Below are 115,343 nucleotides of genomic sequence, written 5' to 3' on the forward strand. Positions count from 1 at the left end.
GCATACCGCGAGCTCAACCAATGTTGGCCAGAAGCCAAAGATGGGCTTCCTCGAATAGGCCTTATACATAGATGCAGCCGGGTAGCAGTGTTGAAAAGCGGGTAGACAGTGGAGGCGAGTCCATACATAAGGGCGGAACCCTAAGCAGCCGTTACCGCAGCAACGGATATACACACCAAAGCAAGCAGATACAGCACCACTTTTTCTACGTGAACACTCGAAGGTGAACCGTGTCGATCAACAGCAACGATCAGTGGTTGTAGGCACGCTCGTTGTGTTCAGCCAGGTCCAGCCCCATCTCCTCCACCGACTCATTGGCGCGCAAGTCGATCACCGCGTTGATCACCTTGAGAATGAGCCAACTGATGACAAAGCAGTAGACCGTCGTCAGCAACACGCCTTTGATTTGCGCCACGACCTGGGCACCCATGGTCACACCTTCGACCAATCCTCCCACCGACGGCACGCAGAACACCCCGGTCAACACCGCGCCAATCATTCCGCCAATGCCGTGCAAACCGAACACATCGAGGCTGTCATCATAACCAAAGCGACGCTTGAGCACGGTGACGCTCAAGTAGCAGAACACCCCGCACAGCAAACCGATGGCCAACGCACCGCCGACGCCGACATAGGCACACGCAGGGGTAATGCCGACCAGACCGGCCAAGGCACCACTGGCGAGGCCCAGAGCGCTAGGTTTTCCAACCTTGAACCACTCGGTGAACATCCAGCCGAGAATGCCGGCGCAGGCCCCCAACTGGGTATTGAGCATGACGATGCCAGACGTGCCGTTGAGGCCACCGCCGGAACCGATGTTGAAGCCGAACCACCCCACCCAGAGCATCGCCGCACCGGCCATGGTCAGGCTCAGGTTGTGGGCTGGCATCGGCGTGTTCTGATAGCCCTTGCGCTTGCCGAGGATCAGGCACGCGGCCAAAGCGGCGACGCCGGCATTGATGTGCACGGCGGTGCCTCCGGCGAAATCGAGTACCCCCCAGTTATGCATCAACGCGCCCGCACCACCCCAGACCATATGCGCCACCGGGGCATACACCAGGGTGAACCACAACGCCATGAACCACAGCGCCGCCGAAAACTTCATGCGTTCGGCAAATGCACCGGCAATCAGCGCCGGGGTAATGATCGCGAAGGTCATCTGGAAGGTCACGAACACGCCCTCCGGAATATCCCCCACCAGGCTCTCCGGGGTCATGCCCGCCAGGAAGGCCCGGCTCAGGCCGCCGACAAAGCTGTTGAAGGTCACCTGCCCTTCGACCATGCCGGTGCTGTCGACCACCATGCTGTAGCCATAGATCACCCACAACACGCCGACCAGGCCGGCGATGCCGAAGCACTGGGTGAACAGCGAAAGCATGTTTTTTGCGCGAACCAGGCCGCCGTAGAACAAGGCGAGACCCGGTAGACACATGAATAACACCAACACCGCGGCAGTGACCATCCAGGCGGTGCTGCCGGTGTTCAACGTGGGTGCATCGGCGGCCTGGGCCAATGGCGCAAGTGCGCCGGCCGCCAATAAGCCGAGAAAGGATTTGCCGAGAAGACGATTGACCATGTTCAAAGCTCCTGCAAAGAAAGGTGGGTGTCGGGCAGCGAGCAAAGTGAGTATGTACGGACCTCTTGGTGGGCCCCTTGATCTGATCGTTCCCACGCTCCTGCGTGGGAATGCAGCCCGTGACGCTCTGCGTCACAAAAGTGGGACGCAGAGCGTCCCAAGAGGGTTTCCCACGCAGAGCGTGGGAACGATCGTCGTCATCAATAACCGGTACCGGAACCCGGAACCCAGTTGGTCCCCGCCAACGGCACCCGCGCCATGGCCGCCGACTCCACCGTCAGCGCCACCAGATCCTCGGGATCGAGGTTGTGCAGGTGCGACTTGCCGCAAGCCCGGGCCATGGTCTGGGCTTCCAGCACCAACACGCGCAGGTAGTTGGCCAAGCGGCGGCCGCCCTCCACCGGATCCAGTCGCTTGGACAATTCCGGGTCCTGGGTGGTGATCCCGGCCGGGTCGCGACCGTTCTGCCAGTCATCGTAGAAACCGGCGGCCGAGCCGATTTTCTTCAGTTCCTCGTCCAGGCGCGGGTGGTTGTCGCCCAGCGCGATCAGCGCGGCGGTGCCGATGGCCACCGCATCCGCCCCCAGCGCCATCGCCTTGGCGACGTCGGCACCGTTGCGAATCCCGCCGGAAACGATCAGCTGGACCTTGCGATGCATGCCCATCTCCTGCAAAGCCTGTACCGCTTGCGGGATGGCCGACAGAATCGGAATCCCCACGTGTTCGATAAACACTTCCTGGGTCGCCGCCGTGCCGCCTTGCATGCCATCGAGCACAATCACATCCGCCCCGGCCTTCACGGCCAACTTGACGTCGTAGTACGGCCGGCTGGCGCCGATTTTCACGTAGATCGGTTTTTCCCAATCGGTGATTTCGCGCAGTTCGGCAATCTTGATCGCCAGGTCATCCGGGCCGGTCCAGTCCGGGTGACGGCAAGCGCTGCGCTGGTCCACACCGATGGGCAAGGTACGCATGCCGGCTACACGCTCGGTGACTTTCATCCCCAGCAACATACCGCCGCCACCAGGTTTGGCGCCCTGCCCCAGGACGATTTCAATCGCGTCAGCCTTGCGCAAATCGTCCGGATTCATGCCGTAGCGCGACGGCAAGTACTGATAGACCAAATGCTGTGACTGGCCGCGCTCCTCCGGGGTCATGCCGCCGTCGCCGGTGGTGGTGCTGGTGCCCGCGATGGTCGCGCCACGGCCCAGGGCTTCCTTGGCATTGGCCGACAACGCACCGAAACTCATGCCGGCAATGGTCACCGGAATCTTCAGGTGGATCGGCTTCTTGGCAAAGCGGTTGCCGAGGATCACGTCGGTGCCGCACTTCTCCCGATAACCTTCCAACGGGTAACGCGAAACACTGGCGCCGAGCAGCAGCAGATCATCGAAGTGCGGCAGTTTGCGCTTGGTGCCGCCGCCGCGAATATCGTAGATGCCAGTCTCGGCGGCACGCTGGATTTCCTGGATGGTCAGGCGGTCGAAGGTGGCTGACTCGCGCAGTACTGGAGTGGCTGCTTTTTGGTTAATCGGGTCGCTCATATCTGTTCTCCTCGCGCGGATCAGTACGCGGACGCGTTATCGACTTTGAAGTTGTACAACTGACGGGCCGAACCGTAGCGCTTGAAGTCAGCCGCCTTGTGCGCGAAACCGGCACGGTTCAACAGGTCCTGGAGCTCCTGGAGGTGCTCGGCGCGCATCTCTTTCTCGACGCAATCGGAACCCAGGGACTCCACATTGCCCTTCACGTAGATGTGGGTCTCGTACAAGGAATCGCCCAGCGCATCGCCGGCATCGCCGCAGACCACCAGACGCCCGGCCTGGCCCATGAAGCAGCTCATGTGGCCGATGCTGCCACCCACGACAATGTCGATGCCCTTCATGGAAATGCCGCAACGCGCGCCGGCATCCCCTTCAATCACCAGCAGCCCGCCATGGGCCGTGGCGCCGGCCGCCTGGGAGGCGCTGCCTTTGACGCGGACGTAGCCCGACATCATGTTCTCGGCGCAACCGACGCCGACATTGCCGTGGACGGTGATCGAGGCCTTTTGATTCATGCCCGCGCAGTAGTAGCCGGCGTGCCCCTGAATATCGATGGACAGCACTTCGTTCACCCCGACCGCGAGGTTGTGCTTGCCGTCCGAATGAGTCACCACCCATTCGCGCTCTTCAACGCTGTTGACCTGGTCGTGCAACGCCTGATTGAGTTCACGCACGGTGGCCGTGGAAAGGTCGATGGTTTTCATGTGTGCGCTCCTTAAGCTGACTCGCGTTCCCAGATGTACATGGTGGCCGGTGCCGGCTCCCAGACCTTGGCGTGTTCGATGCCCGGCAGGCTCGACAGGGCCTGATACTCGGACGCCATGGCGACGTAATCGTCGGTCTCGGCGAGGATCGCCGGCTTGCAGGCAATCGGGTCGCGGATCACGGCAAAACCGTTGCGGGTGCCGATGGCGAAGGTGAAGAAACCGTCCAGATCCTCCAGCGAGTGATCCAGCGCTTCTTTCAATGAATCGCCCTGCTGCAGGCGCCAGGTCAGGTAGCCGGCGGCCACTTCGGTGTCGTTGTCGGTCTCGAAGTGAATGCCTTCGCGCTTGAGTTCCTGCCGCAGGCGGAAGTGATTCGACAGCGAGCCGTTGTGCACCAGGCACAGGTCGGCGCCGGTAGAAAACGGATGGCTGCCTTCCATGGTCACCGCGCTTTCAGTGGCCATGCGGGTGTGGCCGATGATATGGCTGCCCTTCATGCCGGCCAGGCCGAAACGTTGGGAAATTTCCTGGGGCAAGCCCATGCCCTTGAGGATTTCGATGCTCTGGCCAGCGCTCATGATGCGCACGCTCGGCGCCAGTTCGGCGAGGGCCAGACGTACCGGCGCCTCTTGGGCATTGACTTTGAGCACGGCAGCGCTGGCGTTCTGAAACCAGTCCAGCGAACAGCCGAGACGCCCTTCCAGTTCGCCCATCAGAGCTTTCCAATCGAAGCCTTCGGTGGTTGCCTGCAGGGTCAGCTTGACCCAACCGTCCGCCACTTCATCGCCATAGATGGCAAACCCGGCACTGTCCGGCCCACGGTCGGTCATGGCCTGCAGCATGGGTTCGAACAGCTTGCCGAGCTGGGATTCCAGCTGCGGGTTTTTCAGGTAAAGACCTACGATCCCACACATAACAAAGTCTCCTTCGAAGGCACTGAACACTCGACGCCGTGCCGGGTGCCCGAATGGTTGTAAAAACACTGAGAGTCAGAAAAATTCGGTGTAGCGCTGGATCTCCCAGTCGGAGACGTGGCGGCTGTACTCCACCCATTCCATGCGCTTGAGCTTGATGAACTCGCCCACGATCTGCGGGCCCAGCACTTCGGCGAACAGCGGGTCGGCCTCCAGGGCGTCACAGGCTTCCTTGAGCGATTGCGGCAGGGTCTTGATGCCCCGCGCGGCGATCTGTTCCAGGCTCAGGCTGTAGAGGTTCTCATTGCAGACGTGGTCGATTTCCAACTGGCGATCGATGCCATCCAGGCCGGCGGCGATGATCGCGGCGCTGACCAGATAGGGATTGCAGCCAGCGTCCGGCAGGCGGAATTCCAGGCGGCCGTAAGGCACCCGCACCATGGCCGAACGGTTGTTGGCGCCGAAGGCGATAAAGGCCGGCGCCCAGGTCGCGCCGGACAACGAATTGCCGACCACCAGACGCTTGTAGGAGTTGACCGTCGGCGCGGCGAAGGCACACAGCGCCGGACCATGGGCCAGCAAGCCGGCGGCAAAGTGATAAGCCATTTTCGACAGGCCCATGCCGCTGGGGTCGCTGGCGTCATGGAACAGGTTCTTGTTTTCGGCACTGCTGATCGACAGGTGAAAATGCATGCCGTTGCCGGCGCGTTTCGGGTCCGGCTTGGGCATGAACGAGCAGATCATGCCCAGGTCATTGGCGATTTCACCAGCGGCCATGCGGAAAAACGTGAAGCGATCCGCCGAGGTCATGGCGTCGCTGTAGGTGTAGTTGATCTCGAACTGGCCGTTGGCGTCCTCGTGGTCGATTTGATAGACCTCGAAATCCACGGCCTGCAAGGCTTCGGTCAGCCGCTCAAGGAAAACGCGGGAGCGCGACAGGCCTTTGTAGTCGTAGCAAGGCTTGTCCAGGTTGTCGCTGAGGTCCACCAGTTGCAGTTTGCCATGCTCGTTGCGGCGCATCAGGTTGAACTCGGGCTCCAGGCCGGTGTTGAGCGTCCAACCCTTTTCTGCCAGGCGCTGCACTTGTTGCTGCAACACATAACGGCTGTCGTATGGATGCGGCTTGCCGTCGACGTGGCCGATGCACACTACTCGCCCGTAACCCGGCTGCCAGGGCACCGGGGTCAGGGTGGACAGGTCGCCACGGGCCATGAAGTCCGGCCCGTGGGGCTCCATGCCCATGCCGCTGATCGCGAATCCGGCAAAACCAGCCCCCTCTTCGGCAACGGTCTTGAGCCCACAGATAGGCACCGATTTGGTTTTGGCCGCCCCGTGTATATCCACAAACTGCGCAAGCACGTATTTGATTGCGTGCTTGTCGATGATGCGCTGGGTTTCTGCTGGCAACATTGCTCGTCACTCCTCGCGAAAGGGCAAAACATTGTGGATGGGCCTGGACTGACTTTTTATTCCTAAAAAGAAAGTTAGTTTCCCAATAGGAATGCAAGGCCCTTGCCAGATTCGCGAGTGAAACGCCGACGCTCTTCAGAAAGCGCTTTTGTGCTGTATATATGGGAAAATTCTTTTCCCCGTGGGAATATCGCTCGACAGACGCGAGCGGAACGCCGCTCTTTGCACTTTCTCAGTGCGAAACTAATATTACTGAACGGAAAGTGTGCAGGATTGATGACTATGTCGACCGAAACCGCCCCGCGCCTCAAGCTTGAGCAATACCTGGGATTGCAGATCAAGCGCCAGCGCCAGGCTCAGGATCTGAAATTGTCTGACGTGGCCAAGATCGCCGATATCAGCCAAGGCATGTTGAGCAAGATCGAAAACGCCCAGGTGTCCACCAGTCTCGATACCCTGAGCCGCCTGTGCGACGTGCTCGGCCTGCCACTGTCCAAGTTGTTCAGCGAATACGACCAGCAAGACGGCAGTGCGCTATTGGTCAAGGCTGACCAGGGCATGGAAGTGGTGCGCCGTGGCACCGAGAAAGGCCATACCTACCATCTGCTCAACCACACCCGCGGGCCGAAGAAAAGCTTCGAGGCCTACATGGTCAGCATGGATGACGCGAGTGAAGAGTTTCCGACCTTCTCTCACCCCGGCACCGAATTCCTTCACCTGCTGGAAGGTGAACTGATCTATCGCCACGGCAATCAGCTTTACCGCATGGAGGCTGGCGACAGCCTGACGTTCGAAGGCGAAATCCCCCATGGCCCCGAGCAACTGGTGCAGGTGCCTATCCGCCTTTTGTCGATCATGAACTACGGCAACGACAAAGAATAACGCCCCCCTCCCGAAGCATGAAGATCAACCTGTGGGAGCAAGCCCGCTCCCACATTTTTGACCGCGTTCGACCGACGGAAACGAGTCGCCGCCCCCCACAAAAAATTCCCCTCAGTTAAAAAACTTTCCCAACCCCCTAGACGTCCCGCCTCCACTCCCCTATAAAGCCACTTCAGGAATATTTTATTCCCTACAAGAAAATACGCTCAAGGAATGAGCCTGCTGTCCTCAGACATTTTTCGCTATGCGATGAACTGCCGCCATCATCCCGAGGACGTGTCATGCAACACGAAAAAAACCATTTCATCATCAAGATCACCTGTCCCGCGGTGTCCGGCATCGTCGCGGCCGTCACCACTTACCTGGCGGACAACGGTTGCTACATCGGGGAGATGGCGCAATTCGATGATGATTTCAGCGGCCGGTTTTTCATGCGTGCGGTGTTCCGCTTCAACGACGGTCATCAGGGCAACATTCAACAGATCAAGGACGGTTTCGCCGACGTCGCCAGGGCGTTCGAGATGACCTGGGAACTGCACGACACCCGCGAGCCGATGCGCGTGTTGTTGATGGTCAGCAAGTTCGACCACTGCCTGACCGACCTGCTCTACCGCTACCACAAGGGCGAGATGGACATGACCATCACCGCCATCGTTTCCAACCACCTCGACCTGCGCCCCATGGCCGAACGCGAAGGCATTCGCTTCATCTACCTGCCGGTGACCCAGGACACCAAGGCCCGGCAGGAAGCCGAACTGATGAAGATCGTCGACGACACCGGCACCGAACTCGTGGTGTTGGCGCGCTACATGCAGATCCTCTCCGATGACCTGTGCAAGCGACTCTCGGGGCGGGCGATCAACATTCACCATTCGTTCTTGCCAGGTTTCAAAGGCGCCAAGCCGTATCACCAGGCCTACCAGCGTGGCGTGAAGCTCATTGGCGCCACCGCTCACTACGTCACCAGCGACCTCGATGAAGGACCGATCATCGAGCAGGAAGTGCAGCGCGTCGATCACGTCTACCTGCCCGACGATCTCGTGGCCACCGGCCGTGACACCGAAACCGTGGCCCTGTCCAAGGCGGTCAAGTACCACCTGGAGCACCGGGTTTTCCTCAACCAGGACAGAACGGTGATCTTCCGGTGAACACGCACAAACTGATCGACGGCAAAGCCAGCGCCGCCCGCGTGCTGATACAGGTCCGCGAGGACGTGGTGCGCCTGCGCGAGCAGGCCATTGAACCGGCACTGGCGGTGATCCTGGTGGGCAGCGACCCGGCCAGCCAGGTCTACGTGCGCAACAAGATCCTGCGCGCCGAAGAGGTGGGTATCCGCTCGCTGGAACATCGGCTGCCTGCGGACACCAGCACTGAACAGCTACTCATCCTGATCGCTCGACTGAATGCCGATCGCTCGATCCACGGCATTCTTCTGCAACTGCCGCTGCCTGCCCATATCGATGAATTACGGGCACTGGAGGCTATCGCGCCGGACAAGGACGTCGATGGGTTCCACAGTCAGAACGTCGGCGGCCTCAGCCAGGGTCGCACGGTACTCGCGCCTTGCACCCCCAGTGGTTGTCTGTACTTGCTCGAACAAACCTGCGGCGATCTGCGCGGCAAGCACGCGGTGGTGATCGGCCGCTCGAACATCGTTGGCAAACCCATGGCCGCGTTGTTGCTCAAGGCCGATTGCTCAGTGACCGTCCTGCATTCGCGCAGCCCGGATCCCCAGGCGCTGTGCCGGCAGGCCGACATCGTCATCGCCGCCGTGGGTCGCCCGCGGTTGATCGACGCCAGTTGGCTCAAGCCTGGCGCCGTGGTGATCGACGTTGGCATCAACCGTATCGACGACGATGGCCGCAGCCGTCTGGTGGGCGACGTCGACTTCGACAGCGCCCTGGCGCACGTCGCGGCGATCACCCCGGTACCCGGTGGTGTCGGCCCGATGACCATTGCCTTCCTGATGAAAAACACCGTCACCGCAGCCCTTGCGCAACACCGGGCCCTACGCAGCCAATCGGAGGCCTTATGCCATTCAATCTATTGAAATACGGGCTGAGTTCGGAGTACCCGGTGGAAGTGGATCTGCCACCACCACGGGAACTCAAATCGAGCTATGACGTGGTGATCATCGGTGCCGGCGGCCACGGCCTGGCCACCGCTTATTACCTGGCCAAGTACCACGGCATCACCAATGTCGCGGTATTGGAGAAGTCCTACCTGGGCGGCGGCAATACCGCACGCAACACGGCGGTGATCCGCTCCAACTACCTGACCAGCGAAGGCGTGCGCTTTTATGCCGAGTCGGTGCGGATGTTCCAGTCGCTGTCCAACGAATTCGATTTCAACATCATGTATTCCGAGCGCGGCCAACTGACCCTGGCCCACACCGATGCCACGGTGCGCTCGTTCCGCCAGCGGGCCGAGGTCAACAAGCACTTCGGCGGTCGCACCGAGATGATCGACCGCCAGCAGATCCGCGAACTGGTGCCCAGCCTCAACCTCGATCCCGGCCACTTGCCGGTGCTCGCCGGCCTGTGGCACATCGACGGCGCCACCGCGCGCCACGACGCCGTGGCCTGGGGCTACGCCAAACAAGCCGCCAAGCGCGGTGTGGAAATCCATCAGCTCACCGAAGTCCAGGACCTGATCATCGAGAATGGCGCCATCACCGCCGTCAAGACCAACCGCGGCACCATCAAGTGTGGTTGCGCGGTGCAGGCGATTGCCGGGCACAGTTCATTGCTGATGGCCAAGGCCGGAATCCGGTCACCGATCCAGACCTTCCCGCTGCAAGCGATGGTCACCCAGCCGTTCAAGCCGTTCCTCGACCCGCTGGTGAGCTCCTCTGCCCTGCACTGCTATGTGCAGCAAACGAGTCGTGGCGAGGTGGTGTTTGGCGGCGGCTCCGACCCCTATCCGCTGTTCAATACCCGCTCTACGCTCGATTTGAAGGAGAGCCTGCTGGCCCATGCCATCGAGATGTTCCCGTTCCTGGCCAACGCCAAGCTGATGCGCCAATGGGCCGGGATCACCGACATGACCCCGGACTACAGTCCGATCATGGGCCTGTCGCCGGTGAAGAATTACTACCTCGACGCGGGCTGGGGCACCTGGGGGTTCAAGGCCACGCCGATCTGCGGCAAGACCATGGCCGAGTTGGTCGCCAGCGGCGGCAAGGTGCCAGACCTGATCAAGCCGTTCGGCCTCGAACGTTTCTCGACCTTCCAGCAAGTCAACGAAATGGGCGCTACGGCGGCCAGTCACTGACGGAGAGCGGACTATGAAAATCATGACTTGCCCGCTCAACGGGCCGCGCAATATCAGCGAGTTTACCTATGGCGGTGAACTCAAACCCATGCCCGACCCGATTACGTGCAGCGACGGCGAATGGGCTGATTACGTGTTCAACACCGACAACCTCGCCGGCGTGGTGCGCGAGTGGTGGATGCACAACCCCTCCAGCTACTGGTTTCTCGCGGAGCGGCACACCGTCACTGACGAAATCCTGCGGACCTTCGATCCCAAGGAGCTCTTCAGCAGCCGTGTCGAATTCAACGCCGCCCCCAAGGAGATAGCAGGATGAATCGCCTACCCGCCCCCATGGGCCTGCTGATCAACCGCGATCAGCCGCTGGATTTCAGTTTCGACGGGCAGCACTACCAAGGCTTGCAAGGCGACAGTATCGCCAGCGCCCTGTTGTCCAACGGGCGTTTCCTGATCTCTCGCTCGTTCAAATACCACCGCCCGCGCGGCCCGCTGACCATGGCCGGCCAGGATGCCAACAGCCTGGTGCAACTGCCCCAGGAACCCAATGTGCCGGCCGATGCTCACGCCTTGTCCGCGGGGTTGCAGGTGACGGCGCAGAACGTCAACGGCTCGCTGGATAACGACCGCGACGCCTACCTGGGCAAGTTCTCCAGATTCATGCCGGTGGGCTTCTACTACCGCTCGTTCTATAAGCCCAAGGGCATGTGGAAGGTCTGGGAGCCGATCATTCGCAAGAAGGCCGGTCTCGGTGTGCTCGACCTGAAGTTCCAGCCTGAGTACTACGACAAGGCCTACCTGTTTACCGACGTGGCGGTGATCGGTGCCGGTCCCGCCGGGCTGCACGCAGCCCTGACCGCCGCCAACGCGGGGGCCAGGGTATTGCTCATCGAACAACAGCCGATTCTCGGCGGGTCGCTCACCTACGCCCGCTTCGATATCGACGGCAACAAGGCTGAAAACCTGCGCCGCGAACTGCTCGCGGCGGTCGAGCAACACACCAATATCCAGATCCTGACCGAAGCCACGTGCAACGCCTGGTTCACCGATAACTACCTGCCAGTGATCCAGGGCAAACGCCTGTACAAAGTGCGCGCTCGCCAATGCCTGGTTTGCAGCGGCGCGTTCGATCAGCCGGTGATCTTTCGCAACAACGACCTGCCGGGCGTGATGCTGACCAGCGCCGCGCAACGGCTGATGAAGCTGTATGCGGTCAAACCGGGTAACAGCGCCGTGGTGCTGACGGGCAACGATGACGGTTACCTCGCCGCGCTGGACCTGCATGACCAGGGCGTAGATGTCGTCGCGGTGGTGGACCTGCGCCAAGGGCCTTCGGACGAATCCCTGCTACGCGCGCTGGCGCAACGCAAGATCTATCGTCAGGGCAACAGCACCGTCTATGAGGCCCTGCACGAGAAAGGCATGCGCCATATCAACGGCGTCGATGTGCGCCAGATCACCGCACAGGGCCAGGTCGCCGAGAGCGGGCAATATCTGGCATGCGATTTACTGTGCATGTCCGCCGGTTACATGCCGGTCTATCAACTGCTGTGCCAGGCCGGCGGCAAACTGGCCTACGACGATCAACGTGCCGAGTTCACGCTCAGCGGCCTGCCACGGAATCTGAATATCGCCGGTTCGGTCAACGGTCGTCATCAGCTGGATAACGTGATTGCCGATGGCGTGAATGCCGGTGCCGAAGCCGCCCTCGCGCTGGGCCTGACAGTCGGCACGCAACGCGCATCGTTCAGCGGTGAAGCCCGGGTCAACTTCAATTGGCCGATCTTCCCGCATCCCAAAGGCAAGGACTTCGTCGACTTCGACGAGGATCTGCAAGTGGCCGACATCGTCAACGCGACCAAGATCGGCTATCGCGACGTGCAACTGGTCAAGCGCTACTCCACCGTCGGCATGGGCCCATCTCAGGGTCGTCACTCGGCGCTGCCGACCGCCCGGCTGGTGGCGTGGGCCACCCAACGCAACATCAGCGAAACCGGAGTGACCACGGCACGGCCGCCGTTTGTGGCCGAAAAACTGGCGCATGTCGCCGGTCGCGCGTTCGATCCGTACCGGCAAACGCCGATGCACGCTCGTCACCTGCAAGCTGGCGCGAAGATGATGCCTGCGGGCATCTGGCAACGCCCGGCCTACTATGGCAACGCTAAGGATCGCGAAGCCTGCATGCAGGCCGAAGCCCTGCACGTGCGCAACAAGGTCGGCATCATTGATGTCTCGACCCTCGGTGGCCTGGATGTGCGCGGCCCGGACGCCGCCGAGCTGCTCAACCGCATGTACACCTTTGCCTTCCTCAAGCAACCGGTCGGCCGCTCCCGCTATGCGCTGATGACCAACGAGCACGGGGTGGTGATCGACGACGGTGTCTGCGCGCGGTTGGCCGAAAATCACTTCTACGTCACCGCCACCACCAGTGGTGTCGACCGGATCTACCAGCAGATGCTCAAGTGGAACGCGCAATGGCGCCTCGACGTGGACGTCGCCAACGTCACCGCGGCTATTTGCGCGGTCAACGTCGCCGGGCCCGATTCGCGCAAAGTGCTGGAGCAGGTCTGCACCGACCTGGATCTGAGCGCCGAAGCGTTTCCTTATCTGGGCGTGCGCCAGGGCACCGTGGCGGGCATCAAGGCCCGTTTGCTGCGCGTGGGTTTTGTCGGCGAACTGGGCTATGAAATCCACGTGCCGGCGCGTCACGGGCTCATGCTCTGGGACGCGCTGATGGAGGCCGGCAAGGCCCATGACATCCGCCCCTTCGGCGTCGAAACCCAACGTTTGCTGCGCCTGGAAAAAGGCCACGTGATCATCAGTCAGGACACCGACGGCATGACCCATCCGGCGGAAATCGACATGGGCTGGGCGGTCAGCCGCAACAAACCATTCTTCGTCGGCCGGCGCTCGGTGGACATCCTCGAAGCCCAACCGCTGAAACGCAAACTGGTGGGTTTCTCCTTGCCCAAGGGCAGCGTACAACCGCTGGAAGGCCACCTGGTACTCAACGGCCCGGACATCAGCGGCAACGTCACCTCCTGCGAATACTCCGCGACGCTGGGCCGAATCATCGGCCTGGCCTACGCCGGTATCGAGCAGAGTGCCCCGGGACAGCACATTCCGATTCGCGTCGAGGGCGGCATCATCGTCCAGGCCGAAGTGGTGCAACTGCCCTTCTTCGACCCCACCAACCAACGCCAGGAGGGTTAAGCCATGACCAGTCTGAAAGACCACGAGACACTCACGCAACCGTACCACCTGGTCGACCAGACCGACCTGCCCCGAGTCGGCTTTCGTGGCAGCCACAGTGCCGAGTACCTCACAGCGCGCGGCTTCACCCTGCCGGACGCCCCCAACCGCGCCACCGCCCAGGCCGACGGCAGCTGGGTGGCGCGCCTGTCACAGACCGAATATGTGTTGCTGGGCAGCCCCCAGGATCAGGGTCAGCGGATTGCCGATGAAGAGGCGCGCTGGGAACTCGACCACCAGGCCAACTACCTGCTGCCCCGCCAGGACAGCCACGCCTGCCTGGTGCTCAGCGGAGGTGCGATTGCCCAGGTGATGGCCAAGCTCTGCGGGGTCGACCTCAGCTTCCCGGCCTTCAAGCCAGGGGCGGTGGCGCAGACATCGGCGGCGCGGATCAATGTGATCGTGATCCATACGGGAAGTGTGGAGGCACCGGCCTTTCATATCCTGTGGGATCGCGCCTCGAAGCAATACTTCAACGACGCGCTGCTGGATGCTCTGGAGGAGTTCGAGGTCAGTCCGTATAGCCCAACCTCATTGCCTTGACCTTCTGGGTCCGTTGACGTGTCGCCAGGCAGCCATGCGACACGTCCCCCTTCCCTGTTGAGCAATGCAGCGCGTCACCTGAAACGCACCTGGTCACGGCCCTACCCGAGCCCAGAACGCTTCGGCAGATTGACTGAGCGGTGCCGACGGACGGGTCAGATGAATTTCCAGCGGTATATCCCAGCTTTCGTCGAGCGCCCTGACTAAGCGCCCATCCAGCATTTCCTGCTCGGTGAGGCTCTTGGGCAACCAGGCCACGCCTTTGCTTTCCAGGGCCATGGACATCAGCACCGCGGCAAGGTGGCTGCTGAAAAGTGGCTTGAGGTGAAGGTAATCTTCTTTGCCGCGCAGCCTGTGGGCGACGATACGCCCCAGTCCAGACTCATGGGTGTAAGCCAGGTATGGCAATGCCGCAGGCGAGGTGCCGAAATTGGCAGAAGCACTCGCCAGGGGAACGAGCACGTCTTCACCCACCTTCTTGCCGATGAACTGATCTGGGGCGAGCAAAGGTGGAACATCGGGATGACGGTGACAGAGCAGAAACTGAACCTGGCCATGTATCAGCATCTGCTCACAGACAGCCATGCTATCGGAGTGCAGTTGCACAGCCTCGATCGGGGCACCGCTCTCCGAGCTTCGAAGCCACCTGGGGAAAAATGTGAACGACAGGGAATGCGTTGCCGCAAATTGAAGCGACCTGGCAGCCATCCCAGCAACCTCTTGAGCCTCGTTGCGCATTCTGTACAAGCGCCTGGCAGCCTCCTGGGCACTAGGCAAAATTTGCCTCCCGGCTTCAGTCAGTGTCGCGCCCTGAGGCGTTCGAACGAACAATTGCACCCCCATCCAGCTCTCCAGCGAGCGCACTCTGCGACTGAATGCCGGCTGGGTAACGTGCCGCGCTTCAGCCGCCCGAACGAAGCTGCCGTACTCCGCAAGCGCTGAAAAATCCTCAAGCCAAACGAGTTCCAAGGGCCATGCCTCCTGTGCATAGGGTGCGGCATTAATAGCATTGGGCGGGTGACATCGCAAAGCCTAACGTGGGGCTACAAACAACAAGAGGACCCCGCCATGCGCATCGTAGACATTCGTGAAAAAACTGTTTCCATTGCCTCCCCAATCGCTAACGCCTACATCGACTTCTCGAAAATGACCTGCTCGGTTGTCGCTGTCATCACGGATGTGATTCGCGACGGAAAGCCTGTCATCGGCTACGGTTTCAATTCAAATGGTCGCTATGGCCAGGGCGCACTGATGCGTGATCGTTTCCTGGCGCGTATTACGGAAGCTGATCCAGACACGCTCATCGACCATGCCAACAACAACCTGGACCCGTTCGCCATCTGGAAAACCTTGATGACCAACGAAAAGCCAGGCGGCCATGGTGAGCGCTCGGTTGCCGTTGGCACCATCGACATGGCCGTATGGGATGCCGTCGCCAAGATTGAAGGCAAACCGCTGTATCGCCTGCTGGCCGACCGTTACCGTAACGGCGTGGCCGATGACAAGGTCTGGGTCTATGCAGCGGGCGGCTACTACTACCCAGGCAAAGACCAGACCAAGCTCAAGGCGGAAATGCAGAGCTATCTGGATCGTGGCTACGACGTCGTCAAGATGAAGATAGGCGCGGTGCCACTGGACGAAGATATCCGTCGCATCGAAGCGGTACTCGAAGTGGTTGGCGACGGTCGTCGACTGGCGGTCGATGCCAATGGTCGTTTCGATCTGCAGACCGGTATTGCTTACGCGCAAGCCATCAAGAAGTACAACCTCTTCTGGTACGAAGAGGTCGGCGATCCGCTTGACTACGCCTTGCAGGCTGAACTTGCAAATCACTATGAACTGCCCATGGCTACCGGGGAGAACCTGTTCTCCCATCAGGATGCGCGCAACCTGCTGCGCCACGGTGGCATGCGCCCTGATCGCGACTATCTCCAGTTCGACTGCGCGCTGTCCTACGGGCTCGTGGAGTACATGCGCACCCTCAAGGTGATGGAAGAAATGGGTTGGTCTTCTCGCCGCGTAGTTCCGCATGGCGGTCACCAGATGTCCCTGAACATCGCAGCAGGTCTGCACCTTGGGGGTAACGAATCGTACCCGGATGTGTTCCAGCCTTTCGGTGGCTTCGCTGACGGGATCCAGGTGGAAAACGGCTATGTCGGGCTGCCGGATATTCCAGGTGTTGGCTTCGAAGCCAAGTCCGCTTTGTACGCCGTAATGCGTGAGTTGGGCGAAGGCTGACCACCCTCGATCTGCGGTCTCTGTGAAAGAGGCCGCAGCACCAGGCAGGCGTCACCCACCAACGTCAAGCCACATGCCCATCACAAAAATAAAATGAGGTGCTTCCGTGGAAATCTCCAAATCCCGCTGGTATGGCCAGCTGTATGTGCAAGTACTCATCGGCATCGTGATCGGTGCAGCAATCGGTTACTTCCTGCCAGATATCGGAGCCAAGCTCCAGCCCTTTGCCGATGGCTTCATCAAACTGATCAAAATGCTGTTGGCGCCGATTATTTTCGGTACGGTCGTTGTCGGTATCGCCAAGATGGGCAGCATCAAAGAAGTCGGACGGATTGGCGTAAAAGCGCTGATCTACTTCGAGATTCTTTCAACCATCGCCCTGGTCGTTGGCCTTATTGTGGTCAATATCGTAAAGCCTGGCGTCGGTATGAACATCAACGCCAGCGCGCTTGATGGAAGTGCCATCAGCAAATACAGCCAAGCTGCCAGTGAGCAAGGCGGCGCCATCGATTTCTTTCTCAATATCATCCCGCAAACCTTCATCGGCGCCTTCTCCAATGGCGTGATGCTTCAGATCATCCTGCTTTCGGTATTGATGGGTATAGCCCTGGTTCAAATGGGCGAAACCAGCAAGCCGTTGATCAACACCATTGATCTGTTCCTGCAAGGCTTGTTCAAGGTCGTTGCAATGGTCATGCGCCTGGCTCCGATTGGTGCCGGTGCCGGCATGGCTTTCACTATCGGCAAGTACGGGATTGGGACCTTGCTGTCACTCGGCCAATTGCTGGTCGCGCTCTACATCACGACCTTGATTTTCATCGTGGTCGTGCTGGGTTCGGTTGCTCGATGGTCGGGCATGCCGCTGATGCAATTTCTTCGTTATTTCAAAGATGAGATTCTCATCACGCTTGGCACCTGCTCAACCGAAGCCGTACTGCCGCGAATGATGGTGAAGCTTGAAAAGCTTGGCTGCAAAAAATCCGTCGTAGGCATGGTGTTGCCAACCGGGTACACCTTCAATGCGGACGGCACCTGCATCTATCTCACCATGGCCGCCATCTTTATCGCCCAGGCGACCAATACGCCGCTGACATTTGTGGACCAGATGATTCTGCTGGGCGTATTCCTGCTGACCTCAAAAGGCTCGGCTGGCGTGGCGGGCGCGGGCTTCGTAACGCTTGCCGCAACGCTCACAACCATCCACTCCATTCCTCTGGTCGGCCTCGTTTTGCTCTTGGGGATTGACCGGTTCCTGAACGAAGCGCGGGCGGTGACCAACTTGATCGGTAACGGCATTGGCACCATCGCCATTGCCAAGTGGGACAACTCGTTCGATGTCGAGGCCTGCGAGCGTGAAATCGCCGCCATGAAACACAACAAGGCAGCAAGAAAGGCATTGCTGGCGCAAAAGTAGTCCGCAAAGCGCCCCGGTCATGCCACGCCGAGTACGGCATGACCGGCCGCAGTGCAGCGGCAATATCGGGTGTTTCATTTGAAATGACGGCCCTGATAGCCGGTCTACTTCCCTCCGGTCACATCCAGGAAGGTACCCGTCACAAACGAAGCATCCGGCCCCGCCAACCAGAGAATGGCCCTCGCCACCTCCTCCGGCTGGCCTCCACGCCCCATCGGGATCGTTTCCTTCACCCGGTCGACTCTGCCCGGCTCTCCGCCACTGGCATGCATCTGGGTGTAGATATGCCCGGGGCGAACGCAGTTGACCCGAATACCCTCCCGAGCCACTTCCTTGGCATAGCCCGTCGTGAACGTTTCTACCGCTCCCTTGGACGCCGCATAGTCCACGTATTCATTCGGACTACCGAGTCGGGCCGACGCCGAGGAGATGTTGATGACGGTACCGCCACGCCCGCCATAACGATAGGCCATGCGCCGGGTAGCCTGCTGCGCGCAGAGCATCGGGCCCAACGTGTTGACCGCAAATATTCGCTGCATGCGCTCGAAGCCGAGATCCTCCAAGCGAGACTGCTGTGCCAGGATCGAAGCGTTGTTGACCAGCACATCGATTCGTCCGAAGCGCAGGTCAACGGTGGCGAACAGTTCGGCGATCTGTGCCGGATCGGCGTTATCGGCACGTACCGCCAAGGCACGGGCGCCCCTGGCCTCGACCTGTTCTGCCACCGCCAACGCCGACGCTTGATCGGCGATGTAGGTCAGCACGACGTCGTAACCTTGCTCAGCGGCCAGCATGGCAGTCGCCGCCCCGATCCCGCGCCCGCCTCCGGTGATCAGGATCACCGGCTTTTGCGAATCATCATTCATGATCAATCCTCACGGCTAAATGAAAACAAGCAACGTCAACCGATAACCAGCGTACCGAGGGCAATGACTGCGCAGGACAGCAGCTTGCGCAAGGTCAATGCTTCGCCAAGAAATGCATATCCGATCAAAGCGGCGAACATGACGCTGGTTTCCCGCAGGGCGGACACCGCCCCCATCGGTGCATGGGCCATGGCATAGATCACGACCCCATAGGCCAGCAATGAAACCAGCCCGCCAGCGGAGGCCACGGCGATACCTGGCCGCAAGGCAAAGAGGCTTTTGGCGTCTCGCAGTCCGATATAAACCACGGGCATCATCACGCCCCACAACAGGCACATCCAGGCGGTGTAGGCCAATGGCGCCCCGGAGAGGCGAACGCCGATGCCATCGACCACGCTGTAAGCGGCAATGAAACAACCGGTTCCCAATGCGTAGGGCAAGTCAGGCAACGCCCGCCGGCGCCCGGTATAGGCCAGCGAGATGATTCCAGTCGACACCAACGCAACGCCTAGCAGCCCACTCGGCGACACCCGCTCACCGGCGAACACCGAAGCGGCCAGGACAATCAGGATTGGAGAGACACCGCGGGCAATGGGATAGGTCTGGCCCAGGTCTCCAGACTTGTAACTGCGCACCAGGAACAGGTTGTAACCCACGTGCAACACCGCGGACAGTCCGACGCAGAACCAGCTTGCACGGGCGGGCGGAGGCAGTAGCGCCGCCACGATGAGGCTCGCCAGGGCTATCGCCATGCACATGATGGTCATCGACCACAAACGGTCGGCGCCTCCGCGCAGCATGGCATTCCAACTGGCGTGCAGCAGCGCGGCGAACAAGACGAGGCAGATGATGTATAGAGGCATGCATCATCCTAGACCGCTCAAGTCAGGCTATAAAAGCAAAGTCTCTTCATCCAGGCATGAATAAAACCTCATGCATAAGCGTGTTGCGCACCTACGGCCTGCGTGACCAGCCAACGACGAAAGCTGGCAATATGAGGTTGAGTCTCGATCCCTTTGGGGCAGACAAAGTAATACGCCAGAGGGGATGCGAACGGCAGTTCGAAAAGTCTTTCAAGACGGCCGTCATTGAGCTCGGCCTCAACATGCCCACTGCGTGCCAGCGCGATACCTTGTCCCAACAGCGCCGCCTCGATGGTCATATTGGTGTCCGCGTAGCGAATGCTTTCCTTCAAGGTCGTGACCTCGACGCCCATCTGGGCAAACCACTGCTCCCATTTCGGCACCAGCGCTGCACCATCGCGCGTCAGCAGCGGATAGCGCAGCAATTCGGCGGCCGTTTGAGGCGTACCAAAGCGCGCAAGCAAAGCCGGGCTGGCGACAGGAAAAATCTGCTCGCGAAACAGAAACTCTGAAAACAGCGACGGGAAATGACCGCTGCCCAGGCGGATCGCAACGTCCGGGTCTGTCGTCGAGAAGTTAATGGCACTATCGGTACTGTCCAGCGTCAGCAGAATTTCCGGATGTGCTTGCGCCAGGTCCGGCAGCCTGGGCAGCAACCACTTCAAGGCAAAGGAATAGGTCGTGCTGACGCTCAGCCGCTGCCTGCCGTTTTGCTCTCGCAAATCGGCCAGGGTGGCCTCGAGCTTCATGAAGAACTCCCGCACGATGGGTGCAAGCGCGGCTCCCGCCGAGGTCAGGTGCAGCGAGCTGCTGCGATGAAACAGCTGCAATCCCCAGAGCTGTTCCAAATGCTTGAGCTGGTGGCTCACTGCGCTCTGTGTGACATGCAGCTCCTCTGCTGCCGCAGTGAACGTGGCGTGCCGGGTAGCGGCTTCAAAGGCCCGCAGGCTCGAAGAAGGAGGGAGGTTTCTCATGATGTTCCCTACTATGAGTAAGCGCTCATGCTAGCGCCTTTGCATCGCTCGTTGTAGGCACGCTGTTCGCCGACCGCTAACTTGAATGCTACACGTCTCTCTTCTTCAGGCTTTCGGGGCTGCCAGCGCATAACCCATCCATCACCAGGTCCATCAATCTGGCAAGACGTGAGCGCCATTCGCTCTGGGAATCTACTTGCCATATTCCGGCAGTGGCTAGAAAAAAGTCGTCGTGGGTAACCCCGCCACGAATCGTTCCGGCCTTTTCATTAGCCCTCAAAAGCAACTCGGCCGCTGCCTGGACTGGCGCGTATCCCGACTTCCCTGGGAACTCGTAAGTAGAGGCTGCTTGCCGTATCGCGGCCGCAAGTCCCGACTTTGTCATTGCATATTCAACGAGGCAGTCCATCCACTCTCGGAGGGCCTCCTTAGGGGGTTTTGTGGCGAGCAGTTGTTCCGCCAACGAGGCCACTTGCTGCATCTCAAATTGGTAGACCTCGAATACCAGCTCCTCTCTGCTGGCGAAATGGCGATAAAACGTGCCCTGCCCCACGCCGGCTTTCTTCGCGATCGCACTCAGCGGGACCGCGGGATCGAGTGTCAGTTCTGCCACTGCGACCTTCAGAATTCGTTCTCGGTTTTTCCTGGCGTCAGAACGCATCGCCAATTCGTCATTCCTGGGCAAAGTTTTTTCCTTCGCTGCATTGCAAAGCGGACAATTGTCCGGTAGTTTTTTTGTAAGTGGACATCTGTCCGCTTGAATACCCTTACCGGAGTTTACTATGAACAGCACAGGCAACACGATTCTGGTTACTGGCAGCACTTCAGGCATAGGCCTTGGCCTGGCGCTCAGGCTTCACAAGGCGGGAAACAACGTCATCATCGCGGGACGTCGCAAGGCGCTGCTCGACAAGATCATGTCGGAACATCCAGGTATTGAATCGGTATTGCTGGACGTCTGCGATCCACAATCCATACAGCGCACCAGCGAAGCGCTGGCGATCAGTCACCCGAATCTGAACGTGCTCATAAACAACGCTGGCATCATGCACTGGGAGGATCTTACCGATCCGCAAAACCTGAGCACCGCCGAAGACATCGTGACCACGAACTTGCTTGGCACGATTCGCATGGTCTACGCATTGACTCCCCAACTGATCAAGCAGCCCAGTGCAACGATCATCAATGTCAGCTCGGCTCTGGCATTCGTCCCGCTGCCTGCGACACCGACCTACAGCGCAACCAAAGCAGCCGTTCATTCGTTCACTCAAAGTCTTCGCGTGCAGCTGGAGGACTCGTCAGTCGAGGTTATCGAGCTTGCGCCACCGGGTGTGCGCACCACGTTGCTTGGGCAGGAAAATGACGAACACGCCATGCCTTTGGACGAGTTCTTGAATGAAATCTTCGAGCTACTCGAGAACACCCCGACCCCACGCGAACTTGTCGTCGAACGTGCCAAACCATTACGGTTTGCCGAAGCGAACGGTGCACATGATGAGGTATTGAACATGCTGGCGGGATACAAAGCACCGGCAGAATGATGTTAACCGTGTCGGCAGCACCTGCCTCGACGGCACCGCTTGTTTGAATAGCGCCTGAAGGAAATTCCTACTCAGTGTGGTTGATGTGTTGAGACATGTGCGCTAGCTTATCTAGCGCACTAGATAATAGCCGACTAGACAAATGCCAAAACAAGATGATTTCCAGAAACGCGAGGTAGGCCAGCAATTGTCTTTTGCTCTCTACAGCGCAGCGAACCGAATGGCGCGGCTGCATAAGCCGCTTTTGGAGCCGTTTGGCCTGACATTCCCCCAGTACCTTGTGATGCTGGAGCTTTTCACTGCTGAGCCTCGTGCCGTGGGAGATCTCGGTACAAAGCTCGGCATGGACACCGGCACCATCACGCCGCTTTTGAAGAGGCTGGAGCTGCTCGGCGTTGTGACTCGAACGCGTGACCGAACAGATGAGCGTCGCGTGCTCATCGCGCTCACTCGCGCAGGCGAGGCGCTTCGGCATGAGCTTTGGGGCGTTACTGAAAAGATTGAATCCGCCTGTCAGCTGACGCCTGGAGAATTGCTGGATCTTCGCGACACGCTCAATTCATTTGCACACCCAGCCAAACGGGTAACTGGATAGTTGTTGATATGCGAGGAGGTTATTGAAATGAAAATCGGAATTATTGGCGCAGGCAACATTGGGGCTACCCTTGCCCGTAAACTCGCTGCATGCGGCCACGAAGTTAAACTGGCAAACTCGAAGGCCCCTCAGAGCATTCAGAATCTTGCCAAAGGAATCGGTGTACAGGCGGTGACCAAGGAAGAGGCTGTGTCCGAGGTGGACGTTGTTATCCTCTCGATCCCCTTCGCTAAATACCCTGATCTCAAACAGACATTGAGTAATGCTCCCGAGAAAGTCGTCGTCATTGACACATCCAATTACTATCCCGGACGTGACGGAGCGATCAAAGAGGTTGACGACGGCAAACCCGAGAGTGTCTGGGTAAGCGAGCAAATTGGCCGTCCGGTCGTTAAGGCATGGAACGCCGTTCTCGCAGCGACGCTTGCCGACAAAGGCCAACCCGCCGGGTCTTTAGCCCGCATCGCCTTGCCTGTAGCTGGGAATGACATCAAGGCTGAGGCAATCGCGCAGGATCTTGTCGAGGATACCGGCTTCACCGCGCTTGCCGCTGGTAGCCTCGAGAGCTCGTGGCATCAGCAACCAGGCACGCCTGCGTACTGCACGGAACTCACGTTGCCGGAGCTGAAATCGGCTTTATGTGCAGCTGATCAAATGAGAGCGCCTCGAAACCGGGACACGCTTCTGGCCAAGTTCATGGCTCCCGGCAGTCAGTTCACACATGAGCAAATTGTCGCCATGAATCGTGCAATGACAGTCTGACGATCGGATCAGGGGGGACCTCGCCTAAAGCCCCGCCTAAATAAAAAGAGGGTCTAAGCGTTGTGACGATCCGAGGCGAAAGCAGGCTCAGCCATCGGCGCGTTTTGACTGACAGCAACCGGCTGTGGACTCAATCAGTCGACACGACAGATAGGCCCAATAGTACAGCGTTAGTATTGCTGTAAATGCTGGAGCTTTAAGCCTGGTCTATCGCTCTTGTTCGCCATCAGTGTCCGTTAGTGCTTAACGCGAAAAACAATCAAACCGGGGCTTTTAAGTCCACGCCCAGTGCCTGGGCAAATGCCTTGACCAGGGGACTGCGCACAATGTTATGGCGCAGTATCAGACTGAACGGCGTGACGATGTTGAACAGGTCCGGGCGCACCGCGCGAAACTCTCCCCGCGCCACCATCGACGCGGCGTAATGCTGGGGCAGGAACCCCAGGAAACGCCCCGTCTTGATCAGCAGTGCAACGGCCTCCACCTGGGTTGCCGAGGCGGAAAAGCTGTCGTAGTGGGCAAATTTCAGTTTGTCGCGATGAATCGCGTAGCGATGGTTGATGCACTCGTAATCCTTGAGCACATTTTCCCCCATGTCCGCGTCCGCCATGGAGAACAGCGGGTGGCCGAGCGCGCAATAAACCTCCGAGCGCTCTTCATATAACGCGTAGTAATCAAACTCTTCGCGCTTCTGATAAATCGGCACAATTCCCGCCACCAATCGCCCCTCGACGACACCTCTTTCAACCTCATCAAGTTGCGTGGCCTGAAGTTGAAACCTGACCTTGGGCGACTGTTCATTTATACGCTTAAGCGCGGCAACTAACGGTGAATTATCGTCGGAGATTGTATTGTCGACAACCCCCACACCAAGATCGCCGACAAGTTCATTTTGCGCGGAACTAAGACGGTCGCGAAAGTTGTCGACCGAGGCAAATAAATCTATTGACGCCTGATACACCAGACGCCCTTCTTCTGTCAGGTGAAAGCCCTCTCGACCCCGCGTGCAAAGGCGCATGCCGATACGAATCTCCAGGTCGGAAATCTGTTTGCTGATGGCTGCCAGCCCCACATTCAGCTCATTTTGCGCAGCACTGAAGCCTCCTGCCTCGACCACGGCCTTGAACACTTTGAGCAGTTTGAAGTCCAGCCCACTGAGGGCTAACGGTGCCCGTTGCTGAGGTTTCGGCGGCGGGTTTCCGGAATTGGAAAGTGGGGTTTCCATAATGCTTATTTACCTCTGGCGCCCTATTCAACAATCTGTGTCCAACAACAAAAAAAATAGCTGGCCTAATAATAATGAACACAGAAAAGCAGGCTTGGCAACCGCCGATAAATCCCCGGTATCAGTGCCAAACCACTGATCTCGAAACATTAAAAGCTGACACTTCGATCAGCTCTCGCTCCGTTGCAACTGCCCCCTTGAAAACTGCTCTGGCCTGATTTCGCTCGCCTATTTTTCAGCGACGTTTTGGCCTGGATTACCCATTTCAGTTCGCGTTACCGACGAGGAAAACAACAATGTCCCAACCCACCGACCGTCTCTGGGGTGCTCGCTTCAAAAGCGGCCCTTCCGAAGCCTTGGCGGCCCTGTCCCGTTGCCCTGAACGCTACTTCCGACTGACCCCGTACGACCTGGCCGGCTCCAAGGCCCATGCCCGGGAATTGCAGCGCGCCGGGCTGCTGAGCGAGCAGGAAACCCTGACCATGCTCGACGCCCTGGAACGCATCGGCGCGGATTTTCGCGCTGGCAGCATCGCCCCGACCCTGGATGACGAAGACGTCCACACCTTCATCGAGCGCCTGCTGACCGAACGCCTCGGCGCCCTGGGTGGCAAGCTGCGTGCCGGTCGTTCGCGCAACGACCAGACCGCCAACGACCTGCGGCTGTTCCTGCGTGACCACGTGCGCACCCTGGCCGTTGAAGTGCTGGGTTTGCAGCAGGCATTGGTGGACCAGGCCGAACAACACATCGAGAGCATCTGCCCCGGCTTCACCCACCTGCAACAGGCACAACCGATCGTGTTTGCTCATCACCTGCTGGCCCACGCCCAGTCGATGCTGCGCGACGTGCAGCGCCTGGTGGACTGGGACGTGCGTACGTCACTGTCGCCACTGGGTGCGGCGGCCATGGCTGGCTCGGCTATCGCGCGTCTGCCTCAGCAATCGGCGAAGGAAATGGGCTACAGCGGTGTTTGCGAAAACTCCATCGACGCCGTGGCCAGCCGCGATCACGTCGCCGAGTTCCTGTTCATCGCCAGCATGCTCGGCATCAATATCTCGCGCCTGGCCGAAGAGTTTTGCCTGTGGTCGTCGCGGCAGTTCCGCTGGGTCGCGCTGGATGACGCCTACGCCACCGGCAGTTCGATCATGCCGCAGAAAAAGAATCCGGACATCGCCGAACTGGCACGGGGCAAGGCGGGACGCCTGATCGGCAACCTGACCGGCCTGCTGTCCACCCTCAAATCCTTGCCACTGTCCTACAACCGCGACTTGAGCGAAGACAAGAACGGCGTGCTCGACAGCGTCGACACCCTGCTGCTGGTGCTGCCGGCCATGGCCGGAATGGTTGCGACCATGAAGGTCAACGTCGAAGAACTGCGTCGCCAGGCACCGCTGGGCTTCACCCTCGCCACCGAAGTCGCCGATTGGCTGGCGGTGCGCGGCGTGCCGTTCAAGGAAGCTCACGAGATCACCGGTGCGTTGGTCCAGGCTTGCGAGAAACACGACATCGAATTGTGGGAAGCCTCCCCCGCGCTGCTGGCGGAAATCGACCCGCGCCTCACACCGCAAGTACGCGAAAGCCTGACCCTCGAAGCCGCCATCGCTGCCCGCAGCGGCTGGGGCGGGACCGCGCCACAACAGGTGCGCGAACAGATCGGCCGGCTGAAAACCGCCCTCGCCGCCCAGCAGCAATGGACCGAGGACTATCAGGGCTTCCGCCTCTGAAGCTGCACACAAAACCTGTGGGAGCGAGCTTGCTCGCGATTACGGTTTCACATTCAACATCAACGTGGACTGACCCACCGCTATCGCGAGCAAGCTCGCTCCCACAGCGATAGCGCCGAAACCGAGTATGGAGAACCAAACATGAGCCAGACACAGGCAGAACGACTCCAGGCGGAGCGCAAGCTGGCGGAAAACCAGTTCGACATCACCCAGTACGATCATGTGCCCCGGCGCTACTACGGGCGGATCTTCTTCGCCACGGTGATCGTCATCGCACTCATCGGCCTGGTGCGCGCCTTCGCCGAAGGCAAGATCGAATGGTCGTACATCGGCCAGTTCCTGACCTCCCAGGCGATCATGTGGGGCTTGCTCAATACCATCGTCATGGCGGTGCTGGCGATGGCGCTAGGGATCGTGTTCGGCGTGATCACCGCGATCATGCGCATGTCGGCCAACCCGATCCTGCGCTATGTGGCGCTGACCTACACCTGGCTGTTTCGCGGTACGCCGCTGATCCTGCAACTGCTGTTGTGGTTCAACCTGGCGCTGATCTTTCCCACTATCGGTATCCCGGGCCTTTTCGAAATGGACACCGTGAGCCTGATGAGCCCATTCGTGGCGGCCCTGCTTGGCTTGAGCATCAACCAGGGTGCCTACACCGCCGAAGTGGTGCGTGCCGGCCTGCTCTCGGTGGACACCGGGCAGTATGAAGCCGCCAAGTCGATCGGCATGCCGAGCCTGCAAGCGCTGCGTCGGATCATCCTGCCCCAGGCCATGCGCATCATCATTCCACCGGTGGGCAACGAGTTCATCGGCATGGTGAAAATGACCTCGCTGGCGAGCGTCATCCAGTACTCGGAACTGCTCTACAACGCCCAGAACATCTACTACGCCAACGCCCGCGTGATGGAGCTGCTGATCGTCGCCGGTATCTGGTACCTGGCCACCGTCACTGTCCTGTCCTTTGGTCAAAGCCGCCTGGAGCGTCGTTTCGCCCGCGGTGCCGGCAAGCGTTCTTGAGGAGCCCCACATGAGAAGCATCGTCAAGGCCGTGAGCCTGAATAAATATTACGACCAGTTCCACGCACTCAAGGACATCGACATCGAAGTCGAGCAAGGCGAAGTGCTGTGCATCATCGGCCCGTCCGGCTCGGGCAAGAGCACCTTGCTGCGCTGCGTCAACCAGCTGGAAAAAATCGACAAAGGCGGCCTGTGGGTCGACGGCGAACTGGTGGGTTACCGGATCGTCGGCAACAAGCTGCACGAACTCAACGAAACGCAGATCGCCCGCCAACGCCTGTCCACCGGCATGGTGTTCCAGCGTTTCAACCTGTTCCCGCACATGACCGTGCTGCAGAACATCATCGAAGGGCCGTGCCAGGTACTCAAGCGTTCACCCAAAGAGGCGAATGAAGAAGCCCTGGAGCTGCTCGCCCGCGTCGGCCTGGCTGACAAGCGCAACAGCTACCCGATCGAGCTTTCGGGTGGCCAGCAGCAACGCGTCGCCATTGCTCGCGCATTGGCCATGCGTCCCAAGCTGATGCTGTTCGATGAACCCACTTCGGCACTCGACCCGGAACTGGTCGGTGAGGTGCTGTCGGTGATGCGCGATCTGGCGCAGACCGGCATGACCATGATCGTCGTCACCCATGAACTTGGCTTCGCTCGCGAGGTTTCCAACCGCATGGTGTTCATGGACGGCGGGCAGATCGTGGAGGCTGGAAGCCCCGAAGAAATACTAATAAGTCCGCAAAACCCTCGCACCCAAAGCTTCATTTCTGCCGTTCGAACCTAAGCGCCCGTTGGCGCTCACAACACTCAAAAGAGAACGACCATGAAGAACTTCGTTATTCCAGCATTGCTCGCAGGCGTTATGGCATCCGGCTTCACCTTCGCCGCCGAGTTGCCGGCCAGCATCAAGGCCAAGGGCGAGATCGTCGTAGCGATCATGCCGAACTACCCGCCGATGGATTTCAAGGACCCGGCCACCAACACCCTCACCGGCCTGGACTACGACCTGGGCAATGCCCTGGCCGAACGCCTGGGCGTGAAGATCAAGTGGCAGGAAACCGGCTTCGAACAAATGATCAACGCCCTGACCACCGACCGCGTGGACATGGTGCTGTCGGGCATGACCGACACCGCCGAACGTCAGGCCAGCGTGACCTTCATCGACTACTTCACCAGCGGTCCGCAGTTCTACACCCTGCAGAAAAACAAGGACACCAACGAGATCGTCGACCTGTGCGGCAAGAAGGTCGGCACCAGTCGCCGCACCACCTTCCCGACGGAAATCGCCGAGTGGAGCAAGGCCAACTGTGAAGCCGCCGGCAAGCCTGCGATCAATGTGATCGGCACCGAAGGCTCGGCCGACGCCCGTGCGCAACTGCGCCAGAGCCGCATCGACGCGGCCATGCAGGGCAGCGAAACCCTGCCCTACCTCAAGACCCAGGAAAAGGACATGTACAAGACCGTCGGCCTGCCGATCTCCAAGCAGTTCAGCGGGATGGGTGTGAGCAAGAAAAAACCCGAACTCAGCGAAGCGGTGAAAGTTGCGCTGCAGAGCATGATCGATGACGGCAGCTACCAGGCGATCCTGAAGAAGTGGGACTTGGAACTGGGTGCGATCAAGACCGTGACCATCAACGCCGGGAAGTAACCGCGCAGGCAACCTGAATCCAATGTGGGAGCGAGCATGCTCGCGAAAGCGGTGTATCAGCCGGCGCAGATGTTGAATGTGCCGGCTTCATCGCGAGCAAGCTCGCTCCCACAGGGATGGGTTGTGTATTTGAAAGATTATTGGAGCACTACAGATGTCCTCCTCACCCCAACCCACCTGGCCTGACGAATACAAGGCCTGCCTGGCCCTGGCCTTCGACCTCGATGGCCCGACCGGTGACGCCATGCTCAACGGCTCGATCTGGCGCAAGCCCGAGTATTTCGGTTTCGGTGGCTATGGCCCTTACCGGGCGCTACCACGCCTGCTCGATCTGCTCGACGAGTTCCGTATCCCGACGACATTCTTCGTGCCGGCCTGGGTCGTAGAGAACTGGCCGAGACAGTGCCAGGCGATTGTCGAGCGCGGGCATGAGGTGGCTTATCACGGCTACAAACACGAATCTTTTTACGCCCTGACGCTGGATCAGCAAAAAGAGGTGATGAACACCTCCCGCGAGGTGTTCTGGAAACACCTGAACATTCGCGCCGAAGGTTTTCGTACGCCGTCCGGCGACTGGCGTGCCGAAACCCCGGCAATGCTGGTGGAGGCCGGTGTTACCTACTCCAGCAGCATGCGCGGTGATGATCGACCGTACCTGGTGAACGTACCGGGGTTCGATACGCCGCTGGTGGAAATCCCTGGCCGCTGGGAAATGGACGACTACGCCTCCCTCGCCTACACCCGCGCGCCGAACTTCCCATCCGGGCTGGACCGCACGGCCAGCTACGCGCTGACCTTGGATAACTGGTGCCGCGAATACGACGGCGCGATGGACGAAGGGTTATGCCTGACCACCCTGTTCCACCCCAAGATTACCGGTAAGCCGGGGCGCATCCTGCTGCTGGAAAAACTCTTCGAACACATGCGCCAGCGCGACGACGTGTGGTTCGCCACCTGCCGCGACGTCGCCCAGTGGTGGCTGAAGGAGCATCACCATGGCTGATTCCACTCTCTGGCCCAAAGGCTATCGCTGCGCCGTGGTACTGACCGTCGATTACAACGACATCCACGGCATCCTGACCCAAGCCCCGGAAGTCGCCGGACGTGACAAGACCTTGTCGGTATGGCGCTACGGCACCCAACGCGGCGTGGAGCGGTTGCTCGGCCTGTTCAAGGAACTCAGGGTCTCCAGCAGTTGGTTTGTCCCCGGTATCGTTGCGCAGGAAAACCCCGAACACATTCAGGCGATCCAGGCCGACGGCCATGAAATCGCCTGCGCTGGCTATCGTCATCAGGACTACGACACGCTGGACCTGGCCGCGCAAAGCGATGACATCGCCAAGGGCTGTGAGGCCCTGGCCGGGCTGACCGGCCAGCGTCCGCTCGGCTTTAGAATCCCGGCGGGCAATGGTGCGCCGGGGTTCATCGAGGCCTTGAAAGCCCAGGGCATTCATTGGTCCTCGTCATGGCGCGGCGATGACTTGCCATTCGCTCACCCGACGGCACCCAGCGTCATTGAACTGCCTCTGCATTATGAACTGGAAGACGAGCCTTACTTCGCCTTCAACTTGAGCCCGGCGGTGCCGCCGGGGCAATCGCGGATCGCGTCCTACAGCCACACCTTGGGCAATCTGCAAATGGACTTCGCCGGGTTTCATCGCTTTGGCCTGTGCTACGTGCTTCGCCTGCACCCGGAAATCATCGCCACGCCGGGACGGATAGGCGTGTTGCGCGAGTTGATCGAGGGCATTCAACAGCACGATGACGTGTGGATCGCCACGGGTGCCGAGGTCGCGCAGTGGTGGGCAGAAACCGCAACGCCGGTCGCCGAGGATCATCCGGCGTCAGTTTACGAGCGACATTATCGGGATTACGTTTTATGAGCGAACGTCTGCAACGTGTCGCGCATTTCTGTGTGGACCTGCGGTTTGAAGATTTGCCGCCTGCGTTGGTAGCGCAAGCCAAGCGGCACATTCTCGATACGTTCGGCGCCACGCTGGCCGGAGCTGATAGCGGTGTCGCAGAACAGGCGCGCAAGGTGTTTGTCGGTGAAACGGGTGAGGTGTCGGTTTGGGGCACTGATCTGCAGGTTGGCGCGGTTCAGGCAGCAATGCTTAACGGTGTTGCCGCCCATGCCCTGGAGCTGGACGACACCGGTGGCTGCGATCATTCCGGTGCCGTTGTGCTGCCAGCGGTGATGGCGGCAGTCTCGCAGCTTGCACGGCCAGTGAGTGGTCGTGAGCTCATCAGCGCCGTAGTGATCGGCTATGAAGTGGGCCGTCGGGTGCTCGAAGCATGCGGTGGCTATTCAGCCCACAACGGCGCCGGTTGGCATTCCACCGCGACCTGTGGAGTGTTCGGTGCGGCAGCAGCCAGCGCGCGGATCCTGGGCCTGGATGCGCGGCAAACCCTCGCGGCGCTAGGCATTGCCGGCAGCTTCAGCGGTGGCCTGTGGGCCTTCATCCACGACGGCTCGCAAAGCAAGAAGCTGCACAGCGGACGTGCCGCAGAAGGTGGGCTACTGGCGGCGCGGTTTGCCCAACAGGGCATCAGCGGGCCGACGCAGTTGTTCGATGAGGTCTGGGGTGGTTTTTTGAAAACCCTCGCCCCGAAGACCTCCATGCCCGAAGCGCTGGATGCGGACCTCGGTGTGGCCTGGAAGCTCGCCCGCTGCTCGATCAAACCCTATGCCTCCTGCCGCGGGACCCATTCGGCCATCGACGCCCTGGGGCTGCTGCTGGATCAATTGAATGCACAGGTCGACCAGGTTGAAGACGTGCAGGTGCGGCTGAGCGGGTTTCTTCACAACATGTGTGGCGGCCGGGACGTCAGCACCCTTGCAGCGGCGCAAATGAGCCTGTCATATGCCTTGGCCGCACGACTGGTGCAAGGGCATTGTCGATTGCAGGCGTATGACGATTCACAACGTAACGATCCGCGCATGACCCAATGGCTGTCGCGCATTCACCTTGAAGTCGACCCGCGCCTGTCCGAGGATGGCGAGCCCATGGTGACGCTGCGGACCGTGGATAGCCGGCAGGCGAGCTTGTGCGTAGAAGTGCCATTGGGCGCACCAGGCAATCCGCTGACCGATGTGGCGCTGGAACAGAAGTTTTTCAGCCTGGCGATGCGGGTGATGCCGCGGGAACAGGCTGAAGGACTGCTGGAGCAACTGCGGCGCATTGAAGAACTGCAATCGGTACGCACACTGGATCGGTGGCTTGTCCGCGATAGCCGCGACGCGGTATTGCGGCGAACGCCAAACATCTGAATAAGGATATTTGCACCACCGTGGCCACTTACTCGCTCGTTATCCGACGCTTGATGATCGTTTCACTGACCATCGTCGTCAGTCGCGCCATTACCAGTCCATTGCTCACGCTATTTTTGAGCAACAAGTTGGGCCTCAACCAACAGGATGTCGGCTTGCTGCTCGGTATCGCAGTGTTCATCGCCACCCTGTTGGCGCTGTATGGCGGCTATGTCATCGATCGCCTGGAAAAGCGCCGACTGCTGATCCTGGCGATGCTCTCCAGTGCCATCGGTTTCATCCTGCTGACCTTTGCCGAAAACCTCTACCTGACCACCATGACCGTGGTGATCACCGAGACCGCGTCAGCGCTGTTCCTTATCGGTTCGAAAGCGATCCTCAGCGAAAACCTGCCCATGGGCCAGCGCGCCAAGGCATTTTCCCTGCGCTACACCCTGACCAACATCGGCTATGCCACCGGCCCCATGCTCGGCGTGGTGATTGCCGGTGTCTACCCGATAGCGCCGTTCCTGATCGCCGCTGGCATCGCGTTTTTCAGCATCTTCCTGATGACCGGCATCCCCAGGGATGCCGCGCCGCCAGCGGCCATTGGTCAACCGCCCAGTTTTCTCAAGACGCTCAAGACCCTGAAAAGCGACCGTACCCTGATCATGTTCACGTGCGGCTGCCTGCTCAGCACCGTGGTGCATGGACGCTTCACCCTCTACTTGTCGCAATACCTGCTGGTGACCCACGACTCCAAACACGCGCTGGACATCATGGCCGCCCTGCTCGCCTGCAACGCCATCACCGTAATTGTGCTGCAATACCAGATCGGCCGGTTCCTCGATCGCGAGAAGTTGCGCTACTGGATTGCCGCGGGCACCAGCCTGTTCATGCTTGGCCTGATCGGCTTCAGCCTGGCGGACGACATGGTGAGCTGGTGCGTGGCGATGTTCATTTTCACCCTCGGTGAAATGATCATTTACCCGGCCGAATTCCTTTTCGTCGATACCCTGGCCCCGGAAGAACTGCGCGGCAGCTACTACGGAGCTCAAAACCTGGCAGCGCTCGGCGGCGCCCTGAGCCCGGTGATCTGCGGATACCTGCTGATGCACACCCCGGCACCGACGATGTTCTATGCGTTGAGCGCGCTGACCGCGATTGGAGGCCTGCTGTGCTTCATGAGTGGTCGCCGGATGGCTATTGTGAAAAAGTAATGTCGTAAACCAGCACCTGTCAGGCTTCTATTACGACGCCTGAGCGCGCGGCGCGATGAAATTTATTGCAGAGCCGGATATGCTAAGGCGCCATCCCCCCGGTTGGCCTGGCTTGCAAGGAATGCGTCATGGAGTTCGTGGTTCATAGCTATTGCCTGAAAGGCGCACGCCAGGAGCCTTTGCTGCCCCCTGTCACCCTGACACCAAGCTCGTTGACCTTGACGGTCGCCGAGCTCATTCACCTGACCGTTGCCGAGCAGATCGCCGCGCTGTCGGTCCAGCACTGGCTGGAACACGTGTCGCTGCGTGAAGTGCTCGACCGCCAATACCTGAACGAGCGGGACGTTCTTCAGCAAGCCAGTGAAGGTGCGGTGGTCATGCCCCAAGCCAGCGCACCTCCAGACCTGGATGTCGGCGTTGAGGTCGAGCGAGCCCTGAAGGGTTTTGAGGCCCGTGCGTTCCGCGTCCTGCACAACGGCGTCATGCTGCAAAGTCTCGATGAGACAATCGAATTGAGCCCCCCTTCCACCCTCGCGTTTATCCGCCTGGTGCCGCTGATTGGCGGTTGATCCTCGTCACTCTCTTCCTCGGATACCCTCATGCAATCACGCCGTCCTGTGCCCGAACAAGCCACACGCCTCGCTGCGCTGCGAGCATTCTGTGATAGAGCGCTGGATGACTATCCCGAGCTCAGCCCATATGACCAATTCGAGCCCGATTTCTGGGACGGCATCGACTGCCTGCGCATAGCCGATGACTGGGTCAGGCAGCATCCCCAGGAGGGGCCCAAAGCGCTGGCTGATGGTTTTGTGTTCCCGACCGTTTGGGACGATCTGGAGGACCGCCGCGATCAACAGCGCTATGGCCTGCAGTATCGACTCTGCGATGCCTGGATCACGGCCCACCCGGATGCCTATTCACTGGAGCAGATCTGCGCGCGGCTGCAGCACATGCTGCAATTTGCCTTCGAGGACAGTGACTATCCATTGCCCACTGACGAAGATGGCCCGGCCTATTACCGAAGAAGCCCGGACCAGGCCTGGGCCTTGCCTGACGTCCCGGCGTGCATCAGTCGCCTGAGCAATTACCCGCCCACCCCGGCCTGGCAGACCTTCGCCGAATGGTTGCTGGACGGCAGCTGGAACCGCGAGCAGCCCCCTTCGGCGCCCGGTGACGAACAAAGGAAAATCGCCGACGCGTATATCTACGTGCACAAGGAAATCCAGCGCGTCGCGCTGGGCCTGCTGGAAGCGGGCCGCCTCGACTACCCTCGCTTCGTCCGGGCAGCCAATACCTGGGGCCGCGCCATGATGTTCTACGCCGACGACGCCGGGCTGGACAGCGATGATGTGGACCTGGATCGGTACGCCGAGGAAGCGTTCGACGAGAACGATTCAAACGACGAGGCCGCGGAAGACGAAGGCCTCGATGATGAGTCGTCCCAGAGCGGTGAGCCCCCCACTGAAGAAGCTGCTGCGGTGCCCCCTGAACTGGTGAACTTCACCGTTCGTTATGTCGAGGACGCCCTGGCTGGATTGCCCGCTAACGCCGAGAAGCTGGCTGACACCTTCCGTTCGGTCGAGGTGTATCAGACCCGCTGGTTGCTGCAGGCCCTGGCGGTCGTCGAACGACTGGGCATGACGCCGGATAACTTTCTCGACGGATCCGGCTACACGGCCGCGGTGCTCGAACGCTTCCTGTCGCTTCAGGCGTTGCCCAAGCACCCGTCGGCAGAGCTGCTCCCGGCGCTGACCGGTTTTTCCAGAAACAGCCTGCTGACTGCCCTGCCCTACGCCGGACAAGCCAGCCGTGTGGTGCTCGACGCGCTCGGTTGGAGTGATCTGCAAGCCTTCCAGCGTGAATACCTGAACATTGCCCTGGCACCTCAGTCCGGCTGGGGCACTGACCTGCCCAATACGCTGGATGAAACCGTGGGTGTGGTGGACCGCTACCTGCTGGACAAGGCACTGGCCGAAGCCGACCCCGACCACCTGCGCGAATACCTCGCGGCACTTGAACCCTCGCACTGGGCATTTCCCGAGACGCGTGTGCTGCTCGACGCCTACCAGGGCATCGGTCGACCGGCGCTGGAAAAGAAGTTGACCCGCCACGCACAGCCGGCCATGCGCATCTATGGCGTGCTGCCCGTCAAGGATGCGGACGACGTACGCCAACGCTATCTGACCCTCAAGAAACTGCACAAAGAGGTGCGCAAATACGGCGCTCAACGCCAGGCCAACTCCCACGCAGCGGTACAGGCAGGCCTGGAAAACCTGGCGCGTGTCGCCGGTTACCCCTCGGCGATTCGCCTGGAATGGGCCATGGAATCGCAGATCGCCGAATCCGCGCTGACGACCGCCACCATCGATGGCTATGACATCACGCTCGTCATCGACGGCTTGTCGCCCACCTTGCACATCTGCAAAGCCGGAAAGACACTCAAGACCGCGCCGCCTGCGGTGCGCAAAAACCCAGACTTCATCACCCTCAAAACGCAGCAGACCCAGCTCAAGGAACAGATCGCCCGCTTCTGCCGCACCCTGGAAACGATGATGAGCAGCGGCGAAATCCTGGCTCTGGACGACCTGAAGCCGCTGTTGAAAATGCCCGCGGTTCGCCTGCTGCTCGAACAGCTGATTGTGCAAGCCGACGACGCTGCGCTGGGCTGGCTCGATGCCGCAACGCTGACGGTGACTGACCTGGAAGGCCGCCAACACGTCGTTGAAAAGACTCTGCGTATCGCTCACCCTTTTCATCTGTTCACGGCCGGACAACTGTCGGCCTGGCAGAAAGAAGTGGTGACCCAGCGCCGCGTGCAGCCGTTCAAACAGGCCTTTCGCGAGCTGTACCTGTTAACACCTGCTGAGCGAGACACCGGCCTGTGGTCCAACCGATTTGCCGGCCACCGCCTCAAAGGCAAAGTCGCCGCCCGGTTGCTGCAGGTCCGCAACTGGTCGATCTCAAGCGTCGAGGACATCTACTACGAGAGCAAAGAGCACGGCATATACGCCATGTTCAACTTTCTGGATACCGGCCATTATCTCTCGGAAACAGAACACTTTACCTTCGACACGATTGCGTTCCACCGCGACCAAAAAGCCCTACCCCTTGAGCAAGTACCACCGCTGCTGTTCTCGGAAATCATGCGCGACGCCGACCTGCTGGTCTCCGTGGCCCACACCGCAGACGACTACAGCACCAGCCAAGAAACCCTGCAACGCCGCGCCGAACTGGTCGGTGAGTTGGTTCAAGGGCTAGGGCTGCGAAACGTTAAATGTGAAGGGCATTTTCTGCACATTACCGGCCAGCGTGCGAACTACCGCATTCATCTGGGCAGCGCGGCCATCCATATCGAACCTGGCAACTACCTGTGCATCGTGCCCGCAGGCAGCAGCTCCACGGAGTTCTACCTGCCGTTCGCCGACACCGACAGGAAAATGGCCGAGGTGTTGAGCAAGATGTTTCTGCTGCTGGACGACATGAACATCACCGACAACCTGATACTGGAGCAGATACAGCGCGGCGGCTGATGTTCAAAAATTCACCCGACTCAGCGCTTCGCTTTCGCCAGATCCGCAATCAGAAAATCCCTGAAGGCACAAACCGCTGCCGGTAGATTGCGGCCGGCCATGCTTTGCAGTTCGATGCGGCGTGCCTGCATGCCTTCGTCAAGGATCGGCACGCATTGCAGGACCCCGTCCGCCACCTGCTTTTGCAAGGTCATTTCGCTGGCCAGGCTGATAACGCCTTCTTCGCGCACGAAGCTATAGAGCGCGGCAACGTAGTTGGTGGTCAACACCGGGTCGAACAACAATCCCTGTACACCGCAACAGATGTCGAACAGTTGCCGTATCGTGGTGTCGGCCTTGGGTAACGCAATGGGCCAGGGTTGTAACTCGGCGAGGCTGACCGCTTCACGTCCGGCCAAGGGATGGGAATTGGCAACCACGGCAAAAATCGCCCCGCTCAGGACATGTTCGACCTTGATTTCCTTCTGCGGCGTCAGGCTGAAAGTCATCGCCAGATCGGCTTCGCCGGAACGCACCTTCTCGGTCGCTTCGGCAGGCGCACAGACCTCCAAGGTGAAATGAATGCCCTGATACTCACGCCTGAACGCGCTGATGCTCCTGGGCATGTATTCCAGTGCAAAGCCTTCCGAACAGGCAACATGCACATGGCCGCGCTGCAAGCCATGCAGTTCGGTAATCTCCAGCACCACCTGCTCAGCCTCAAGCTGCGACTTGCGCGCATAGGCCGCCAGTCGCGCCCCCGCCTCGCTGAGCACCATCCCTCGGGCACGACGCTCAAACAGGCTGGCATCCAGGGCCAACTCGAGCTTGGCAATCTGTCGGCTCACTGCTGACGCGGCGACATTCAAGCGCACGGAAGCATCGCTGATCGATCCGCATCGCGCGACTTCCAGAAAATAACGCAGTGCCGTGGACTGCACACCATACAGTTGCATCGGTGCCCCCATGGATTGCCTTTTCGGCAACGCAAGTATCGAAATATTATTCTTGTGGCATTGATAGCCTTTCCCTACATTCGTGTCCAGACCAAAAAAAACTACGCCTGAGCTTCTCCTCCTCGTTTACCGCATTTGCGATTCGCTGCCCTTTGATTCAACCACTCTCGCCAACGGAGACGACGGCATGGGCATCAAAGGTTTCGCCTGCAGTATTGCGCTGATGGGCCTCATCAGCAGTTTTCCGGCGCATGCCGGTAAAGCCAACGACACCCTGGTTTACGCTTCCGACAGCGAGCCTGAAAACATCAGCCCCTATCACAACGATCTACGCGAAGGTGTGATTCTCGGCCGGCTGATCTGGGACAACCTGATCTACCGCGATCCCAAAAGCGGCGAATACAAACCCATGTTGGCCACCCGCTGGACACAGGTCGACGACACCACCATCGACTTTGAGCTGCGCAAAGGCGTCAAATTTCACAACGGCGATGCCTTCACCGCCGACGACGTGGTGTTCACCCTCAACTACGTGGTGTCGCCCGAAGCGAAAGTCGTTACCGTGCAAAACGTAGACTGGATCAAGAGCGCCGAAAAAACCGGTGACTACAGCGTCCGCCTGCATTTGAAAAAACCTTTCCCTCCGGCACTGGAATACCTGTCCAACGCCGTCCCCATGTTCCCCAAGCAGTACTTCGAGAAGGTCGGCCTGGCTGAATTCAGCCGCAAGCCAGTGGGTACCGGGCCGTATAAAGCCGTGTCGGTGGTGGCTGGCGAAGGCGTGACCATGGAGATCAACAAGGACTACTTTCCAGACAGCCCACAAGGCAAGCCGCATATCGGCCACCTGAAGTTCCGGGTGATTCCGGATGCAGAAACCCGTCTGGCCGAGTTGATGACCGATGGTGTCGACTGGACGTGGCGTGTGACCCCGGATCAGGCAGTCGACCTTAAAGGTATGCCGAACCTGACCGTGACCAGCGGCGAAACCATGCGCATCGGCTTCCTGATTCTCGATGCTCGAGGCACCTCCACGGAAAACTCGCCGATGAAGCAGCTCAAGGTGCGTCAGGCCATCAACCATGCGATCAACCGCAACGCGCTGGCCACGCAACTGGTGGGGGGCGAAGCCAAGCCCTTGCAGGTGGCCTGTTATCCAGGCCAGTTCGGCTGCGATACCACCGCGGCCACGGTCTACAACTACGACCCGGCCAAGGCCAAGGCGTTGCTCGCCGAAGCCGGTTACCCCAATGGCTTCGAGACAGAAATCTTCGCTTATCGCGACCGGGATTACGTCGAAGCCATCATCGGCAACCTGCGGGCCGTGGGCATCAACGCCAAGCTGCGCTACTTGAAGTACGCCGCCCTGCGCGATCAGCAACGTGGCGGCAAGGTACCCATGTCGTTTCAGGCCTGGGGCTCGTTCTCGATCCTCGACACCTCGGCGTCGGCCGGCACCTGGTTCAAGGGCAATCCGGACGACAACATCAAGGATCCGCAAGTCCAGAGCTGGTTGCAGACCGCTGACAACGCCCTCGACCCGCAATTGCGCAAGGACAACTACCGCAAGGCGTTGCAGCGCATCAGCGAACAGGCGTACTGGGCGCCGCTGTTCAACTACTCGATGAACTACGCCTACACCTCCGAGCTGGCGTTCACGTCGTACCCGGATGAGCTGCCGCGTTTCGTTCAGTCCAGTTGGAAGTAATCCGCCACCGAGCGGATTGATCGAGAGGTGCCGTGGCTTGCGGACTGACCCGCGCCACGGACACGTCCCCATACCTGTCATCCATTGGATATGAGGAAACTTGCCATGCTTGGATTCCTTCTGCGCCGTCTGGGCATCGCCATTTGCGTTGCCATTACCGTATCGGTGATCAGCTTTTCCCTTTTGCACCTGTCCGGCGACCTGGCCACGGCCATCGGCGGACCGGAAGCCACCAGCGAGCAGATCGAACAGATCCGCGTGCAGTACGGTTTGGACAAACCGCTACCGACCCAGTACTTCAACTGGCTGGGCGATTTGTTGCGGCTGGACCTGGGCAACTCGTTTTTCTTTCAGGAGTCGGTCTACAACCTCGTCGCCAGCCGCTTGCCGATCACCCTCGGGTTAGGCGCCATGGCGCTGGCTATCGCCTTGCTGGTAGCGATTCCACTGGGCGTGCTGGCCGCAGTCAAACGCGACACCTGGGTTGACCGACTGGCCTTGAGCATCGCGGTGCTGGGTCAGGCAATGCCCAGTTTCTGGTTTGCGCTGATGCTGATCGTAGTGTTCGCGGTGACGCTCAAGTGGCTGCCGGTATCCGGCAACTCGACCCTGCTGCACTTCGTCATGCCGGCCATTGCCCTGGGCTATTACGCGACTCCGGCAATCATGCGCCTGACCCGTGCAGGCATGCTTGATGTGCTCAGTTCCGATTACATCCGCACCGCCCGCGCCAAGGGCCTGCGCCCTGCCCGCGTGTTGTTCAAGCATGCACTGCGCAACGCCTTGATTCCGGTCGTCGCCCTGGCGGCGGTGGAGTTTGGCTTCATGCTCGGTGGTTCGGTGGTGATCGAAACCGTGTTCTCCCTGCAAGGCATCGGACAACTCGCCTGGGACGCCATCGCCCGTGATGACTTTCCAGTCGTACAGGCCGTGGTCCTGCTCATCGCAGTGATCTACATCATCCTCACCTTGCTGGCCGATGTGCTCAACGCACTGCTCGACCCGCGCATTCGCGTGCGCTAGGAGGCTTACATGAGCACCCCCACTACCCTCGCGATCAATGACTACCTGCCACCCCCCAGCAGCCTGAGCCGCGTACTTGGCAAGAGCTTTCGTCATCGTGGTTTCGCCATCGGCACGGTGTTGTTGCTGATGATCTTCACGGGGGCGCTCTTCGCGCCGTGGCTGGCACCTTATGACCCTTATGCGCAAGACGTGATGCTGCGTATGAAACCGCCGGTATGGATGGCCAACGGCACCTGGGAATACCTCCTGGGAACCGACAAGCTGGGCCGTGATTACCTGTCACGACTGCTCTACGGCGCACGTATCTCATTGTTCATCGGCATTGCGGCGGCGCTTATCTCCGGCTTTATCGGCACCGTCATGGGGCTGTTGGCGGGTTACTACGGCGGCAAGGTCGATGCATTCATCAGCTACCTGATCACCACCCGGCTGGCGATGCCGGTCGTGATGGTCGCGCTGGCCTCGGCCTCGCTGATGGGCGGCTCGCTGAAAGTGGTGATTGTGCTGCTCGGCTGCCTGCTCTGGGATCGCTTCGCGGTGGTGGTCAGGGCTTCGGTGCAACAGATTCGCGATGCGGAATACGTGGCCTCGGTCCAGGCGCTGGGCTGCTCGACCCTGCGCATTCTGGCCAGTGAAATCCTGCCCAATCTGGTCGGCGCGCTGATCGTCGTCGCGACGCTGGAAATGGCCCACGCAATCCTGCTGGAGTCGGCACTGTCATTCCTCGGGGTGGGTGTGCAGCCGCCGACGCCGTCCTGGGGCTTGATGATCGCCGAAGGCAAACCCTACATGTTCTTTTCCCCGTGGGTCATCGCCATTCCCGGCGTCGCCCTGATGATTCTGGTGCTGGGCATCAACCTGGTCGGCGATGGCCTGCGCGATCTGATCCTGCCCGACGGTCGTAACTGATAGACAGCCGTAGCTGATAGACGCCGTAACTGATAGAGGGTACCGAACATGGCACTACTCCATGTAGAAAACCTGCGCGTGGATATCCCCATGGGCAACAGCCCGACGCCGGATGACACGCTGCATGCAGTGCGCGGTCTGAGCTTTGAAGTCGAGCGCGGTGAAATGCTGTGCATCGTCGGCGAATCAGGCTGCGGTAAATCCTTGACGTCGCTGGCGCTGATGGACCTGTTGCCACGCAAGGCCAAACGTACCGCGTCCCGGCTGACGCTGGACGGTATCGACATGATCGGCCAGAGCGAACGGCACATGTGCGACCTGCGCGGCAATCGCCTGGCGATGATCTTCCAGGAACCGATGACTTCGCTGAACCCGGCCTACAGCATTGGCGATCAACTCAGCGAAGTGCTGACCCGGCATCGCAAGGTGTCGCGCAAGGATGCTCTGGTTCGCGCCGGGCAGATGCTGGAGAAAGTCGGTATCAGCAATGCCACCGAGCGCTTGCGGCAGTATCCGCATCAACTGTCTGGCGGTTTGCGCCAACGGGTGATCATCGCCATGGCGTTGATGTGCGAACCGGACCTGATCATCGCCGATGAGCCCACCACTGCACTGGACGTGACCATTCAAGCGCAGATCCTGCGCCTGATTCGCGACATTCAGAAAGAACTCGGCCTGGCGGTGATCTTCATCACCCACGATCTTGGGCTGGTGGCACGGATCGCCGATCGGGTCGCCGTGATGTATGCCGGGGAGATCGTCGAAACCGCCCCTGCCCTGCAACTGTTCGAGAACCCGCAGCATCCGTACACCCGTGGTCTGCTGGCCAGTATTCCAATCCCTGGCCAGACCAGGCCGGGTGAGGCGCTGGGTTCGATTCCAGGCCTGGTGCCGAGCCTGATAGGCGAACAGCAAGGGTGTGCGTTTCGCAATCGTTGTGCTCAGGCGATACCGACCTGCGCGCAGAACATCCCCGAAGTCGAACAGGACGGACACATGGCGCGCTGCCTGTTCGCCGCACCGGCGCCAGCACCGATTCGCCTTCAGGAGCGTGCACGGTCATGAAAAAAGACATCGTTTTGGAGCTGTGTGACATCCGCCGCGAGTTTCGGATCAACCAGGGCTTTTTCAAACCCGCCGCCACCCTGAAAGCCGTCGATGGCGTTTCCCTGCGTCTGATGCGGGGCGAGACTCTCGGTCTGGTAGGTGAGTCCGGTTGCGGAAAAAGTACCCTGGCAAAGCTGCTGCTCGGTCTGCTGCCGCCTACCAGCGGCGATGTGCTGGTCAACGGCAAACACCTGGCGGCGACTGATCGCAAGGCAATGTCCCGGCACATTCAGCCGATATTCCAGGACCCGTATTCCTCGCTGAACCCACGCAAGACACTGCGCGAGATCATTACCCTGCCGCTGATCGTGCATGACATCGGCAGCCCCGCCGAGCGGCGCAAGAAGACCGAAGCGATGCTTGATGTGGTCGGTCTGCCCAAGCGGGTGATCGACAGCTACCCAAGCCAGCTGTCCGGCGGACAACGCCAGCGAGTCGCGATAGCACGGGCGCTGATCATGCGCCCCGATGTGCTGATCTGCGACGAGCCCACCTCAGCACTGGATGTGTCGGTGCAGGCGCAGATTCTCAACCTGCTGCAAGACCTCAAGCGCGAATTCGGCCTGACCTATCTGCTGATCAGCCACAACCTCGCGGTCATCGAACACCTCGCCGACCGGGTCGCGGTGATGTACCTGGGGCGCATCGTCGAAGAGCGTACGCGCGAATCGTTGTTTGCTGAACCCGGCCACCCCTATACCCGCGCCTTGCTGGATTCGGTGCTCACGCCCGATCCGCACCTGGGCATTCCCGATATCGGCCTGCACGGCACCTTTCCCAATCCGATGTCACCGCCGTCCGGTTGCGCTTTCCACCCGCGCTGCCCGAGCTGCTTCGCACCGTGCAAAACGGCCTACCCGGCCAATGATTCCATTATCGGGGGCAACGTGCGTTGCCACCTTCACGACAATCCTGCCCAAACACTGGAGCTTGTCCACTCATGAGTCGTTCATTGGCCATCAGCAACACCACAGAGCAATTCGACAACGGCGCCTTTTTCAATCTGCTCGAACGTAGCGTCGCCTTGCCCACCGAAAGCCAGGCAACGGACAGCCAGCCCGAGTTGTATCGCTACCTCAATGACTTCATCACCCCCCACGTCAAGGCGATGGGCTTCAGCGTCAATATCTATGACAACCCGGTGGCAGAGCGTGGGCCCTTCATGATCGCCACCCGCATCGAGCATCCAGAACTGCCGACCGTACTCAGCTACGGCCACGGTGATGTGGTGCGCGGCTATGAGGCGCAATGGCGTGAAGGCCTGTCACCGTGGCAAGTCACGGTCGAAGGCGATCGCTGGTATGGCCGCGGCACGGCGGACAACAAAGGCCAGCACCTGATCAACCTGACCGCGCTGGAGCAAACGCTCAAGGCTCGCGACGGCAAGCTGGGTTTTAACGTCAAACTGCTGTTGGAAATGGGCGAAGAAGAAGGCTCGCCGGGCTTGAATGCGTTCTGTGCCGCCCACAGCGAAGAGCTCGCGGCGGATGTTTTCATCGCCTCGGACGGCCCGCGCCTGGCGGCATCACGACCGACGATTTTTCTCGGCTCGCGTGGGGTGTTCAACTTCGAGCTGGTGGTCAACTTGCGCGAAGGCGCTCATCACTCTGGCAACTGGGGCGGCTTGCTGGCCAACCCTGGCATCATTCTGGCCAATGCCATCGCAAGCATGATCGATGAACAGGGCCGGGTGAAGGTGGCAGGCCTGCAGCCCGAGACACTGCCGGAGCCGGTTCGCCAAGCGCTGGCCGATATTGACGTGGGTGGCGGGCCGGGCGATCCGGACATCGACGCCAACTGGGGTAACCCGCAGCTCTCGCTGAGCGAAAAAGTATTCGGCTGGAACACCCTCGACGTCATCGCCTTCAAGACCGGCAACCCGGACGCCCCGGTGCATGCGATCCCAGGTAAAGCCAATGCCCACTGCCATATCCGCTTCGTGGTGAACAGCGACTACACGACTTTCATCCCGGCTGTTCGCGCCCACCTGGATGCTCATGGCTTCAGCAATGTCGAAGTCAAGCAGAGCCGCATCGATGTGATGCATGCCACTCGGCTGGACCCGCAAAGCCCGTGGGTCAATTGGGCACTCAGCTCCTTGACACAGACCACCGGCAAAAAACCTGCGCTGCTGCCAAACCTTGGGGGCTCGCTGCCCAACGACGTGTTCGCCGACGTGCTCGGCCTGCCAACATTGTGGGTGCCGCACTCGTACCCGGCCTGCTCGCAACATGCGCCGAACGAGCACTTACTGGCGCCGGTGGTCAAGGAAAGCCTGCAAATCATGGCCGGTCTGTTCTGGGACCTTGGCAACGACGCAGCACGCCTGACTCAGGAACATCAGTTGCGGGAGCAGGCGCAATGAGTGCCACGCCACAACAGGCGCTGGACTGGCTTGCCGACCAGCGCCACGCCATGGAAGCGCTGCTGCAGCGTATCGTCGACACCGACTCCAACAGCTATGACAAGGCGGGCGTCGACGCGGTAGGCGCGCTGCTCGCGGCGGAACTGGAAGCCGACGGCATCCTGCTCAAGCGCATGCCAGTCGATGGTTTTGGCGACGTGATGCTCGCCGAAGTGCCAGGCGCCTCTGGAAAGCCGGTGCTGCTGCTGGGCCATCGCGACACGGTGTTCCCCAAAGGCACCACCTCGACTCGCGGCTACAGCCGCGACGCCAACCTCGCCTATGGTCCCGGCGTCGCCGACATGAAAGGCGGCCTGGTGCTCAATTGCTTCGCGCTCAAGGCTCTCAAACGCGCCGGTGAGTTGCCCTATCCGGTGCAGGTCCTGTACACCGGGGACGAAGAAATCGGCTCCGGCAGCGCCAGAACCCATATCGAAAAAACCGCCCGTGGCGCGCGTGCCGTGCTCAATACCGAACCCGGCCGGGCCAGCGGCAACGTGGTCAGCGCACGCAAAGGCGGCGCCACGCTGATCATCGAAGTCAGCGGCCGCGCGGCGCATGCCGGGGTCAACCATGCCGACGGAGCCAGTGCCATCGAAGCCCTCGCACGCAAGATCGTCAAGCTGCATGCCTTGACCGATTATTCAGCAGGCATCACGACCAATGTTGGCCTGATATCCGGTGGCACGTCCAGCAACACCGTCGCGCCTAGCGCCTCCGCCAGGCTGGACGTGCGCTTCATCGAACTCGAGCACTGGGATCAGATCTTTACCGCGATCCTGGGCATCGTCGCGGAAGAAGAGCTGATCGGCACCCGCGCCATCCTCAAGGAAGCGACGACCTTTCTGCCGATGGAAGCCTGTCACAGCGAACGGCTGCTGCACATCTACCAACAAAAGGCCCTGGCGCTGGGTTTCAGTGTGGAGGGCGAGTTCACCGGTGGTTGTGCTGACTCCGGATTCACTGCCAGCCTGGGCATTCCGACGCTGTGTGGTCTCGGGCCGGTGGGTGGCAAGGTTCATACCGAGCGTGAGTACCTGGAACTGGATACGCTGGTGCCTCGGGCTCTGGCGTTGGTGGCGACTATTCTGGCTGTTGGCTAGGGTAGTTGAGGCTTTTTTTGGGGGGGGAATCTATTCGCGTTTTTCTGGACGGGGGGTGTGTATATCCGTTTTTTTGGTAACGGCGGCTTAGGGTTCCGCTCTTACAGCGGGTCACTTTCGAAAAGCGCGAAAGTAACCAAAGCGCTCATGCCCCACCACTTGGCACCTCGCTTTGGCTCGGTGTGCCCTCACTCCGGCATTGCTCCGTGGGCCCGCCGCGAAGGGCCATCCATGGCCCAGCGCGGCTATCCCGGCATCCATGCCGGGATGCCCACTGCGCAATGCCTGCGTTCGGCCAGCGTGGTTTAACGGGGCACCCAGATCAAGATCTAAAGCAAGAGCAAGAGCGGGGTACATTTCGGCACCGATGTGGCTGAACCTCCGCTATCGCGAGCAAGCTCGCTCCCACATTGGATCTTTGGCAGACACAAAATCCATGTGCACCGCAAAACCTGTGGGAGCGAGCTTGCTCGCGATGAGGCCAGCACATCCAACATCACCGCAAACTGACACACCGCCTTCGCGGGCAAGCCCGCTCCCACAGAAGAAACGCGGTCCTATCAAGAACCAGATCGGCTACCAGGCCGCCTCGCGGTGGACGTTGATCTCGGGCGCCCCGTTAACCACGCTGGCTGAACGAAGGTATTGCGCAGTGGGCAACCCGGCATGGATGCCGGGTTAGCCGCGCTGGGCCATGGATGGCCCTTCGCGGCGGGCCCACGGAGCAATGCCTTCGTTCAGGCACACCGAGCCTAGGCGAGGTGCCGAGTGGTGGGGCAAAAGCGTTTTGCTTACTTTTGACTGGGCCGGCTCCCGGGCTTTTCAAAAGTGAGGCGCTGTAAAAGCGGAACCATAAGCGGCCGTTACCGCAACAACGGATATACCCCCCTCTTGAAATCAAGCTTCCCAGGGGGCCACCGCATCGACATCAATGGCGTACCGCTCAATGGCCTCGGCACACACACTGGCATCGAGGCGCCCCATGTGCATCAGTGCAGTCAGCGCACTCAAGACAATCTGGTGGCGGTCCACTTCGAAGAACCTGCGCAACTGGTCGCGGGTATCACTACGGCCAAACCCATCGGTCCCGAGTACCGTGTAACGGGCATCGAGATAACTGGCGATCAACTGCGGCAAGGCGCGAACATAGTCAGTGCAGGCAATGATCGGCGTCGAGTCATTGAGCGACGCCTGGACATGACTGCAGCGCGAAGGCTGTCCAGGATGCAGTCGGTTCCAGCGTTCCACTTCACGGGCATCACGTGCCAGCTCGGTGAAGCTGGTAACGCTCCAGACCTGACTGTCGATGCCCCAATCGCTGGCCAGCAACTCGGCGGCGGCAATCACTTCGCGCAGGATGGCGCCGGAACCCAACAACTGAACACTTCCACGCGCATCCTCGACTTCATGCCGGGCGAACCGATACATGCCCTTGATAATCGCCTGTTCGACACCATCGGGAAGGCTGGGCTGCGGGTAGTTCTCGTTCATCAATGTGACGTAATAAAACTCGTCCACCTGACGCTCCAGCATCTGGCGCATGCCATGGTCCAGGATCACCGCGAACTCGCCGGCAAATGCCGGATCGTAAGCACGGCAGTTGGGGACCATCGCCGCCATCAGATGACTGTTGCCGTCCTGGTGCTGCAGACCTTCGCCACCCAATGTCGTGCGGCCTGCGGTGGCCCCGAGCAGAAAGCCGCGGGCCCGTTGATCCGCCGCCGCCCAGATCAGGTCGCCGATGCGCTGGAAGCCGAACATCGAGTAGTAGATGTAGAACGGCAGCATCGGCAAGCCATGCACCGAATAGCTGGTCGCCGCTGCAACCCAGGAGCTGATTGCCCCGGCCTCGCTGATGCCCTCTTCGAGAATCTGGCCGTCCAGCGCTTCTCGATAGCTCAGGATCGAACCGATGTCTTCCGGCTCATATCGCTGCCCCACGCTGGAGTAAATGCCGATCTGCTTGAACAGGCTGGCCATGCCGAACGTACGCGCTTCATCCGCCACGATCGGCACGATGCGCGGACCCAGCTGTTTGTCCCGCAGCAAACCACTGAGCATTCGAACGAACGCCATGGTGGTGGACATTTCCTTGCCTTCGGCAGCAACAGCAAATGCGCCATAGCTGCTGACGTCAGGCACCGCCAATGATTCGGCAGTCGAAGGACGCGATGGCATGTAGCCGCCCAATGCACGGCGGCGCTCATGCAGATAGCGCATTTCAGCACTGTCTTCATCGGGTTTGAAGAAGCTCAACGAGGCGGCCTGTTCATCGGTCAACGGCAGGTTGAAGCGATTGCGGAACGCGATCAGCGCCTCCCTGTCGAGCTTCTTCTGCTGGTGCACGGTCATCTTGCCCTGCCCGGCATCGCCCATGCCGAAGCCCTTCTTGGTCTGCGCCAGAATCACGGTAGGTTTCTTGCCTTCGAGCAGCGCGCGTTGATAGGCGGCGAAGATCTTCACCATGTCGTGACCGCCACGTTTCAGGCGGTCGATCTGTTCATCGGTCAGGCCTTGTGCCAGCTGCGCCAATGCCTCGTTCTGGCCAAAGAAATGATCACGGTTAAAGCGCCCGTCTTTTGCCGCGAACGTCTGGAACTGGCCATCGACGGTGCTCGATAGCGCCTTGACCAGCGCGCCATCCGCATCGCGCGCAAACAAGCCGTCCCAGTCAGCGCCCCAAACCAGTTTGATGACGTTCCAGCCTGCACCACCAAACAGCGCCTCCAACTCGTCGATGATGCGACCATTGCCACGCACCGGCCCGTCCAGCCGTTGCAGGTTGCAATTGACCACCCAGACCAGATTATCCAGTCCTTCCCGCGCGGCCAGCGTCAGTGCCGACATGCTTTCCGGCTCATCCATTTCCCCGTCGCCAAACACGCCCCAGACGGTTCGCCCGGAGGTGTCTTGCAGGCCTCGATGCTCCAGGTAACGCATGAAGCGCGCCTGGTAGATCGAGCTGATCGGACCAATGCCCATGGAACCGGTCGGAAACTGCCAGAAGTCCGGCATCAACCAAGGATGCGGGTAACTCGACAGACCCCGGACACCCTTGGCGCGCGCGCTGATCTCTTGCCGATAATGCAGCAGATCCTGTTCTTCCAGACGTCCCTCGAGGAACGCCCGGGCATAGACCCCTGGCGCCGAGTGCGGTTGATAGAACACCAGATCGCCACCGCTGCTTTCGGTTCGCGCTTTGAAAAAATGGTTGAAGCCCACTTCGAACAAATCCGCCGCGCTGGCATAACTGGCAATATGGCCGCCCAATTCGCCGTAGGCGTAGTTGGCCCTGGCAACCATGGCCAACGCATTCCAGCGCATGATCGAGGCCAGTCGTTCTTCGATGGCCAGGTCCCCTGGAAATACCGGCTGGCACTCAACGCTGATGGTATTGATGTATGGCGTGCCATGGCTGGGCCGCCAACCGATATCCGAGGCGCTTGCCACAGCCACCAGCATGTCGAGAATCTGTTTGGCCTGTGCCGTGCCGCTATGGGCGATAACCGACAGCAAGGCGTCCCGCCATTCAGCAACTTCTTGAGCATCTTCGGTGGTCTGGCCCGGCCATTGGGCACGAATATCGGACAGGTTCATGGGCATCTCCTGCAAATGTCGGGCAACGCTTCCAGGTGGCGCGAATAGCTCAATCGGGCGAGTTTCTTGACTTGCTCTACCGCGTCAATGACGGAGCGCTCGGCCCAGCTGTCTTGCCCTATCTGGTAGATGCACGGGTTGCCAATGGAAAGATTGTTCAACAGATACTCTTCAAGTTCACCGCAAACGAGAAAGCTGTAATCACACCCTGCTACGTGTACTTCAACGCACCTGTCAGCCCCTGTATCCGAAGCTTCAAGCTGTGCAAGCGCGATATTGTCAAAACAGCTGAACCCATGATGCATCAGGTCAATATGATCACTGTCAATTGCGGACACGATGACAACGATGCGGGTACAGCTCGAAGGTTCACGCATCCACTTCATGGTTTTGGAACGACAGTCGGCAGGTCGGCTCATGAGTGCGGCCTTTCCATTGGGGTCATAAATTCAGGCGTATGTGGCGATGACTTTCGCTAAATGAAACAACGCTCTTGCAACCCGCTTTTCACCAGTGTCCGGGTCACCGATAAAATCTCTTCCACCTGTTTATCGATCGCTGCATGGGAGGCTGCGTCTTCCAGTTTGAGGACACGCAGTGGGTGACCGCAGACTGATCCCAGCCAGGTGAGACGGGGTATCGGGCTGACTTCGACATCCAGTAAAAAGCAGCCTTTGGATACGCCGCGCAGCAGTTGGCTGGCCCGGCAAGTGGTCGCCGGCGCCGTATCTATCGGGTTGGACCCAAACTGCAACCAGTCGAGCATGAACGCCCTGGATTGCTGGACCACCAGATAAGCAACCTGGTCCCAGTCGTCGATCGCCATGTGCAACTTGTCAATCATGTACTTGGGCAAAGCGGCGCTGGTCACGATGACAACTCCGGTATCCGCCAACGGTTCTTTCACCCAGATTGCAGACTGCGATATCGTATGCATGGTGGTACTCCCAGCGTGATTCCTGAGCCTGGCTGACACAATCCCCTGTGGGAGCGAGCTTGCTCGCGATAGCGTTGGTTCAGTGCCTACGGAGGTAACTGACAAATCGCTATCGCGAGCAAGCTCGCTCCACAGGCAACTCCAAGCAGTTCTACGCTTAGCCGTTACGAAACAGGAAGCTGTAGGCGTTCAGCGCCGGCGCCCCACCCAAGTGTGCGTAAAGCACTTTGGAACCTTCGGGGAATTCACCACGACGGACCATTTCAATCATGCCGTGCATCGATTTACCTTCATACACCGGGTCTGTCAGCACGCCTTCAAGGCTGCCGCACAGTCGGATGGCTTCCAATGTGCCTTCGTTGGGCAAGCCATATTCCGGGTAGGCAAAACGCGTATCGAGCACCACGTCCTCTTCCGTAATCTCGCGCCCCAACTCCACCAACTCAGCGGTGTGTCGGGCGATGCGCAGGATCTGTGCCTTGGTCTGTTCCGGCTTGGCCGAAGCATCGATACCAATCACATTCTTCGAACGACCGTCAGCCGCGAAACCGACAACCATGCCCGCCTGCGTACTGCCGGTCACCGAGCAGACCACGATGTAGTCAAACTTGAAGCCCAGTTCCTTTTCCTGCTGCCGCACCTCTTCGGCAAAGCCGACGAAACCGAGGCCGCCATAGGGATGCTCGGAACAACCCGCCGGAATCGGAAACGGTTTGCCTCCCTGCTCCACGACATCGCTCATGGCCTTTTCCCAACTTGGCCGAATGCCAATATCGAAGCCAGCAGCGTCAAGCCGCACATCAGCGCCCATGATCCGCGACATCTCGATGTTGCCTACGCGGTCATACACCGCGTCGGAATAGTTCACCCAGTTTTCCTGCACCAACACGCACTTCATGCCCAAGTGGGCAGCGACGGCAGCGACCTGGCGGGTCTGGTTCGACTGGATGCCGCCGATGGAAACCAGCGTATCGCAGCCTTGCTCGATCGCTTCGGGAATGAGGTATTCGAGCTTGCGCGTCTTGTTCCCACCAAAGGCCAGGCCACTGTTGCAGTCTTCACGTTTGGCATACAGCTCGACCTTGCCCCCCAGATGTTGACTGAGGCGCTTCAAGGGCGTGATGGGAGAAGGACCGAAGGTCAATGGATAACGTTCAAAACGATTCAGGTTCATGACTCTGCTCCTTGATATTGGATATCCAAGCGCCAGACCGAAAGGGAAAAGGCCGCATTCCAGGCTCTTTCAGGAGGCGCTTCGATGAGTTCAATATTAAGAAGAATCCGGAAAATATGTGTTGCAAGTTTCCATCACATAAAGAAACATAACTTTCAGAACAGCACACAAAACATACTTTCATTGCGTAGAAATCTATATGAAAGCAACAAATGTTCGCAAGAAGCCAGACACCTCAGACCCAGTGCCGCATCCACTGGATCGAACCGACCGCGCCATTCTCAAGACCCTGCAACGAGATGCCTCCATCTCCAACGTGGCTCTGGCGGAGAAGGTGAAATTGAGTGCCCCTGCTTGCCTCAGGCGCGTCGAACGGCTCAAGCAGGTCGGCCTGATCAAGGACATTGTCGCGCTGCTGGACAATGAAGCGCTGGATGCGGGGATGGTGGTCTTGATCGGCGTAGTGCTGGATCGCTCCACACCGGAATCCTTCGCCGCATTCGAGGCGGCCGCACAAAAGGTGTCCGGCTGCATGGAGTGCCATGTGGTGACGGGGGAGTTCGACTACTTCATGTTGCTGCGCACCAAGGACAGCAACAGTTTCAACCGGCTCCACGCGGAGCAATTGCTTTACCTGCCCGGGGTTCGCCAGATTCGCTCGTTCATGGGCTTGCGCCAGGTCTTGTCGACAACCCACATCCCTCTTTGAGGCTCCGGTCAGCCCGCCATATCATCGACCCGTAGAATGTGCCGGTTCGGCGTTCACCGCTTACTCAGCGGCGCATCAAGGGGAATATCGAGGATAAAGGTAGCGCCCTGCCCACCCCCCTCGCTGTGCACGGTCAAGCTGCCACCCATTTCCTGCGCAGCGAGCGCGCAACTGTGCAGGCCAAAACCGTGACCGTCTTTGCGCGTCGTGAAACCATGGGAAAAGATGCGCGCCAGGTGCTCAGGCGCAATCCCATTGCCGTTGTCGGCCACCGTGATACGCAATACTGCCCCGTCAGCGAGGGACGCGCTGAACGTGACGCATCGGCTGCGATCGATCACGCCGTCCAGCGCCTGCTTGGCGTTGTTGATCAGGTTCACCAGAATCAGCAGCATCCGGTGCCGGTCCAGGGGCAGCAGGGGCAAGTCGGCAATGTCCTTGACCACCGTCACTTCCTGGCGCGCCAGTAATCCAGCACTCATGCGCAAGGCATCGTCGATTAACTCTGCGACCGGCACTGTCTCGACGATACTGACGGCGACGGCATAGGACTGCTGGGCAGCGACAATGGTCTTGATGTGGTCAATGCCCTTGGTGAGTTGCCCGAGTTCTTCGATGATGCCCTGTTGCTCTTGCGCCACCACTTTCGCCAGCTTGAGCAGGTAATCAGGCAGCATCTTTCCCTTGTGGTCTTTGGTGAGGAAGTCGCTCAGGTCATGGACGTGTTCGTTCATCATTTTCGCCACCTTGCCCAGCCCCTGGGCCTTGGATGTGCGCATCTGGCTGCTGACCAGTTCTGCCGATACGTTCACGCTGTTGAGGACGTTGCCGACGTTGTGCAACACGGTCGTGGCGATTTCGGCCATGCCCGCCTGACGGGACTTTGCATTCAATTCGGTTTGCACCTGGCTCATGCGTAGCACCGCCCGTATGCGAGCCTTGAGCTCCAGCGGCGAGAAGGGTTTGGCGATATAGTCATCGGCGCCACTCTCCAGCCCGGAGACGCAGGCCTCGCTACCGCCGCGGGCGGTCACCAGGATCACGGGCAAATGGGCAAAACCGGGGCTGGCCTTGATTCTGGCAGTCAGGCCGAAGCCATCGAGCTTCGGCATCATCACATCCGAGACGACGACATCGATGGGGTGAAGCTGCAGGAGTGCCCAGGCCTGCTCTCCATCAGTTGCGGTGGCGACGCTGTAGTCGTCGCGCAACAGTTCGCTGAGATAGCCAAGCATTTCCGGGCTGTCGTCGACTACCAGAACTTTGGATCGCAAGGCGTGTTCCGGGTGCTGCTCGTCCGCTTCTTCCATCGGCGCCCGGTCATTGCGAATGCCAAGGCGAACGTCGTCGAAACGCAGGTGGCGCTGCTCGGTTGTGCTTGCCGTGCTCGGTGATGATCGCTCGAACATGTTGCTGACTTCGGTCGGTACAGTGTTTTGCTCGGCCCCCAGCGGAAGTCGAACAAAGAAACACGAGCCCTGTCCGGGCTCGCTGTTGACGCCGACTTCGCCCCCCATCAGTTCGACCAGATCCTTGACCAGGGCGAGACCGATGCCGGTGCCGCTGTAGTGGCGTGTGGCGGAATTGTCGATCTGGGAAAAACGCTGGAACAGCAACGGCAGTTTGTCAGGCGCAATGCCAATCCCCGAGTCTTGCACTGCAAATTCGAATCGCTCGCCATCAAGCGCAGTCACCGTCAGGTGCACGGTGCCGCCAGCGGGCGTGAACTTGATGGCATTGCTCACCAGGTTGAGGAGAATCTTCTCGAAGTGCCGGGGGTCCAGGAACACCGTGCCGAGCGCGGGATCGATGCTGCAGGTCAAGGTGCAGCCTTTACTCTCGGCCACCATGGCGGCATCCTCGGCCAGCACACCCACCGTCTTGTTCAAGTCGACTGGCATCGGACACAACTCGAACTTGCCCGCTTCGGCCTTGGAGAAATCGAGGATGTCGTTCACCCGGTTCATCAAGCGCAGCGCGTTGCGTTGGGCGCGGTCGACTTGCACATGCCAGTCCGCCGGTGGGGTCGTCGCCGCCGAGAGCTGTTCCAGGGGAGCGAGAATGAGGGTCAGGGGGGTGCGCAGTTCGTGGCTGACCGTGGCCACGAAATCGCTCTTTGCCTGGTTAGCCGTCTCGGCCTGGTTGCGCGCCTGAATGAGTTCGATGGCCTGCGCCTCGAGCACCTCGGTCTGGTGGTGCAGCGCGTCGGTCCGCTCGGCGACCATTCTCTCCAAAGAGGCCTGGACTTGCTGTCGTTCGGCTTCGGCCTCGGCCTCCAGCACCTGGATGCGCAGGGCATTCTCCTGGAACACCCGCACGGCGCGGGTCATGATTCCAATCTCGTCGCCGCGTTCGGCGCTGGCGATCTTTGCGTTCAGGTCGCCGGCCGCAAGCCGGCGCATCACCGAGGCCAGGGCCACGATGGGCTGGGCGATGAATCGCGACGTGCTCCAGGCGATAGCGCCGGCCAGCAGGATGGCGACGGTACCCGCAATGATCGTCGCAAGCATGCCGCGATCATTGTGGATCAAGGCATCGGAGCGCGCCTGGCCTGCGAAGCGTGCCACCAACAGGCCGGCGCTTCGTGCCTCGTTGCGAACCTGGTCGCGCGCGCCGCTCAAGGCGTTGCTCGCCTGATCAAACCGGGCGAATGCCGCCCTGTAGCCGGCAATCTGATCGCTGACAGTCAGCGGGGTAGCCTTGGCTTGCAACCCCACGGACGAAGGGAGGACCCGCGCGAGACGGGAGAGCTCGTCCAGAATCTCGCCGACCGAACCGGCGACCTCGGCCGACGGTGACAGGCGAAACGACAAGGTCTGCGCCTCCAGGGTGGCAACACGCTCGGCGAAACGCTTGGACAACGCGGCTGCGTTGTGCAACAAGCCGGTTGCTGCCTGAATGTCATTTTCGTCACGGGAAACATGCTCGTCCACTTCACCCAGCATGACATCGAGGCGCTCGACCAGATCCTCGACGGCGGCCAGATGCCGCAAAGCCTCGTCTCCCCGGAGCTTGGGCGTCTCGCCAAGGTGCTCGACCGCCAGGCTGACAGCAGCGACCGCCGTCGCCAACTGGTCCAACGTCTCTCGCTCCTGCGGCGCCTCCATCAACTCGCGCAATTGCTCGACCACCGGCGGGAGCGCCGCGCAGGCGTTGCGCGCCGCAGTGACGGCCGCCCCATCACCGGACACCAGCATCTTGGCCACATTGACGATGATGATCCGTTCGCCGTCGCGCAGGATATCCAGAATGCGGTGAGCACTTTCGATGCCGCTCACCCGCGCCTCGTGCTCAGCGGCGCGGGCATCAATCCCCTTCAGCCCATCGGCGATGCCCTGTTCGACGAGAATCGTCGCCTCTCGCATCCGCCCGTAGTGGGCTGTCATGTTCTCCGTTTCGCCATCCATGGTCAGGGTCGCCGCCCGCAAGGCGGCGATTGCCGCGGCGAGCCTTTCCAGGCTGCCCTTGAGCGATTGCGCCTCTGTCACCGGAATGGCGGAGAGGCCGGCGATAGCCGTCGCCACCATGCCTTCGGCCTGGGACAGGCTTTCCTGGTCGCGAGTGGCGATGAAGTTTTCCACCCGCCCGGTGGCTCCGTTGACCGAGGCCAGAATTTCCGCGGAATGGCTGGCGGAATCCACCGCACGAACCATGCCTCGCAGGCCATAGAGGTTCACGAGCGACACCACCAGCATCAGGAACACCAGCGCGGCGACCGCCAGGCCAATCCTGATGGCAATGGGCCTGTCCGTGGAGGATTTGAATGTCAACATGGCGCCTCGCCTCCTCGCTCCAAGCCTGCCACTACGGCTTCGTCGCCTCCGGCAAAGGCGTCGGCGGCGCCGTATTGCTGATGGCCGCGTCGATCATCGCCGCAACGGAAGCCTGGCTGTAGGAAGGATTGGCAGCGCCGCCCACCGGCATCGTGGCGAGCCAGGTGTCCAGGTCTTTCGCATCGATGCGTACCAGCGGCACCTCGACGAACTTCGGCACCTGCTTGCCCGCCAGAATCTGCTGGGCCACCCAGAAACCCACCTGGGAGACGCTTGGGGAAGCGGAGACAGAGACGGTCTCGTAGCCATTGGCATCGCGCTCCTGTTTCCACAGGGCGAGTTCGTCCTGACGGTTCCCCATCACGATGATTGGCAAAGGGCGTCCCGCTGCCTTGAACGCCATGGCTGCGCCATAACCGTCACCGCCCTGAGTCGCGACGGCATCAATACTGGGCAGCGACGGCAGCGCCAGCGCCACCTCCTTGCGTGCGACAGAAGCCGTCCAGTTCCCGTATACCGTCTTGGCGAACTTCAGGCCCGGATAGTCGCCAGCGGCCTTGCGAATGCCGTCGCTGATGTTTTTATCGGTGGCATCGCCGGCAATGCCGCGAATCTCCAGCAGCGTTCCGTTCCCCTTGAGGCGCCCGGCGATATAGTCCATTTCCACGCGGCCCATGGCGGACCAGTTGTAGTCGACGGTATAGACGCAGGGTTCGGTGACCAGGCTGGCCATGACGACCACCACGATGCCGGCGTTGCAGGCATCGCGGATCACCCCGTTGAGGGCCGTGTCGGACGCGGCCAGGATGACGATGGCGTTGGCGCCCTTGACGATCATGTCCTGGATATGGGCCGCTTGTTCCGATGCCGAGTTATTGGCGCTGACCACCGGAGCCTCGCGGATCAAGCCATCCTTTTGCGCCTGGGCCGCAATCTCCTGCCAGTTGCGCACCATCACCTTGCGAAAATCGCTGCCCGCGTAGGAGTTGCTGAAGGCAATGCTATAGCTTGCGGTAGAGCCGCCGACGATGCCGCCGTCGGCAGCTTGGGCCGGATCGACAGCAACCAGCACCAGCCCGGTCACGCAGCCGGCGAAGCGCCAGAAGATTTTGTGGGCGTTCGAAATACGCCGATGGACACGTGTTACCAGACTGCGCATTCGACCATTCAGATAATAGAACCGGGCATGAAGAATCAGACACATACAGACTCCTTTCCTTGGTGGGCGACACGTGAAACCAGCACATTGCCTGCAGTGGCAATGAGCATAGTCTCAACGTGCCCGCTTCGCGCGGCCATGGAGGATTTCAGCCAACTGAGCGCCCCTGGTCGCGCACCGACACTGTCACCCGGGGGTGATCAATACTAGCGTGGCCTACGGAATCGACCCGGTACTGACACCACTGCACGCCCCTACTTCACCTGCGCTTCCTTCAAAAGCCAATGCGCAAATGCCTGGATGGGCACACAGCTCAGCTCAAGGGGCTCGGGTAACACGAGGCAAAAAGTCTTGGCGACATTCGTCGCCTGCGGCCATGGCGCAACCAGCCGGCCTTGCGCCAGCTCTGCTTCCACGTACAAGCGCGGTACAAGTGCCACGCCGAGACCAGCCAGTGCGGCTTCGATCAACATCGCATGCAAATCGTAGCGCGCGCCCATCGCTGCGTTGCTCAGGAAAATCCCGGTTTCCTGGGCATAGCGCTGCCAGGCATCCGGGTTCTGCCGGCGGTGCAATCGCGGCAGTGAATCCAGAGCCGTTGCCTGCTTGCCCGGGTCCAGGAGGTCAGGATGACAGACAGGAATCAACACTTCGCTCAACAGCCGATGCGTATGCATGCCTGTCCAAGCTGGGTGCTCAAAATGGATAGCGGCATCGAAGCCGCTGCCGGCAAGCACGAACGGTTCCATACGTTCCGAGAGGTGCACGCAGATATTCGGGTGTTGCTCGCCAAAGCCGGACAACCGAGGAATTAGCCAACGCAGGGCAAAGGTTGGGCTGACGGCGATATCCAGGCTTGCGCCGTCGTTGGGCTGGCCCATCAAATACTGGCTTTCCCTGTCGAGCCGGTCGAGTAGTTCGCGCACTTGGGCAGCGTAGCGCTCACCGTTAGGCAAAAGCCGCACGCGGTTGCCAACGCGCTCGAATAGCGTAACGCCCAGAAAGGCTTCCAGGCGCCCCATCTGCCGACTGATGGCGCCTTCGGTCAAGGCCAATTCGTTTGCGGCACGGGCGAAACTGCCATGACGGGCTGCTGTTTCAAAGGCTATCAAGGCGGCGTTACTAGGGAGTTTTCGACGCATGGGTTTTCCTGAGGCAAGTCTAGGCATCCACCTTGATGTTTAGTCACTGAATGGTGCAATAAAGTCGTTTTATAAGCGATTACCGTGCCACTAGCATGATGAAACATCAACCCATGAAGTGAAATTTATGATTTACACAGTCGAATGCAACTACGCTGAACCCGCCAGCGAAGCCGAGTGGAACGCGTTTTACAGCCTGGAAAAACTGCCAGCGCTGATCTCGGTGAGCGGATTTAGCTCCTCACAGCGTTTCAAAGCCTTGAGCGGCAATTGCCCGGCCTACCTGGCCCTGCATTCAGTCGACACGCCAGCCGTGTTGCAGAGCGACGAGTACCGCCAAAAAGGGGGTGGCAATTTTTCCCGTTGGCAGTCGCACATCACTGATTGGAGGCGCAACCTCTATGCCGGGCTGGACCGAGCCGTTGCCGTGGGCGCGGACGAATTCCTGTTGCTCAGTGAACAAGGCCCTCAAATACTGATTGAATTAGGCCTTACACCTTTAGCGCTACACGCAGTTGCTTTGGACAAGAGACCTGCACACCGTTGGCTGGCCAAACTGGATTGCACTCAGGCAAAGGACAGCGATCTGCAAGGGCTGGATGTCTATTGCGCAATGACCGTGCAGTTACAGTCATGAGTAACGTGGACATAAATCACCGGAGACTCCCCAGCCAGCAAATCGGCGAGTTTTCAATCACAGCCATCAGCGATGGCTACTTGGGTGCGAGCCTGGATTTTCTCGCCAATATCGCGCCAACGGAGGCGGCCCGACTTCAGTTAGCCGCCGGGATCAGCGAGCCAGCGTCGATCCATATCAATTGTTATCTGGTACGTGGGCGTGGCCGCACGATTCTGATCGACGCCGGCGCCGGCGGTTTCAATCAATGGGGCGGCGAGTTGCTGGCCAATCTTGCATTGGCTGGCGTGCAACCCGGCGAAATAAATACGATTCTGCTGACGCACGCGCACCCCGACCACATCGGTGGCTTGTTGAATGCAGCGGGAGAAATGGCCTTCACCAATGCTGAATTGGTTGTGCACCAGCGAGAGCTAGCGTTCTGGGAGGACGATGGCCACCTTGGTCAAGCCAGTGAACGCGCGCGTGGAAACTTTCTGTTTGCACGAAGGGTGTTCGAGCGGTACCGGCAAAATCTGCGCCCGTTCACCGCCAATGACGTACTGCCTGGAATCAGCGCGATGCCGTTGCCTGGGCATACCGTCGGGCATTGCGGCTACCGCTTCGAGTCTGCGGCGAGCAGCCTGCTGGTGTGGGGCGATATCGTTCATTTTCCTCAGATTCAGATCGCGCGCCCCGATGTCACGATTGCCTTCGACCAGGACCCATTGCTATCGGCGGCCACGCGAACGAGGCTGCTGGATGTTGCCAGTTCAGACAACTTGATGGTCGCTGGCATGCACTTGGCCGCGCTCGGCTTTGCTCATATCAAGCGTTCCGGTAACAGCTACACCATTGCTTACGAGACGTAAGCCAGGTACGGGCAGCAAGTCGTCTTACGACAGTTTTTCTTCGCGCCTGAAAACCTGCTTGGGGCGCTAAAGGGGCACATTTATTTTCGCTGCTGACGCTGGTCATGAGAACGGCGTCAGCAGGACCTGTGGGTATCACCATAGATGTCAGCACGGTCCGCCATTCCCCGGCCTGCGGGAGCATTTCGCCCCCGCCCGTAAAATATCGCCCCAGCGACGCACCAGATAGTTGTGCTCATCCATCACCGAGTTCCACACAGCGATGTGCCCCATGCGCTGCTCATAGGAACCGCCATCGCGCACATCACCGATGTCAATCAGCGGCAAACCATCACTGCCCAGCAACTCCTCTCGCGCAGGTTTACCGGCGTACCAGTAATCCCACTCGGCACTGCTCAGATGGTCGCGGCTGCGCGCCGGGTTGCCGATGTAGTAACCCTGACGCGCCATCACCGCGCCGGGCCAGCCGGACAACCACCAATTGAGGTATGCGTAGGCCGCATCCAGCACCGGGCCCTGGGCGTGGCGCGACAATGACAAACCGCCGAACCAGGCGCGGTAGCCCTCGCGAGGTACCGCCAGACGGTATTTCACCCCGGCGCGATGCAGGCGCATCAACGTCGGCGACCACAGGCTCTGGATATCGATGCTCGGGCTGAGCATCAATTGCGCGGCCTCCTCGTCATCGGACCAGAACGCCGCAAAGTGACCTTCCCTCTGTTTGCGCACCAGAATATCGGCCAGCACATCGATCTCTTCGATGCTCATATTGCCGATGTCCTTGAAGCGCGCCAGCCCCGCGCCCTGCGCCGCCAGCGCAGCATCCAGGGCACCGATGGCCGCATCGCTTTGCAGCGCAGTGCGCGCACGCCACGCGGGGTCGAGCAACCACCCCCAACTTTCATTGTCGTGGCGAAAACCCTCGGGCAAGCGCTCGGGCCGGTAGGCGAAACTGTCGGCGTTGTGGGTCAAGGGCAGCATGCTGATTCGCTCAGTGACGGTGCTGCCGAGGCTGCCATCGTGCTGCACGAATAAGCGCTCGCTAGGCACGCTGCCGCTGCCCAACCGATCGTTGGCGGACAGGCGGCCGCGCTTGGGCAGGTCGTTGATCTCATGCCACAACGCAATGCGCCGCGTATCGATGGGCTGGATCGCCCGGGCTGGCCACACGAAGTCGACGTTGTGGAACCACTGGTCGTACAGGTCGTAGCTGTCGGGCTGCATCACCGCGATGCGCTGGGCCTGTTCGACGTCGTGCACCTGGTAAACCAGACGAATGCCCAACTCCTGTTCCGCACGAACACGCAGGCATTCGAGCAAGGTCACTGAGGTGCCAAGGACGCGGAGTGTGATCATGCGGCGAACCGCTGGGAGAACACGTCAAAGGAGCGCCGCAGCAGCGCGGGATCTAGGCCACGCAGGATAAACACCAGCCGCGATTGTCGGTCAGTGCCCGGCCAGGCGGGCAAATGCACCGGGGCATGCAAACAATGCTGCACACCATGAATGACGATGGGGGCGTTGCTGGTGTTCACGTTGAGCAGTCCTTTGACACGAAGGATTCGTTCGCCGTGGCATCTTAACAGCATCGACAACCAAACCCCGAAGCCGACCCAATCCAGCGGCTGGTCGAAGGTCAGGCTGCACACTTGCGCAGCGCCGTGGGTGGCACTGGTACTGCGATGCAATTGCCAGCGACCGACTTCCACTGTCGGCTCGGCGCTGCGCAGACCTTCACCGAGCAACAGTTGATCGCCGCAGCGCACGTCGCAGGTATTGAGGATCGGCGTACCGGCATTGAGCGCTTGCAGGTGCGCTCGCAGTGGGGCGCAGTCCTCCACCAAATCGGTCTTGCTCAACAGCAAGCGGTCCGCGGCGGCGACCTGGGCCAGCCACTCCGGATGCAGGCGCTCTTGCAGCGCGGCATGGCTGGCGTCGACCAAGGTGACCACCAAGCCGATGTGGAAGCGTCCGCGCAATTGCACATCGTTGTTCAACGTGGCGAGGATTGGCGCCGGGTCGGCCAGGCCGGTGGTCTCCAGGATCACCCGTTTGAACGCCGGGATTTCGCCACGCTCACGGCGTTGCAACAGGCCGAGCAAGGCGTCTTTGAGTTCGCCACGAATCGAGCAACAGATGCAGCCACTGGGCAGCAGCACAGTATCCGGGGCGACTTCTTCCACCAGCAGATGGTCGATGCCGACGTCACCGAATTCATTGATCAGCAAAGCGGTATCGCCGAGGCTCTCGCCTTGCAGCAGGCGCTTGAGCAAGGTGGTCTTGCCGCTGCCGAGGAAACCGGTGATGACGTTGAGAGCGATGCTCATACGGCTGACTCCAAGTGATCCAACAGGCGCGGGTCCAGGGGGTCCAACGGGCGACCGAGCATGGTTTCGGCCGCTCGCCAGAGTTGATCCAGGCCACTCGCCAGTTCTTGCTTGCCGGTCGCGCCGAGCAGCAGATAAGAGACACCCTGAAAGTCTTCGACCTTGAGCCGGAACACCGACAGTACCTGATTGATTGCCGCGATACGGCGCAGGCGTTCGCGGCGCCTGGGCAGCTCATCGCCCAGGGGGTCGCTCCAGTGCAGGTCTTCGCCGAGCAAACCGCAGAGTCCGCACATGGCTACACCTCACTCATGGCATGACATCGCCGGAATTCGGGCCTAGGGTCTGGCCAACAAACAGGTTGCCACCCGGCTCGCTGGCCAGCAGCACGGCGGTGGGCGCCACTTCATCCGCCAGGCCGAAACGGCCGAGGGGCAACTCGGCGGCCTTGGCGCGCTTCCAGTCGTCGCTGATCCCGACGACCAATGGCGTTTCAATTGGCCCGGGAGCGATGGCATTGACCAGCACGTTGTCCTTGGCGACTTCCAGCGCCAGGGACTTGGTGAAGCCGATCACCCCGGCCTTGGCCGCGGCATAATGGGTGAGTTCGGCGCCGCCCTTGATGCCCAGTTGCGAGGCCACGTTGATGATCCGCCCCCAACGCTGAGCGAGCATATGCGGCAAGGCACGCTGGCTGGCCACGAATACGCTGGTGAGGTCGACGCGCAGCATGTCGTTCCACATCTCGATGGAAAGGTCGACGCAGCGTGCCTGGGTGAGCATGCCAGCGTTATTGACCAGAATGTCGATGCCGCCGAAATGTTCGACGCAGCGGTCGACACTGGCCTGGGCACCTTCGACGGTGCCCACATCGGCGAGGCACTCCACCACTTCGGCGCCGAGGTTGCGGCAGGTGATAGCGGTTTCGGCGAGGCTGACGGTGTTGCGGTCGGCCAGCAACAGGCGCGCGCCTTCTGCCGCATAGGCACGGGCGATGGCGGCACCGATACCGCTACCGGCGCCGGTGATCACGGCGCGGCGATTAGTCAGTTGGGGCATGTAAACAATCTCCCGAAAAAAACACAGTTCCAATGTGGGAGCGAGCAAGTCCGCTCCCACACTTTTGATCCAGTACAGTCAGTCAGGCCAGCGTACGGTCAGGCCGCCATCAATCACGATGCTCTGCCCGGTCAGGTAACTCGATGCATCACTGGTCAAGAACTGCACCAATGAAGCCACTTCATCCGCGCGCCCTACCCGCCCCAACGGAATCGCCCTCGCCGCTTTCGCCAAGCCTTCCGGTCCGAGGGAGTTCTTCGCATCCAGTGACTGCGGCGTCTCGATCAACCCCGGGATGACCGCATTGCAACGAATGCCCTTGGCCGCCAGCTCCACCGCCAGCGAACGACACAACCCTGGCACACCTGCCTTGGCCGCTGCGTAATGGCTGTGCTCTTGCCAGCCATACACGCCACCGGCAATCGACGAAATCGCCACCAGCGCGCCGCCTTCGCCCATATGCCGAGTCGCCGCGCGAAAGGTGCGCATCACCCCCGTCAGGTCGACGTTGAGCATCTCGTCCCACAGCGCATCGGTCATTTCCAGCAACGGCGCACGGCGCAGCAAACCGGCGTTGGCGACGGCGTAATCCAGCCGGCCGAAATGCTCCACGGCCTGTGCGGCCAAGGCGTCCACAGAAGCGGTATCGCCCACGTCCAGCGGCAGCATCAGGCACTCACCACCGGCTTCTTCCACCAACGCCACCGTGGTCTGCGGGTCATGGGGATCGGCCGGGTAATACCCGCCGACGACCGCCACACCAGTGCGCGCATAGGCCACGGCGAGGGCTTGACCGATGCCGCTGGCGGCACCGGTAATCAAGGCAACTTTACGGCTCATCAAAAACTCCTTACTGAATGGTTTCCGGACGCACATGGCGTGCGGCAAACATCAGGGCACCGGACAAGAAGCACGGCACCGCGCCGAACCACAGTGCGGCGGTCTGCCAATCACTGCCGGCAGACAACACCTGGGTGGCGCCAAACCCTGCGACCACCGCGCCAATCGGACCCATGGCATGAATGATCGCGCCACCAGTGGCACGGATGCTGGTAGGGAAACTTTCACTGATAAAGAACAGCGCCGCCGAGTACGGCCCGATCAGAAAGAACAGGCCCAGGCTGTACAGCCCGACCACCATCGGCATGTTGCTCGGGCCGAACAGCATCCCGGCAAACGACAGGCCACCGAGCATCCAGCCCAGGCCGATCACATTGCGGCGGCCAATCTTGTCGCCCATCCAGCCGTGGCTGAGGTAGCCGCAGTAACCCACCAGGTTCGACAGCACGAGGATGATCAACGAGTTCTCGAACGAGATGTGGTGCACGCTGACGATCACCGAGGTGCCCAACACGCTGAACACCTGGATCGCCGCCCAGTTGAGCAACAGCGCGGCGCCGATCACCAAGGTGGCGCGACGGGCCGGGCCACGGAACGCGGCTTTGAGGCCTGCCTTGCTGTGTTCGTCGTAGTCGACGCCGTAGGTCACGGCGACGTTCTGCGCTTCGGTCACCGCGCCGTTTTTACGCAGCTCAGTGATGCGCTGGTGGATCTGAAACTGCGGGCTCTCCTTGAGCTTGCGCGCCATGATCGCAATCACCACTGCCGGAATCGCGGCGAAGATGAAGCAGCCCTGCCAACCGATAATCGGCAGCAACAACGCGGTCAAGCCCGCCGCGATCAAGGCACCGACCGGCCAGCCACCCTGCACCAGGCTGTAGATAAAGCCGCGACGCTTGGTCAGCCGCGGGTCTTCCGAGGCGCCATACAACTCGGTCAAATAGGTGGCATTGACGGTTTCTTCGGCATAGCCCAGGCCGCCCAACGAACGGATCAGAATCAGCGGCGACTTGCCCCACGCCCCGCCAATCGCGGTCAGCGCCGAGCACAGTGCGGAACCGGCCACCGTGAAGATAATCCCTTTGCGTCGCCCCAGTTTGTCGACGATCGGCCCGATGGCCAACGCGACAATCGCGGTACCGACTGCCACCCAGGTCGCGATTTCAGCTTGCTCCACTTCGCCCCAACCAAAGTGCCGGCCGATCTCGGGCAGCAAGGTGCCGAACAGGATGAAGTCATACACCGCAAAAACCCAGGCGAAGAAGGCGATCCAGGTGGCGAAGCGTACTTCCTGGGACGTCAACTGCCGGGGTTTCCAACCAGTCAGGTCAAGCTTGTTGTAGATAGACATGAATCGCGCCTCGGAGAATGGGTGAGTGTCAGGTACGCGGTTGGCGGCGGATAAAGTCGTCGGCGATTTCGTCGAAAGTGACGAAGCGCACGCCGGCATGGCTCTGGATATGTTCGATCAGACGCTCAAGCATCAGCAGCACTTGCGGGCGACCGGATACATCGGGGTGGATGGTCATGGTGAACACCGCGTAGTCGTGTTCGCGGTAGACCCAGTCGAATTGGTCGCGCCACATTTCCTCGAGGTGGCGCGGGTTGACGAAACCGTGACTGTTGGGGGCCTTTTTGATGAACATCATCGGCGGCAAATCGTCGAGGTACCAGTTGGCCGGAATCTCCACCAGATCGGTTTCTTCGCCGCGCACCAGGGGTTTCATCCAGGTGTCGGGGTGCTGGCTGTAGTCGATCTTGGTCCAGCTGTCGCCCTTGCGCACGTAGTAGGGATGGAAGTCGTTGTGCATCAGGCTATGGTCGTATTTGATGCCTTTTTTCAGCAGCAGCTCGTTGGTGACTTTGCTGAACTCCCACCACGGCGCGACGTAGCCAGTGGGGCGTTTTCCGGTGACCTGGGTGATCAGCTCGATGGATTTATCGAGCACGATTTCTTCTTGCTCGGCGGTCATGGCAATCGGGTTTTCATGGCTGTAGCCGTGCACGCCGATTTCGTGGCCGGCGTCGGCCACGGCCTTCATCTGTTCGGGGAAGGTTTCCATCGAGTGCCCGGGGATAAACCAGGTGGTGCGCAGGCCGTAACGCTCGAACAACTTGAGCAAGCGCGGGGCGCCAATTTCGCCGGCGAACAGACCGCGGGAAATATCGTCGGGCGAATCCTCACCACCATATGAGCCCAGCCAGCCTGCCACGGCGTCTACGTCGACGCCGAAGGCGCACAGAATTTCTTTAGCCATCGTTGTTCTCCTGCGGTTTTATCAAATCAGTCGTGGGATGTTTCAGGGCTGGCGCAACGCGGCTTCCACTGCCAGCGCCGCGCGCAACAATCGAAAGTCTTCGCCCGCAGGCGCGCTAATCAACATGCCGGTGGGCAAACCGAGCGCATCGCGGCCGCTCGGCAGTGACACACCCGGCAGATCCAGCAAACTGCCGGGCATGGTCAGGCGCAACGTAGCGAGATTGGTGTGCACGAAAAGCTCGTCATCGGCTTCCAGTGGCGACAGAGGTGGCGCTACATGGGCTACGCTTGGCGTAATCAAAAACGCCCCATCCAGCTCATCGGTCATTTGTTGCTGCAGCCGGTTGCGCGCGCTGTGGAGGTTGATCAACTGGCTGGCGGGAAATGCACGTGCGGCTTCCAGACGGCGTCGCACGCGGGGGTCGAGTCGGGTGGCGGCATCGCTGTCGAGCAGAGGCTGATGCAGGGCGAAAGCCTCAGGGGCGCCGAGCCAGCCTTGCTGCTCGATAAGCTGAAGCGTCGCTTGAAAGGCTGGCGAAGGCCGCAGGTCAATCAGCGCACCGTAATCTTTCAATACGCTCAAGCAGTTCAGCAGGTTGTCACGTACCGCAGGTTCTACACGTGCATCATCAAGGACCGCCTGGTCGACCCAAAAACGCCGCCCTGCCAAACTGTGAGGGATGAGTGATGTCGACTTGGTGCGCCCGCACAGGATGTCATCGATAGCCAAGGCATCACGCACGCTACGTGTCAGAGGCCCGACACTGTCGAGGGTATGCGCGAGCGGGAAGACGCCTTCGCGGCTGTAGCGCCTGCAACTGCTGCGAAACCCCACCAGCCCATTGAAGGCCGCTGGAATTCGGATTGACCCAGCGGTATCCGTGCCCATGGCAATCGGTACGATTCCCGCCACGACCGCGACCGCTGAGCCTGAGGACGAGCCGCCCGGAATGCGTGGCTGGTCCAGCCCGACTGGATTGTGCGGCGTTCCAAAATGAGGATTGAGTCCAAGGCCTGAGTAAGCGAACTCGCTAAGGTTTGTTTTCCCGACACTGACCATTCCGGCTTTTGCCAGTAGACCTACGACATTAGCGTCAAGCAGCGCTGGCGTAATGTCGCGGCGCACGGCTGCGCCTGCGGTCGTTGGACTGCCTGCGACGTCGAACATGTCTTTCCAAGCAACGGGGACGCCGTCCAGTGCGCTTGCCGGCTGTCCGGCCTTCCAGCGTGCGGCCGATGAGTGGGCTTCGCGAAAGGCACGCGCCGAACAGAGAGAGATGAACACGTCATCGACTGCCGCCACCCTGGCCAGCGTTTCTTCCAACGCCTTGACCGGGTCGCTGCTGCCCGAGGCGAATGCGTCCGCCATCGCCAATGCATCGGCTTCAAACGGTAATTGAGGAATGGTGTAGGACATCTGATCCACCAAAAACGTATTCATTATTAAAATGTACGTTTTACAGAGCAGATAGCGTGCCAGAATGAGCGATGAAGGAATGTCAGGGCGCTCACCTGAGCAAGCAGCCTGCGGCTAGCACACGGGCTAGACACCTTACAATGCGGGTGGATATTTCAATTTTGCGAAGCCTTTCATGCATGATCAGCCAGTAGCGCCAATAATGTATTAATTAGAAAATATCCGTTTTGGTGCAGATCAGTAACAACGGCCCAACGAACGCGCACAAATGACGTGGTCCACGGTGACAACAGACTTGTGCGAGAATCTGCCCCCGCCTTTCGAGAAGCGTATGAGATCGATGACCGCCGAGGATTACCGCACTGCATCGCGCTACGCCATGATCCGCCAGGTCCTGCGTGACGCCATCGTGAATGGAGAGGTGGCTCAAGGACTCGTCCTGCTCGAAGCACCTCTGGCCGAACTGTTCGGAACCAGCCGCGTACCGGTGCGCAAAGCATTGGACCTGCTGCACAAGGAAGGCTTGATCAGTCGATTCGACGGCCGCGGTTATCTGGTCAACCCGAAGGGGGTTGAAGTGGAGCCACTGCGGCTGGCCGTTACCCACAAGCAACTCGGCCTTGATAGCAGCGAAGAACTGGTCGATACCCGGCCGCTGGGCGAGCGGATGTTCGACGAGATTGGCTCGGCTTTATCGACCTGTATTGCTTTCGGGCACTATCGGCTCGACGAGCAAAAGGCCGCCGAGCATTACGGCGTCAGTCGGGCGGTGGTACGCGAGGCATTGATGCGTCTGCGTGACCGCGGCCTGGTGGAAAAGGAACCCTACTCCCAGTGGCTGGCCGGCCCGCTCACCGCCAGGGAGGTCACCGAAGACTACGAGTTGCGCGCCTGCCTTGAACCTGAGGCGTTACGCCAGAGCGCACCAGGACTTAGCCGGGAGTCCCTTGAAGCGATGCTGGCTCGGGTTAAAGAGGCACAGAGCAACCCACATTGCAGCCTGGCATGCATCGAGCAACTTGAAGAAGACCTGCATTACCACTGCCTCGCCGGAATAAACAATCGCAAGATCGCAACACTGATCCGACAGGCCCAGAGCCCGAGGATCATCAGTCGGATTTTTTACAGTCAGTTGGGCCTCGGTCCCGACGAAGCCATGCTGGCCGAGCACCGCCTGATTCTAGAGCTGCTATTGCATGACGCATTCGACGCCGCTGCGCTGAACCTCAAGGAACACCTCCACCGCGCCCGCCAACGCATGTTGCAGCGGTTGAAGGTTCTGTCAGTGCTCCCTGAGCAACAAGTGCCGGCGTATCTGACCAGACTGAGCTGAAAGCAGGTTCGGCGTGGCGGATGAACCTGTACCACATAGTCCGTCAGTACAGATCCCAAACTATGCACTCGCGGGTAAATGGCACAATATGCCAACGATCGAAAGAACCCGTCCGCCAAGTGTTGGAGCTAATTATGGCGACGCGAAACGTTGTGCTCACCTCTCACCAGGAACAGGTCATTCAGGACCTGGTGCAGTCCGGCCGTTATCAGAACGCCAGCGAAGTGATGCGAGAAGGTTTACGTCTACTAGAACAGCGCATCGCCGAAGACACCGCTAAAATTGAGGCCCTGCGTCAGGCGATCTCGATAACTGGCCATGAACAGAGAGAGTCAGGCGCCCTCCTATTTCTCAGCCTGAGCGTCTTCGCTGCCAGCCGACTCGGCGGTCACCTGCACGTCTGCCACCGAAGTATGAGTGAAGAGCTAAATGCCGATTATTTCGCCCCCGCAACATACTTTTCACGAAATACCTACAATACGAAGCACAGATTGAACAGACAAAAGGATTTGACCCCATACAGAGAGCCCGTCATGCGCGGGCTTTTTGTTGTCAGACATTCCAGCTGCCAAGCTCGCCACTTCTCGAATGGAGTCGATGAACATGCATGCAAGGTGATCCCGGTTTTCAGCGCCCTGTTTAAATTCAATGGCCTACGGCGGGATGATACCAATCTGCCTGTACATTTTTTGAGCACCCGTTAAAACGCTCTGCCTACCTGGCCTCAGCGCAGTTATCCACAGACATACTCACGGATTTCTTGGATAACTGGATGGGATCGTGAAGGACTCCTGCCGTATCGAGCCTATGGATTCGATGCCCCGTATTTCGCGAGCCGCACACCCACCTTTAATGCCCCGACATTTTCAACGGCTCAAGTCCGGTGTATGACCACATCCAGCCCTTCCGCCTGGTCTGGTGCACGAAAGTAGCTCGTGATCAGATCGAATTCAGCATCAGTGGCTGCGAAGTCATGCTCGGCACGCGCATTCCTGTGGTGCAGCCTGCGACGGCAGGTGTCATCTTCAACTTCGATGTAGTGAACACGGTGAGGGACTTTCGCAGTGTCAGCCAGGCTGCGTAGCCAATGACGATCTGCTGGGGTGTTGGCAGGAAAATCGAGGCACATCAACCCAAGTCAAAGCATCCAGCCGGGAGATGACCGACCTCGGGCCTTGCATACAAATATCCCTGCATCAGCTCGATTCCCATGCCCAGAAGCGTCGAGCTTTCTTCACGAGTCTCGACACCTTCGGCGATGACCAGGATATCCAAGCGCCTGGCGACCAGGATGATGCCTTCGACAATCGCTTGTTTGACCGAGTCTTGATCGATGCCTCGGGTCAGTGCCATGTCAATCTTCAGCACCTGCGGCTGGAACATGGCCAGCAGATTAAGGCCCGAATAGCCCGCGCCAAAATCGTCGACGGCGGTAATGAAACCTTGGCGCTCGTACTCCACAAAAATCGATTTGAGGTGTTCAGGGTCTACCACCTTCTCGCCTTCGGTCACTTCGAACATGAGCCTTTCCGGCGGGAAATGAGTCAGGCGCGCCGCTTCCAGGGTGGCCCGGATACATGTCTCTGGCCGATATACGGCGTTGGGCAGGAAATTAATGCTCAGCAAGCAATCGGGAATCTCCAGCAGGCCCAGCCTTGCGGCCTCCTCGATGGCTTTCACCCGGCAGGCCTGGTCGAATCGGTAGCGGTTGCTGTCGTTCACGAGCCCCAGGATGTAACCAGCCGATTCACCATTGATACCTCTGACCAACGCCTCATAAGCAAACGCAGCGCGTGTCCGGACGTTGAAAATAGGCTGGAAGGCCATGGTGAAATCAAACCCCAACGCCTCGTGGTTGCGGCATTCGGCGCAGCCAAGCGATTGGAACGGAGGGTGTTTCGTCATGATCAATATTCCGTGGCGGTCGTGATACATTCCTGCGGTTACAAGGAACTGTAGCCGACACCATCTGAGTCGGCGCGGGCCGAAGTTTCTGAAGTGCCACCGGCCCCCAACGCTTAGCTTGGTCCGTACGGAATGCTTATCGAACTGTATTGGAGGGGATGATCTCAACACTCGCGGTCATGCCTGCGGCCAATTCAACGCCTGCTGGCACCCTATCGATATGGATACGAACCGGGATCCGCTGCGCAAGACGCACCCAGGTAAATGTCGCCGCCACATTCGGCAGGCCGAGATGACCTGGCGAATCGTTACTGTTCTCGATGCCGCGACCGATGCTTTCGACATGCCCCGACACAGGTTGATCAAAGCCCATCAGCATGATCCGCGCCGGTTTGCCGACGTGGATCTGCCGGATCTTCGTCTCTTCAAAATAACCAGTGACCCAGAAGCTCGCCGCGTCGAGGACAGCAACCGTTGCCGAACCGGCCGTCGCATAGTCGCCAGGCCGCAACCTCAGATTAGTGACATAGCCATCGACCGGCGAGCGGATAATAGAACGGGCGAGATTGAGTTTGGCGAGGTCCAGAGCCGCCAGCGCTGCTTGATAGGTGGCGCCCGCCACTGCAGCCGCGCCTCCTGTTTGCTGAACATCTTCTTGGGACACGATATCGCGGAGTTGGCCGCGCCGCCGCGCCGCCGCCTGGCGAACGAGTCTATCCTGACGCTTGGCTTCGACGTCGGCTTCGGCCGCCGCCAATGCGAGCCGGTACCGCTGCGGGTCGATCACATAAAGAATGTCACCCCGATGGACATACTGGTTATCAACGATCGGGACGGCACTGACAGTACCGGAGACTTCCGGTGCGATTTGCACGACATCCGCGCTCACTCGCCCGTCGCGAGTCCAGGGCGTTCGCTCGTGATGGTTCCAAGCCCCTAGCGCAATGAGCGTGGCGCCAGCAACGAGGCAAAGAGTCAGGGCATAGCGGCTGAGCAAGGATAGAACAGGCTTCAAGATAAGTGTCCGATTGAGGGCAGGTGCTGCACGAGCAAACCGTAGATGAGCGCGAAAATGGCGAGTTCGACGAGCGGCCAGTGAGCGAACAGGCGGTAGATGCCCACGACGCGGAGGACGCGGATTATCGCGATGGTGGCAAAAATGGCGACGAATACCAGCGCCAGTAAACCGGGGATAAGGACCCCACCGACGTCGAGATCAACGATCATGAGGCGCCCTCGCCGTATGACTGGGGCCTAGTGCAAATCCAAGGTCCATGAGCAGCTCGGCGATCCGGGAGCGGTCGTTGATCGAGCTGTCAGCGATCATCACCTGCAAGGTCTCGATACGCTGGTCAAAACCGATCGGATCAACATGATCCTTAAGGTCTCTGGCGCTGAAGCGTGCGGCGATCGCGCAAAGCAGCTCACCCAGCTTTTCGGCAATGTTGCCGTCAACCTGCGGGATGATCTTGCGAAGCGACCCAACAGCGTGCCCGACGCGCAGATGGTGCAAGGTATCGTCGAGAACATCTGAATAGCCTTTGTTGGACACCCGTAACCTTGGTAGCAGCAGCGCCGTGCGATCGATCATAAGGTTCGTCCAATGCCGGTCATCGGCTACATTACCCAGCGCTCGACGGCTGACGCCCCTGCGACTCAATCGAAGCAACCGGCTGATCGCCGCGTCGACCGGGACGGTCTGGAACAAGGTCATGCTGACCGCCCCGAATCCGACCGCCGCGAAGAGCGCAACAACGGTATTGAGGGATGCAGCGAAGTCGCCGGCGTAGGTGGCGCGCAGCCCCGATAGAATCGGAACGGTCAGGGTGATACCGAGTGCCATGAACGTTGTCGGCGGACGCGCTTGCAGGGAACCCGCGAACAGGAACGCCGGTGCTAGCACTGCAACAAGGAGAGCGAAGTCCGTGACCTGAGGAAGAATGACGAAGCTGTAGGCAAAGCTGATGACCACCCCATAGATCGAGCCGAGCATATATTTGATGACGTTAGGGGCTGGCGCATCGACATTCCCGAACAGCGTGCAACATACGCCGAAAATCGATACGGCCGTCGCGCCCTCAGGCCAGGCCGACCAGATCCAGAAAGCGCAGCTGATCAGGATGCCGACGATGGCACCCAACGCGGCCCGGCCCGCCATCCAGCGATCGCGGTGATAGATGTAGCCCTTCGCAGGCTTGGGCCAATGAAGCTCTGTCGTCTGGTGTGATGGGTCGGCAGTCACGATGTGGCGCCCCAGGTTGTCGCAGTCCTGGAGCAGGCCAATCATTTCGCCAAGATAACCGGCGAGATTAGCGGCGAGCCTGATGCCAGGCGTTGCGGAGCCTACGCCGAAACGGTTGTTGATCCCCTGCGCGCGGGCGATTAAACATTTCGCAACGCCCTCCCGGTCGACCGCCTCGACAGCCGGGATCCACGTCGCAATGTCATCGAGCAAAGCGACCAGTTCATCGGGCGCGTTGTAGCCGTCCATACCCAGGGAATGGATCCGGTCCTCGATCTCCGCAGCGAGCGCTAGCAATCGCGCGAGCCGGTCATGGATCAGCTGTACCGACTCGTGCCGCAGCGCAGGTGCCGGATCATAGGGTAGGTGCGTTGCAAGCCCCTGAAGGGCAAGAAGGTCCACTGCGAGCTGGGTGCGGTCGCGACGATTCTCGCTCGGCGTTCCCTTCAAGGCGTCAGCTGCCAACTGACGGGCGTCCCGCAGCGCTGCCAACAGCTTGCCAATGAACTGACCCGTCATACGCTTGGGCAGGATGTAGCGATGCACTAGAACCGCACACAGTATCCCGATGGAAATTTCCTGGACCCGCACGGAGGCTGTATCAAACACCGCGCCTGGATCAAGGACGCTGGGAAATCCGATCAGGCTCGCGGTATAACCCGCAAGAACGAAAGCATAGGCTCTTGGCGTGCGATCAAGCAGCGAGAAATAAAGACACAGGCCGATCCAGCAGGCGAGCACCACGCTGCATACGATAGGGTCGTTCACGAAATTCGGAATGATTGCCACCGTCGCTGCCGCCCCGACGAGGGTTCCCACGAAGCGATAGACACCGCGACTGAGCGACGCACCCGCAGAGGTCTGCGAGACAATGTAGACGGTCACTATTGCCCAGTAGGGATTGGCAAGTCCTATACGCAGCGAAACATAGTAGGCCAACATCGCCGCGGCAAAGCTCTTCGCCGAAAACAGCAACGCGTCCACATCCGCCCTCATGGTGGGGGTTTGCAGGAGGGACACCACCGCGTGCGCTATGCCGACGTCGGCGCGCCCAGGTGGTTTGTTCACAGCAGATAGGATGTTCATGCGAACCATTATTGCTGCGTTGCAAATGCAAATAAATTCAGTATTCTTCCAAAATATCCCTAAAAGCTGCCAACCGATGCCACTCACACGATCAGCCGTCTCTGTCTTCGACCCCGACCTCACGGATCGGCCGGTGGTGGCCCGGCAGCTCGACTTTGCAGATCACCAAGCGGAAGTTCCGACGCATGTGCATCGCAAGGGTCAACTGATCCTCGCGCTGCACGGGGCGGTCACTTGTACTGCGGACAACGAGATCTGGATCGTACCGCCCAACTGCGGTGTCTGGATTCCGGGCGGCGTGCCCCATAGCGCACGGGCGACAGCGAATGCCCGGCTCAATTATCTGTTCGTGAACCCCGGAGCGGCGAAGCTGCCCGAGGATTGCTGCACGCTGTCCATCTCCCCGATGATCCGGGAAATGGTTGATCGGCTGGCACAGGAGCCTGCCGATTATCCTCCGGTTGGCCATGCCGCCAGGCTTGCCAGAGTGATCCTCGACGAACTGGTCGAAATGCCGCGTGAGCGCTTCAACCTCCCCATCTCCAGTCATCCCAAAATTCGTGCGATAGCCCATGCACTGACGCTCGACCCTTCCGACCGCAGTACGTCAGCCGAATGGGCCAAACGCGTGGCGATGAGCGACAGGTCACTGTCTCGATTGATGATTCGTGAGACGGGCCTTACGTTTGGACGCTGGCGGCAACAGTTGCACCTTGTCGTTGCACTGCGAGAGTTGGCCAGTGGTGCGAAGGTGCAGAACGTTGCAACCGAGCTGGGCTATAACTCGGTCAACGCCTTTATCACCATGTTCAAAAAGGCCCTGGGGAGCACGCCCGCACAGTATTTTGCACAACGCGGGGCGCTGCCGCCGTCGGCTCCAAAACGAAGCATGGCTTCAAGCATGGACGGGCAGAACCAACCCGAAAAGAACAAAAAAACCACCACAGACCTTATTGAATCGCCGCCCGGTTCGGGCTAACCATGGCCTGACCTGGTGCGCAGCGCTGGCCACTAGATACTCAACGACGAACTCCACCACGGCGTAAGTCAATGCGATGACGACCGTCTGCGCGATGATGCTTCTGTGGGGGTCCAGGAATGGCGGGATAAATGCGGTGAATAGCAGCAGCGCCTTGGGATTTGAAATGGCCGATACCAACCCCTGGCGGAACAGCGACCAGCCTCGGAAGTTCTTGGTACCCGTCGCATCAAGACTGACGGGTGGGGAGCGCCACAGCCCGAAGCCCAACCAGATCAGATAAAGCCCGCCGATTATCTTCAACGCTGTGAACCAGGTGGCCGACGACTGGATCAGCGCCCCCAATCCCAATGCGCAAAGTGAAAGCACGACGGCAAAGCCGAGAACGCCACCCGTGATAGTGAACAACGTTTTTCGGCTCCCATGAATGGCTCCATGGGTAAGCACTAATAGCGCATTGGGTCCTGGCACTATCGCTATGCCGCAGCAGGTAAACAGATAGAGCAACCAAGTCTCAAATGGCATGATCCGATCCCAGTGTGTCGATCCTGATCAGCATCCTGCGAGTGAACAGCCGCCATGAAAAGCGCATAATTCACGTCGTAGCCATTCGATTAACGAATAGAGGTGACAGCGATGCCTGCCAGCGATTTGCAGACCGATTGGCTCAAGTGTTTCGTGGCAGTGGTGGATGCAGGTTCTCTATCGGGTGCAGCCCACGAGGTCAACAGATCGCAATCAGCTGTCAGCATGCAGATGAAGAAGCTGGAGGCAGCCCTTGGACGGCCGCTATTGAGTCGTGGCCCGAGGCACCTACACCTGACCGCTGACGGCCAGACGCTGCTGGGCTACGCCCGCCGCATACTTGCGCTCCACGCAGAAACCCAAGCGGCATTTCACGGTGAAGAGTTAACCGGACGAATCCGCCTTGGCGTCGCGGAGGACTACGCGGCAAAGTATCTCACGCCCGTTCTGAAGCGTTTTTCGCCGCGCTACGCAAGCGTGGAAATAGAGTTGACCTGTGAACAGTCGACCACGCTGATACCACGTGTGCGAAGCGGCGATCTTGATCTTGCGCTGGTGTCCAGGGACTCGCCTCAAAGCGGCACATTCCTCTTCAAGGAACCCATGGTTTGGGTGGGTTCACCCCAGTTCGAACTATGGAGGCGAGACCCGGTGCCCATTGCAGTCTACGAAAGGGAGAGCCTGGCTCGACGCTATGCAGTGAACTCACTGACCCAGCAGGGACGTGAATTCAAGGTGGTATACAACAGCTCCAGCCTTGCTGGCCAGGTGGCCGCAGTCGAGGGAGGACTCGCTATCGCCGCGATCACTCAGTGCAGCGTGCAGCCATCGCTTCACGTCTTAAGCAACGAACACGGCTTAGGAAACATTGAACCTATGGAAGTGTCGATTCTACGTAGCCGAACCTCTCGCGGGTCTAAAGCAGTCAATAGCCTTCATGCTTTTATCATCAGCGCGCTAAGACTTCAGGCGTAGTCAACCGGCTCTGGGGAGGTAATCAGGTGGAAAGCCGGATCGCCACCATGCCGATACCCTACAGCAAGGGGTGACTCTCTTAGAGCGCAGCTTACCTAGCGGCGTCGAGCTCCTCTCATTTCTCAGGCACAAAAAAAAGCCACTCATCCGAGTGGCTTTTTTCTGAATCCTGGAGCGGGGAACGAGACTCGTATCTGGTGTCCGATCCCTGGACATTAGGGAAAGACGACAATGCGCGACGAGGAAGGTTGCTACACGATATCGCCATCATCCTGAGCAGGCGGACGCGCGGGTACTGAGGACGACGTTTGGACCTGCGTAGCTGCGAGCGGCTGCATGGGCACGCTCTGACCATGAACGACTTGGCTTTGAGAGGTGGCCGTGGGGCGTTGCCTCAGGGCGCCCACGCTTTTGTCCCAGGCCGATTGGGAGGTGGTGCCAATGGCGCTAGCAACGCTAATGACTCCATCCCCTGCCGCTTGGGCTGCACTTTTTGCGTGGTTGCTCGCTGAAACAGCTGTCTCCTTGGCAAACCTGGCGCCAGTGAGCGATGTCTTGACTGCAAGCTCACCTCCCTTGACCGCCACCCTGCCAGCTGCATCTGCGCTCCCTTCTACAGCTTTTGGTACATGGGCATCGACAGCAGCGACGGCTTTTTTCGGCAATGATCCACCTAGCGAGGCGCCAGCTGCCCACAGCCCGAAAGCCAGGGTACCCAATACGTTTTTTACACCCTCCGAGGCTGCGGTAGCCGCCATTTTTCCCAGCTCCTTCGACTTGGCCAAGTTGGCTGTGGCGGCTGTACCCGCGCCCATGGCAGAAAAACCGCCAATCAGGAGACCATTTCCTAAGACACTGACCGGGTCTGCTATCTCTTTCAAGGCATCGCCGCTGATGACCGCATTCAGAGCCGTAGCCGCGCCTTCACCCAGCCGCGCGGAGACCATCTTGACCAGGGCAGTGGCATCGAGATCCTTTAACGTCTGGAAGTCATCCAGCCATTCGGTATCTTGATCAATAGGCTTATGAGCCTGCCCTTGCGGTACAGCATCGCGACGACCATAGAGCATTGCCGGGTCAGCTAAATGGTTAGTGCGATCGCGGCTCACATTGTAATGCTCGATTGCCATACCCACGATGATAGCCGTGACCGGCCGTAGGGCAGGCTGCAGGACTGCATCCAGGTGCTCTTTGCCAGCAGCCGTCATGGCAAGCGTTGACGCGTACATTGCAGTATTACGTACGGCAAACCCGGTAAGCCACTTGTTGGCTTCGTCAAAAGCATTGCGCAATGGACCTTTGTCCAACGCCAGCAGCTTTTCCGCCACTGATGCTTGAAGCGCCGGGTGCAGCGTATTGCTCTCGGGTTTAAGGTAATAACCAGGCTTGAAGCCTGCAATCAGCTTGTTACCACCAGCATCCGCCATACCGGCATACAAGCATGCCATAGCGTTCTCTATAGCCGCTTCGCGTACGGTATTGGCATGCTGGCCCGCTACCTGGAGGATGGACGGCTTGAAATTGCCTGCCTCGGTGAGCGCCGCAAAGGGCGTCCCCCCCATCCCGGACTTTATAGACGCAAACAATCTGTCGGCTCTGGCGGCGTTTTTTTCCGCCTTCTCCATGTCATGGACATTATAGCCTCCTGCCTCCAACCGTAGAGCACGGTCATCGCGAATGGCGTTCAGCTCCGCGTTGCGGGCGCTTGAAGCAGGGGCAGCGGGTTGATCGGAGCCGGCTTCTGTTTCAAGGTGAGCCTCGAAATGGTTTTGAAGCCGCGTGCTCATCGCTAACCCGATAGCGCCGAGGTCAGGAGAGTGAGAGGCCTGTTGCGTTGCTTCCTGCTGTATCTCATCAGGTACACGAGTCAGCTCGCGGCTTGCACGTACATTAGGCGTATCCATGGCATGTCCTCGTAGTGATCGGCAGATAGAAGAATGCAAATGACTCCGGTATGAGCGGCGACATCCTTACACCTGAGTGACCGTGCAGAGAGAAGCGTTCCAAAGGATGTAATAAAAATGAAAACCAGCTCCCCCAAACGAGGAGCAGGATCGTGCGCGCAAGCTCGCAGGGGGCCGGTGCGTCAGTGGGCCGTGACAAGCCTTCCAGCGTAAGCGTTCCGAGAACAGTAAGCGGCTGGTGATCCGCAAGCGGCTACCGGGGGAGCCGGATCAAAGGTGCAGCGCCGGCCTGGCCTGGGCACTGCCATGGGCCGAAGGGACTCGAACACGCAACGCAATCAGCAGCGCGGCCAGCAGCATCAGCACCGCCGCCGCTACGAATACGCCTGCGCTGCCACCGAGGCTGAACATCGCACCGCCAGCAGCGGCGCCCGTTGCGATGGCCGACTGCACAGAAGCCACCACCATGCCTCCGGCGCTTTCCGCCTGATCAGGTATCGCGCTGGCGACCCAGTTCGACCACGCCACCGGCACACCGCCAAAGGCCAGGCCCCAGATCGCCAGCAGCACCGCCTGCCCTGGCACCGAGGCCGGCAACAGAACCAACGCCAGTGCCGCAACGCCCACCAGCGCGGGCATCAACACCAGGGTGGCCAGTGGATGACGCTCAAGCAGCCACCCGGCCAACAGCGTGCCGCCGAAGTTCGCCACACCGAAACCCAGCAGCATCAGCGACAACCCTTGCGGACCGATGCCGGTGGTGCCCTCGAGGAATGGCCGAACATAGGTGAACATCGCAAAGTGGCCGCTGTGCACCAGCACACAACCGAACATCCCCATGGCGATGCCCGGGCGCCGCAAAACCTCGAGTACGGTGCGCAGGCGTGCCGGCGTGCGCGGCGCAAGGCGCGGCAGCGTGAACGACTGGAAAGCCAGGGTCACCAGACCTACCGCCGCCGCTGCAAAGAACGCGCTGCGCCAGCCATATAGCCCGCCCAGGTAGCTGCCCAGCGGGACCGCAACCACCGTCCCGACGGCAATGCCGCTGAAAATGATCGAGAGCGCTCGAGGCAACAAAGCTCCCGGTACCAAGCGCATCGCCACCGCCGCCGCCATGCTCCAGAACCCGCCAAGGGCGATGCCCAGCAAGATACGCATCACCAATAGCACCGCGAAACTGGAGGAAACGGCGACCAAAAGATTGGATGCGATCATCAAGGTGGAAAAACCCAGCAGCACCCAGCGGCGGTCGATACCGCGAGTCAGGCCTGGCACCAACAGACCAGCGAACAGCGCCACCACTGCTGTCACCGTTACCGCCTGGCCAGCCAGCGCTTCGGACACGCCCAGATCGGTAGCCATCGGCGTTAGCAGGCTGGCCGGAAGGTACTCGGCGGTGAGTAATCCGAACACGCCCATTGCCAACGAGAAGACTGCCATCCACGCAGGGGTTGCAGGTTCAACATCCAGCCCGGCGCCGGGACGGCTGTCGGATACGGCATTACACACACAATCAGTCATTGCACGGATCTCCCAATTTGAATGGCGACCCGCAGTCTAGGCGTGGGATACTGGATGATCTATGATCAAAAACCTCGATTTTTTGACTGAAACACCTGAACGATGCCTACCGATCAGTTTGCCCTCTCCTCGGATCTCATCAACGAACTGTTGCGCGGCATGCGCCTGCGTGGCGTCGAGTACCGACGTATCCAAGCCGGTCCGACCTTCGGCCTGGGCTTCGCTGCCAAACCTGGGCATGCCTGGTTTCACTTCCTGGCGGTCGGCGATGCAGTGCTGCGGATGGAAGACGGGACAACGTATGCGCTATCTGCCGGCAACGCCGTATTCATCTCCCATGGCACGGCCCATCAACTGCTTTCCCATGCGGACGTGCCTGTTCAGGACATCGATCGTTTAGACGGTGCCCCCCTCGGTGATACGGTCAGCGCGGTGGATACCGGGACCGGTGCCAGCCCCACGCCGACCACCCTTTTGTTCAGTGGCTGCATGGAGTTTGAACTGGGCAGTATCCATGGCCTTGGCAGGTTGATGCCGGGCCTGATGCTGATTGATGCCGGTGGCCAGCGTTACCCCGGACTGGTGCCTATCCTGGCCACCATGGAGCGCGAGGTCAGCGCCGCACGTGTCGGCTTTGCCGGCATCCTCGCGCGTTTGGCCGACGTGGTGGCCGCCATGGTCGTTCGCGGCTGGGTGGAGTGCGCCTGCGGTAATGCCTCTGGCCTGGTCGCTGCATTACGCGATCCACGCCTGGCAAGTGCGCTTCTCGCGCTCCATCAACAACCGGGGCGTGACTGGACCGTTGCGCAGTTGGCGGAGCAATGCAATACCTCTCGCTCGGTCTTCGCGGACCGTTTCCAGGCGACTATTGGCATGGCCCCACTGCGCTACGTCACTGAGGTGCGGATGCGGCTTGCGAGCCAGTGGTTGACGCTTGAAAGGCTGCCGATTGAAGAGGTGGCGCAGCGCCTGGGCTATACATCCCAGGCGGCTTTCAGCCGCGCGTTCAAGCGCATTACAGGCAAGACGCCTGGATTAAGCCGTCAGTCGAGGCAGTCCGCTGTTTCCTGAAGCCGAACGGGAGTCGTGGAGGAGCCATAGGGCCCGGCTCAGCACTGTCGCGCGCATCAGGCAGCGTTCGGCCAAGAGCAGTCGTCCATTTATAAACCGCATCAAAACGGTGGTAAGGGCTCCAGTAAAGCAACTACTGCGGAACGCTTACCATCCATGCTCAAAATTTTAGCTTTCTATAGGTAGCATTTTTTCTTTTGGCCATTTCCCAGCGTTCCTTCAACCGAGTTCTCAGCTAAATTATAAATACAAGTCATTTCCGACCTGTCTTTTGTTGTTAATCGAAATTTCACTGGGCTGCCACTTAACAAATCAGACGAAAAATCTTTACTTTTTACAGGCGCGCATTGAAGCTTCTGACTTATTGTACTTATAATATAATTAGATTTTTTTTGTTTCTCGGCATTTTCCGCTGCAGCTTTTTCGCTTTTTATTTGTGCATTGTAATCTGCAAAGGAAATACTGTTTCTCCTCCACTCCGGTTTAAAAAGCCCTGCCCTATTGTCTACGAGTAACAGTTCTTCTGTACTATCGACTTTCGCACTGATAGATACGATTTTCCAATGAAAAACATCGTCCTTACTGACAAAGTCGCCGGTTACACTTGAACCCATGACATTAAAATGGTAATCAACACCATTCTTCACCAGTTTTGCCCGAATGTGCGCATCAAGCCTTTGATGTATTCCTTTGATAACTCTCAGCACATTGTTATTTTGATCGTCACATGCTTCTTTTAATGTACGCAGGCTATCTTTTGAAGCATTCCCGTTCAACTCCTCATGAGTATAAGACTTGCTTCTTACGATGCTAATCGCTTCATTTATGATTCGCGTGTGCTCCGTCTCTGACATTTTTGTGTCTTTATTAGGTCCCTGAGGGGAAATCCCTGTCCAGCCCTGAATAGCGGGCGTTTCAGGTACCGCAGGAGTCCCTGGTGAGTTTTGTGTAGCTGGTTTGGCAGGTTTGGCCGGAATGGCAAGTGCGGCACTTTCATAGGTCACGGTAATCAAGTTTGCCTCCAATGGCGAACGCGGATAGCGTCCGTATCAAGTCCATGGTTGTTTTTTGCGGAACCTCATGGCGCGGTAAAGCGTTCGCTTTTAGTCGTCCTATGCTCCCCCACATCGCCGTCAAGAGCATATTGAGAATAGACGTCACTCCATAAAAACGTCGAAAACCACCTAAATAAAGTGCCTCAACCTGTCAGCGAATTCGTAATGAGCCTCCCATTGCCCGCTCTACTTTGTTAGAGCAGGCGGGTACGGGATGAGTGACTGCAAAACTCTACTCTGCCAACCGTAACCGCAACCGGCTTCGATGGGATAAGCCTGCTTGCAAGACAAATGCAACTATCACGGTGGAGGGCGCGGAAAAGCTGCTCAGGCCGTCGCCGGAAAACATCAACGCAAGACCCAATGCGGTGGCGCCAAACCAGGCCGTCAAGCCCACCGGGTTAAACGCGACCACCCGTTCGAGCGCCGCCACGCCACTGCGGCCGTAAATAATCTGCGCCAACGCCACGCCGACCCAGGCCACCACGAAAATGCCCTGATATGCCAACGCCTTGAGCAAGTAGGCAAACACGTCCGCGAGCATCAAGCCGTAGACGATCACTCCAACCGCCAACGCCCACATCAGGTACGAGCCGCGCAGGCCAAAACGGCCGAAGAACGCCTGCATGTTCAAGGTCGCTAGGTAATAGTTGGCGGTGTTGATCCGCGTTTGCGTGGCCCAGACAAACAGCAATCCCCACAGGCCCATCAACTGCAAAATCGCCATCACCACCGAGACTTCGTTCAGCGCGCCCTCATGGGGAATGCTGCTGACCAGATAAATGCCAGCCGCGCCGTTGAGCAGAAACGTCACCGCGTAGAACGGCATGCCGAAGTTCCAGCGACCGTGGTACTCGGCGTCTTCAGGCTTGCCGAAACGCGCATAGTCGAAGGTGAACAGCATCAATACCCAGACGCCCATGTAGGCGACAAAACAGTCCCACCAGCCGAAGGCGCTGGGCGTTACCGGGCCGAAATCCAGCCATTGCGGCTGGTAGCCATAACGGCTGATCGATAGCCCCACCGCCACCAGCAAACCACTGAGGTACACCGGCAGCAACACGCCGTTGAGCTTGTCCAGCCAGTGCTGCACGCTGCCCAGGATCATCGGCACGCTGTAGAGCACCACCGCCAAGGCCGCCAGGGGATAGACCAGTTCCGGGTACAGGTGATTGAGCGCGACGGCGATCACTGAACCTTCGAACACCGCGTAATAGATCGCGGTCGAGAAGAAAATCAACGTCGCCAGGCACGCCCCGGTGCTGCCGAACAACAGCCGTGAAAACAACGCCACCGACAAACCGCTGCGAATCGCAAAGCGGCTGAGCACGCTGTTGACCAGTCCATAACTGATCACCGACAGGACCATGCCGATCAGCGCATTGCGCGCACCGAACGACAACGCCAATGAAGCACCCACCACGATGTAAAACATCGCACTGCACACCGCCCACCAGGCCATAGTCAGGGACAGTCGCCCCATGCGCGCTTCGGTGGGAACAGGATGATGCGCCGGGTCTTGCCCGGTTTGACTCGATTGCGATAAAGCGGCCATATGCGTGAACTCCAAAACCAGTCAAAGGTTGAAGCGCGGGCAGCCGTCACCGCACCGAAGTGCAGCGTTGGCGTACCGTTTGGCATGGCCCGCGCTGGACGGCGGGCAGAATCAGGAAGGGAACAGCTTGCTCAGGCAGCTGAGTTTTTTCTTATAGGAACGTCGCGCTTCCAGCGCCTCTTCGAGGGTTACCGCGACAAAGCGGGCCTTCTGGTTGGGTTGCATCTGGCCGATCAAGTCGAGGTCGGCGCTGATCACCGTGCCAATCATCGCGTAGCCGCCACCGGACACCGCATCACGGTGCAGCACGATGGGTTCGAGCCCGGCGGGCACCTGGATCGAGCCGATCGGGTAGCAACTGTCGACGATGTTCGACGGATCGGAACCGGCGCCGAACGGCTGCTCCCGAGGCTCAAAGCTCAGCGCGCTGCCGCCCTTGAAGCGATAGCCGATGCGATCGGCTTCCGAACCGACCGTCCATGGCTCGGCGAAAAAGCTCTTCCCCGCCGATTCGGTCAAGCGGTGGTAGTACAAACCGGGCACCACCCGCAGGGTGATTTCGCCACCCAATGATTGCCGTAACGCCATGGGCAAACTGGCCCCGGCGCGGCTCTTGCCACTGGCGATGCCCACCGGCAATTCGTCACCTGCAATCAGGCGTCGCCCCTGAAAACCGCCGAGCGCGCCCAGTGCATAGGTGGAGCGACTGCCGAGCACCAACGGCACATCAATGCCGCCGGCCACCGCCACATAAGCGCGGGCACCAGCCTTGGGAAAGTCAAATCGCAGCACTTGCCCGGCCTTAACGGTGAACGCGGTGTCATGGTGCATTTCCACGCCATCTACCCGTGGCGTCATGTGCGCGCCGCTGACCGCCACCAAAGCATCCTGCTGAAACTCCAACTCAGGCCCGAGCAGCGTGCATTCCAGCGCCGCCAAACCTGCCGGGTTGCCGACCAATTGATTGGCCGTGCTCAAGGCGTATTGATCAAGCGCGCCGGACGGCGGAATGCCCAAGTGGTAATACCCTTCGCGGCCCAGGTCCTGTACCGAAGTGGCGAGGCCGGGTTTGAGGACCTTGATCATGCCAACACCTCCAGCAACGACTTGGGATAGCCAACTGGGTCGGCAAGGAACGCGTCCAGCGAAAACTCCACCGGCCGAATCCGCAGATCAAAGCAACCGGCTTCCACTTCGGCCAACGCGTGGTCGTAGGCTTCACGGTCCATCGGTTTGAACTGCACGATGTCGCCTGGACGGAAAAACACCATGTGTTCTTTCAGGTACGCGAGGTTCTGTTGCGGGTCATAGATCGGCGCGGGCGTGACGCCAAACATCTGATAGCCGCCGGCGCCGCGCACCGAGTAGATGCAGCCAAAACAACCGCCGTGACCGAGGGTCAATTTCGGCGTGTCAGTGCGGGGGCGCAGGTACTTGGGCACCTGCAACTGACGCTCGCGCTCGACCATCTGGAACATGAATGGCAACCCGGCAACGAAGCCGACCATCGAGACAAACCACGGCGCGCCACTGTGGGCCGCGATGAATGCATCGACGTCGGCCAGGCCGTTGATTCGTGCGGCGTATTCCAGGTCCGTGGCGCTCGGGTCTTGATGACGGTCGCGAAAACGCGTCAGGGTTTCGTGGGTCCAGGGGTCGTTGTAGAGCACGGGAATCTCGATGATCCGCGTGTACAACGTGCGCTCGGCGACGGCCCCGGCCTCGGCGATTTTTACCGCTTCGAGCAAGGCGTGAGGGGCAATGCGATCCGGGTCGAAACGAATCTGGAATGACGCATTCGCCAGGCAGATATCGAGCACGCCATCCAGCGCCAGCCGTTCCACCGCGCGGGTGACGGCCAGGCCTTTGAAGAACGCGTCCAGGGACATGCTGTCGCTGACTTCAGCAAACAAATGCTCATCGGCGCCAAAACTGTACCGGATGGGAGTACTCATGCTTCACCTCCGCTACGGCTCTCGGCCAGCCAGGTTTCCAGGGTACCGGTGTGAAAGTCGGCGCTGTGCAGCCAGGGTTGCTCCAACAATTCACCGTGCAATGCCAAGGTGTTAGCCATGCCGGCGAGCGTGGTCTGCGCCACCGCCATTCGTGCTCGGGCCAGGGCTTCGGCGCGATCCGCACCGTGAACAATCAGTTTGGCCAGCAGCGAGTCATAGTACGGCGGCACGCGGTAGCCATGATACAGATGCGTATCGACGCGAATGCCCTCGCCATTCGGCCAGATCAGTTCCTCGACCTGGCCTGGACTCGGGAAGAAATCCCGCGCCGGGTCTTCAGCGTTCAGGCGCATTTGCAGGGCGGCGCCATTGAGTCGGATGTCGCTCTGCTTGAAACCCAGTGGCTCGCCGCCAGCGATGCGCAACATGGCCTGGACCAGGTCGATGCCCGTGATCAGTTCGCTGACCGGGTGCTCCACCTGAATCCGCGTGTTCATCTCGATAAAGAAGAACTCACCGGTAGCATCTTCATACAGGTACTCCAGAGTGCCGGCGCCCTTGTAGCCCAGGGATTCGGTCAGGCGCACGGCGCTGGTGCACAGCGTTTCCCGTTGCTGCTGGCTGAGGACTGGCGATGGTGCTTCTTCGAAGATTTTCTGCCGGCGCCGTTGCAGCGAACATTCGCGCTCAAACAAATGCACGGCGTGCTGACCGTCGCCTAGCACCTGCACTTCAATATGCCGGGCCCGGCTGATAAACCGCTCCAGGTAAACTGCGCCATTGCCAAACGCCGCTTGGGCTTCGCGCTGGGAACGGGGGAACTCTTCGCTCAGTTGCTCGGCGTTTTCCGCCAGCCGAATACCGCGCCCGCCGCCACCGGCCGAAGCTTTAATCAATAATGGGAAGCCAACGGATTCGGCAGCCTTGAGCGCCGACTCAACGTCAAACAGTTCACCCGGCGAACCCGGCACCACCGGCACGCCAGCGGCTTGCGCCGTGCGTCGTGCCTCGGCTTTATCACCCATGCGGCGGATCGTCTCCGCGCTCGGGCCGACGAAAATGGCACCGGCAGCCATCACCGCTTCGGCGAAATCGGCGTTCTCCGACAGAAAGCCGTAACCGGGATGCACTGCGTTGGCGCCCGTGGCTTTTAAGGCGCCGAGCAAGGCCTCAACGTTCAGATAACTTTTGTCGGCACGGGCCGGGCCAAGAATGTGCACCTCATCGGCCATGCGCGCGGCCTGGGAATCGACGTCCGCTTCGCTGCACGCGGCGACGGTGGGAATGCCCAGTTCCTTGGCTGCGCGGATAATCCGCACGGCGATCTCGCCACGGTTGGCGATCAACAATTTATGAATGGCGCGGGTCATGATCGTGCCCTCACTCGTCGTCGAGCGTTGCGACGACTTGACCCGGCTCCACCGGATCACCGTCTTTTACCAAAAAGGCACTAAGGCGACCGGCCGTCCCGGCGGTCAGTTCGGAGAACTGCTTCATGACCTCAATCAAGCCAATCACCGTGTCGGCGCTGACCTGCGCGCCGACCTCGACGAAGTTCGCCGATTCCGGGGTAGCTTTGCGGTAGAAGGTCCCCGGCAACGGGGTGATTACAGTGTGTTCAGCCATGTCTGTTCCTCTTGGAATAGTTGTAGAAAGGCAGGCAAAAGTGAATCGGTGGGCAAACCCTGGCGTCTGTGTGCCAGGTATTTTCATTCGGTCTCAGCGTGGTGCTCGGACCTCTATGCCCGCGCCATCAAGTGCATGACGCGTGGCTTCGACCAACGCCAGGGCGCCCGGCGTGTCGCTGTGCAAACAGATGGAATCGAATTCAATCGCCAGGTCTTCGCCCTCGACGGTGCGCACCACGCCTTGTTGGCAAGCACGCAGCACTCGCCCGGCGACGTGGGCCGGGTCGTAAGCCCGCACGTTGCGGGTGAAAACGATGGAGCCGCTGAGGTCGTATTCGCGGTCGGCGTAGAACTCGCGGATCACCGGTTGGCCGAGTTCCGTGGCGACCCGCCAGATCACCGAATCGGGCATGCAATAAAGCAGCAACTCCGGTTCCAGACGTTGGAGACTCTCCACCAGCAAACGGGCGGCCTCTTCGTCTCGGGCCAGGTGCATGTAGAGGGCGCCGTGGGGTTTGATGTGTTGCAGGGCCACACCTTGAATCCGGGCAAGTTCACGCAAGGCGCCCAATTGATAGAGCATGTCGTCGACCAACTCCTGGGGCGACGCATTGATGTGTCGACGGCCAAAACCAACCAGGTCGCGAAACCCCGGATGCGCGCCGATGGCCACGCCCAGGCGCTTGGCCTGCTCGACGGTGCGACGCATAGTGCTGGGGTCGCCGGCATGAAAACCGGTAGCGATGTTGGCCGAACTGATAAACCCCATCAGCTCATTGTCGACGCCATCGCCGATGGTCCAGGGGCCAAAGCCTTCGCCCATGTCCGAGTTGAAATCTACTGCCTGCATGACGCTTGCTCCCGACGCTTGTGACTTCATGCAGGCCAAGTTAGATTCCTGTTAACCCCTTGGGAAGATCTATTATCAGATTGGGTATCTTCTGAAAAACAGATACCTCGTCACCCGGAGTACTCATGTCCCTAACCCTGCGCCAAGTCCGTTATTTCGTCGCCACCGCCGAGATCGGGCAAATCTCTCAAGCCGCGATTCATTTGAATATTTCCCAGTCGGCGGTGACCACGGCGATCAAGGAACTGGAAAGCATCCTCTGCACGCTGTTGTTCCAGCGCTCGGCCCAGGGCATGAGCCTGACCGACGCCGGGCGGCACTTTTTGAATCGGGCCTACGTGATTCTGCGCAGCGTCGATGACGCGTTGAACAGCCCGCTGCCGGACATCCGCGCCAGTGGTGTATTACGCCTGGCGGCGAGCTACACGGTGATCGGTTACTTCCTGCCGCACCATCTGCAACGGCTAGAACACTGGCATCCGGACGTGGCCATCGAAGTCCACGAACAAGAACGGACAGCCATCGAGCAAGGTCTACTGGAAGGTCGATTCGACATGGCAGTGGTGCTTACCGCGAACCTCACCCACCCGGACATCGGCTCGGAGATTCTCTTCAACTCCGAGCGCCGGTTATGGCTGCCCAGCCACCACCCCCTGTGCGAGCGTTCAGCAGTCAGCCTCGCCGACGTTGCGAAGGAACCTTACATTCTGCTGACCGTCGACGAAGCTGAACAAAGTGCCATGCGCTACTGGGAACACGCGCGACAGCAGCCAAACGTGCGGGTGCGTACCAGTTCAGTCGAAGCGGTGCGCAGCATGGTCGCCAATGGTAGCGGCGTGGCAATCCTCTCGGACTTGGTGCACCGCCCCTGGTCACTGGAAGGAAAGCGCATCGAAACCCTGACAGTCACCGACAAGGTGACGCCGATGAGTGTCGGACTGGCGTGGCATCGCGAGCGCGAATTCAGCCCGGCGATGCAGGCGTTTCGTAACTATTTCCACGATGCATTTCTGGCGCCGCAGCAGCTGTCTGCGCGACGATGAAAATAGCAAAACCATGCCGTCCTTTTGTTGATTTACGATGAGAGCTTTAGGCCATGGATCGTCGACGAAGCTCCCGCCACGATTCCTCATGTCCGTGCCTGCCTGGATTCCCATTCGGCCCGCCAGTATCTTTTTACCCGCAGCGCCATTCTGGGCTGGGTCATGCCGGCAGCTGTCGGTACGTCGCTTGGCCTGGACCGCAGCCCGGTAGTCTGTCTGGTCGGTGATGGTTCGGCAATGTACTCACCGCAAGCACTCTGGACGGCGGCGCATGAACGGTTGCCGGTCACGTTCGTTGTCATGAACAATGGCGAATACAACATTTTGAAGAACTACGCTCATAGCCAGGCGCACTATCTAAGTGCAAGCACTGACCAGTTCATCGGCATGGACCTTTGCGACCCGGCGATCGATTTCCTGGCCCTCGCCTCCTCCCTGGGGGTCCCTTCCCGCAGGATCGAGCGCGCCGGCGATATTGCGGGAGCTGTCGAAGAAGGTATTCGCTCAGGCTGCCCGAATCTCATTGAACTACCGATCATGCCCCGAAGGAATAGGCGCACCTTGTCCCTGCCCTGCCTGTACGGACTTATTCGGGTATGCCGGACTGTCATCTCTGAGCGTGCAATCGCAAGTTCCTGAACAGAGTTAGGCCTAGATACTCATCTCGCTACGCAAACTGCTCCAGCAACAAGCCGATGCAGTGCACATCAGCATCCTGGACTCGATCCTGGACCTGAACGCACCGAATAGCGCCGAGTTTCGGTGCTTTCCGCCGGAAACGAAAAAAGAACCCGGAGGTCCTTTTTTTGTTCGCTGCATGATTCAGTTGAACTATGCAGCGCTATGTTAGGAGTGGGAAAAGACTTGACTCTGGACTTGTTTTTGAAGGGCATCAAGGGCCAGAGGTATGATTCCCAGCCCGCCATTGGGTCTACGCGAACATCCGTAAAATGTTTCAGTGCGTCTATGTCACCCATCATCCTTTCTCTTTAGCCAATCGTGCCATGAGGCTGATGCAAATGTTGTTTTGGATGTTCGCGAGCGGGCTCGCCCCCGCAGTTTATGCGCTGAACCTATGGGGACGAGCATGCTCTCGAACAAGAGTCAGGGCTGTTGCCAAAAAATCCAAATCAGAAGTAATAGCCGATATTCATATACAGCTGGTTTTCCCACTGATCACTACCCCCTGCCCCCAGACTCTGGGTGAGGCTGCTGCCACCGATGACCGGATCATTCTTGCCGTACAACCATTCCGTGGCGATCCACAGTTTGCTGAGGGAGAACGAGGTGCCGAAAATCATCCGTTGCGAGGTCTTGAAATCGTCTGCGGATTTATCGAAGGCGCTGTAGTTGGCGTACAGCTGCACACCGCTGATCTGATCGAACAGGTACTTGCCGCCAACGTCGTAGCTCACATCCGCCACGTACAAGTTGCCGCGACTGGCGACGTTGTAAGTGGCGTCGTAACCGCCGAAAGTCACCAGCTCATCAGTGCCGGGGTTGCGCGGGGACATCTGCTGTCGCGCAGCTTGCAGTTGCACGCCCCATGGCCCGTTTTTACCGATGTAGTGCACCGCCACGGCATTGCGCCGGCCGTCGTTGTTGGTGTCGCGATTCTCCAGGGACGAGGTCAGGCCAGAAATCCCGACTTCGGACTTCCACGGCCCCAAGTCCATCGCCTTGGCCACCCGCAGTACCACGGTGTTGCGTTCCTGGTTGTTGCTGCCGTCGATGACATAGCTGTCCGCTTCGGAGACAACGCTGGAGTAGGTTTCGCCCTTGCTGGTGCCTTTGCCCTGCGAGGCCGGGCGAACGTAGTAACCGGCCTGGATATTCCAGTCGCCGCTTTGCTGGATGTACTTGGCGCCAAGTTCTTCCAGGTCTTCCAGTCCCACGACGTTGCCCAGGGTTTGATAAAACGTGCTGCCGAAGTACGGCTGCAAACCGAACGGTACTTGGTTCAGGCCGACCTGGATTTGCTGGTCAGGGTTGAACTTGTAGCCGATCCACGCCAATTCGGCGAACTGCACGTCTCCCACATTTTCTGTGTACTGGTAAGGGTAGGCTCGGCCGTAGAAACGGTACTTGGCCTGGCCGATCCAAGTGTCGGAGTTGTACTTGGCGGAGAGGATCACGGTATCGAAGTTGAACTTCTGGATATCGCGATCCGGGTCATAGTCCCAACGCGCCCGGACGGCGCCGCCGAGATCGAGATTGTCGGTGACCTGGACCGCCTGCGCGTGGATGGAAAGTGCGCCCGACAGCGCCAGCGGAATTAATGAGCGCAAGGCCCGAGTGGTGTTCAATTTCATGGTCGCTCCGTCTTTAAGTTTTATTTTTGGCAACAACCATCCCGGCCACGGCAAAGCGCGGTCTGGATGAAATAGGTATGGCCCGCCGAGACTGAAGCTGGAACAGCGTCCAGGTGCTAGCGGGCTAAACGGTGTTTGAGAAGCCGCAGTTGTTTAAATTTCGGCGTCAGTGGCGTTGCAGTTCTTCAACCACAGCGGCACAAGCGCGGAAGGTATCCAACGTCCACTCCGGATTGATAAAGTCCGGCCAACTGGAAAGTTTTACGATCGCCACTTCAGCAGCCGGATCCCAATAGATACTCTGACCAAATACTCCGCGCGCCGAGTAGGTACCCTGTTCACTGTCCAATACCCAGCACTGATTGCTGTAAGCCGCAGTTGGAAAGTTCTTGGTGTAGTAGCCGTAGAGGACTTCGAAAGCGGGTGTGGAACCACGTCCGCATGCACGCACAAACGTTTCTGGGACGATCTGCTGGCTATTGAAATGTCCACCCTGCAAATACATCTGGGCAAAACGCCCGAGATCACGCAGCGTGGCGCTCATCCCGCCATCGGCCAATGCAGTTCCAACACAATCGAGGGTGATATTCGCGTCTTGCTCTGCCCCCAGTCTTGACCAGATCTCCCGACTCAATAAAGCGGGGAGCCGCTCGCCGCAGGCCCGCTCACAGACCCAGGCCAACATGTCGGTATCCACCGAGCGATACTCAAAGAACTGACCATGCTCACGGTCTTTACTCAGCGACTTCAACAAACCATAAATGCTGTCAGGAGACTCTCGTTCTCCCCGTTCACGCCAACCCGAGGCGATATCCAACTGGATGAATTCGGCATCCGGATCGGTGTAGTCCTCCCTGAATCTCACGCCCGTGCGCATATCCAGCAGATCCTGTACCCGGGCATCGCCATAGCCGCTTGCCGAAAGCTCGGGCACATAGTGGCTGACATGTGCTTGGGGATCGATTCTGCCCTGGCCTATCAACCTGCCGACCAGGCTGCCGACGATGGTCTTGGATACCGATTGCAGCAGATGCAACGTGTGCGGCTGCATACCGTTGAAATACTGCTCGGAAACCACCTTGCCCTGATGAAGCACCAAGAAACCATCGGTGTAGCTATCGGTCAGGAAGGTCGCCAGATCGGTTTGCCTGCCGTCGATCCGCTGGAAATGTACGTCGTCCAGTAAACGCTCGTTGCGCTTGAGTTCGCTGACCGGCCCGGGACCACGATGAATAGCAGCCACCGGAAACAGCTGGCTCATGTGCTGGAATGACCAGCGGTTATAGGGCGGACTGTCCCAGTTATGCTGACGAACTTGCTTTTCCCGGGTCGGCGGATAGCCCTGCATCAGCTCTAGGTCCTGATAACCAATGCCTGGAGCGGTCATGTCGTTTTTATTGTACATAGGGGTTCAGCTCTCATCGTTCAGAGGGTGGTGGCAAGAAAAGCGGTGGCTGTGGTCCTGGGTCTCGGTTGGCACCTCTCGGCGACAACGCTCGCTGGCTCTCGGGCAACGAGGCGCGAAATGGCACCCGGTAGGCCGGTTCAAGGGGCTGGGGATCTCGCCGCTGAGGATTTGCAACTGATCACGACGATCAGGGTCGATGGAGGGCACTGAATTGAGCAGTGCACGGGTGTAGGGATGACGCGGCCGACCGAACACCTGCCCCACAGGCCCGGCCTCGACGATGCGCCCCAAGTACATCACCAGCACCTGCTGCGCCAGGTACTCGACCGTCGCAAGATCGTGGCTGATGAACAGGTAGCTCAGGCCATTATCGGTCTGCAGTGTCTTGAGCAATTGCAGCACCTGGGCCTGGACCGACACGTCGAGCGCCGCCGTAGGCTCATCGAGGATCAGCAGTTTTGATTCCAGCGCAAGGGCCCGGGCGATAGCGATACGCTGCAACTGGCCACCGGAGAATTCATGGGGATAGCGCTCCATGTGTTCCTCGCCCATTCCAACATTTCCCAACAACGAGAGGATGCGCGCGCGCAAGGCGCTACCGCGCAAACCAAAGGCAACCTTCAGCGGCTCGGCAACAATCGCCTTGATGGTCATTTTTGGATTCAGCGAGGCGTAGGGATTCTGGAACACCATGCTCAAGCTCCTGCCCCGCGCCCTGGCATCAGTAGGCAGCGGCAGACCTTCGACCAGAATTTGCCCACTGTCGGCTGGCAGCAGACCGAGCAAGGTCGCGGCAACCGTACTTTTGCCACAACCGGACTCCCCCACCAGTGCGACCGTCTCACCGGCCTGCACCTCCAGGTTGATGTGGTCGATGGCGGTCACCAGGCCGTCGCGGCTGGCGTAGGTCTTGTGCAACTGAGTGACACTCAGCAGTGCGGGCTGTTTGTTGTTATTCATAGCCGTTTACCTTTCAAAGAAGCCTCACACCTTGACCAACGTGTTGTGGCAAGCCGCCCAGTGTTCCTCGCCGATCTCCACCCTCGGCGCAGCCTGGGCGCATCGCCCGGTGGCGCGTTCACAACGCGGGTTAAAGGCACAGCCAGGCGGGGGAGCCGCCATATTCGGTACCTGCCCAGGGATGAAGCCCAGGGGCTGAGCCCCCTGCCCCAACTTTGGCACGGTGCCCATCAATTTCAGGGTGTAAGGGTGCGCAGGTCGCTTGAACACCTGGCCCACCGGACCGCTCTCCACCACTTCGCCGGCATACATCACCGCCACCCGGTCACAGAGCGAAGCCACTACCCCCAGGTTGTGGGTGATAAACAGAATCGCCAGGTCCTGCTCCCGTGCCAGCTTGCGCAGCAGAGCGATGATCTGCGCCTGCACGGTGACGTCCAGCGCCGTGGTCGGCTCATCGGCGATCAGCAGTTTCGGCCGACAGGCCAGCGCCATGGCAATCACCACTCGCTGCAACTGACCGCCAGACATCTGGTGCGGGTACTTGGCTAGCGCCAGAGGGGGGTCGGGCATGCTCACCGCTTCCAGCGAGCTCAGCGCCTCGGCGCGGATTTGTGCCTTACTCAGTTGCCGATGGCAGCCGATGACATCGAACATCTGCCGCCCGATGGTGAAGAACGGGTTGAGCGCCTTCATCGGATTCTGGAAGATCATCGCCGCGCCACCGCCACGCAAAACCGCCAGCTGCGACGCCGATGCGCCGTTGACCTGCTGTCCGGCGACCCTGACACTGCCTCCCAGCCGAGCGGCCTCAGGCATCAATCCAAGGCAGGACATGGCCGTCATGGACTTGCCCGAGCCCGACTCCCCCACCAACCCGAGGATCTCGCCGCGCCTTACCTTAAGGTCGATGCCGCGTACGGCCTTTACGGTCTTGAACAAACCAGGGAAGGACACCGTCAGCCCTTCCACTTCCAGCACCAACTCTTGAGCAGCGTCCTTATTCGAAGCGGCGAGATGTTCGGGAGTAGACGGTTGCAAGGATTCGTTGATCATCAGCGCGTCCCCTTCTTTGGATCGAGCACATCGCGCAGTCCGTCGCCCACCAGGTTGACGGCCAGCACCAGGACAAAAATCGCGACGCCGGGGAACAGCACCGTCCAGGGATTTTCAAGCAATTGCGAGCGCGACGCCGCGGCCATTAGCCCCCATTCGACCATGGGCGGCTTGGCCCCCAGCCCGATAAAGCTCAGCGAGGCAGCGGCGAGAATGGTGTAACCAAAGTCCATGGAGCCCTGCACGATCACAGGCGTGGTGGCATTGGGCAGGACATGGCGAAGCAAGATACGGAAATGACTGACCCCCATGGAGCGAGCGGCATGGATATAGGTTTCCGAACGAACCCGTACTACCGCACCGCGCATGATCCTCGCGTACCAAGGGAACCAGGAGACCGCGAGCGCTAACATCGCATTTGCCAATCCCGACCCCAGCGCAGCGGTGATAGCGATCGGCAACAACAGCGGTGGAAAGGCCAGGAACACGTCCGAGACACGCATCAGCAGCGTATCAATTCGACCACCGAAGTAACCGGAAACAAGCCCAATCGGAATCCCGATCAGCATCGCGATCAGCGTCACGCTCACTCCGATGATCAGCGAGGTGCGTGCGCCATACAGCACCCGTGAAAGAATGTCGCGACCAAACTCGTCGGTGCCCATCCAGTGTGCCCAGTTGGGTGCCATTAATTTTTGGGAAAAGACAATCTTGTTGGGTTCATAAGGCGCAAGCCAGGGGGCGAAGATGGCCGCCAGAATGATCAGCAGCAATAACAGCGCGCCAAATACAAACAACTTGTTATCGCAGGCAAAAGCCAGGGCCTTGATACGCCATGATGGGGCTCGCGAGGGCATGGACAGGGATACGTCTTGGATACTCATTGGACTCGCAACCTCGGATCAACAAGGTGATACAAGAGATCAACAATCAGGTTGATCGACAGATACGTCGTGGCCAGCACCAGGGTGGCCCCCATCACAGCGGGGAAATCATTCTGGGCAATAGAAAACACCACGAAACCGCCCAGGCCGGGCCAATCGAAAACGAACTCGACAACGACTGCACCGCCGAGCAGGTAACCGAAGGTCAGGCCCACCACTGTCAGGAGCGGGATCATTGTCGCCTTCAAGGCGTAGGCATAATGGATACGCCACTTGGGTACGCCGTAGGAAACGGCCGTACGGATGTACTCTTCGGAGAGCACCTCGACCATCATGTTGCGGGTGATCCGGGTGACAGTGGCCAAGGTCACGACCACCAAGGTGAGCACAGGTAGCGTCAGGTGTTTGATGGCGCTCCACAGCGCTACGAAATTGCCGGCCAGCAGCGTGTCGATCAGGTAAAAACCGGTCACACGCTCAAAGGGGCTATCGAGCAGAATGGAAGCATCGATACGTCCCTGCAGGGGCAGCCAATTGAGCTTGCCGTAGAACAGCAACTGCAAGCCCATGGCCAGGATGAAAACGGGAAATGCCGTCCCGGCAATGGACCCCGCTCGTGCCACATTGTCGACCACTGAGTTCTGCCGCGCCGCCGAGATGACACCGATTGGCACCCCGAGCAGCACCACCCAGAACATCGCAAGGAATGTCAGTTCAAACGTCGCGCCTACCCGCCTGATGACCTCCTCCGCCACCGGTCGCCCGGTGCGCAAACTGGTGCCAAAATCACCCTGAAGAAGATCGCCGATGTAATTGAAGTATTGGATTGGCAGAGGTTTATCCAACCCCAGTTTTTCCCGCGCGGCGGCAATCTGCTCCGCCGTGGGGTGGTTCCCCAGCATCATCTCTACCGGGGATCCGGGAAGAGCTCGGCTCAGAACGAAGGTGATGGTCAACACGCCCAGAAGAATGAAGAACATCACTATCAATCGCTGGGCTATATACTTCGCCATTTATACTACCTTTTGTGGCTAATAAACTTGGCCCTGACTTCTTACGCCCAGCACAAAGCCCTCAAAAGAAAATTAGCTCTTGAGGAATAACCGGGCGAATCAACCGACTGTCGGTCTACAAGGTAAATCAGGCCTACACCTACAACTTCATCGCAAACAACTCGGCATTCAGCGATTCAAGTTGTAATAGAGAATCGCCTCATAAGCAGGGTTCAGGCTCTTTTCCATACCCTTGATGTCTTTGCGGGAGACACGTATCTGCTGCACGTCGGCGTACCAGATCGCAGGAGCATCCTTAGCCAGGAGCTGCTGGGCCTGAACGTACCTTTCAGAGGATTTTGTCCTATCACTGCCTTCCAGCGCCGCCGCCTCTTCGATCAACTGATCAAAACTTGGGTTGCTGTAATGAGACAGATTGAACAGCGTTGTCTTCTCGGTATGGAACTCACTGAAAAGCCAATCGCTGGGTGTCGGATACGTCGGCCACCAAGCCATGGATTGCAGGTTGGGGGCGGTGTCCAGCTTCTTGGCCTTATCCCAGATCACACCCCACTCGCCGGGGCGTAACTCCACTTCCAAGCCAACCTGAGACGCCGTCGCCTGGAACAGCTCAGCGGCGTTTGCATAGATGCCACCGATGTACTGCATCGAGACCTTCCAGTCCTGCTTGGGTACGCCAGAGGCTTCCAATAATTGGCGGGCTTTATCCAGATCGTAGGAAGCCATAGGCACGCTGGCATGCCCCCAGATACTGGTGGGTAAAGGCCCCTTGGACACACTGCCGTAGCCGTGCAAAATATCGTTGGTGACACCTTCATAGTCCCAGAGGTATTGCAGCGCCTGACGAAATGCCAAGTTATCCGTAGGGTACTTCTGGGTATTGATCAAGAACTGGAAGTTCTTCCACGAAGGCGCGGTACTGACCTTGATGGAAGGGTTCTCTCCCAATACCTTGAGCTGATCAAGGGGGATATCCCAGGCAACGCCAGCCTCGCCATTTTTTATCATCTGGGTGCGGGTGGAGGCTTCGGACACGACCTTCACGATGACGCGATCAAATTGCCCTTCTTTCCAGCCTCCCCAGTAGCCATCGAAACGTTCGAGCACCACTTGCTGGCCCTGTTCGACCTGCCCAAGCTTATAGGGACCGGTACCGATAGCGTTGGGAGCCATCATCCAGTCATGCCCCTTATCCACCGCCGCCGGGGCAATGATATAGGCAGCGTATTGACCTGCCGCGATCAGATTGGCCGGAGTGGGATTCTGGAACTTGAGCACTACCGTGTCGTCAGCGAGGACCTCGATGGCATCCAGCGCTTTCCATACATACGCAGCGCCTTGTTTTAGCGCTTTGACATAGTCGATGGATTTTTTGACCGCTGCGGCATTGAACGCCGAACCGTCATGAAACTTAACGCCGTGCCGCAGCTTGAAGGTCCAGGTCTTGCCGTTGTCGCTGCTTTCCCAAGACGTGGCGAGCCCAGGGGAAAACTCCTCGGCACTGCCCGGAGCGTTATAGACCAGAAGCGTCTCGTAGATATTGCCCAGCACCCGCACCTCTTCCGAAAACGCCGAGGCTGGATCCCAATCCTTGAAAGAGGCTCGATCAGCGACAACCAAGGTATTGTTTGCCGCACACACCAAGCCACTGGTCAACGGCGCGGTAATGGAAAGCGCCATCAACCCTGCCATCAAGGTTTTTTTGAAGTTCATCGATGTTCCTCTTATTTTTATGATGGGCGCAGCGGGTCACTTGCACGAGCAGGCGTTAATCCAGCTGGAATGAACGACGTGATTGGCCGTTCGTGAAACTGCCTGTTGAGCGGTGTGGCTCATTATTGATCTGCCGCACCGCCAGCTCAATTTCGCCAGCGCTAAGAAAAAAACGCCAAATGACGCTTGAAAGCGTCACCTAGCGTCTGTTTTTAAAGCGGGGATTAGAACAATGGCGGAACGAGGTTGAACTCACCCTCGGATGGGCGAATCAGCAGCCGCGCCCTCACCTCGCTGGGGATCTCAGGGGCATCAATAGGGAAGCAGCTGCAACTGGAAAGCGCGTTACGCAGATCGATCGATTCACCGAGGTACTCAAACACAATCTGCGCACCAAAAGGACGTCGAAAATTGTCGCCCGACACGCCGAGCACCAAGCCGTTGAGAAAGCGGAAGCGACTGCGATAGGAGGGGTAAAGCGCCGACCAGATGTAGCCCCGAGACGATAGGTATTCGTGCTCGACGATGTAAATCAGATCGGATGAGGCAAAGCAGAACCCACGATATTTATTGATGCCGAAACTCTTCAGTTGGTCATCACCCAACCTCACTCGCTCGTAGGTTTTACTCAGGATCTTGTTGCCGGAACGGGTCAAGCGGGTAATCGACTTGATCACCTCCCCTGATCCGGAGGGCGACATCAAATAGACAAAGTAGTAACCCTGGTACTTCGACAGTTCCTGCGCGGAGCTTGGGAAAAAATCGGCTGGTACTGCGCTGTCCGGCTCTCGCACTGTGCGCTGTCTGTTGAGCAAAGCGCGGAACGACTCGTGCTCGGAGAATATTTCATCCTCATCCACCCCGAAAAAAGCGCATATCTTGCGAAGGGTGAACAGTGAGGGAGTCGCCTGCGCCCCCAAGTATTTGTTGAACTGCTGGCGATTGATATCGAGGGAGCGGCAGACCATCGCCACCGACTTGTAGTACCCGCAGAGAAGGCGCAGGTTTTGACTGAAGTCTTGCATCGACTGGGATGAACTGGAGCTCACCATAAAGAGTATTCCTAATGCCACAATTGACAACACGTTGAACTAATCGTCGCTTGGGGTCACGGCTTCAAAAGCTCAGTGCAAGACAGTGCCTGAAGCGCAGAAGCTCGGCATTGCCAACCCGTGATCGACGCGAGCATTGACCCGACCATAGCGATTAGGTGAGGACATATTCAACAAATGCACAAGCTTATCCAGCGATTCCTGACGCTTCGGTAGAACTAACATCGGCTGCATATTTGTAATTCGCGCCTATAGCTACCCAAGAGTCGACTGTTTACTTGAACATCGCGTGAGCTCTTAGTCACGATATCCTCCCTGTAACCTGATGCATCGATGTGGTCGAGGCGGCACGGCTGAGTCTGCTAATCGATGGCGGTTTGATTCGCTCAAGTCAGTCGGCCCGCCGCTGTGCATCGCTCTTCGAGCAAACGCACGAACATGGTCAGGCTTTGCGACACCGTCCCCCGGCGCCACACCAGCCAGGTTCGCAAATAGCGAAAGGACTCCGACAACGGCCACACACTCACCGTGGTGCAGCCCGGCATGCTTTCGAGCATGCTGCGCGGCATCAGCGCCAGGCCAGCACCGGAGCTGACACAGGCCAGCATGCCGTGATACGACTCCATTTCGAAAATCTTGCCGGGCACCGCAGCATCCTTGGCGAACCAACTTTCAAAGTGATGTCGGTAAGAGCAATTAGAGCGAAAGGCGTAGATGTTTTCGCCGTTCACATCCTGCGCACGGTGGATCGGCAAATGGTTGAGCGGTGCGATCAGCACCATCTCTTCCTCGAATGCCGGCACGCCCTCCAGTGCCGGGTGCAGCACCGACCCGTCGACAAACGCAGCGGCCAATCGACCCGATAGCACTCCGTCGATCATGGTCCCGGAAGGACCGGTGGACAGGGCCAGTTCGACCTTGGCGTGTTTCTGGTTATAGGCGGCCAACAATTCAGGAATCCGCACCGCCGCCGTGCTCTCCAGCGACCCCAGGGGAAACGATCCTTGCGGCTCTTCCCCCGCAACCGTCGCGCGCGCCTCCTGGACCAGATCGAGAATGCGTCGGGCATAGTCGAGAAAACTCCAACCGGCCGGCGACAGCCTCAGGCGGCTTTTCTCGCGGATAAACAGGTCAACGCCCAGGTCCAGTTCCAGTTGTTTGATCCGCGTCGTCAGGTTCGACGGCACACGATGGATGTGCTGAGCGGCGACGCTGATGCTGCCGTGCTCAGCGACCGCTTTGAAAATCTCCAGCTGAACCAGATCCAAGTCATTCTCCATACGTGAACGATACGGTCAGCATTATTCAGTTTTAAGTAACCAAAAGCCACCGTAGTCTGAACGCATTCCCACCCCGCAGGACGATGCCATGACCAACATTTCCAGCCTCACTCATGCCATTTCGATCAATCCCGTCAACGGCGAGCAAATCGGTAACTACCCTTTTGAATCCGAAGCGGCGCTGCAAACCGCACTGTCACGTGCCACGGCCGGGTTCCGTGTCTGGCATCGCACACCCGTTGCGCAACGCGCGCAACGGCTGATCGCCCTGGCCAACGTCTTGCGCAACAACGCAGAAACGATGGCGAACATGATCACCCTGGAAATGGGTAAGCCGATTACCCAAGCACGTAGCGAAATCGAAAAGTGTGCGCAGCTCTGCGACTGGTACGCGGAACACGGCCCGGCCATGCTCAACGCAGAACCGACATTGGTTGAGGGCGGAAAAGCACGCATTGAATACCGCCCACTCGGCTCGATTCTCGCGGTGATGCCGTGGAACTTCCCGATCTGGCAGGTCCTGCGCGGCGCCGTTCCGGTATTGCTCGCAGGCAACACCTACGTGCTCAAACATGCGCCAAACGTGATGGGTAGCGCTTACCTGTTGCTGGACGCCTTTCAGCAAGCCGAATTTCCTGAAGGGACTTTCGAAGTCATCAACGTCACGCCGGAAGGTGTTTCCACGGCGATCAAAGACCCACGCATTGCAGCCGTCACCCTCACCGGCAGCGTGCGAGCTGGCATGGCCATCGGCGCGCAGGCCGGTGCGGCGCTGAAAAAATGCGTCTTGGAACTGGGCGGCTCCGACCCTTTTATCGTACTCAACGATGCCGACCTCGACGATGCAGTGAAAGCCGCCGTGATTGGCCGTTATCAGAACACCGGGCAAGTCTGCGCAGCGGCCAAGCGCCTGATTGTCGAGCAGGGCGTTATTGAAGAATTCACGCGAAAATTCGTTGAAGCCACGCAAAAACTCGTGGTCGGTGATCCACTGGCAGCCGCTACTTACATCGGCCCGATGGCTCGCTTTGATCTGCGTGATGAACTGGATCAGCAGGTGCGCGACACTTTGGAGGAAGGTGCTACGTTGTTACTGGGTGGCAAGAAGGCCGAGGGTAGCGGTAACTTCTACGAGCCAACGGTTTTCGCTGATGTCACCGACCAGATGACCTCGTTCAAGCAGGAACTGTTTGGCCCAGTCGCTTCGATCATCACCGCACGCGATGCCACCCACGCCATGGCACTGGCAAATGACAGTGAGTTCGGCCTCGCCGCGACGATTTATACAGGCGACGTGGAACGTGCCCAACAAATGGCAAGTGAACTGGAAACCGGTGGTGTATTTATCAATGGTTACTGCGCCTCAGATCCGCGTGTCACCTTCGGCGGTGTGAAGAAGAGCGGTTTTGGTCGCGAGCTTTCGCACTTCGGGGTACGTGAATTCTGCAACGCGCAGACGGTGTGGCTTGATCGGCATTAAGCGCATGGACGAAGACCGAGTGCGTTGGAAACCTCGTTTTCTAAAGAGGTCATTGCAGCTTACAAAAATAATACCCCGCCTAAAATCGCGAAATATTTCGTGAAGTTGGTGGATACGGCAAGGTAAGCGAAAGTGAATTGTTCCGATCCTCAGACCACTGCGTGGTTCTGACATCCGAAGAAGGGATAGAAAGGAACTCTACCCAAATCTTCGAATTACCGTTGCCTGCCTCGTTCCTCCGGTCAGCTCTCGCTACGCGTGAGCTGACCGTGACGTTGGCCTATTCACCAGCTGTGCGAACGACTCGACGCGTGGTTGACCAATATTGCTCTGAGTAGGTTTGCCGAGGCCGAGGGTATTCGTTAAGAAGCCGACCGGCTGATTAAGTTACGAAAGGGGCTGAGAAGCTGGATCAGGCACGTCAGCGACAGAACAACACCGAGCATCGGCTGCTTTCACTTATGCTGAGGCAGGAGCAAACCTGCCCCAGCATAAATGACTATTTGATCACTACCGGATTGACTGGTGATCCGGCAGCGCGATGTACTTTTAGCGGGGCTGCCACATAAAGGAAAGTATACTGCCTGTCTTTAGCGCAACTTTCAGCTAGCTTTTCCAGATCGCAGATCTCCGTAAAGGCGATACCAAGATTACGCATCAAAGCGCAGTGTAGTGGTAGAGCCACACCTGATACTGGGTCTGTCGTGACCTCATTGGCGATGGTATCGGTGACAAGGTTTGGAATTTCCTTCTCATGGAACCATCGAACAAGCTCCTCCGAATATGTAAGGCCTGGCTCGCAGAATCCGTCGTAAAACGCCTCGCCCTGCTCATAGAAAGCTTGAAGGAAGTTAGTCCTGATAATTAGGATATCGTGGGGCTCGATCGTATGGCCCTGAGCCTCTGCGCACGCCACAAGATCTAAGTGAGTGAATGTTTCACCTTTATCCAGCATGCGCTTGCCACGATGCCGTGCCATGTCCAGTAATACTCCGCGTCCGACCACTCCTCGCTCGCCGATAGGTGCGACACTGGCCTTGTCAAGGCCACCCACAGTTGTTCGCGCGTCGTAGCCGTTCCATATTTTTCCGCCGTACCAGAGGTGGCCAAGCGCATCATATTGCGTGGAGCCTTGCAGAAACGCGTCGATCTTGTCATCAGCGTAGTGCAACCCGCCGGGATAACATGGGCCATGATCATTGTCCCAGCTTGACTCATCGAGAACCATAGTACGTTCCGCCGGGGTACGGCCTGGCCAAACCGGATCGCCTGCGGGATCACCGATCATACGCTGTAAAGTAAATACGCTTCCCGTCTTAATGTGCGCCACTCCGCGCATGACTTCTTGCGCGCTCAGGTAGTTCAGCGAGCCAACTTCGTCTTCCGGTCCCCACTTGCCCCAGTTAGAAGGAGCGTCCTTCAAAAAATCATCCATCGTAGGAACTGCAGTTGTCATGATTTTTTCCTTTTTAGTCGCGGTGGTTATTGTTTGCTCTGAATGACTGAGTGACTAATGCTTGCAACGAAGCAGGATTCACCCCACTAGTAAGCGGACGCAGTAGGCAATGGGATCTCACGGCCCCGCTCATGAATCTGGGTGTCGGAGCTACCCTTCTCCCCACATATTCTCGACACACTTGACGCTAACAGCTTCACGATCGCAGAAATCCGATCACCGTCGCTGACTAGGAAGATATCGCTCGCATGGCGAGGGCAAGGCGAACTTTCATTCGTGGCTAAGGCGTGGCTAGAGTCAGCCCGTGGCTCCTCCCACAGATGGATTAGTGTTGATCACAGAGGGCGTGATGCGTACAAAACCTGTGGGAGGAAGCTCACCGCAATGGTGTCAGACTGAGCGACTCAGACATGTCAGTCAGCCATAGCCTCTTCTGCTACCCGCTTAGTAGCCGTGGGCGACTCAGCTCCTTTGGCTGGCCTGGCATCCGCCGCCTTCAAATCCTTGGCAAATGTCCCATCCATCTCGCCCTTGAAGAAGTTCTTACCGTAGATCAACAAGCACAGCACAACGCCAATCCCGAAGGCCCAGCTCGCGCCTTTGATTGCCAGTACCGCGCCGATCACACCCGCGATACCCAAGTCGCGCTGGCTGCGCGCTTCAAGGATGCCCAGGCGCACGCTTACATAACCCTGGATCAGCAAGGTCAGCGACAGCGCAACACCGAGAATCGGCTGTACCAGGGTCACGACCGGCAACAACAGCAGACCGCTGTTGGTCCCCCAACGGAACGACCCGACACCGCCGATGATCGACTTCATCGCCTTCGGTCCACCTTTGAAACGTTCTATCACCACTACCAGCATCGCCGCCCATTTCGGGCCGCACATGGCGACATCCGGGCCAAAGATGCTCATGAACGCATTACGCGCGCCGAAGATCAGGTGGGCGCGATCAGCGTTGTAGTCGACGACTTCATCCGTGCGGACGGTTTCTGCCTCATCGAGGAGCGATTTCGCACTGAGCACATCGCCGAAGACGATGATGTACGCCGCCAGCATGGTCGGCAGCGCGGAGATGAACATGGACAGTGGCGGCATGCCCAGGCCGAACACGGTGTAGTCGTTCCACAGGCCGGCAAAGTCCGGTTTGCTGATACCCCACTGAATCGTTGGCCAAGACGCTTCACCAAACAATGGTGCGATCACCACGGCCAACAGAACGATCGGCAAGATGCCGAGCTTGGCGAAGTTCCACCAGAAGCGGTTGCGCTGCTTGAGCTCATTAAAGTGTTGGGAAAAGATCAAATAGAAGGCAATGCCGACCGCAATGGAAATGGTCCAGGGCAGCACGTTGAATTTACCGCCCACCTGGAACACCGCGATCACCGCACTCAAGCCGGCACCGACGATAATCCCAGACTTGATCGCCGAGGGCACATATTCCACCACCTTCTTTGCCATCCCGGTCGCCCCCAGGGCGATTGAAAAAATCCCGAGCATCAACTGGAAGGCAATCAAGGCGTGGACACGCTCCGGGCCCATTGGGAATTGAGCGCAGTAGGCCATCAACAGCGGTACTGCCGGAGTGATCCAGCCAGGGACGGTCGGGTCACCGAGTAAATGGTGCGCCAGGTACAGCAAGCCGTTGAGCATCACGACGGCTAGTGCGACTTCAAAGGGCATACCGAGCAGTTCGGTCATCAGCGGAATGGCCGCCAGGTCCACGGCACACATCAGCAAGCCCTGAAGGTAGTCCGGAAGCTCGATCTTGTAGTGCATAAACGGCAGCCGGACCTTGAAGGGGCCCAGCGGGATGTACGGGCTTTCGCTCCGTTGCGCAGGAGTGTTGGACATTGAGTTCACCTGTTTTATTGGTTTTGTACGGGCGCACGCTCCGGTACTACCCGGAGTCGTGAGTGACGGAGGTCAATAGGCTGCGCGATAGATCTTCTCGATATCAGCGGCGGTCAGCTTGCGCGGGTTGTTGCGCATCAAGCGGTCGATCTGGCTGGCCTCCTCGGCCATCGCCGGAATCGCATCTTCAAGCACATTGAAACTGCGCAGACCGGTTGGGATATCCACGGCGGCACATAGATCCGTCATGGCTTTAACGGCCTGGTCAGCCGCATCCTTGTCGCTCAGGTGCGCGACGCGCACACCCATGGCTTCGGCGATATCACGAAAGCGTTCGACGCAGGCGGTCTTGTTCCACTCCATCACGTACGGCAGCAGCAAGGCGTTGCTGACGCCGTGGGCAATGTTGAAGCGCCCGCCCAATGGGTATGCCAAGGCGTGCACCGCCCCTACTCCGGCGTTACCAAATGCCATGCCGGCCATCAAGCTGCCGGTGGCCATGTCTTCCCGCGCGTGCAGGTTGGAGGGGTTGGCATAAGCCTTTGGCAGCGCCTTGGCGATCAGTTTGATAGCGCCCAGCGCGATGGCGTCAGTGATGAGCGAAGCGTTGAGTGAAAGATAGGCCTCGACCGCATGCACCAGCGCATCGACACCGCTGGCCGCCGTCACGCTGCGTGGGCAGGTCAACGTCATGGTCGGACAAACCAAAGCCACATCGGGTAGCAGGTAGTCGCTGACAATGCCTTTCTTCAATTGCGCTTGCTTGTCGGAAAAAATCGCTACGTTGGTGACCTCCGAACCCGTGCCGGCGGTCGTTGGAATCGCAATCAACGCAGGGCCCTTACGCTTTACCAGATCGACACCGAACAGTTCGCTCAGCGAACCGCCATGCTCGGCATACGCCGCGACACCCTTGGCGATATCGATGGCACTGCCGCCACCCACCGCAATCAAGCCGTCATGGTTGCCCTTGCGATAGGCGCGGGTGCAGTCCTCTACGATAACGATTTCCGGCTCCGGTTTGACCTCATCGAAAACGCCGTAATGACGGCCGCCCAGTTGTGCCAGCGCCAGATCAACGGTGCCGGACTTCAGCAGGATGGAGTCGGTGACGATCAGCGGGTTCTGGACATTGAGGCGAGTCAGTTCAGCCGAAAGCTGCTCGATAGCGCCTTGTCCAGTGATCAATTTGTTCGCGATTTTAAAAGCAGAGATGTTCATCGGGCTCGTCCAGTTGATGTTGTTTTATTGGAAGACGTGCTATACGAGTTAGCGAAAGACGTGCCAATGCGCGCAAAGCCCCGCGGGTTGGGGCTTTGAGCGACTCAAAGGATAATAGGAGGGGGTGTTTCCATTCAGCCCCGATTAGTTTCCTGATCGATTTGCTCGGGGTTGATCAGAATCCTAATCAGAATGTTCCCAGCGCTTCATTTTCTGCACCACGGTCGCCTGACTCACGCCTAAAGCCTTAGCTGCAAGGCGCGTGGTCTTGTGCACACGCAGCGCCGCACGAATCGCACTGCGCTCGGCATTTTCCAATACCTTGCGCAATGGCAAGCCGGTTTCATTGGTATTGCGCGGATTGAGGTCGAGGATCTCCTCGGGCATGTCGAGCGCCTCGATAGTCCCGGTCTGATTGGTCACCACCAGCCGTTCGACGATGTTGATCAACTCGCGGATATTGCCGGGCCAGGCGTACTCGCACATCAGATCGAGAGCTTCGAGACTCCATTGAACCTGACGTTCATAGCGGACATTGAATCTGTCGAGGTAGTAATGCAGAAGCGGCGGAATCTCCTCCCGACGCTCGCGCAGTGCCGGAATGTGGATTGGCACCACGTTGAGCCGGTAATACAGATCTGCCCGAAAACGACCTTCTGCCACCAGCTGTTTGAGGTCATGGTGGGTGGCGCTAATGATGCGTACATCGACCTCCTTCAGCTCAAGGCCACCGACCGGAATGAAGCGATTTTCCTCGATGACCTTGAGCAACTTGACCTGCACCGGCAATGGCAAATCACCAATTTCATCGAGAAACAATGTTCCGTGATGCGCCAGCTCCAGCAGGCCACGCTTGCCTTTAGGACCCGCGCCTGTGAACGCTCCAGGCGCATAGCCAAACAGCTCGGCTTCGATGAGGTTCTCGGGCAGCGCACCGCAGTTGAGTGCGAGAAATGGTTCACTGGCACGCAGACTGGCGTTGTGGATGAATTGCGCTACGAGGGTCTTTCCTACGCCGGTTTCTCCCTGAAGCAGAACCTTCACCGAGCTACTGGCAACCTGCCGGGCCAGCGAGAAAATACGGCCAGAAACCTCCTGATCGGCCATAAGTGGAGAACGCAGGAGGTTGTCTCGTTGGCCAGCATGAAGTTTGGCGGTGCTGTTGCGCAGTTGTTTAAGCTGTTGCAACTCATCACGCTCGTGTTTCATGCGCAGCAGTTCAGTCATGTCGCGTACGGTACTGACAACATATGAAATCCGGTTTTCAGCATTGAGAATCGGCGTGGCGCTGACTAACAGTTTCTTGCCCTGACTCAGGCTCTGCATCACCGACACCGGCCGACCTTCATGCAATACACGCAGTGTGGCCGATTGCGAGAGGACCCCCTCCTTTACAAGCTCCTGCATGGATCGGCCGATGAGATCAGCACCGCTGAGCCCGGTCTGGCGCTCATAGGCTTGATTGACCTTCAGCGTCTTGCCGTCGCCATCAGTGATGTAGACGCCGTCATGCAAAGCGTTGAGCAGTTCTTCGAAACTGGCGTCATTGACGTTCACCGGGGAGTTTCCTTCGAGGGTGCGGAGCGTTTAAGTGTAAACGTTGTGCCGGGATGGAGAGTAACGTAAGCCTGGCCTAACGATGTAGTTCCAGATCTGCTTGCAAACCCTGAGGACCCGATCGCAACCTCGTTCTTTGCCAGCAACTACAATAGTCCGTAGCCTCTGGCGTAGCGTGTGAACTGTTTAGCGGTATTAAAGCGCCGAGAAGGGGTAGCTGATAACCAAATGGTTTTCGTCGAATTAAGCCGATTTGCCGGGTCTCTTCGAAAAAGTTCACGCCACACGTGGCGCCAGCGGTGTATTTCCCCTAGGAGGAATTCGTAGCCGCGGAGTTCGACTGGATAGGAGCGCATTTCGCTATGGATCGACGACCCGCCACTACTGTTAAAAAAGCGCCCCTGTCTGGCCTGCCGCAAAATCTTCGCAGCGGCCAGCAGGGAAGCGCACAGCATGATGGGACAGCTATCGACTGGATAGATACGACTGTCTTGGTGGCTCAGTCACAAAGATCACATCCAACTCTCCTTCAGCGCAGCCTGATCAGTGTTTGATCTGAGCAATCTCCGGCTCAACGATCATGCTTTTGTTGGTTTGCTCACCACGAGACCGCGCCGACTCATCAATCCGTAGTAAGCGCATGCCGGAAACACCAGGCCAACAACCCATGCCAAATCGATACCCTGCAGGGCCGAGGCGATGGGGCCGACGTAGAGGGACGTATTCATGAATGGAATTTCCAGCACGATGGTCGCGAGGAACACTCCGATAGCGATCCAGTTCACCCGACCGTAGATTCCCGAGGGGTCGAAGATATCCGCAATCTCGTAGACGCCTTTGCGTAGTGCGTAGTAGTCGACCAAGTTGATTGCCGTCCATGGGATTAGAAAGTAGCTCATGAAAAAGATGAAGTTCAGAAAGAACTGAATGAAGTCATCCTGGGCCATCGTGCATAACGCAGTGGCAACGGCGCAGATAATGAGCATAAAGCTGGCGCGCACCTTCGCAGTGACCTTGAGCGCAGCAAAGGGCTCGATAACGGTAACCGTCGACATGAAGGCTCCATAGAGGTTGAACACGTTGATGGCGATCTGACCATAGAGCACGAATGCCACGGCCAGCAAAGTCCCGCCCCCTAGAACGCTAAGCAAATGAAGGCCGACGTTGTCTGAAAAACCTGTGACGCCCCTGGTCAATATCGCACCCAGCAACATCATCCAGCTTCCACCAATGACCGTACCCGCATAGCTGTACCAGAAAACCTGGCGCGCGGAAGTTTGGGTAGGCAAATAGCGAGAATAGTCGGCCACATAAGGGGCATAGGACAATTGCCAAGTCACCGCAATGCTCACTGACGCGAGGAAGCTCGCCAAGTTGAAGCCCTGCGTCGTCCATTGTTCCGCGTCTATTGGCAGCGCAAGGGCGAGCAGGGTCGCGATCCCGAAAAAAACAACCGAGACCAACGACAGCATTTTTTGCAGGCGGTGGATGAGCTTGTAGCCAAACAGGGCTACCAGGAAGCAGAGCAAACCAAGCAGCACAATGTTTGCCTCACTGCTGAGAGGGCTTGAGGCGGCGACTGCTTGGGTGGCCAACAACGTATTACTAACAAAAAAACCCAAGTAGATGAGCATTACGAACAACAGCGGAACGATGGCTCCAAATACCCCAAACTGCGCACGGCTCTGGATCATCTGCGGGATGCCCAATCTCGGCCCCTGTGCAGAATGCGAAGCCATGAATATCGCGCCGATCAGGGAACCGAGCAGGATCGACAAAGCGCTCCAGAACAGGTTCAGCCCCAGGCTGACCGGCAGCACCCCGGCCGCAACCGTGGTGATGTTGGCGTTGGCCCCAAACCACACGAAGAGCAGAGAACGGGGTTCGCCGTGACGTTCGGTTTCCGGGATGAAATCGATGCTTCTTTTTTCTACGTTCATCATGCTCTCCGCTCAGTCTTGGCAACGAGGCCGTTCTCCAGGCGCGCGATAGCTTGCATGAACTCTTCTGGCTGGAAAGCAAGGTGGTCTGGTTCCATCGTACGAAGTGAAGGTGCTGGCTCGCCCCTCCAGCGTCGCAACAGTTGTTCGGTAGAGAGCATGTCCAGTCCGTAAAGCCAGTTGGAGAGAATAAACAAGGCCGAGTAATGGGCTGCGGAAGTCGTCGCCGTACAAGCGTCGGCCACGAGGCTCAAGTGGAAGTCGTTCTGATAGGCATCGAACAGGCTACTCATCACACAGACGTCAGTCAGCACGCCCATCACCACGAGATGTTTGATCCCGCGCTCCTTCAGCATCGGAGTCAGCCGAGTGCCGTGGAAGGCACTGTAGCGTTGCTTATCAATGACAACGTCCCCGGTTTGTGGGGCTAACGCGTCGATGATCTCTATGGCAGATGTGCCAGCGCGATAGCTTGTCGGTTTGCCCTCGGCGTCTACGGGCTCGCCCAGCGCCAAGCCGAAACCTTGGGCATCGTTGACATGACGGGTGTAGAACAGAGGGATGTTGTTTTTTCGAGCGCAATCAACCAGCGCTGTTGCGTTTTTGATTACTTGATCGAATCGCTCCAGAGTGAAGCCGTCTTCTTTCTGAAGATCGATCACGAGCAAAGCCGTGTCTTGGGTCATCAGGTTTCTTCCAATTGCAGAGCACCAGGCGATAGCCGCAAGGCTCGCTGGTCGCTAACGAATGCTCAGGTGCAGGCACCGCAATCGCGGGCTACGGAAAGTTCGAGATTCTCTAGGAAGGATTACCTGACTATTTGCCAAAAACCGTTTTGCTTGGCGGCAACGCAGGAGGGAAGACGCTTCAGAATCACGTGGGAAGGCGCAACCGATCGACGTAGAAAGTTCTTCATGGCTCCGCACGGAACTAACGTTGCCCAGCCAAGCAGGCTGATGCGCGTTATGCCGGGTCGAAATGCGGAACTGACCATGACGTAGACTCTTGGGGTTAGTTCCGTCAGGCAAGCAATATGCACGCCATAGTATCGGAAGGCTCGGAAAGCGGCCGGATAGAGCGATATCAGGAATCATCGTGATGTCTTATGGCATTCGGTATGCCGTAACACCGCGCTACGGAACGTAGCACGCAACGCCGAAGTGCACCTTTCCGACACTCCCGTTGCAGGTGGGCAGCTCTGGTCAATTCTGTTCCCAGGCGTTTTGCCAGGCGCCTAGCATTACGCTCCATCCGCCGATAATGTTTTCACGGGACGGCGCGGCAAAAGTCAAAGGGAGACTTTTCTTTGGACGAAAAAAAATGGACCTCTTTTCAGAGGTCCATTTTTAAATACTTGGAGCGGGAAACGAGACTCGTATCTGGTGTCCTACTCATTGAAATTTAAGGGGTTTATTCTCTTGCCAGAGCAGGAAAAGACTTAATTCTGGACGTGTTCTTAGGGTGTATCAAGAGCAAAAACGGAACAGTTCCAAGCCATCCTACTGGGCCACCTATAGTCAACGCTGAGGGGTAGCAGCTCCCAGAGAGCGAATCCCCGGTCAAGCTGCGTGACGCCTCTTGCGGATAGCGTACCGTCAGGAATCCGATCACCGAAGAGCACGACCGAACGTACCGAATCATCTTGTCGCGACTCCCACGACAGCCCTTGCACATCAGGGTATTGACTATGGATCGCCTCCACCCATTTGCGCGTTGCGGGGTATTGATCTTTCTCAGTGTCGATCAATTATTTGCGAGTGACGCCCAATTTACGCGGGGGGATACTGGACAGATCAACCAGGTGCAGCGGCTGGCTGACCTGGACGGCTGAACGCACCTGCCCAGCCAGCTCGCCTTTGTCCAAACTCTTGAAACCAGCCGCGTGGGGAAAGTCGTGGAAAACGGTCTCCATCAAGGCCCCCATACAAGGTAGGAATCGCCCGCCCCTGATCATCCTGGATGGGGCTGAAGCGTGCGTTGCCGTGAACACCGGAATTGAATTGATCTGGCTGATATTTATCCTGATGCACACGATGGAGCAGCAATCACCCGATCCGGTTATTTGCACTATCAGATCCAAGCATATCCTCAAGAACTCAGCACTAGCCTACCCACATCATCGGTGGCTCGATTAGTCGAGCCGGCCACCATTTTCCCGTGCATGCTTGATGTCTCTCGAGGGAGGGGCTCCGAAACGGCGGGCGTATTCGCGGCTGAACTGGGCGACGCTTTCATAGCCGACCCGCAACGCAGCGGTGTTCACATCTACCCTATCGGTCAACATCAAGCTGCGCGCGGCTAGCAGCCTTAACGATTTTTGATATTGAACGGGGCTGGTGCCCGTGAGCTTGCGAAAGTTGTGATGCAGAGTAGAGCTGGCCATGCCCGATCGTTCGGCGAGCTCGGCCACGTGCAGCGGCTTGTCGTAGTGATGTTTCAACCATTCAATCGCTCTCACGATTCCCTTGTCTCGATAACCATCGCGAGTGACGCTGCGTAACCACGGGCCCGCTTCACTGAGCAGCAGCCGAACGCATATCTCCCGCTTGATAAGGTCCGCCATCAAGTCTGCTTCAAGCGGCCGTTCGATCAGCGTGGCGAGTCGGGCGAACGCGTCGAGCATCTCACTGGACGCCGCACCGGAGGCGAAACCTCGCGCTTGCGATGTCATTTCATGCTTTTGCGGCGCCTGGGTCAGGATCACCTCGTTGAGCATGGAAAGATCGAGCTTCAACACGACGGACAAATAAGGGGTGTGCTCGCTAACCTCGGTAACGCGAGCCAGTGTCGGCACATCGACCGAGGTAACGAAGAACGCCCCCGGCCCGAATTCAGAGGCCTCCTCGCCAAACGTGATCTCCTTCGCGCCCTGCAGAATAATCGCTACGCAGGGCTCATAAATGCAGTAGGTGGGCGCACCCAGTTCGGCCATTCGATAAAAGGTCAGGTCTGGAATCGATGTTTTGCAGACCTCGTTCAAACCAATCTGCGGGGTGACTTTTTCGATAAGCCGCCCGAGTGCCTGGAGGCGTTCGTTGGGCTGAGCGGGTTCGCGTAAACCCAGGGAATGCACATGGCCGAAACCGAACTGCGAGAAGGAACCGCTCGTCATTACATGCCCCCTATTTACGGAATGTTCGAGTCTGCTGAGAGTGTGTGACCAGCACAAGTGCATCGGCAGGATTGTGCAAAAGATATGGCGCATTAGGGTCACCCGGCCAACCTTCGTTGTTCTAACTTCTAGTACGAATATCGGCTTCGATGAGCCCGTGAAACCTCAGTCGCGAAAGGAAAGTTGGATGGACAGACGAGATTTTCTTACCTATTCGGCAACGGGGGCTGTGGCAGCCGCTTTGCTGCCAGCATTGAGTGTCGCAAGTTCGGCGGCTACAGCCCCCCCAGCGCCCTCTTCGCTGACAGAGCGCGGGAGCGTGATGCCTACGCAAGGGCGTCTCGTACGCGCAGGCCTGCCCCCCAATTCACCCTCGCAGACAATGCGATACATGACGCCTCAACGCTTTGGCATGGGCGGGACGCAGATTGGCAATATCTTTGCGCCGATCAGCGACGAGCAGGCAGGCTTGGTTCTGCAGGCTGCTTGGGGTGCAGGTGTAAGGCTCTACGACACGTCGCCCTTCTACGGGTTTGGCTTGAGTGAATATCGTCTAGGCCGCTTCCTTCATGACAAAGATCCAGACGACTATGTAATCTCCACCAAGGTCGGCCGCGTATTGACGGCCGATGGTGGCCTGCGCGCGGACCATGCCATCTGGAAGTCGCCCGCCCCCTTCAAATATCGATATGACTACACCGCAGCAGGCACGCGCCGTTCCGTGGAAGACAGTCTGCAGCGTCTGGGGCTACCACGTATCGATATCGTATTCATCCATGACCTCTCGCCAGATAACACTGAGCTGGAAGGCGGATGGAAAGCGGCGTATCAAATCGCGCGCGCAGGGGCGATGGTTGAGCTTGAAAAGATGCGTAGTGAAGGGCTCATCAAGGCATGGGGCTTCGGCGTCAATACGCCGAACGCCGTGGTTCAGGCACTGAGCAGTAACGACCCGACGCCCGACATCGTATTGCTTGCGTGCCAATATTCCCTTCTCGACCACGGCGATGCGTTGCGCAGCACCTTTCCGGCGCTGAAACGCAAGGGCACCAGTGTCGTGGTGGGAACGCCCCTGAATGATGGATTTCTGGGAGGTCGTAGCCGATATAACTTCAGCCTGGATCTACCTGTCGGAGCGGTAGAAAAGCGCGCGCGAATCATGGCGGTTGCCAGCCGACATGGCATCGACATTCATACTGCCGCCTTGCAGTTCGCAGCAGCACATCCGCAAGTGTCCGCGATCATTCCGGGTGCGCGTTCGCCGGGGCAGATAGTTTCCAATGTGCAGGCGATGAAGGTTGGTATTCCGGCAGCCTTTTGGGATGAACTGAAGAGCCAGGGCTTGATCGATGCACAAGCACCGGTTCCTTCATGAGTAGCATC

Annotated in this window: 101 protein-coding genes and 4 pseudogenes; 43 read left to right on the forward strand and 62 right to left on the reverse strand. The window is 59.0% G+C overall.

The features are described from left to right. Nucleotides 1-250: 250 nt before the first annotated feature. The 5 genes from KGA89_RS02340 to glnT form a co-directional block, all read right to left on the reverse strand. On the reverse strand, nucleotides 251-1,576 hold the full coding sequence (locus KGA89_RS02340) for an ammonium transporter (protein WP_223470427.1): 1,326 nt from the start codon (nucleotides 1,574-1,576) through the stop codon (nucleotides 251-253). 200 nt (nucleotides 1,577-1,776) lie between these two features. Next, nucleotides 1,777-3,120 carry an FMN-binding glutamate synthase family protein gene (locus KGA89_RS02345; RefSeq protein WP_060742973.1) on the reverse strand — a complete coding sequence of 448 codons (1,344 nt, stop codon included), beginning with the start codon at nucleotides 3,118-3,120 and terminating at the stop codon, nucleotides 1,777-1,779. Between the two features lie 20 nt (nucleotides 3,121-3,140). Then, a complete protein-coding gene (locus tag KGA89_RS02350; protein ID WP_003200575.1) occupies nucleotides 3,141-3,824 on the reverse strand; it encodes a protein glxC in 684 nt (227 codons plus the stop codon). Between the two features lie 11 nt (nucleotides 3,825-3,835). Then, a complete protein-coding gene (locus tag KGA89_RS02355; RefSeq protein WP_003200573.1) occupies nucleotides 3,836-4,741 on the reverse strand; it encodes a class II glutamine amidotransferase in 906 nt (301 codons plus the stop codon). Between the two features lie 75 nt (nucleotides 4,742-4,816). After that, nucleotides 4,817-6,151: a type III glutamate--ammonia ligase gene (gene glnT, locus KGA89_RS02360; protein ID WP_223470429.1), complete on the reverse strand. Its 1,335-nt coding sequence runs from the start codon at nucleotides 6,149-6,151 to the stop codon at nucleotides 4,817-4,819. 282 nt (nucleotides 6,152-6,433) lie between these two features. Here glnT and KGA89_RS02365 point away from each other — a divergent pair, with 282 nt between their 5' ends. The 7 genes from KGA89_RS02365 to KGA89_RS02395 all read left to right on the forward strand — a co-directional run bounded on the left by KGA89_RS02365 (nucleotide 6,434) and on the right by KGA89_RS02395 (nucleotide 14,098). Continuing rightward, nucleotides 6,434-7,033, forward strand: coding sequence for a helix-turn-helix domain-containing protein (locus KGA89_RS02365; RefSeq protein ID WP_003200568.1), 600 nt, complete (start codon nucleotides 6,434-6,436; stop codon nucleotides 7,031-7,033). Between the two features lie 281 nt (nucleotides 7,034-7,314). Beyond that, nucleotides 7,315-8,181: a formyltetrahydrofolate deformylase gene (gene purU / locus KGA89_RS02370; RefSeq protein WP_003200567.1), complete on the forward strand. Its 867-nt coding sequence runs from the start codon at nucleotides 7,315-7,317 to the stop codon at nucleotides 8,179-8,181. Then, on the forward strand, nucleotides 8,178-9,083 hold the full coding sequence (gene folD, locus KGA89_RS02375) for a bifunctional methylenetetrahydrofolate dehydrogenase/methenyltetrahydrofolate cyclohydrolase FolD (protein ID WP_223470431.1): 906 nt from the start codon (nucleotides 8,178-8,180) through the stop codon (nucleotides 9,081-9,083). The genes purU and folD overlap by 4 nt, the downstream gene beginning before the upstream one ends. Further along, entirely contained in the window at nucleotides 9,065-10,306 is a 1,242-nt protein-coding gene (locus tag KGA89_RS02380; RefSeq protein WP_003200563.1) for an FAD-dependent oxidoreductase, read from the forward strand. Before folD ends, KGA89_RS02380 begins: the two co-directional genes overlap by 19 nt. Nucleotides 10,307-10,319: 13 nt before the next feature. Next, the gene (locus KGA89_RS02385; RefSeq protein WP_223470433.1) at nucleotides 10,320-10,622 is read left to right on the forward strand and encodes a sarcosine oxidase subunit delta; all 303 of its coding nucleotides are present in this window, start codon (nucleotides 10,320-10,322) and stop codon (nucleotides 10,620-10,622) included. Then, the gene (locus KGA89_RS02390) at nucleotides 10,619-13,516 is read left to right on the forward strand and encodes a 2Fe-2S iron-sulfur cluster-binding protein (protein ID WP_223470435.1); all 2,898 of its coding nucleotides are present in this window, start codon (nucleotides 10,619-10,621) and stop codon (nucleotides 13,514-13,516) included. Before KGA89_RS02385 ends, KGA89_RS02390 begins: the two co-directional genes overlap by 4 nt. Nucleotides 13,517-13,519: 3 nt before the next feature. Further along, entirely contained in the window at nucleotides 13,520-14,098 is a 579-nt protein-coding gene (locus KGA89_RS02395) for a sarcosine oxidase subunit gamma (protein ID WP_223470437.1), read from the forward strand. Between the two features lie 93 nt (nucleotides 14,099-14,191). Here KGA89_RS02395 and KGA89_RS02400 read toward each other — a convergent pair whose 3' ends face one another. Continuing rightward, nucleotides 14,192-15,067 (reverse strand): LysR family transcriptional regulator, encoded by an 876-nt coding sequence (locus KGA89_RS02400; RefSeq protein WP_027912403.1) that lies wholly within the window; start codon nucleotides 15,065-15,067, stop codon nucleotides 14,192-14,194. 99 nt (nucleotides 15,068-15,166) lie between these two features. Here KGA89_RS02400 and KGA89_RS02405 point away from each other — a divergent pair, with 99 nt between their 5' ends. Continuing rightward, entirely contained in the window at nucleotides 15,167-16,336 is a 1,170-nt protein-coding gene (locus KGA89_RS02405; protein WP_027912404.1) for a mandelate racemase/muconate lactonizing enzyme family protein, read from the forward strand. A gap of 106 nt (nucleotides 16,337-16,442) precedes the next feature. After that, a complete protein-coding gene (gene dctA, locus KGA89_RS02410; RefSeq protein WP_223470439.1) occupies nucleotides 16,443-17,750 on the forward strand; it encodes a C4-dicarboxylate transporter DctA in 1,308 nt (435 codons plus the stop codon). A gap of 104 nt (nucleotides 17,751-17,854) precedes the next feature. Here the strand turns inward: dctA and KGA89_RS02415 are convergent, their stop codons facing one another. The 4 genes from KGA89_RS02415 to KGA89_RS02430 form a co-directional block, all read right to left on the reverse strand. Next, nucleotides 17,855-18,616, reverse strand: coding sequence for an SDR family oxidoreductase (locus KGA89_RS02415; protein ID WP_027912406.1), 762 nt, complete (start codon nucleotides 18,614-18,616; stop codon nucleotides 17,855-17,857). Between the two features lie 35 nt (nucleotides 18,617-18,651). Continuing rightward, complete coding sequence (locus KGA89_RS02420; RefSeq protein WP_223470441.1) at nucleotides 18,652-19,479, reverse strand: DMT family transporter; 828 nt, start codon at nucleotides 19,477-19,479, stop codon at nucleotides 18,652-18,654. Nucleotides 19,480-19,547: 68 nt separating this feature from the next. Beyond that, entirely contained in the window at nucleotides 19,548-20,453 is a 906-nt protein-coding gene (gcvA, locus tag KGA89_RS02425; RefSeq protein ID WP_013692953.1) for a transcriptional regulator GcvA, read from the reverse strand. A gap of 88 nt (nucleotides 20,454-20,541) precedes the next feature. Then, nucleotides 20,542-21,114 carry a TetR/AcrR family transcriptional regulator gene (locus tag KGA89_RS02430; protein ID WP_027912408.1) on the reverse strand — a complete coding sequence of 191 codons (573 nt, stop codon included), beginning with the start codon at nucleotides 21,112-21,114 and terminating at the stop codon, nucleotides 20,542-20,544. A 121-nt stretch (nucleotides 21,115-21,235) separates the two neighbouring features. Between KGA89_RS02430 and KGA89_RS02435 the strand changes: the two genes are divergently transcribed. From KGA89_RS02435 to KGA89_RS02445, 3 genes are all read left to right on the forward strand, one after another. Beyond that, nucleotides 21,236-21,994 carry an SDR family oxidoreductase gene (locus KGA89_RS02435; protein ID WP_027912409.1) on the forward strand — a complete coding sequence of 253 codons (759 nt, stop codon included), beginning with the start codon at nucleotides 21,236-21,238 and terminating at the stop codon, nucleotides 21,992-21,994. Nucleotides 21,995-22,136: 142 nt separating this feature from the next. Next, nucleotides 22,137-22,589, forward strand: a complete 453-nt coding sequence (locus KGA89_RS02440) for a MarR family winged helix-turn-helix transcriptional regulator (protein WP_027912410.1) — start codon at nucleotides 22,137-22,139, stop codon at nucleotides 22,587-22,589. Between the two features lie 21 nt (nucleotides 22,590-22,610). Next, on the forward strand, nucleotides 22,611-23,351 hold the full coding sequence (locus KGA89_RS02445; protein WP_317846359.1) for an NADPH-dependent F420 reductase: 741 nt from the start codon (nucleotides 22,611-22,613) through the stop codon (nucleotides 23,349-23,351). Nucleotides 23,352-23,610: 259 nt separating this feature from the next. Here KGA89_RS02445 and KGA89_RS02450 read toward each other — a convergent pair whose 3' ends face one another. Continuing rightward, nucleotides 23,611-24,576 (reverse strand): LysR family transcriptional regulator, encoded by a 966-nt coding sequence (locus tag KGA89_RS02450; protein WP_027912412.1) that lies wholly within the window; start codon nucleotides 24,574-24,576, stop codon nucleotides 23,611-23,613. Between the two features lie 296 nt (nucleotides 24,577-24,872). Between KGA89_RS02450 and argH the strand changes: the two genes are divergently transcribed. The 10 genes from argH to KGA89_RS02500 all read left to right on the forward strand — a co-directional run bounded on the left by argH (nucleotide 24,873) and on the right by KGA89_RS02500 (nucleotide 36,959). Next, on the forward strand, nucleotides 24,873-26,300 hold the full coding sequence (argH, locus tag KGA89_RS02455) for an argininosuccinate lyase (RefSeq protein ID WP_003200531.1): 1,428 nt from the start codon (nucleotides 24,873-24,875) through the stop codon (nucleotides 26,298-26,300). A gap of 141 nt (nucleotides 26,301-26,441) precedes the next feature. After that, entirely contained in the window at nucleotides 26,442-27,320 is an 879-nt protein-coding gene (locus tag KGA89_RS02460; RefSeq protein WP_223470443.1) for an amino acid ABC transporter permease, read from the forward strand. Between the two features lie 10 nt (nucleotides 27,321-27,330). Beyond that, the gene (locus KGA89_RS02465; protein ID WP_003200528.1) at nucleotides 27,331-28,095 is read left to right on the forward strand and encodes an amino acid ABC transporter ATP-binding protein; all 765 of its coding nucleotides are present in this window, start codon (nucleotides 27,331-27,333) and stop codon (nucleotides 28,093-28,095) included. Between the two features lie 39 nt (nucleotides 28,096-28,134). After that, the gene (locus tag KGA89_RS02470) at nucleotides 28,135-28,959 is read left to right on the forward strand and encodes an ABC transporter substrate-binding protein (RefSeq protein WP_003200526.1); all 825 of its coding nucleotides are present in this window, start codon (nucleotides 28,135-28,137) and stop codon (nucleotides 28,957-28,959) included. A gap of 154 nt (nucleotides 28,960-29,113) precedes the next feature. Then, on the forward strand, nucleotides 29,114-29,962 hold the full coding sequence (locus tag KGA89_RS02475; protein ID WP_223470445.1) for a polysaccharide deacetylase family protein: 849 nt from the start codon (nucleotides 29,114-29,116) through the stop codon (nucleotides 29,960-29,962). Further along, the gene (locus KGA89_RS02480) at nucleotides 29,955-30,842 is read left to right on the forward strand and encodes a polysaccharide deacetylase family protein (RefSeq protein ID WP_027912414.1); all 888 of its coding nucleotides are present in this window, start codon (nucleotides 29,955-29,957) and stop codon (nucleotides 30,840-30,842) included. Before KGA89_RS02475 ends, KGA89_RS02480 begins: the two co-directional genes overlap by 8 nt. After that, nucleotides 30,839-32,230 (forward strand): MmgE/PrpD family protein, encoded by a 1,392-nt coding sequence (locus tag KGA89_RS02485; RefSeq protein WP_223470447.1) that lies wholly within the window; start codon nucleotides 30,839-30,841, stop codon nucleotides 32,228-32,230. The genes KGA89_RS02480 and KGA89_RS02485 overlap by 4 nt, the downstream gene beginning before the upstream one ends. A 20-nt stretch (nucleotides 32,231-32,250) precedes the next feature. Then, the gene (locus KGA89_RS02490) at nucleotides 32,251-33,429 is read left to right on the forward strand and encodes an MFS transporter (protein WP_223470449.1); all 1,179 of its coding nucleotides are present in this window, start codon (nucleotides 32,251-32,253) and stop codon (nucleotides 33,427-33,429) included. A 128-nt stretch (nucleotides 33,430-33,557) separates the two neighbouring features. Next, complete coding sequence (locus tag KGA89_RS02495; protein ID WP_223470451.1) at nucleotides 33,558-33,998, forward strand: hypothetical protein; 441 nt, start codon at nucleotides 33,558-33,560, stop codon at nucleotides 33,996-33,998. A 30-nt stretch (nucleotides 33,999-34,028) separates the two neighbouring features. Next, nucleotides 34,029-36,959 carry a DUF4132 domain-containing protein gene (locus tag KGA89_RS02500; RefSeq protein WP_223470453.1) on the forward strand — a complete coding sequence of 977 codons (2,931 nt, stop codon included), beginning with the start codon at nucleotides 34,029-34,031 and terminating at the stop codon, nucleotides 36,957-36,959. Between the two features lie 20 nt (nucleotides 36,960-36,979). Here KGA89_RS02500 and KGA89_RS02505 read toward each other — a convergent pair whose 3' ends face one another. Then, nucleotides 36,980-37,894, reverse strand: coding sequence for a LysR substrate-binding domain-containing protein (locus tag KGA89_RS02505; protein ID WP_028236576.1), 915 nt, complete (start codon nucleotides 37,892-37,894; stop codon nucleotides 36,980-36,982). 187 nt (nucleotides 37,895-38,081) lie between these two features. Between KGA89_RS02505 and KGA89_RS02510 the strand changes: the two genes are divergently transcribed. From KGA89_RS02510 to KGA89_RS02545, 8 genes are all read left to right on the forward strand, one after another. Further along, entirely contained in the window at nucleotides 38,082-39,602 is a 1,521-nt protein-coding gene (locus tag KGA89_RS02510; RefSeq protein WP_039011547.1) for an ABC transporter substrate-binding protein, read from the forward strand. 105 nt (nucleotides 39,603-39,707) lie between these two features. After that, the gene (locus KGA89_RS02515; RefSeq protein WP_223470455.1) at nucleotides 39,708-40,625 is read left to right on the forward strand and encodes an ABC transporter permease; all 918 of its coding nucleotides are present in this window, start codon (nucleotides 39,708-39,710) and stop codon (nucleotides 40,623-40,625) included. A gap of 9 nt (nucleotides 40,626-40,634) precedes the next feature. Then, nucleotides 40,635-41,537, forward strand: a complete 903-nt coding sequence (locus KGA89_RS02520) for an ABC transporter permease (protein ID WP_223470457.1) — start codon at nucleotides 40,635-40,637, stop codon at nucleotides 41,535-41,537. Nucleotides 41,538-41,585: 48 nt separating this feature from the next. Beyond that, nucleotides 41,586-42,602, forward strand: a complete 1,017-nt coding sequence (locus tag KGA89_RS02525; RefSeq protein ID WP_223470459.1) for an ABC transporter ATP-binding protein — start codon at nucleotides 41,586-41,588, stop codon at nucleotides 42,600-42,602. Beyond that, nucleotides 42,599-43,588: an ABC transporter ATP-binding protein gene (locus KGA89_RS02530; RefSeq protein WP_057447900.1), complete on the forward strand. Its 990-nt coding sequence runs from the start codon at nucleotides 42,599-42,601 to the stop codon at nucleotides 43,586-43,588. The genes KGA89_RS02525 and KGA89_RS02530 overlap by 4 nt, the downstream gene beginning before the upstream one ends. Further along, the gene (locus KGA89_RS02535) at nucleotides 43,585-45,009 is read left to right on the forward strand and encodes a M20 family metallopeptidase (RefSeq protein WP_013692947.1); all 1,425 of its coding nucleotides are present in this window, start codon (nucleotides 43,585-43,587) and stop codon (nucleotides 45,007-45,009) included. Before KGA89_RS02530 ends, KGA89_RS02535 begins: the two co-directional genes overlap by 4 nt. Then, nucleotides 45,006-46,151 carry a M20 family metallopeptidase gene (locus tag KGA89_RS02540; protein WP_223470460.1) on the forward strand — a complete coding sequence of 382 codons (1,146 nt, stop codon included), beginning with the start codon at nucleotides 45,006-45,008 and terminating at the stop codon, nucleotides 46,149-46,151. The genes KGA89_RS02535 and KGA89_RS02540 overlap by 4 nt, the downstream gene beginning before the upstream one ends. 147 nt (nucleotides 46,152-46,298) lie before the next feature. After that, a complete protein-coding gene (locus tag KGA89_RS02545) occupies nucleotides 46,299-46,460 on the forward strand; it encodes a nucleoid-structuring protein H-NS (RefSeq protein ID WP_157803399.1) in 162 nt (53 codons plus the stop codon). Between the two features lie 588 nt (nucleotides 46,461-47,048). On the opposite strand, the gene mdeB is transcribed toward KGA89_RS02545, so the two are convergent. The 4 genes from mdeB to KGA89_RS02565 form a co-directional block, all read right to left on the reverse strand. Beyond that, on the reverse strand, nucleotides 47,049-49,748 hold the full coding sequence (gene mdeB, locus KGA89_RS02550; RefSeq protein ID WP_223470462.1) for an alpha-ketoglutarate dehydrogenase: 2,700 nt from the start codon (nucleotides 49,746-49,748) through the stop codon (nucleotides 47,049-47,051). Next, a complete protein-coding gene (locus KGA89_RS02555; protein ID WP_223470463.1) occupies nucleotides 49,745-50,167 on the reverse strand; it encodes a hypothetical protein in 423 nt (140 codons plus the stop codon). Before KGA89_RS02555 ends, mdeB begins: the two co-directional genes overlap by 4 nt. Before the next feature lie 56 nt (nucleotides 50,168-50,223). Further along, nucleotides 50,224-50,685, reverse strand: a complete 462-nt coding sequence (locus KGA89_RS02560) for a transketolase (protein WP_223470465.1) — start codon at nucleotides 50,683-50,685, stop codon at nucleotides 50,224-50,226. Between the two features lie 157 nt (nucleotides 50,686-50,842). After that, nucleotides 50,843-51,859, reverse strand: a complete 1,017-nt coding sequence (locus KGA89_RS02565) for a 1-aminocyclopropane-1-carboxylate deaminase (RefSeq protein WP_003200489.1) — start codon at nucleotides 51,857-51,859, stop codon at nucleotides 50,843-50,845. 199 nt (nucleotides 51,860-52,058) lie between these two features. Here KGA89_RS02565 and KGA89_RS02570 point away from each other — a divergent pair, with 199 nt between their 5' ends. Then, complete coding sequence (locus KGA89_RS02570; RefSeq protein WP_038858455.1) at nucleotides 52,059-52,568, forward strand: Lrp/AsnC family transcriptional regulator; 510 nt, start codon at nucleotides 52,059-52,061, stop codon at nucleotides 52,566-52,568. A 53-nt stretch (nucleotides 52,569-52,621) separates the two neighbouring features. On the opposite strand, the gene KGA89_RS30630 is transcribed toward KGA89_RS02570, so the two are convergent. From KGA89_RS30630 to KGA89_RS02585, 5 genes and pseudogenes are all read right to left on the reverse strand, one after another. After that, nucleotides 52,622-53,482, reverse strand: a complete 861-nt coding sequence (locus tag KGA89_RS30630) for a sensor histidine kinase (protein ID WP_375538863.1) — start codon at nucleotides 53,480-53,482, stop codon at nucleotides 52,622-52,624. After that, nucleotides 53,483-53,977, reverse strand: a pseudogene (locus KGA89_RS30635) (response regulator transcription factor); the annotation flags it as partial. It abuts the gene before it with no gap. Between the two features lie 51 nt (nucleotides 53,978-54,028). Continuing rightward, a pseudogene (locus tag KGA89_RS30640) lies at nucleotides 54,029-56,341 on the reverse strand (ATP-binding protein); the annotation flags it as partial. A gap of 31 nt (nucleotides 56,342-56,372) precedes the next feature. After that, on the reverse strand, nucleotides 56,373-57,545 hold the full coding sequence (locus tag KGA89_RS02580) for an ABC transporter substrate-binding protein (RefSeq protein WP_223470467.1): 1,173 nt from the start codon (nucleotides 57,543-57,545) through the stop codon (nucleotides 56,373-56,375). A gap of 209 nt (nucleotides 57,546-57,754) precedes the next feature. Next, entirely contained in the window at nucleotides 57,755-58,642 is an 888-nt protein-coding gene (locus KGA89_RS02585) for a LysR substrate-binding domain-containing protein (protein WP_038858451.1), read from the reverse strand. Nucleotides 58,643-58,769: 127 nt separating this feature from the next. Between KGA89_RS02585 and KGA89_RS02590 the strand changes: the two genes are divergently transcribed. Beyond that, entirely contained in the window at nucleotides 58,770-59,279 is a 510-nt protein-coding gene (locus tag KGA89_RS02590; RefSeq protein WP_038858450.1) for a hypothetical protein, read from the forward strand. Then, nucleotides 59,276-60,130, forward strand: coding sequence for an MBL fold metallo-hydrolase (locus KGA89_RS02595; RefSeq protein ID WP_038858447.1), 855 nt, complete (start codon nucleotides 59,276-59,278; stop codon nucleotides 60,128-60,130). The genes KGA89_RS02590 and KGA89_RS02595 overlap by 4 nt, the downstream gene beginning before the upstream one ends. A gap of 147 nt (nucleotides 60,131-60,277) precedes the next feature. On the opposite strand, the gene KGA89_RS02600 is transcribed toward KGA89_RS02595, so the two are convergent. The 8 genes from KGA89_RS02600 to KGA89_RS02635 form a co-directional block, all read right to left on the reverse strand. Next, nucleotides 60,278-61,486, reverse strand: a complete 1,209-nt coding sequence (locus KGA89_RS02600) for a PotD/PotF family extracellular solute-binding protein (RefSeq protein WP_223470468.1) — start codon at nucleotides 61,484-61,486, stop codon at nucleotides 60,278-60,280. Next, nucleotides 61,483-62,457, reverse strand: a complete 975-nt coding sequence (locus tag KGA89_RS02605) for a CobW family GTP-binding protein (RefSeq protein ID WP_003200472.1) — start codon at nucleotides 62,455-62,457, stop codon at nucleotides 61,483-61,485. The genes KGA89_RS02600 and KGA89_RS02605 overlap by 4 nt, the downstream gene beginning before the upstream one ends. Beyond that, on the reverse strand, nucleotides 62,454-62,753 hold the full coding sequence (locus KGA89_RS02610) for a hypothetical protein (protein ID WP_038858445.1): 300 nt from the start codon (nucleotides 62,751-62,753) through the stop codon (nucleotides 62,454-62,456). The genes KGA89_RS02605 and KGA89_RS02610 overlap by 4 nt, the downstream gene beginning before the upstream one ends. 13 nt (nucleotides 62,754-62,766) lie before the next feature. After that, nucleotides 62,767-63,516: an SDR family NAD(P)-dependent oxidoreductase gene (locus KGA89_RS02615; RefSeq protein ID WP_223470469.1), complete on the reverse strand. Its 750-nt coding sequence runs from the start codon at nucleotides 63,514-63,516 to the stop codon at nucleotides 62,767-62,769. Between the two features lie 78 nt (nucleotides 63,517-63,594). Then, nucleotides 63,595-64,356, reverse strand: a complete 762-nt coding sequence (locus KGA89_RS02620; protein WP_223470470.1) for an SDR family NAD(P)-dependent oxidoreductase — start codon at nucleotides 64,354-64,356, stop codon at nucleotides 63,595-63,597. Between the two features lie 10 nt (nucleotides 64,357-64,366). Then, entirely contained in the window at nucleotides 64,367-65,707 is a 1,341-nt protein-coding gene (locus tag KGA89_RS02625; RefSeq protein WP_223470471.1) for an MFS transporter, read from the reverse strand. 28 nt (nucleotides 65,708-65,735) lie between these two features. Further along, nucleotides 65,736-66,614, reverse strand: coding sequence for a polysaccharide deacetylase family protein (locus KGA89_RS02630; protein WP_046061782.1), 879 nt, complete (start codon nucleotides 66,612-66,614; stop codon nucleotides 65,736-65,738). A 42-nt stretch (nucleotides 66,615-66,656) separates the two neighbouring features. After that, nucleotides 66,657-68,033: an amidase gene (locus tag KGA89_RS02635; protein WP_155499090.1), complete on the reverse strand. Its 1,377-nt coding sequence runs from the start codon at nucleotides 68,031-68,033 to the stop codon at nucleotides 66,657-66,659. Between the two features lie 340 nt (nucleotides 68,034-68,373). Here KGA89_RS02635 and KGA89_RS02640 point away from each other — a divergent pair, with 340 nt between their 5' ends. Then, nucleotides 68,374-69,366, forward strand: a complete 993-nt coding sequence (locus KGA89_RS02640; RefSeq protein ID WP_411740632.1) for a GntR family transcriptional regulator — start codon at nucleotides 68,374-68,376, stop codon at nucleotides 69,364-69,366. Between the two features lie 134 nt (nucleotides 69,367-69,500). Beyond that, nucleotides 69,501-69,677: pseudogene (locus KGA89_RS30550) on the forward strand (type II toxin-antitoxin system ParD family antitoxin); the annotation flags it as partial. Nucleotides 69,678-70,240: 563 nt separating this feature from the next. Here the strand turns inward: KGA89_RS30550 and KGA89_RS02650 are convergent. From KGA89_RS02650 to KGA89_RS02670, 5 genes and pseudogenes are all read right to left on the reverse strand, one after another. Next, nucleotides 70,241-70,489 (reverse strand): annotated as a pseudogene (locus KGA89_RS02650) (AAA family ATPase); the annotation flags it as partial. A gap of 5 nt (nucleotides 70,490-70,494) precedes the next feature. After that, nucleotides 70,495-71,271 carry an EAL domain-containing protein gene (locus KGA89_RS02655; RefSeq protein WP_038858431.1) on the reverse strand — a complete coding sequence of 259 codons (777 nt, stop codon included), beginning with the start codon at nucleotides 71,269-71,271 and terminating at the stop codon, nucleotides 70,495-70,497. Nucleotides 71,272-71,407: 136 nt separating this feature from the next. Beyond that, complete coding sequence (locus tag KGA89_RS02660) at nucleotides 71,408-72,286, reverse strand: HlyD family secretion protein (protein WP_263292762.1); 879 nt, start codon at nucleotides 72,284-72,286, stop codon at nucleotides 71,408-71,410. Continuing rightward, on the reverse strand, nucleotides 72,283-72,498 hold the full coding sequence (locus KGA89_RS02665; protein ID WP_038858428.1) for a DUF1656 domain-containing protein: 216 nt from the start codon (nucleotides 72,496-72,498) through the stop codon (nucleotides 72,283-72,285). The genes KGA89_RS02660 and KGA89_RS02665 overlap by 4 nt, the downstream gene beginning before the upstream one ends. Beyond that, nucleotides 72,488-74,599: an FUSC family protein gene (locus tag KGA89_RS02670; RefSeq protein ID WP_223470475.1), complete on the reverse strand. Its 2,112-nt coding sequence runs from the start codon at nucleotides 74,597-74,599 to the stop codon at nucleotides 72,488-72,490. The genes KGA89_RS02665 and KGA89_RS02670 overlap by 11 nt, the downstream gene beginning before the upstream one ends. A 76-nt stretch (nucleotides 74,600-74,675) precedes the next feature. Here KGA89_RS02670 and KGA89_RS02675 point away from each other — a divergent pair, with 76 nt between their 5' ends. Further along, nucleotides 74,676-75,578, forward strand: coding sequence for an AraC family transcriptional regulator (locus KGA89_RS02675; RefSeq protein WP_223470541.1), 903 nt, complete (start codon nucleotides 74,676-74,678; stop codon nucleotides 75,576-75,578). Here KGA89_RS02675 and KGA89_RS02680 read toward each other — a convergent pair. Continuing rightward, nucleotides 75,495-76,103 (reverse strand): LysE family translocator, encoded by a 609-nt coding sequence (locus tag KGA89_RS02680; protein WP_223470477.1) that lies wholly within the window; start codon nucleotides 76,101-76,103, stop codon nucleotides 75,495-75,497. The genes KGA89_RS02675 and KGA89_RS02680 overlap by 84 nt on opposite strands. 111 nt (nucleotides 76,104-76,214) lie before the next feature. Between KGA89_RS02680 and KGA89_RS02685 the strand changes: the two genes are divergently transcribed. Beyond that, nucleotides 76,215-77,078 carry a LysR family transcriptional regulator gene (locus KGA89_RS02685; RefSeq protein WP_223470479.1) on the forward strand — a complete coding sequence of 288 codons (864 nt, stop codon included), beginning with the start codon at nucleotides 76,215-76,217 and terminating at the stop codon, nucleotides 77,076-77,078. A 251-nt stretch (nucleotides 77,079-77,329) separates the two neighbouring features. On the opposite strand, the gene KGA89_RS02690 is transcribed toward KGA89_RS02685, so the two are convergent. Then, nucleotides 77,330-78,982, reverse strand: coding sequence for a hypothetical protein (locus KGA89_RS02690; RefSeq protein WP_028236588.1), 1,653 nt, complete (start codon nucleotides 78,980-78,982; stop codon nucleotides 77,330-77,332). A gap of 270 nt (nucleotides 78,983-79,252) precedes the next feature. Continuing rightward, the gene (locus tag KGA89_RS02695) at nucleotides 79,253-80,503 is read right to left on the reverse strand and encodes an MFS transporter (protein ID WP_223470481.1); all 1,251 of its coding nucleotides are present in this window, start codon (nucleotides 80,501-80,503) and stop codon (nucleotides 79,253-79,255) included. Between the two features lie 102 nt (nucleotides 80,504-80,605). Here KGA89_RS02695 and KGA89_RS02700 point away from each other — a divergent pair, with 102 nt between their 5' ends. Further along, nucleotides 80,606-81,574 carry an AraC family transcriptional regulator gene (locus tag KGA89_RS02700; protein WP_223470482.1) on the forward strand — a complete coding sequence of 323 codons (969 nt, stop codon included), beginning with the start codon at nucleotides 80,606-80,608 and terminating at the stop codon, nucleotides 81,572-81,574. A 176-nt stretch (nucleotides 81,575-81,750) separates the two neighbouring features. Here the strand turns inward: KGA89_RS02700 and KGA89_RS02705 are convergent, their stop codons facing one another. The 7 genes from KGA89_RS02705 to KGA89_RS02735 form a co-directional block, all read right to left on the reverse strand. Continuing rightward, nucleotides 81,751-82,578: a hypothetical protein gene (locus tag KGA89_RS02705; protein ID WP_223470542.1), complete on the reverse strand. Its 828-nt coding sequence runs from the start codon at nucleotides 82,576-82,578 to the stop codon at nucleotides 81,751-81,753. 283 nt (nucleotides 82,579-82,861) lie between these two features. Then, a complete protein-coding gene (locus KGA89_RS02710; protein ID WP_223470483.1) occupies nucleotides 82,862-84,184 on the reverse strand; it encodes a purine-cytosine permease family protein in 1,323 nt (440 codons plus the stop codon). A gap of 111 nt (nucleotides 84,185-84,295) precedes the next feature. Next, complete coding sequence (locus KGA89_RS02715) at nucleotides 84,296-85,270, reverse strand: biotin-dependent carboxyltransferase family protein (RefSeq protein WP_223470484.1); 975 nt, start codon at nucleotides 85,268-85,270, stop codon at nucleotides 84,296-84,298. Beyond that, nucleotides 85,267-86,139, reverse strand: a complete 873-nt coding sequence (locus KGA89_RS02720) for a 5-oxoprolinase subunit B family protein (protein WP_223470485.1) — start codon at nucleotides 86,137-86,139, stop codon at nucleotides 85,267-85,269. Before KGA89_RS02720 ends, KGA89_RS02715 begins: the two co-directional genes overlap by 4 nt. Continuing rightward, nucleotides 86,136-87,509, reverse strand: a complete 1,374-nt coding sequence (locus KGA89_RS02725) for an acetyl-CoA carboxylase biotin carboxylase subunit (RefSeq protein ID WP_223470486.1) — start codon at nucleotides 87,507-87,509, stop codon at nucleotides 86,136-86,138. Before KGA89_RS02725 ends, KGA89_RS02720 begins: the two co-directional genes overlap by 4 nt. 10 nt (nucleotides 87,510-87,519) lie before the next feature. Further along, nucleotides 87,520-87,765, reverse strand: coding sequence for an acetyl-CoA carboxylase (locus KGA89_RS02730; RefSeq protein WP_223470487.1), 246 nt, complete (start codon nucleotides 87,763-87,765; stop codon nucleotides 87,520-87,522). 93 nt (nucleotides 87,766-87,858) lie between these two features. After that, nucleotides 87,859-88,617, reverse strand: coding sequence for a 5-oxoprolinase subunit PxpA (locus KGA89_RS02735; protein ID WP_223470488.1), 759 nt, complete (start codon nucleotides 88,615-88,617; stop codon nucleotides 87,859-87,861). Between the two features lie 125 nt (nucleotides 88,618-88,742). Between KGA89_RS02735 and KGA89_RS02740 the strand changes: the two genes are divergently transcribed. Together KGA89_RS02740 and KGA89_RS02745 are read left to right on the forward strand one after the other, a co-directional pair. Further along, entirely contained in the window at nucleotides 88,743-89,660 is a 918-nt protein-coding gene (locus KGA89_RS02740) for a LysR family transcriptional regulator (protein WP_223470489.1), read from the forward strand. A gap of 24 nt (nucleotides 89,661-89,684) precedes the next feature. Then, entirely contained in the window at nucleotides 89,685-90,299 is a 615-nt protein-coding gene (locus KGA89_RS02745; RefSeq protein WP_223470491.1) for a thiamine pyrophosphate-dependent enzyme, read from the forward strand. Between the two features lie 491 nt (nucleotides 90,300-90,790). Here the strand turns inward: KGA89_RS02745 and KGA89_RS02750 are convergent, their stop codons facing one another. The 9 genes from KGA89_RS02750 to ptrR form a co-directional block, all read right to left on the reverse strand. Then, nucleotides 90,791-91,972, reverse strand: coding sequence for a hypothetical protein (locus KGA89_RS02750; RefSeq protein ID WP_223470492.1), 1,182 nt, complete (start codon nucleotides 91,970-91,972; stop codon nucleotides 90,791-90,793). Nucleotides 91,973-92,138: 166 nt separating this feature from the next. Beyond that, nucleotides 92,139-93,377: a serine hydrolase domain-containing protein gene (locus tag KGA89_RS02755; protein WP_223470494.1), complete on the reverse strand. Its 1,239-nt coding sequence runs from the start codon at nucleotides 93,375-93,377 to the stop codon at nucleotides 92,139-92,141. A 6-nt stretch (nucleotides 93,378-93,383) separates the two neighbouring features. After that, complete coding sequence (locus KGA89_RS02760) at nucleotides 93,384-94,340, reverse strand: ABC transporter ATP-binding protein (RefSeq protein ID WP_223470496.1); 957 nt, start codon at nucleotides 94,338-94,340, stop codon at nucleotides 93,384-93,386. Nucleotides 94,341-94,364: 24 nt separating this feature from the next. Further along, nucleotides 94,365-95,396 (reverse strand): ABC transporter ATP-binding protein, encoded by a 1,032-nt coding sequence (locus KGA89_RS02765; RefSeq protein WP_223470498.1) that lies wholly within the window; start codon nucleotides 95,394-95,396, stop codon nucleotides 94,365-94,367. Next, a complete protein-coding gene (locus tag KGA89_RS02770; RefSeq protein WP_024616670.1) occupies nucleotides 95,396-96,280 on the reverse strand; it encodes an ABC transporter permease in 885 nt (294 codons plus the stop codon). The genes KGA89_RS02765 and KGA89_RS02770 overlap by 1 nt, the downstream gene beginning before the upstream one ends. Next, the gene (locus tag KGA89_RS02775) at nucleotides 96,277-97,293 is read right to left on the reverse strand and encodes an ABC transporter permease (RefSeq protein WP_223470499.1); all 1,017 of its coding nucleotides are present in this window, start codon (nucleotides 97,291-97,293) and stop codon (nucleotides 96,277-96,279) included. The genes KGA89_RS02770 and KGA89_RS02775 overlap by 4 nt, the downstream gene beginning before the upstream one ends. 168 nt (nucleotides 97,294-97,461) lie before the next feature. Beyond that, nucleotides 97,462-99,006 carry an ABC transporter substrate-binding protein gene (locus tag KGA89_RS02780; RefSeq protein WP_223470501.1) on the reverse strand — a complete coding sequence of 515 codons (1,545 nt, stop codon included), beginning with the start codon at nucleotides 99,004-99,006 and terminating at the stop codon, nucleotides 97,462-97,464. A gap of 224 nt (nucleotides 99,007-99,230) precedes the next feature. Next, nucleotides 99,231-100,058, reverse strand: coding sequence for a helix-turn-helix domain-containing protein (locus tag KGA89_RS02785; protein WP_013692895.1), 828 nt, complete (start codon nucleotides 100,056-100,058; stop codon nucleotides 99,231-99,233). 386 nt (nucleotides 100,059-100,444) lie between these two features. Beyond that, nucleotides 100,445-101,326 carry a putrescine utilization regulator PtrR gene (gene ptrR / locus KGA89_RS02790; protein ID WP_013692894.1) on the reverse strand — a complete coding sequence of 294 codons (882 nt, stop codon included), beginning with the start codon at nucleotides 101,324-101,326 and terminating at the stop codon, nucleotides 100,445-100,447. A 100-nt stretch (nucleotides 101,327-101,426) separates the two neighbouring features. On the opposite strand from ptrR, the gene KGA89_RS02795 reads away from it, so the two are divergent. Further along, nucleotides 101,427-102,818 carry an aldehyde dehydrogenase family protein gene (locus KGA89_RS02795; protein WP_013692893.1) on the forward strand — a complete coding sequence of 464 codons (1,392 nt, stop codon included), beginning with the start codon at nucleotides 101,427-101,429 and terminating at the stop codon, nucleotides 102,816-102,818. 499 nt (nucleotides 102,819-103,317) lie between these two features. On the opposite strand, the gene KGA89_RS02800 is transcribed toward KGA89_RS02795, so the two are convergent. From KGA89_RS02800 to KGA89_RS02815, 4 genes are all read right to left on the reverse strand, one after another. Further along, nucleotides 103,318-104,274, reverse strand: coding sequence for a cyclase family protein (locus KGA89_RS02800; protein WP_013692892.1), 957 nt, complete (start codon nucleotides 104,272-104,274; stop codon nucleotides 103,318-103,320). A 413-nt stretch (nucleotides 104,275-104,687) separates the two neighbouring features. Next, nucleotides 104,688-106,130, reverse strand: a complete 1,443-nt coding sequence (locus tag KGA89_RS02805; protein WP_013692891.1) for a hypothetical protein — start codon at nucleotides 106,128-106,130, stop codon at nucleotides 104,688-104,690. A 72-nt stretch (nucleotides 106,131-106,202) separates the two neighbouring features. Further along, nucleotides 106,203-107,351 (reverse strand): iron-containing alcohol dehydrogenase, encoded by a 1,149-nt coding sequence (locus tag KGA89_RS02810; RefSeq protein ID WP_013692890.1) that lies wholly within the window; start codon nucleotides 107,349-107,351, stop codon nucleotides 106,203-106,205. Nucleotides 107,352-107,534: 183 nt separating this feature from the next. Beyond that, nucleotides 107,535-108,908: a sigma-54 interaction domain-containing protein gene (locus KGA89_RS02815; protein WP_013692889.1), complete on the reverse strand. Its 1,374-nt coding sequence runs from the start codon at nucleotides 108,906-108,908 to the stop codon at nucleotides 107,535-107,537. 253 nt (nucleotides 108,909-109,161) lie between these two features. Here KGA89_RS02815 and KGA89_RS02820 point away from each other — a divergent pair, with 253 nt between their 5' ends. Further along, nucleotides 109,162-109,299 carry a 5-carboxymethyl-2-hydroxymuconate Delta-isomerase gene (locus tag KGA89_RS02820; protein WP_256212907.1) on the forward strand — a complete coding sequence of 46 codons (138 nt, stop codon included), beginning with the start codon at nucleotides 109,162-109,164 and terminating at the stop codon, nucleotides 109,297-109,299. Nucleotides 109,300-109,486: 187 nt separating this feature from the next. On the opposite strand, the gene KGA89_RS02825 is transcribed toward KGA89_RS02820, so the two are convergent. The 5 genes from KGA89_RS02825 to KGA89_RS02845 all read right to left on the reverse strand — a co-directional run bounded on the left by KGA89_RS02825 (nucleotide 109,487) and on the right by KGA89_RS02845 (nucleotide 113,960). After that, nucleotides 109,487-110,848, reverse strand: coding sequence for a purine-cytosine permease family protein (locus KGA89_RS02825; RefSeq protein ID WP_223470543.1), 1,362 nt, complete (start codon nucleotides 110,846-110,848; stop codon nucleotides 109,487-109,489). Then, nucleotides 110,848-111,534, reverse strand: a complete 687-nt coding sequence (locus tag KGA89_RS02830; protein WP_223470503.1) for a cysteine hydrolase family protein — start codon at nucleotides 111,532-111,534, stop codon at nucleotides 110,848-110,850. Before KGA89_RS02830 ends, KGA89_RS02825 begins: the two co-directional genes overlap by 1 nt. Before the next feature lie 770 nt (nucleotides 111,535-112,304). Further along, a complete protein-coding gene (locus tag KGA89_RS02835) occupies nucleotides 112,305-112,550 on the reverse strand; it encodes a hypothetical protein (RefSeq protein ID WP_317846360.1) in 246 nt (81 codons plus the stop codon). 45 nt (nucleotides 112,551-112,595) lie between these two features. Continuing rightward, nucleotides 112,596-112,760: a hypothetical protein gene (locus KGA89_RS02840; protein ID WP_223470507.1), complete on the reverse strand. Its 165-nt coding sequence runs from the start codon at nucleotides 112,758-112,760 to the stop codon at nucleotides 112,596-112,598. A 219-nt stretch (nucleotides 112,761-112,979) separates the two neighbouring features. Then, nucleotides 112,980-113,960 (reverse strand): AraC family transcriptional regulator, encoded by a 981-nt coding sequence (locus tag KGA89_RS02845; protein WP_223470509.1) that lies wholly within the window; start codon nucleotides 113,958-113,960, stop codon nucleotides 112,980-112,982. Nucleotides 113,961-114,147: 187 nt separating this feature from the next. On the opposite strand from KGA89_RS02845, the gene KGA89_RS02850 reads away from it, so the two are divergent. Next, nucleotides 114,148-115,335, forward strand: coding sequence for an aldo/keto reductase (locus KGA89_RS02850; RefSeq protein ID WP_223470511.1), 1,188 nt, complete (start codon nucleotides 114,148-114,150; stop codon nucleotides 115,333-115,335). Nucleotides 115,336-115,343 lie beyond the last annotated feature (8 nt).

The sequence above is a fragment of the Pseudomonas sp. A-RE-22 genome (assembly GCF_019956035.1).
Lineage (GTDB): Bacteria > Pseudomonadota > Gammaproteobacteria > Pseudomonadales > Pseudomonadaceae > Aquipseudomonas > Aquipseudomonas brassicacearum.

Bases quoted from the DNA above. Each gene is read 5' to 3' on its own strand.
- KGA89_RS02465 (WP_003200528.1), top strand. From the start codon at position 27,331: ATGAGAAGCATCGTCAAGGCCGTGAGCCTGAATAAATATTACGACCAG.
- KGA89_RS02405 (WP_027912404.1), top strand. From the start codon at position 15,167: ATGCGCATCGTAGACATTCGTGAAAAAACTGTTTCCATTGCCTCCCCA.
- KGA89_RS02785 (WP_013692895.1), bottom strand. From the start codon at position 100,058: ATGGTGAGCTCCAGTTCATCCCAGTCGATGCAAGACTTCAGTCAAAAC.
- KGA89_RS02800 (WP_013692892.1), bottom strand. From the start codon at position 104,274: ATGACAACTGCAGTTCCTACGATGGATGATTTTTTGAAGGACGCTCCT.
- KGA89_RS02350 (WP_003200575.1), bottom strand. From the start codon at position 3,824: ATGAAAACCATCGACCTTTCCACGGCCACCGTGCGTGAACTCAATCAG.
- KGA89_RS02695 (WP_223470481.1), bottom strand. From the start codon at position 80,503: ATGACTGATTGTGTGTGTAATGCCGTATCCGACAGCCGTCCCGGCGCC.
- KGA89_RS02625 (WP_223470471.1), bottom strand. From the start codon at position 65,707: ATGTCTATCTACAACAAGCTTGACCTGACTGGTTGGAAACCCCGGCAG.
- KGA89_RS02460 (WP_223470443.1), top strand. From the start codon at position 26,442: ATGAGCCAGACACAGGCAGAACGACTCCAGGCGGAGCGCAAGCTGGCG.
- KGA89_RS02415 (WP_027912406.1), bottom strand. From the start codon at position 18,616: ATGAATGATGATTCGCAAAAGCCGGTGATCCTGATCACCGGAGGCGGG.
- KGA89_RS02605 (WP_003200472.1), bottom strand. From the start codon at position 62,457: ATGAGCATCGCTCTCAACGTCATCACCGGTTTCCTCGGCAGCGGCAAG.
- KGA89_RS02635 (WP_155499090.1), bottom strand. From the start codon at position 68,033: ATGTCCTACACCATTCCTCAATTACCGTTTGAAGCCGATGCATTGGCG.
- KGA89_RS02845 (WP_223470509.1), bottom strand. From the start codon at position 113,960: ATGACGAGCGGTTCCTTCTCGCAGTTCGGTTTCGGCCATGTGCATTCC.
- KGA89_RS02630 (WP_046061782.1), bottom strand. From the start codon at position 66,614: ATGGCTAAAGAAATTCTGTGCGCCTTCGGCGTCGACGTAGACGCCGTG.
- KGA89_RS02795 (WP_013692893.1), top strand. From the start codon at position 101,427: ATGACCAACATTTCCAGCCTCACTCATGCCATTTCGATCAATCCCGTC.
- KGA89_RS02825 (WP_223470543.1), bottom strand. From the start codon at position 110,848: ATGAACGTAGAAAAAAGAAGCATCGATTTCATCCCGGAAACCGAACGT.
- KGA89_RS02540 (WP_223470460.1), top strand. From the start codon at position 45,006: ATGAGTGCCACGCCACAACAGGCGCTGGACTGGCTTGCCGACCAGCGC.
- KGA89_RS02580 (WP_223470467.1), bottom strand. From the start codon at position 57,545: ATGTGTCTGATTCTTCATGCCCGGTTCTATTATCTGAATGGTCGAATG.
- KGA89_RS02675 (WP_223470541.1), top strand. From the start codon at position 74,676: ATGCCACTCACACGATCAGCCGTCTCTGTCTTCGACCCCGACCTCACG.
- KGA89_RS02530 (WP_057447900.1), top strand. From the start codon at position 42,599: ATGAAAAAAGACATCGTTTTGGAGCTGTGTGACATCCGCCGCGAGTTT.
- KGA89_RS02420 (WP_223470441.1), bottom strand. From the start codon at position 19,479: ATGCCTCTATACATCATCTGCCTCGTCTTGTTCGCCGCGCTGCTGCAC.
- purU (WP_003200567.1), top strand. From the start codon at position 7,315: ATGCAACACGAAAAAAACCATTTCATCATCAAGATCACCTGTCCCGCG.
- KGA89_RS02770 (WP_024616670.1), bottom strand. From the start codon at position 96,280: ATGAGTATCCAAGACGTATCCCTGTCCATGCCCTCGCGAGCCCCATCA.
- KGA89_RS02620 (WP_223470470.1), bottom strand. From the start codon at position 64,356: ATGAGCCGTAAAGTTGCCTTGATTACCGGTGCCGCCAGCGGCATCGGT.
- KGA89_RS02725 (WP_223470486.1), bottom strand. From the start codon at position 87,509: ATGACCCGCGCCATTCATAAATTGTTGATCGCCAACCGTGGCGAGATC.
- KGA89_RS02565 (WP_003200489.1), bottom strand. From the start codon at position 51,859: ATGAACCTGAATCGTTTTGAACGTTATCCATTGACCTTCGGTCCTTCT.
- KGA89_RS02715 (WP_223470484.1), bottom strand. From the start codon at position 85,270: ATGATCAAGGTCCTCAAACCCGGCCTCGCCACTTCGGTACAGGACCTG.
- KGA89_RS02475 (WP_223470445.1), top strand. From the start codon at position 29,114: ATGTCCTCCTCACCCCAACCCACCTGGCCTGACGAATACAAGGCCTGC.
- KGA89_RS02775 (WP_223470499.1), bottom strand. From the start codon at position 97,293: ATGGCGAAGTATATAGCCCAGCGATTGATAGTGATGTTCTTCATTCTT.
- KGA89_RS02830 (WP_223470503.1), bottom strand. From the start codon at position 111,534: ATGACCCAAGACACGGCTTTGCTCGTGATCGATCTTCAGAAAGAAGAC.
- KGA89_RS02430 (WP_027912408.1), bottom strand. From the start codon at position 21,114: ATGCGTTCTGACGCCAGGAAAAACCGAGAACGAATTCTGAAGGTCGCA.
- KGA89_RS02470 (WP_003200526.1), top strand. From the start codon at position 28,135: ATGAAGAACTTCGTTATTCCAGCATTGCTCGCAGGCGTTATGGCATCC.
- KGA89_RS02480 (WP_027912414.1), top strand. From the start codon at position 29,955: ATGGCTGATTCCACTCTCTGGCCCAAAGGCTATCGCTGCGCCGTGGTA.
- KGA89_RS02730 (WP_223470487.1), bottom strand. From the start codon at position 87,765: ATGGCTGAACACACTGTAATCACCCCGTTGCCGGGGACCTTCTACCGC.
- KGA89_RS02765 (WP_223470498.1), bottom strand. From the start codon at position 95,396: ATGATCAACGAATCCTTGCAACCGTCTACTCCCGAACATCTCGCCGCT.
- KGA89_RS02355 (WP_003200573.1), bottom strand. From the start codon at position 4,741: ATGTGTGGGATCGTAGGTCTTTACCTGAAAAACCCGCAGCTGGAATCC.
- KGA89_RS02850 (WP_223470511.1), top strand. From the start codon at position 114,148: ATGGACAGACGAGATTTTCTTACCTATTCGGCAACGGGGGCTGTGGCA.
- KGA89_RS02385 (WP_223470433.1), top strand. From the start codon at position 10,320: ATGAAAATCATGACTTGCCCGCTCAACGGGCCGCGCAATATCAGCGAG.
- KGA89_RS02810 (WP_013692890.1), bottom strand. From the start codon at position 107,351: ATGAACATCTCTGCTTTTAAAATCGCGAACAAATTGATCACTGGACAA.
- KGA89_RS02485 (WP_223470447.1), top strand. From the start codon at position 30,839: ATGAGCGAACGTCTGCAACGTGTCGCGCATTTCTGTGTGGACCTGCGG.
- KGA89_RS02390 (WP_223470435.1), top strand. From the start codon at position 10,619: ATGAATCGCCTACCCGCCCCCATGGGCCTGCTGATCAACCGCGATCAG.
- KGA89_RS30630 (WP_375538863.1), bottom strand. From the start codon at position 53,482: ATGAGCCAGGTGCAAACCGAATTGAATGCAAAGTCCCGTCAGGCGGGC.
- KGA89_RS02760 (WP_223470496.1), bottom strand. From the start codon at position 94,340: ATGAATAACAACAAACAGCCCGCACTGCTGAGTGTCACTCAGTTGCAC.
- KGA89_RS02505 (WP_028236576.1), bottom strand. From the start codon at position 37,894: ATGCAACTGTATGGTGTGCAGTCCACGGCACTGCGTTATTTTCTGGAA.
- argH (WP_003200531.1), top strand. From the start codon at position 24,873: ATGTCCCAACCCACCGACCGTCTCTGGGGTGCTCGCTTCAAAAGCGGC.
- KGA89_RS02700 (WP_223470482.1), top strand. From the start codon at position 80,606: ATGCCTACCGATCAGTTTGCCCTCTCCTCGGATCTCATCAACGAACTG.
- KGA89_RS02595 (WP_038858447.1), top strand. From the start codon at position 59,276: ATGAGTAACGTGGACATAAATCACCGGAGACTCCCCAGCCAGCAAATC.
- KGA89_RS02665 (WP_038858428.1), bottom strand. From the start codon at position 72,498: ATGATCGTTGATCTCGACGTCGGTGGGGTCCTTATCCCCGGTTTACTG.
- KGA89_RS02435 (WP_027912409.1), top strand. From the start codon at position 21,236: ATGAACAGCACAGGCAACACGATTCTGGTTACTGGCAGCACTTCAGGC.
- KGA89_RS02365 (WP_003200568.1), top strand. From the start codon at position 6,434: ATGTCGACCGAAACCGCCCCGCGCCTCAAGCTTGAGCAATACCTGGGA.
- KGA89_RS02570 (WP_038858455.1), top strand. From the start codon at position 52,059: ATGAAAGCAACAAATGTTCGCAAGAAGCCAGACACCTCAGACCCAGTG.
- KGA89_RS02525 (WP_223470459.1), top strand. From the start codon at position 41,586: ATGGCACTACTCCATGTAGAAAACCTGCGCGTGGATATCCCCATGGGC.
- KGA89_RS02740 (WP_223470489.1), top strand. From the start codon at position 88,743: ATGTCCCTAACCCTGCGCCAAGTCCGTTATTTCGTCGCCACCGCCGAG.
- KGA89_RS02500 (WP_223470453.1), top strand. From the start codon at position 34,029: ATGCAATCACGCCGTCCTGTGCCCGAACAAGCCACACGCCTCGCTGCG.
- KGA89_RS02640 (WP_411740632.1), top strand. From the start codon at position 68,374: ATGACCGCCGAGGATTACCGCACTGCATCGCGCTACGCCATGATCCGC.
- KGA89_RS02750 (WP_223470492.1), bottom strand. From the start codon at position 91,972: ATGAAATTGAACACCACTCGGGCCTTGCGCTCATTAATTCCGCTGGCG.
- KGA89_RS02840 (WP_223470507.1), bottom strand. From the start codon at position 112,760: ATGGAGACCGTTTTCCACGACTTTCCCCACGCGGCTGGTTTCAAGAGT.
- KGA89_RS02735 (WP_223470488.1), bottom strand. From the start codon at position 88,617: ATGCAGGCAGTAGATTTCAACTCGGACATGGGCGAAGGCTTTGGCCCC.
- mdeB (WP_223470462.1), bottom strand. From the start codon at position 49,748: ATGAACCTGTCCGATATTCGTGCCCAATGGCCGGGCCAGACCACCGAA.
- KGA89_RS02585 (WP_038858451.1), bottom strand. From the start codon at position 58,642: ATGCGTCGAAAACTCCCTAGTAACGCCGCCTTGATAGCCTTTGAAACA.
- KGA89_RS02495 (WP_223470451.1), top strand. From the start codon at position 33,558: ATGGAGTTCGTGGTTCATAGCTATTGCCTGAAAGGCGCACGCCAGGAG.
- KGA89_RS02615 (WP_223470469.1), bottom strand. From the start codon at position 63,516: ATGCCCCAACTGACTAATCGCCGCGCCGTGATCACCGGCGCCGGTAGC.
- KGA89_RS02600 (WP_223470468.1), bottom strand. From the start codon at position 61,486: ATGATCACACTCCGCGTCCTTGGCACCTCAGTGACCTTGCTCGAATGC.
- KGA89_RS02340 (WP_223470427.1), bottom strand. From the start codon at position 1,576: ATGGTCAATCGTCTTCTCGGCAAATCCTTTCTCGGCTTATTGGCGGCC.
- KGA89_RS02440 (WP_027912410.1), top strand. From the start codon at position 22,137: ATGCCAAAACAAGATGATTTCCAGAAACGCGAGGTAGGCCAGCAATTG.
- KGA89_RS02755 (WP_223470494.1), bottom strand. From the start codon at position 93,377: ATGTACAATAAAAACGACATGACCGCTCCAGGCATTGGTTATCAGGAC.
- KGA89_RS02395 (WP_223470437.1), top strand. From the start codon at position 13,520: ATGACCAGTCTGAAAGACCACGAGACACTCACGCAACCGTACCACCTG.
- KGA89_RS02690 (WP_028236588.1), bottom strand. From the start codon at position 78,982: ATGGATACGCCTAATGTACGTGCAAGCCGCGAGCTGACTCGTGTACCT.
- gcvA (WP_013692953.1), bottom strand. From the start codon at position 20,453: ATGAGAAACCTCCCTCCTTCTTCGAGCCTGCGGGCCTTTGAAGCCGCT.
- KGA89_RS02380 (WP_003200563.1), top strand. From the start codon at position 9,065: ATGCCATTCAATCTATTGAAATACGGGCTGAGTTCGGAGTACCCGGTG.
- KGA89_RS02685 (WP_223470479.1), top strand. From the start codon at position 76,215: ATGCCTGCCAGCGATTTGCAGACCGATTGGCTCAAGTGTTTCGTGGCA.
- KGA89_RS02450 (WP_027912412.1), bottom strand. From the start codon at position 24,576: ATGGAAACCCCACTTTCCAATTCCGGAAACCCGCCGCCGAAACCTCAG.
- KGA89_RS02710 (WP_223470483.1), bottom strand. From the start codon at position 84,184: ATGGCCGCTTTATCGCAATCGAGTCAAACCGGGCAAGACCCGGCGCAT.
- KGA89_RS02520 (WP_223470457.1), top strand. From the start codon at position 40,635: ATGAGCACCCCCACTACCCTCGCGATCAATGACTACCTGCCACCCCCC.
- KGA89_RS02720 (WP_223470485.1), bottom strand. From the start codon at position 86,139: ATGAGTACTCCCATCCGGTACAGTTTTGGCGCCGATGAGCATTTGTTT.
- KGA89_RS02555 (WP_223470463.1), bottom strand. From the start codon at position 50,167: ATGAGCCGACCTGCCGACTGTCGTTCCAAAACCATGAAGTGGATGCGT.
- KGA89_RS02345 (WP_060742973.1), bottom strand. From the start codon at position 3,120: ATGAGCGACCCGATTAACCAAAAAGCAGCCACTCCAGTACTGCGCGAG.
- KGA89_RS02535 (WP_013692947.1), top strand. From the start codon at position 43,585: ATGAGTCGTTCATTGGCCATCAGCAACACCACAGAGCAATTCGACAAC.
- KGA89_RS02545 (WP_157803399.1), top strand. From the start codon at position 46,299: ATGCCCCACCACTTGGCACCTCGCTTTGGCTCGGTGTGCCCTCACTCC.
- KGA89_RS02670 (WP_223470475.1), bottom strand. From the start codon at position 74,599: ATGAACATCCTATCTGCTGTGAACAAACCACCTGGGCGCGCCGACGTC.
- KGA89_RS02655 (WP_038858431.1), bottom strand. From the start codon at position 71,271: ATGACGAAACACCCTCCGTTCCAATCGCTTGGCTGCGCCGAATGCCGC.
- glnT (WP_223470429.1), bottom strand. From the start codon at position 6,151: ATGTTGCCAGCAGAAACCCAGCGCATCATCGACAAGCACGCAATCAAA.
- KGA89_RS02610 (WP_038858445.1), bottom strand. From the start codon at position 62,753: ATGTGCGGACTCTGCGGTTTGCTCGGCGAAGACCTGCACTGGAGCGAC.
- KGA89_RS02510 (WP_039011547.1), top strand. From the start codon at position 38,082: ATGGGCATCAAAGGTTTCGCCTGCAGTATTGCGCTGATGGGCCTCATC.
- KGA89_RS02590 (WP_038858450.1), top strand. From the start codon at position 58,770: ATGATTTACACAGTCGAATGCAACTACGCTGAACCCGCCAGCGAAGCC.
- KGA89_RS02515 (WP_223470455.1), top strand. From the start codon at position 39,708: ATGCTTGGATTCCTTCTGCGCCGTCTGGGCATCGCCATTTGCGTTGCC.
- KGA89_RS02805 (WP_013692891.1), bottom strand. From the start codon at position 106,130: ATGTCCAACACTCCTGCGCAACGGAGCGAAAGCCCGTACATCCCGCTG.
- KGA89_RS02560 (WP_223470465.1), bottom strand. From the start codon at position 50,685: ATGCATACGATATCGCAGTCTGCAATCTGGGTGAAAGAACCGTTGGCG.
- KGA89_RS02680 (WP_223470477.1), bottom strand. From the start codon at position 76,103: ATGCCATTTGAGACTTGGTTGCTCTATCTGTTTACCTGCTGCGGCATA.
- KGA89_RS02780 (WP_223470501.1), bottom strand. From the start codon at position 99,006: ATGAACTTCAAAAAAACCTTGATGGCAGGGTTGATGGCGCTTTCCATT.